General features: G+C 55.2%; 102 protein-coding genes, 5 tRNA genes and 1 other RNA gene (2 of these 108 cut by a window edge). 45 read left to right on the forward strand and 63 right to left on the reverse strand.

All coding sequences use genetic code 11. The features are described 5' to 3' along the window. On the forward strand, positions 1 to 194 hold the 3' end of the coding sequence (locus IT893_RS14040; protein ID WP_197145540.1) for a hypothetical protein. 262 nt of this gene lie to the left of the window's left edge; 194 of the gene's 456 nt are visible here — the last part of the coding sequence; its start codon lies beyond the left edge, outside the window; its stop codon occupies positions 192 to 194. A 70-nt stretch (positions 195 to 264) separates the two neighbouring features. On the opposite strand, the gene IT893_RS14045 is transcribed toward IT893_RS14040, so the two are convergent. From IT893_RS14045 to infA, 5 genes are all read right to left on the reverse strand, one after another. Then, positions 265 to 340, reverse strand: a tRNA-Phe gene (locus IT893_RS14045). Between the two features lie 117 nt (positions 341 to 457). After that, entirely contained in the window at positions 458 to 658 is a 201-nt protein-coding gene (locus tag IT893_RS14050; RefSeq protein WP_008891756.1) for a DNA gyrase inhibitor YacG, read from the reverse strand. Then, on the reverse strand, positions 651 to 2060 hold the full coding sequence (locus IT893_RS14055; protein ID WP_197145541.1) for a ribonuclease E/G: 1410 nt from the start codon (positions 2058 to 2060) through the stop codon (positions 651 to 653). Before IT893_RS14055 ends, IT893_RS14050 begins: the two co-directional genes overlap by 8 nt. Before the next feature lie 2 nt (positions 2061 to 2062). Beyond that, on the reverse strand, positions 2063 to 2644 hold the full coding sequence (locus IT893_RS14060; RefSeq protein ID WP_197145542.1) for a nucleoside triphosphate pyrophosphatase: 582 nt from the start codon (positions 2642 to 2644) through the stop codon (positions 2063 to 2065). A gap of 149 nt (positions 2645 to 2793) precedes the next feature. After that, positions 2794 to 3012, reverse strand: a complete 219-nt coding sequence (gene infA / locus IT893_RS14065; protein WP_007092059.1) for a translation initiation factor IF-1 — start codon at positions 3010 to 3012, stop codon at positions 2794 to 2796. A 254-nt stretch (positions 3013 to 3266) separates the two neighbouring features. Between infA and IT893_RS14070 the strand changes: the two genes are divergently transcribed. Next, positions 3267 to 3761 carry a GNAT family N-acetyltransferase gene (locus IT893_RS14070; protein ID WP_197145543.1) on the forward strand — a complete coding sequence of 165 codons (495 nt, stop codon included), beginning with the start codon at positions 3267 to 3269 and terminating at the stop codon, positions 3759 to 3761. A gap of 9 nt (positions 3762 to 3770) precedes the next feature. Here the strand turns inward: IT893_RS14070 and IT893_RS14075 are convergent, their stop codons facing one another. The 7 genes from IT893_RS14075 to IT893_RS14105 form a co-directional block, all read right to left on the reverse strand. Next, positions 3771 to 4217 (reverse strand): arsenate reductase ArsC, encoded by a 447-nt coding sequence (locus tag IT893_RS14075; RefSeq protein ID WP_008891760.1) that lies wholly within the window; start codon positions 4215 to 4217, stop codon positions 3771 to 3773. 6 nt (positions 4218 to 4223) lie between these two features. After that, on the reverse strand, positions 4224 to 4700 hold the full coding sequence (locus IT893_RS14080) for a UPF0262 family protein (protein WP_008891761.1): 477 nt from the start codon (positions 4698 to 4700) through the stop codon (positions 4224 to 4226). A 43-nt stretch (positions 4701 to 4743) separates the two neighbouring features. After that, positions 4744 to 6039, reverse strand: a complete 1296-nt coding sequence (gene hisD / locus IT893_RS14085; RefSeq protein ID WP_197145544.1) for a histidinol dehydrogenase — start codon at positions 6037 to 6039, stop codon at positions 4744 to 4746. After that, on the reverse strand, positions 6029 to 6688 hold the full coding sequence (gene hisG, locus IT893_RS14090) for an ATP phosphoribosyltransferase (RefSeq protein ID WP_008891763.1): 660 nt from the start codon (positions 6686 to 6688) through the stop codon (positions 6029 to 6031). Before hisG ends, hisD begins: the two co-directional genes overlap by 11 nt. Positions 6689 to 6733: 45 nt before the next feature. After that, positions 6734 to 8026, reverse strand: a complete 1293-nt coding sequence (murA, locus tag IT893_RS14095; protein ID WP_008891764.1) for a UDP-N-acetylglucosamine 1-carboxyvinyltransferase — start codon at positions 8024 to 8026, stop codon at positions 6734 to 6736. 81 nt (positions 8027 to 8107) lie between these two features. After that, positions 8108 to 8662 (reverse strand): dCTP deaminase, encoded by a 555-nt coding sequence (gene dcd / locus IT893_RS14100; protein ID WP_062956196.1) that lies wholly within the window; start codon positions 8660 to 8662, stop codon positions 8108 to 8110. A 130-nt stretch (positions 8663 to 8792) separates the two neighbouring features. Further along, on the reverse strand, positions 8793 to 8954 hold the full coding sequence (locus tag IT893_RS14105) for a hypothetical protein (protein ID WP_165374899.1): 162 nt from the start codon (positions 8952 to 8954) through the stop codon (positions 8793 to 8795). Positions 8955 to 9155: 201 nt separating this feature from the next. Between IT893_RS14105 and IT893_RS14110 the strand changes: the two genes are divergently transcribed. Together IT893_RS14110 and IT893_RS14115 are read left to right on the forward strand one after the other, a co-directional pair. Then, a tRNA-Thr gene (locus IT893_RS14110) sits at positions 9156 to 9230 on the forward strand. Positions 9231 to 9257: 27 nt separating this feature from the next. Continuing rightward, positions 9258 to 9332 (forward strand) — tRNA-Thr (locus IT893_RS14115). A gap of 101 nt (positions 9333 to 9433) precedes the next feature. Here IT893_RS14115 and IT893_RS14120 read toward each other — a convergent pair. Further along, on the reverse strand, positions 9434 to 10465 hold the full coding sequence (locus IT893_RS14120) for an NAD-dependent epimerase (protein WP_197145545.1): 1032 nt from the start codon (positions 10463 to 10465) through the stop codon (positions 9434 to 9436). A 236-nt stretch (positions 10466 to 10701) separates the two neighbouring features. On the opposite strand from IT893_RS14120, the gene IT893_RS14125 reads away from it, so the two are divergent. After that, positions 10702 to 11445: a putative metalloprotease CJM1_0395 family protein gene (locus tag IT893_RS14125; protein ID WP_197145546.1), complete on the forward strand. Its 744-nt coding sequence runs from the start codon at positions 10702 to 10704 to the stop codon at positions 11443 to 11445. A 296-nt stretch (positions 11446 to 11741) separates the two neighbouring features. Beyond that, a complete protein-coding gene (locus tag IT893_RS14130; RefSeq protein WP_008891795.1) occupies positions 11742 to 12395 on the forward strand; it encodes a response regulator transcription factor in 654 nt (217 codons plus the stop codon). Between the two features lie 125 nt (positions 12396 to 12520). Here the strand turns inward: IT893_RS14130 and IT893_RS14135 are convergent, their stop codons facing one another. From IT893_RS14135 to IT893_RS14175, 9 genes are all read right to left on the reverse strand, one after another. Further along, a complete protein-coding gene (locus IT893_RS14135) occupies positions 12521 to 14485 on the reverse strand; it encodes a response regulator (RefSeq protein ID WP_197145547.1) in 1965 nt (654 codons plus the stop codon). A gap of 89 nt (positions 14486 to 14574) precedes the next feature. Next, positions 14575 to 15573 (reverse strand): MDR family oxidoreductase, encoded by a 999-nt coding sequence (locus IT893_RS14140; protein ID WP_197145548.1) that lies wholly within the window; start codon positions 15571 to 15573, stop codon positions 14575 to 14577. Positions 15574 to 15667: 94 nt separating this feature from the next. Then, entirely contained in the window at positions 15668 to 16027 is a 360-nt protein-coding gene (locus IT893_RS14145) for a YkvA family protein (RefSeq protein WP_197145549.1), read from the reverse strand. A 36-nt stretch (positions 16028 to 16063) separates the two neighbouring features. Continuing rightward, positions 16064 to 16372 carry a hypothetical protein gene (locus IT893_RS14150; RefSeq protein WP_197145550.1) on the reverse strand — a complete coding sequence of 103 codons (309 nt, stop codon included), beginning with the start codon at positions 16370 to 16372 and terminating at the stop codon, positions 16064 to 16066. 91 nt (positions 16373 to 16463) lie between these two features. Further along, entirely contained in the window at positions 16464 to 18236 is a 1773-nt protein-coding gene (gene asnB, locus IT893_RS14155) for an asparagine synthase (glutamine-hydrolyzing) (protein ID WP_197145551.1), read from the reverse strand. Continuing rightward, the gene (locus IT893_RS14160) at positions 18236 to 19261 is read right to left on the reverse strand and encodes a glycosyltransferase (RefSeq protein WP_197145552.1); all 1026 of its coding nucleotides are present in this window, start codon (positions 19259 to 19261) and stop codon (positions 18236 to 18238) included. The genes asnB (IT893_RS14155) and IT893_RS14160 overlap by 1 nt, the downstream gene beginning before the upstream one ends. Before the next feature lie 24 nt (positions 19262 to 19285). Continuing rightward, positions 19286 to 20050 (reverse strand): glycosyltransferase family 2 protein, encoded by a 765-nt coding sequence (locus IT893_RS14165; RefSeq protein ID WP_197145553.1) that lies wholly within the window; start codon positions 20048 to 20050, stop codon positions 19286 to 19288. Beyond that, positions 20043 to 20846, reverse strand: a complete 804-nt coding sequence (locus IT893_RS14170; protein ID WP_252723962.1) for a glycosyltransferase family 9 protein — start codon at positions 20844 to 20846, stop codon at positions 20043 to 20045. Before IT893_RS14170 ends, IT893_RS14165 begins: the two co-directional genes overlap by 8 nt. 171 nt (positions 20847 to 21017) lie before the next feature. Continuing rightward, positions 21018 to 22058, reverse strand: a complete 1041-nt coding sequence (locus IT893_RS14175) for a glycosyltransferase (protein WP_197145555.1) — start codon at positions 22056 to 22058, stop codon at positions 21018 to 21020. A gap of 149 nt (positions 22059 to 22207) precedes the next feature. On the opposite strand from IT893_RS14175, the gene IT893_RS14180 reads away from it, so the two are divergent. Both IT893_RS14180 and IT893_RS14185 read left to right on the forward strand, forming a co-directional pair. Then, entirely contained in the window at positions 22208 to 23122 is a 915-nt protein-coding gene (locus IT893_RS14180; protein ID WP_197145556.1) for a folate-binding protein YgfZ, read from the forward strand. A gap of 165 nt (positions 23123 to 23287) precedes the next feature. After that, positions 23288 to 23926, forward strand: coding sequence for a hypothetical protein (locus tag IT893_RS14185; protein ID WP_197145557.1), 639 nt, complete (start codon positions 23288 to 23290; stop codon positions 23924 to 23926). A 62-nt stretch (positions 23927 to 23988) separates the two neighbouring features. Here IT893_RS14185 and ppdK read toward each other — a convergent pair whose 3' ends face one another. From ppdK to IT893_RS14215, 6 genes are all read right to left on the reverse strand, one after another. Further along, positions 23989 to 26649 (reverse strand): pyruvate, phosphate dikinase, encoded by a 2661-nt coding sequence (ppdK, locus tag IT893_RS14190; RefSeq protein ID WP_197145558.1) that lies wholly within the window; start codon positions 26647 to 26649, stop codon positions 23989 to 23991. Positions 26650 to 26724: 75 nt separating this feature from the next. After that, entirely contained in the window at positions 26725 to 28788 is a 2064-nt protein-coding gene (gene glyS / locus IT893_RS14195; RefSeq protein WP_197145559.1) for a glycine--tRNA ligase subunit beta, read from the reverse strand. A 3-nt stretch (positions 28789 to 28791) separates the two neighbouring features. Next, positions 28792 to 29682, reverse strand: coding sequence for a glycine--tRNA ligase subunit alpha (locus IT893_RS14200; protein ID WP_008891808.1), 891 nt, complete (start codon positions 29680 to 29682; stop codon positions 28792 to 28794). A 261-nt stretch (positions 29683 to 29943) separates the two neighbouring features. Next, positions 29944 to 30168, reverse strand: coding sequence for a hypothetical protein (locus IT893_RS14205; protein WP_064779554.1), 225 nt, complete (start codon positions 30166 to 30168; stop codon positions 29944 to 29946). Between the two features lie 75 nt (positions 30169 to 30243). Continuing rightward, on the reverse strand, positions 30244 to 31029 hold the full coding sequence (locus tag IT893_RS14210) for a tRNA1(Val) (adenine(37)-N6)-methyltransferase (RefSeq protein WP_197145560.1): 786 nt from the start codon (positions 31027 to 31029) through the stop codon (positions 30244 to 30246). Between the two features lie 38 nt (positions 31030 to 31067). Continuing rightward, complete coding sequence (locus IT893_RS14215; RefSeq protein WP_197145561.1) at positions 31068 to 31325, reverse strand: DUF2007 domain-containing protein; 258 nt, start codon at positions 31323 to 31325, stop codon at positions 31068 to 31070. A gap of 253 nt (positions 31326 to 31578) precedes the next feature. On the opposite strand from IT893_RS14215, the gene IT893_RS14220 reads away from it, so the two are divergent. From IT893_RS14220 to IT893_RS14245, 6 genes are all read left to right on the forward strand, one after another. Further along, positions 31579 to 32616 carry a polyprenyl synthetase family protein gene (locus IT893_RS14220; protein ID WP_197145562.1) on the forward strand — a complete coding sequence of 346 codons (1038 nt, stop codon included), beginning with the start codon at positions 31579 to 31581 and terminating at the stop codon, positions 32614 to 32616. Between the two features lie 99 nt (positions 32617 to 32715). Further along, a tRNA-Pro gene (locus IT893_RS14225) sits at positions 32716 to 32792 on the forward strand. 211 nt (positions 32793 to 33003) lie between these two features. Beyond that, positions 33004 to 33080, forward strand: a tRNA-Pro gene (locus tag IT893_RS14230). A gap of 529 nt (positions 33081 to 33609) precedes the next feature. Then, positions 33610 to 34671 carry a TRAP transporter substrate-binding protein gene (locus IT893_RS14235; protein WP_174713873.1) on the forward strand — a complete coding sequence of 354 codons (1062 nt, stop codon included), beginning with the start codon at positions 33610 to 33612 and terminating at the stop codon, positions 34669 to 34671. A gap of 110 nt (positions 34672 to 34781) precedes the next feature. Next, on the forward strand, positions 34782 to 35366 hold the full coding sequence (locus IT893_RS14240) for a TRAP transporter small permease subunit (protein WP_197145563.1): 585 nt from the start codon (positions 34782 to 34784) through the stop codon (positions 35364 to 35366). Positions 35367 to 35387: 21 nt separating this feature from the next. Then, positions 35388 to 36779, forward strand: a complete 1392-nt coding sequence (locus IT893_RS14245; RefSeq protein ID WP_064779556.1) for a TRAP transporter large permease subunit — start codon at positions 35388 to 35390, stop codon at positions 36777 to 36779. Positions 36780 to 36923: 144 nt separating this feature from the next. On the opposite strand, the gene IT893_RS14250 is transcribed toward IT893_RS14245, so the two are convergent. Further along, entirely contained in the window at positions 36924 to 38060 is a 1137-nt protein-coding gene (locus tag IT893_RS14250) for a DUF2336 domain-containing protein (RefSeq protein WP_197145564.1), read from the reverse strand. A gap of 473 nt (positions 38061 to 38533) precedes the next feature. Between IT893_RS14250 and IT893_RS14255 the strand changes: the two genes are divergently transcribed. Further along, the gene (locus tag IT893_RS14255) at positions 38534 to 38932 is read left to right on the forward strand and encodes a c-type cytochrome (protein WP_120224526.1); all 399 of its coding nucleotides are present in this window, start codon (positions 38534 to 38536) and stop codon (positions 38930 to 38932) included. A 127-nt stretch (positions 38933 to 39059) separates the two neighbouring features. Here the strand turns inward: IT893_RS14255 and IT893_RS14260 are convergent, their stop codons facing one another. The 9 genes from IT893_RS14260 to IT893_RS14300 all read right to left on the reverse strand — a co-directional run bounded on the left by IT893_RS14260 (position 39060) and on the right by IT893_RS14300 (position 49081). Beyond that, complete coding sequence (locus tag IT893_RS14260; protein ID WP_197145565.1) at positions 39060 to 39800, reverse strand: hypothetical protein; 741 nt, start codon at positions 39798 to 39800, stop codon at positions 39060 to 39062. 135 nt (positions 39801 to 39935) lie between these two features. Next, complete coding sequence (locus IT893_RS14265) at positions 39936 to 40802, reverse strand: SUMF1/EgtB/PvdO family nonheme iron enzyme (RefSeq protein ID WP_197145566.1); 867 nt, start codon at positions 40800 to 40802, stop codon at positions 39936 to 39938. Positions 40803 to 41010: 208 nt separating this feature from the next. Beyond that, on the reverse strand, positions 41011 to 41496 hold the full coding sequence (locus IT893_RS14270; protein ID WP_197145567.1) for a hypothetical protein: 486 nt from the start codon (positions 41494 to 41496) through the stop codon (positions 41011 to 41013). A gap of 39 nt (positions 41497 to 41535) precedes the next feature. Beyond that, positions 41536 to 41964: a universal stress protein gene (locus IT893_RS14275; RefSeq protein WP_120224523.1), complete on the reverse strand. Its 429-nt coding sequence runs from the start codon at positions 41962 to 41964 to the stop codon at positions 41536 to 41538. 14 nt (positions 41965 to 41978) lie between these two features. Then, entirely contained in the window at positions 41979 to 44582 is a 2604-nt protein-coding gene (locus IT893_RS14280) for a TRAP transporter permease (RefSeq protein ID WP_008889650.1), read from the reverse strand. A 198-nt stretch (positions 44583 to 44780) separates the two neighbouring features. Further along, the gene (locus IT893_RS14285) at positions 44781 to 45758 is read right to left on the reverse strand and encodes a TAXI family TRAP transporter solute-binding subunit (protein ID WP_008889649.1); all 978 of its coding nucleotides are present in this window, start codon (positions 45756 to 45758) and stop codon (positions 44781 to 44783) included. 206 nt (positions 45759 to 45964) lie between these two features. Beyond that, on the reverse strand, positions 45965 to 46795 hold the full coding sequence (locus IT893_RS14290) for a 3-keto-5-aminohexanoate cleavage protein (protein WP_197145568.1): 831 nt from the start codon (positions 46793 to 46795) through the stop codon (positions 45965 to 45967). Then, positions 46795 to 48183, reverse strand: coding sequence for an aspartate aminotransferase family protein (locus tag IT893_RS14295; RefSeq protein ID WP_197145569.1), 1389 nt, complete (start codon positions 48181 to 48183; stop codon positions 46795 to 46797). Before IT893_RS14295 ends, IT893_RS14290 begins: the two co-directional genes overlap by 1 nt. Before the next feature lie 22 nt (positions 48184 to 48205). Next, the gene (locus IT893_RS14300) at positions 48206 to 49081 is read right to left on the reverse strand and encodes a MurR/RpiR family transcriptional regulator (protein WP_064779979.1); all 876 of its coding nucleotides are present in this window, start codon (positions 49079 to 49081) and stop codon (positions 48206 to 48208) included. 279 nt (positions 49082 to 49360) lie between these two features. Between IT893_RS14300 and IT893_RS14305 the strand changes: the two genes are divergently transcribed. Then, a complete protein-coding gene (locus IT893_RS14305) occupies positions 49361 to 50440 on the forward strand; it encodes a response regulator (protein ID WP_064779562.1) in 1080 nt (359 codons plus the stop codon). Here IT893_RS14305 and asnB (IT893_RS14310) read toward each other — a convergent pair. Further along, positions 50408 to 52267, reverse strand: a complete 1860-nt coding sequence (asnB, locus tag IT893_RS14310) for an asparagine synthase (glutamine-hydrolyzing) (RefSeq protein WP_197145570.1) — start codon at positions 52265 to 52267, stop codon at positions 50408 to 50410. The genes IT893_RS14305 and asnB (IT893_RS14310) overlap by 33 nt on opposite strands. A gap of 11 nt (positions 52268 to 52278) precedes the next feature. Beyond that, positions 52279 to 52551 carry a ribbon-helix-helix domain-containing protein gene (locus IT893_RS14315; protein ID WP_197145571.1) on the reverse strand — a complete coding sequence of 91 codons (273 nt, stop codon included), beginning with the start codon at positions 52549 to 52551 and terminating at the stop codon, positions 52279 to 52281. Between the two features lie 75 nt (positions 52552 to 52626). Here IT893_RS14315 and IT893_RS14320 point away from each other — a divergent pair, with 75 nt between their 5' ends. Further along, complete coding sequence (locus IT893_RS14320) at positions 52627 to 53412, forward strand: phosphodiesterase (RefSeq protein WP_197145572.1); 786 nt, start codon at positions 52627 to 52629, stop codon at positions 53410 to 53412. Here the strand turns inward: IT893_RS14320 and queG are convergent, their stop codons facing one another. The 8 genes from queG to IT893_RS14360 all read right to left on the reverse strand — a co-directional run bounded on the left by queG (position 53413) and on the right by IT893_RS14360 (position 63953). Continuing rightward, entirely contained in the window at positions 53413 to 54567 is a 1155-nt protein-coding gene (gene queG, locus IT893_RS14325; RefSeq protein WP_197145573.1) for a tRNA epoxyqueuosine(34) reductase QueG, read from the reverse strand. A gap of 120 nt (positions 54568 to 54687) precedes the next feature. Continuing rightward, on the reverse strand, positions 54688 to 55155 hold the full coding sequence (queF, locus tag IT893_RS14330) for a preQ(1) synthase (RefSeq protein ID WP_120224514.1): 468 nt from the start codon (positions 55153 to 55155) through the stop codon (positions 54688 to 54690). Positions 55156 to 55158: 3 nt separating this feature from the next. Continuing rightward, positions 55159 to 56301: a tRNA guanosine(34) transglycosylase Tgt gene (tgt, locus tag IT893_RS14335; protein ID WP_197145574.1), complete on the reverse strand. Its 1143-nt coding sequence runs from the start codon at positions 56299 to 56301 to the stop codon at positions 55159 to 55161. A gap of 6 nt (positions 56302 to 56307) precedes the next feature. After that, positions 56308 to 57360, reverse strand: a complete 1053-nt coding sequence (gene queA, locus IT893_RS14340) for a tRNA preQ1(34) S-adenosylmethionine ribosyltransferase-isomerase QueA (protein ID WP_197145575.1) — start codon at positions 57358 to 57360, stop codon at positions 56308 to 56310. Positions 57361 to 57480: 120 nt separating this feature from the next. Continuing rightward, entirely contained in the window at positions 57481 to 58026 is a 546-nt protein-coding gene (locus IT893_RS14345) for a VUT family protein (protein ID WP_064779569.1), read from the reverse strand. 231 nt (positions 58027 to 58257) lie between these two features. Then, positions 58258 to 59784: an inorganic phosphate transporter gene (locus tag IT893_RS14350; protein WP_040822812.1), complete on the reverse strand. Its 1527-nt coding sequence runs from the start codon at positions 59782 to 59784 to the stop codon at positions 58258 to 58260. Between the two features lie 170 nt (positions 59785 to 59954). Further along, positions 59955 to 63533, reverse strand: a complete 3579-nt coding sequence (locus IT893_RS14355; protein ID WP_197145576.1) for an AsmA family protein — start codon at positions 63531 to 63533, stop codon at positions 59955 to 59957. Between the two features lie 135 nt (positions 63534 to 63668). Then, positions 63669 to 63953, reverse strand: a complete 285-nt coding sequence (locus IT893_RS14360; RefSeq protein ID WP_197145577.1) for a hypothetical protein — start codon at positions 63951 to 63953, stop codon at positions 63669 to 63671. 46 nt (positions 63954 to 63999) lie between these two features. On the opposite strand from IT893_RS14360, the gene IT893_RS14365 reads away from it, so the two are divergent. Both IT893_RS14365 and IT893_RS14370 read left to right on the forward strand, forming a co-directional pair. Further along, entirely contained in the window at positions 64000 to 64836 is an 837-nt protein-coding gene (locus IT893_RS14365; protein ID WP_197145578.1) for a DUF2189 domain-containing protein, read from the forward strand. Between the two features lie 272 nt (positions 64837 to 65108). Continuing rightward, positions 65109 to 66197, forward strand: coding sequence for a lipid A deacylase LpxR family protein (locus IT893_RS14370; RefSeq protein WP_197145579.1), 1089 nt, complete (start codon positions 65109 to 65111; stop codon positions 66195 to 66197). 66 nt (positions 66198 to 66263) lie between these two features. On the opposite strand, the gene IT893_RS14375 is transcribed toward IT893_RS14370, so the two are convergent. After that, a complete protein-coding gene (locus IT893_RS14375; protein ID WP_197145580.1) occupies positions 66264 to 67667 on the reverse strand; it encodes an FAD-linked oxidase C-terminal domain-containing protein in 1404 nt (467 codons plus the stop codon). 276 nt (positions 67668 to 67943) lie between these two features. Further along, positions 67944 to 68651, reverse strand: a complete 708-nt coding sequence (locus tag IT893_RS14380) for a TIGR00266 family protein (protein ID WP_063088864.1) — start codon at positions 68649 to 68651, stop codon at positions 67944 to 67946. A gap of 249 nt (positions 68652 to 68900) precedes the next feature. On the opposite strand from IT893_RS14380, the gene IT893_RS14385 reads away from it, so the two are divergent. The 3 genes from IT893_RS14385 (at position 68901) to IT893_RS14395 (ending at position 71060) form a co-directional block, all read left to right on the forward strand. Then, positions 68901 to 69935 carry a sensor domain-containing diguanylate cyclase gene (locus tag IT893_RS14385; RefSeq protein ID WP_252723964.1) on the forward strand — a complete coding sequence of 345 codons (1035 nt, stop codon included), beginning with the start codon at positions 68901 to 68903 and terminating at the stop codon, positions 69933 to 69935. A gap of 157 nt (positions 69936 to 70092) precedes the next feature. Further along, entirely contained in the window at positions 70093 to 70569 is a 477-nt protein-coding gene (locus IT893_RS14390) for a GNAT family N-acetyltransferase (RefSeq protein ID WP_197145581.1), read from the forward strand. Positions 70570 to 70802: 233 nt separating this feature from the next. Then, a complete protein-coding gene (locus IT893_RS14395; RefSeq protein ID WP_197145582.1) occupies positions 70803 to 71060 on the forward strand; it encodes a YjhX family toxin in 258 nt (85 codons plus the stop codon). Positions 71061 to 71093: 33 nt separating this feature from the next. Here the strand turns inward: IT893_RS14395 and IT893_RS14400 are convergent, their stop codons facing one another. From IT893_RS14400 to IT893_RS14425, 6 genes are all read right to left on the reverse strand, one after another. After that, entirely contained in the window at positions 71094 to 71447 is a 354-nt protein-coding gene (locus IT893_RS14400) for a VOC family protein (protein WP_197145583.1), read from the reverse strand. 48 nt (positions 71448 to 71495) lie between these two features. Further along, a complete protein-coding gene (locus IT893_RS14405; protein WP_008889620.1) occupies positions 71496 to 73172 on the reverse strand; it encodes an FMN-binding glutamate synthase family protein in 1677 nt (558 codons plus the stop codon). A 328-nt stretch (positions 73173 to 73500) separates the two neighbouring features. Next, positions 73501 to 77142 (reverse strand): hydantoinase B/oxoprolinase family protein, encoded by a 3642-nt coding sequence (locus IT893_RS14410; protein WP_197145584.1) that lies wholly within the window; start codon positions 77140 to 77142, stop codon positions 73501 to 73503. Between the two features lie 69 nt (positions 77143 to 77211). Next, positions 77212 to 78513, reverse strand: a complete 1302-nt coding sequence (locus IT893_RS14415; RefSeq protein WP_197145585.1) for a TRAP transporter large permease — start codon at positions 78511 to 78513, stop codon at positions 77212 to 77214. A 9-nt stretch (positions 78514 to 78522) separates the two neighbouring features. Continuing rightward, positions 78523 to 79035 carry a TRAP transporter small permease gene (locus tag IT893_RS14420; protein WP_197145586.1) on the reverse strand — a complete coding sequence of 171 codons (513 nt, stop codon included), beginning with the start codon at positions 79033 to 79035 and terminating at the stop codon, positions 78523 to 78525. Positions 79036 to 79176: 141 nt separating this feature from the next. Beyond that, on the reverse strand, positions 79177 to 80151 hold the full coding sequence (locus tag IT893_RS14425) for a TRAP transporter substrate-binding protein (protein WP_197145587.1): 975 nt from the start codon (positions 80149 to 80151) through the stop codon (positions 79177 to 79179). A gap of 270 nt (positions 80152 to 80421) precedes the next feature. On the opposite strand from IT893_RS14425, the gene IT893_RS14430 reads away from it, so the two are divergent. After that, positions 80422 to 81174: an SDR family oxidoreductase gene (locus IT893_RS14430; RefSeq protein ID WP_197145588.1), complete on the forward strand. Its 753-nt coding sequence runs from the start codon at positions 80422 to 80424 to the stop codon at positions 81172 to 81174. Between the two features lie 66 nt (positions 81175 to 81240). Here IT893_RS14430 and IT893_RS14435 read toward each other — a convergent pair whose 3' ends face one another. The 3 genes from IT893_RS14435 to IT893_RS14445 all read right to left on the reverse strand — a co-directional run bounded on the left by IT893_RS14435 (position 81241) and on the right by IT893_RS14445 (position 86161). Continuing rightward, positions 81241 to 81750, reverse strand: a complete 510-nt coding sequence (locus IT893_RS14435) for a winged helix DNA-binding protein (RefSeq protein WP_063088853.1) — start codon at positions 81748 to 81750, stop codon at positions 81241 to 81243. A 139-nt stretch (positions 81751 to 81889) separates the two neighbouring features. After that, the gene (locus IT893_RS14440; protein ID WP_197145589.1) at positions 81890 to 83851 is read right to left on the reverse strand and encodes a methyl-accepting chemotaxis protein; all 1962 of its coding nucleotides are present in this window, start codon (positions 83849 to 83851) and stop codon (positions 81890 to 81892) included. A gap of 312 nt (positions 83852 to 84163) precedes the next feature. Continuing rightward, the gene (locus IT893_RS14445) at positions 84164 to 86161 is read right to left on the reverse strand and encodes a methyl-accepting chemotaxis protein (RefSeq protein WP_197145590.1); all 1998 of its coding nucleotides are present in this window, start codon (positions 86159 to 86161) and stop codon (positions 84164 to 84166) included. A gap of 270 nt (positions 86162 to 86431) precedes the next feature. On the opposite strand from IT893_RS14445, the gene IT893_RS14450 reads away from it, so the two are divergent. From IT893_RS14450 to rnpB, 5 genes are all read left to right on the forward strand, one after another. Further along, a complete protein-coding gene (locus tag IT893_RS14450) occupies positions 86432 to 87169 on the forward strand; it encodes a TerB family tellurite resistance protein (RefSeq protein WP_197145591.1) in 738 nt (245 codons plus the stop codon). A 123-nt stretch (positions 87170 to 87292) separates the two neighbouring features. Beyond that, entirely contained in the window at positions 87293 to 89116 is a 1824-nt protein-coding gene (locus IT893_RS14455; RefSeq protein ID WP_197145592.1) for an ATP-binding cassette domain-containing protein, read from the forward strand. A gap of 198 nt (positions 89117 to 89314) precedes the next feature. Beyond that, positions 89315 to 90166, forward strand: coding sequence for a DMT family transporter (locus IT893_RS14460; protein WP_256430660.1), 852 nt, complete (start codon positions 89315 to 89317; stop codon positions 90164 to 90166). A 5-nt stretch (positions 90167 to 90171) separates the two neighbouring features. Further along, on the forward strand, positions 90172 to 90927 hold the full coding sequence (locus tag IT893_RS14465) for an N-acetylmuramoyl-L-alanine amidase (RefSeq protein ID WP_197145593.1): 756 nt from the start codon (positions 90172 to 90174) through the stop codon (positions 90925 to 90927). Positions 90928 to 90988: 61 nt separating this feature from the next. Continuing rightward, positions 90989 to 91384, forward strand: an RNA gene (gene rnpB / locus IT893_RS14470) — RNase P RNA component class A. A gap of 79 nt (positions 91385 to 91463) precedes the next feature. Here the strand turns inward: rnpB and IT893_RS14475 are convergent. From IT893_RS14475 to IT893_RS14490, 4 genes are all read right to left on the reverse strand, one after another. Next, positions 91464 to 92084: a pyridoxamine 5'-phosphate oxidase family protein gene (locus IT893_RS14475; protein ID WP_197145594.1), complete on the reverse strand. Its 621-nt coding sequence runs from the start codon at positions 92082 to 92084 to the stop codon at positions 91464 to 91466. A 68-nt stretch (positions 92085 to 92152) separates the two neighbouring features. Continuing rightward, on the reverse strand, positions 92153 to 92701 hold the full coding sequence (locus tag IT893_RS14480) for a cysteine hydrolase family protein (protein ID WP_197145595.1): 549 nt from the start codon (positions 92699 to 92701) through the stop codon (positions 92153 to 92155). Positions 92702 to 92796: 95 nt separating this feature from the next. Further along, entirely contained in the window at positions 92797 to 93858 is a 1062-nt protein-coding gene (gene corA / locus IT893_RS14485; RefSeq protein WP_197145596.1) for a magnesium/cobalt transporter CorA, read from the reverse strand. A gap of 94 nt (positions 93859 to 93952) precedes the next feature. Continuing rightward, positions 93953 to 94642: an EF-hand domain-containing protein gene (locus IT893_RS14490; RefSeq protein WP_252723965.1), complete on the reverse strand. Its 690-nt coding sequence runs from the start codon at positions 94640 to 94642 to the stop codon at positions 93953 to 93955. A gap of 633 nt (positions 94643 to 95275) precedes the next feature. Here IT893_RS14490 and IT893_RS14495 point away from each other — a divergent pair. The 17 genes from IT893_RS14495 to lpxC all read left to right on the forward strand — a co-directional run. Then, positions 95276 to 95779: a division/cell wall cluster transcriptional repressor MraZ gene (locus IT893_RS14495; RefSeq protein WP_064779590.1), complete on the forward strand. Its 504-nt coding sequence runs from the start codon at positions 95276 to 95278 to the stop codon at positions 95777 to 95779. Beyond that, positions 95776 to 96762: a 16S rRNA (cytosine(1402)-N(4))-methyltransferase RsmH gene (rsmH, locus tag IT893_RS14500; RefSeq protein WP_197145597.1), complete on the forward strand. Its 987-nt coding sequence runs from the start codon at positions 95776 to 95778 to the stop codon at positions 96760 to 96762. Before IT893_RS14495 ends, rsmH begins: the two co-directional genes overlap by 4 nt. Then, the gene (locus tag IT893_RS14505) at positions 96759 to 97190 is read left to right on the forward strand and encodes a hypothetical protein (protein WP_064779592.1); all 432 of its coding nucleotides are present in this window, start codon (positions 96759 to 96761) and stop codon (positions 97188 to 97190) included. The genes rsmH and IT893_RS14505 overlap by 4 nt, the downstream gene beginning before the upstream one ends. Continuing rightward, positions 97187 to 98905, forward strand: coding sequence for a penicillin-binding protein 2 (locus tag IT893_RS14510; protein ID WP_008889600.1), 1719 nt, complete (start codon positions 97187 to 97189; stop codon positions 98903 to 98905). The genes IT893_RS14505 and IT893_RS14510 overlap by 4 nt, the downstream gene beginning before the upstream one ends. Continuing rightward, positions 98892 to 100352 (forward strand): UDP-N-acetylmuramoyl-L-alanyl-D-glutamate--2,6-diaminopimelate ligase, encoded by a 1461-nt coding sequence (locus IT893_RS14515; protein ID WP_197145598.1) that lies wholly within the window; start codon positions 98892 to 98894, stop codon positions 100350 to 100352. The genes IT893_RS14510 and IT893_RS14515 overlap by 14 nt, the downstream gene beginning before the upstream one ends. 59 nt (positions 100353 to 100411) lie before the next feature. Then, a complete protein-coding gene (gene murF, locus IT893_RS14520; RefSeq protein ID WP_197145599.1) occupies positions 100412 to 101821 on the forward strand; it encodes a UDP-N-acetylmuramoyl-tripeptide--D-alanyl-D-alanine ligase in 1410 nt (469 codons plus the stop codon). Between the two features lie 45 nt (positions 101822 to 101866). Next, entirely contained in the window at positions 101867 to 102955 is a 1089-nt protein-coding gene (gene mraY / locus IT893_RS14525; RefSeq protein ID WP_197145600.1) for a phospho-N-acetylmuramoyl-pentapeptide-transferase, read from the forward strand. 12 nt (positions 102956 to 102967) lie between these two features. Continuing rightward, positions 102968 to 104374 (forward strand): UDP-N-acetylmuramoyl-L-alanine--D-glutamate ligase, encoded by a 1407-nt coding sequence (murD, locus tag IT893_RS14530; protein WP_197145601.1) that lies wholly within the window; start codon positions 102968 to 102970, stop codon positions 104372 to 104374. Next, a complete protein-coding gene (gene ftsW, locus IT893_RS14535; RefSeq protein ID WP_008889595.1) occupies positions 104371 to 105510 on the forward strand; it encodes a putative lipid II flippase FtsW in 1140 nt (379 codons plus the stop codon). Before murD ends, ftsW begins: the two co-directional genes overlap by 4 nt. Positions 105511 to 105664: 154 nt before the next feature. Continuing rightward, the gene (murG, locus tag IT893_RS14540) at positions 105665 to 106864 is read left to right on the forward strand and encodes an undecaprenyldiphospho-muramoylpentapeptide beta-N-acetylglucosaminyltransferase (RefSeq protein WP_197145602.1); all 1200 of its coding nucleotides are present in this window, start codon (positions 105665 to 105667) and stop codon (positions 106862 to 106864) included. Further along, a complete protein-coding gene (gene murC, locus IT893_RS14545) occupies positions 106861 to 108270 on the forward strand; it encodes a UDP-N-acetylmuramate--L-alanine ligase (RefSeq protein WP_197145603.1) in 1410 nt (469 codons plus the stop codon). The genes murG and murC overlap by 4 nt, the downstream gene beginning before the upstream one ends. Before the next feature lie 7 nt (positions 108271 to 108277). Beyond that, positions 108278 to 109222 carry a UDP-N-acetylmuramate dehydrogenase gene (gene murB, locus IT893_RS14550; RefSeq protein WP_197145604.1) on the forward strand — a complete coding sequence of 315 codons (945 nt, stop codon included), beginning with the start codon at positions 108278 to 108280 and terminating at the stop codon, positions 109220 to 109222. After that, positions 109219 to 110133 (forward strand): D-alanine--D-alanine ligase, encoded by a 915-nt coding sequence (locus tag IT893_RS14555; protein WP_197145605.1) that lies wholly within the window; start codon positions 109219 to 109221, stop codon positions 110131 to 110133. The genes murB and IT893_RS14555 overlap by 4 nt, the downstream gene beginning before the upstream one ends. After that, positions 110121 to 110984, forward strand: a complete 864-nt coding sequence (locus IT893_RS14560; RefSeq protein ID WP_197145606.1) for a cell division protein FtsQ/DivIB — start codon at positions 110121 to 110123, stop codon at positions 110982 to 110984. The genes IT893_RS14555 and IT893_RS14560 overlap by 13 nt, the downstream gene beginning before the upstream one ends. Before the next feature lie 272 nt (positions 110985 to 111256). Beyond that, the gene (ftsA, locus tag IT893_RS14565) at positions 111257 to 112468 is read left to right on the forward strand and encodes a cell division protein FtsA (protein WP_252723966.1); all 1212 of its coding nucleotides are present in this window, start codon (positions 111257 to 111259) and stop codon (positions 112466 to 112468) included. Between the two features lie 191 nt (positions 112469 to 112659). Then, on the forward strand, positions 112660 to 114315 hold the full coding sequence (gene ftsZ / locus IT893_RS14570) for a cell division protein FtsZ (protein ID WP_197145608.1): 1656 nt from the start codon (positions 112660 to 112662) through the stop codon (positions 114313 to 114315). 335 nt (positions 114316 to 114650) lie between these two features. After that, positions 114651 to 115343, forward strand: partial view of a UDP-3-O-acyl-N-acetylglucosamine deacetylase gene (gene lpxC, locus IT893_RS14575; protein WP_083996922.1) — the 5' portion only. It continues 276 nt past the right edge of the window; 693 of the gene's 969 nt are visible here — the first part of the coding sequence; the start codon lies at positions 114651 to 114653; the stop codon falls past the right edge of the window.

Raw genomic sequence — 115343 nt, forward strand, 5'->3', positions numbered from 1 at the left:
GCGCGCAGACCTGCCTTGGCAAATTTGTCCGCGATGATCGACTGGCCCCCGCCCATGGCTGGTGGGAACTGATCTGCCAGGATGACAGCTACGCTGCTGGGAAATTCCAGCTGAGCCAACAGGGAAACATTCTGGGCATCGGCAATGCGATCAATGGGGAAAAGGTCGGGTTTGACCTGCCGATCCCGAATTAAATCGACCGGTAGATGAGCTGAAAAACAAAAAACCCGGCCAGAAGGCCGGGCTTTTTTGGCTACCGAAAGATGGTGCCCAGGGGCGGACTCGAACCACCGACACGCGGATTTTCAGTCCACTGCTCTACCAACTGAGCTACCTGGGCAAATCCGACTTTCGTCTCCGTTTCCGGAGTGTTCCCTGCGGAACGAGCGGGGTTATACAAACTCCTTTGGGGCTTGTCCAGCCTCAAATCGCATTTTTTTTGCGATCACGCGTCGGATTAAAATTCTTCTTCATCTTCAAGGTCTTCGAGATACTCGGGTGGCTCGGCGGCGGGGATGGCATAGCTTTCATTCATCCATTTGCCAAGGTCGAGATCCGCACAGCGTTTGGAGCAAAACGGCGTGTATTTTTCATCAGCCGGTTTGCCGCAAACCACGCAGTCGGAGCTGGCTGTTTTCGTTATCTTTTTTTCATTCATGGTGGTTTTTCTCCAACCGATAGGCATCGTCTTCAAGTGTCGGGTCCGCGACAATTTGCGGCGCACCCCCAAATGCATTTGTCAGGATCTGGATCGCATCGGCCTGATCCGCAAGTGCCTTCGCCACACCGGGGTTTACAGACAGATTTACCATCCCGGTCACCCCGTTTCGGCTTTCGGCAACAACGGCGCGCACAACGGCATTCAGCGCAGCATCTCGCAAAAGAGGGGTGTGTTCCTGTTTGGCAAACAAGGTGGCACGAAGCGATTCGCCCGCACGTTGTCGACTGAATTCATAAAGCCCCAATCGCGTGAAGCCACCGATCTGAACCGCACCGTCAAGCTCGCTGCCAAAGGCATCACGGATTGCGGCATCAAACTTGTCGCGCCCTGCCCGTGATTTCATGCGAAGCGGATCAATCACCACAAGACCACCGATGTTGCGCAGTCGGATTTGATGCACGATTTCGGCTGCGGCCCGAAGGTTGACCTCGACCGCACGGGTTTCGCTATCACGCCCGGCATCTGCCCCGGCGGCATTGACGTCAATGGCACAAAGCGCGGTTGCCGGGTCAATCGCAATCCAGCCCCCACCCTGCAACTCGACACGCGGCGCCAAGGCAGCAGCAATTTCGTCTTCGATATCCTGATCATTGAATAACAGTCGGCTGCCCGCATGGCGCGCAAGATTGTCATCCGACTTGCCAAGCATCGTCAGCAATCCACGCAACCGCACGAATTCGTTTGTGCCATCGACAACGCATTGCCCACCCGCCATCAGATGCCGTTCGATCACCTGATCGGTTTCTGATTGTGCCTCGCTGACCAGTTGCGGCTTCGATGCCTCGGACAGGGCCTTTTCGGCCTTTTGCAATTGCGATTTCAGAAGTTTGTATTCGGCAGTGATGGCATCACGCGTCCAGTCGAGTGCCACGGAACGCAGCATGATCCCGTCCTGTCCGGCCTGAAGAGAGCTTAGCAATTCATGAAGTTCGGTGCGCCGATCGCCATCCTTAAGCTTGCGCGGCAACTCGATATGGTTGGCCCCCGGTCGAAGGATCATGCCGACTCCTTCAATCGCGATCCGCCCGGTAAGCTTGACCCCCTTGTCGTCAAAACCAAGGCGGGAGATCTGCACCAGAACCCACTGCCCTTCATGCAGCGGGCCGTTATAGCGATCAAACGGCAAAAGCCCGTCAGGCAGCCCGTCAAGCGCAACCATGGCGGCGGCCATTTCAGGCATCATTTTGGAAATACGGCCAAGATGGATATCAAATCTTGCGGGACCGCCACGATCAATCCACAGACGCGTCAGGCGGTCATTTTCGATCAGAGCCACCCTGCGCTCAAGCGCAACGGCATCAATCAGCAGGCGGGAGTTATGGATGCCGCCAACTGCCATGATCAAACCTCTTTGGGGTGATAGCCAAGGCCGCGCAAAAGACCGTCCACCTCGCACAGCGACAGCCCGACAACGTTGGAGTACGATCCCGAGATCGCCTTCACAAAGGTCGCGGCAAAGCCCTGAATGGCGTATGCTCCCGCCTTGCCCTGCCACTCGTCATGGGAAAGATAACGTTTCAGGTCATCAGAACCAAGGGTTCGGAATTTTACCTGTGTCTCGATCACGCGCGATCGTTCAGTTCCGTCCGGGGCGATCACGCACATCCCCCCGTAAACACGGTGGCGACGCCCGGACAGGAGTTCAAGGAACTTGCGTGCCTCTGCCGCGTCTTCGGCCTTGCCCAGCGCACGCCGGCCACACGCAACAACAGTATCCGCGGCAAGCACAAAGGCCCCGCCGTTGGATTTGGCAACAAAACGTGCCTTTTCCTCGGCAAGACGCAGCGCCAGCCGACGCGGACTTTCATCGCGCATGGGTGTTTCATCGATATCTGCGGGAACGACCTGATCTGGCACAATTCCGATCTGCGCAAGCAGCTCAAGACGGCGCGGCGATGCAGATGCCAATATCAGTTTCGACAAGATGTGGCTCCCGGATATCCGTCCCAGACCATTCCGACCAAAAATGTGATAAATACTCACATTTCGATGCAGGCAACAAAATGCGCCCTGACGGCAAGGGTAAACGCCCCGCCAGACAAGGTCAATTTGCGCTTGGTCGTGGTTTCAGATTACTTGAAACGGAAGGTAATACGACCTTTGGTCAGGTCATAAGGGGTCATTTCGACGCTGACACGGTCACCTGCGAGAACGCGGATACGGTTCTTGCGCATTTTGCCCGAGGTGTGAGCAAGGATTTCGTGGTCATTGTCCAGCTTCACGCGAAACATCGCATTGGGCAGAAGTTCAACGACAGTGCCCTGAAACTCGATAACGTCTTCTTTAGCCATGTGACTCCTAGCTTTCGTATTGCAATATCAAAATACCGGTGGGCGGCAAACTGCTCTGAACCGGGCAAAAGGTCAAGTCCTTTCACGTGTCAGGCGTGGCGTTACAGCACTGCGTTAAACGAATGGCGAAGTCTCTGTACTGCCAAATCGTGCGGAATAAGGATTGCGCGAAAAGAACCGGGTGAGCCCTTTTCGAATGCCGGTATGCGCCCTAAGATGCCGCTATCTTTCCGGCCTTTCATGAAAGTCCCCGCATGACCAATCCTCATACCATTGAAATACGCCTTGCAGAACGTGATGACGCACCGGCACTCCATGCCATGATTTGCGAAATCGGCCAGGCAACGGGATGTGCGGATAAAATTGCAAGCACGCCCGAAGATCTGGCGCGGGATGGCTTTGGCAAGGACCGTGCGTTTGACGCGCTGATTGCGATTGCCGATGACACGCCGGTGGCCATGTGCCTGTTTTTCCCAAGCTATTCAACATTTCGAGGACGGCCCGGGCTTTATATTCAGGATCTTTATGTCGCGCCAGGCCATCGTGGTGGCGGCTTTGCCAAACGTCTGGTGGCTGCGGTCGCCAAACATGCCCGTGTAAACGGCAAATCCTATATCCGGTTGTCGGTCGATGCGGAAAACATGATCGGCCAGCGGTTTTACGAAAAGCTTGGCATGCGCCATGCCGAGGATGAGAAGATCTATGTGCTTGATGGCGCTGCGTTCGAAGCCCTCAGCAACGCGGACTAAACCACGCGATCACATGGTGGGCGCAGGGCCGACCGGGAAGCGATCAAGGATGCGTTTCTTGATCTGGTCGCGCACCTGTCGGTAAGCCTCGAGGCGAATTTCGCGCGACCCTTCGACGATTGTCGCATCAAAGGTATTCCAGAATTCCACGTCACAGGCCATGGTGCGGGTCATTTCGACCGCGCGGTGCTGGGCCTCGGGTGACATCGTGATGATCAGATCAAAGAAGCCGTCTTCAAGCTGATCAAAGGTTTTGGAATTGTATGAGGAAATATCAAGGCCGATTTCCTCCATCACCGCGACGGCAAAGCCATCAAGCTCACCGGCACGCACTCCGCAACTTTCAACATAGATGCGGGTTCCGTGATAGTGACGCATCAAGGCAGCAGCCATCACCGAACGCACGGCATTATAGCTGCAGGCAAAAAGAACCGAGCCGGGGAGTTCTTCTGCCACCGTGCCTTAACCCCGGATGTGAAGGACACAAATCAACGTAAACAGGCGACGCGCGGTATTTTCATCAATCGTCACCTTGTCGGCCAGAAGCTCTCGCAATTGCTCGGAGCCCTCGTTGTGAAGACCACGTCTCGCCATATCGATGGTTTCGATCTGGGCGGCGCTGGCCTTTTTGATGGCGTCATAATAGCTTTCGCAGATCATGAAATAGTCTTTGACGATCCGGCGGAACGGCGACAGCGGCACGGGAATGGTCGTCAGGTTCTCGGTATCATCGTCGCCGCGCACATCCATATAGATGCGGTTTTCTTCGATGCGCATATGCACCGAATACGGACCTTCGAAACCGCCAGCAGGTTCGAAATGGTTTTCTTCGAGAAGGTCATAGATCGCCACCGCCTGCTCATGCTCGACCTCAGGACGGCGTCTTACCTTGTATTTCTCGTCAAGATAGATACCGGCAATACACTGGTTTTCTGCCATGGCTCTCTCGCTCCGGTCCCTTCACACGCTGCATTGCAACAGCTTACATCTGGTTTGAACGGATCGCTACCGAAAGTCCATGTGCCTGCAGACCTTCGCTTTCTGCAAGGGCGATTGCCGCCGGGCCGATTTTTGCCAGACTTTCGGGTGTGCACTTGATCAGCGACGAACGCTTGATGAAGTCCAGAACCCCGAGGCCGGACGAGAAACGCGCCGAGCGGGCCGTCGGCAGGACATGGTTCGGGCCGGCAACATAATCGCCGATGGCCTCTGGGGTATAACGGCCCAGGAAAATCGCACCGGCATGGTGAATGTCTTCTGCCAGCGCGTCCGGGTCGTCGACCGCCAATTCCAGATGTTCCGGTGCGATCCGATCCACAAGGGCCGGAGCCTGCGACAGATTTTCGACCAAAACAATTGCACCAAAGTCGCGCCAGCTTGCTCCGGCGATTTCTGCACGCGGCAGTTTTTCAAGATGCTTGTCGATTGCGACCTGCACGCGATCGGCAAATTCCGCGTCGTCAGTGATCAGGATCGATTGCGCAACCGGGTCATGTTCGGCCTGCGACAACAGATCTGCGGCCACCCAGCTTGGATCATTGCTGCCATCGGCAACCACCAGAATTTCCGACGGGCCCGCAATCATATCAATGCCGACCTGACCAAACACACGGCGTTTGGCCGCGGCAACAAACGCGTTGCCCGGACCGACGATCTTGTCGACCGGCTTGATCGTTTCGGTGCCATAGGCAAGAGCCGCAATCGCCTGCGCCCCGCCAATGCGGTAAATCTCGTCCACACCAGCAATTCGGGCCGCAGCCAGAACCAGCGGGTTCATTTTATTGTCAGGCGTCGGCACTACCATAACAAGGCGTTCCACACCGGCAACCTTGGCCGGAATGGCATTCATCAGAACCGATGACGGGTAAGATGCCAGACCGCCCGGAACATAAAGCCCGGCTGCGGACACCGCACGCCAGCGCCAGCCAAGCTCAACACCGCTTTCATCGGTATAGCGTTCATCGGCCGGCATCTGCTTTTCGTGATAGGCACGAATGCGCTTTGCCGCCAGTTCCAGCGATTTGAGAAGGTCTGCGTCAATGTCGGCAACCGCGGCATCGACCTCGGCCGCACTCACCGCCATGCCGGATGCGTCGATACCAAGGCGATCAAAGCGGTTGGTGTAGTCGCAAACTGCTTCATCACCGCGATTACGGACATCGGCGATAATATCAGCAACAGCCGCATCGACATCGGCGTCCGATTCGCGTTTCATGCCCAGAAGCTTGACGAAATCTTCTTCGAAGCTGGCGTCAGTAATCGAAAGCTTAAGCGGCATTGAGCACCTCGGAGAAACGGTCGATCCAGGGCTGGATATCGGTCGGGCGGGTTTTCAGCGCAGCACGATTAACGATCAGACGCGACGTCACGTCCGCGACATGTTCGATTTCACGCAAACCATTGGCCTTAAGCGTGTTGCCCGTCGACACAAGGTCGACGATACGGCGGCACAGACCAAGTGTTGGTGCCAGTTCCATCGCGCCGTTCAGCTTGATGCATTCGGCCTGCACGCCCCGTTTGGCAAAATGGGTGCGAGTGATGTTGGGATATTTGGTCGCGACCCGGACATGCGACCAGCGTGACGGGTCATCGCCCTCGATCATTTCTTCGGGTTCGGCAACGGCGATCCGGCAATGCCCGATATTAAGATCCAGCGGCGCATAGATATCGGGATAGTCAAATTCCATCAGGACGTCATTGCCGCAGACACCGATGTGCGCCGCGCCAAAGGCGACGAAGGTTGCGACGTCAAAGCTGCGCACACGGATGATATCGATATGCGGATGGTTGGTGGCGAAACGAAGCGCACGGGATTTCGGATCATCAAATGCCGCTTCAGGTTCGATCCCGGCGGATCGTACCAGTGGCATCACCTCGTCAAGAATGCGCCCCTTTGGCAGGGCAAGCACCAGCTTTTCGTCACTCATCAATCAGTCGCCTTACGCGTTTTCAATTATCCGGTCGACCTGATATCAGGCCGGAACCCGGACACGTTCGATCTGCGCCCCGCAGGAGCTCAGTTTTTCTTCAAGCCGCTCATAACCGCGGTCCAGATGGTAGACACGGTTAATAACCGTCTCGCCCTCGGCTGCCAAGCCTGCAAGCACCATCGAAACCGATGCACGCAGATCGGTTGCCATGACTTCAGCCCCCGAAAGCTTTGCACTGCCGCGGACAATCGCCGAACGGCCATGCACGTTGACATCAGCGCCCATGCGGCTGAGTTCCGGAACGTGCATGAAACGGTTTTCGAAAATGGTTTCGGTGATCATGGATGCACCGTTGGCAACCGACATCAGCGCCATGAACTGGGCCTGCATATCGGTCGGGAAGCCCGGATAAGGTTCGGTCATCACGTCAACCCCCTTAAGCGTCGCACGGTTGCCGCGCACCTTAAGGCCATCTTCGGTTTCTTCAACCTCGACCCCGGCTGCGCGCATCGCATCAACAAGGCTGTCAATCAGTTCCATGCGGGTTCCGGTCAGTTCGATCTCGCCACCGGTGATGGCGGCGGCAATCGCATAGGTGCCGGTTTCGATGCGATCCGGCACAACCGAATATTCCGCGCCATGCAGGCGCGGCTTGCCGGTAACTTTGAGGGTATCGGTTCCTATGCCTTCGATCTCGGCCCCCATGGCAACAAGGCAATGAGCAAGATCAGATACTTCCGGTTCGCGCGCGGCATTGGCGATGGTGACAACACCGTCGGCCAGCGATGCGGCCATCAGCGTGTTTTCCGTCGCGCCCACCGAAACCTGCGGGAACAGGACATGTCCGCCTTTCAGGCCGTCGGGCGCGCGGGCTTCGATGTAGCCCTCGGTCAGGTGGATTTCCGCCCCCATGGCTTCCAGCGCCTTGAGATGCAGGTCAACCGGACGGTTGCCAATCGCACACCCACCAGGAAGCGACACACGGGCAACACCACAACGCGCGACAATCGGGCCGAGTACAAGGACAGATGCACGCATCTTGCGCACCAGATCATAGGGTGCCGTGGTCGAGGTGATTTCCTTCGCAGTCATTTCAAGAACGCGACCGGTATGGCCACCATTGGGCGCATGCCCGTTCAGATGCAACGCGACACCATGCTGGGCCAACAGATTGGCCATCGATGTGATATCTGCCAGATGCGGCAGGTTCGATAATGTCAGCGTTTCATCTGTCAGAAGGGCTGCTGCCATCAACGGCAAAGCCGCGTTTTTGGCACCGCCGATTGCAATTTTGCCCTGCAGCCGGCGACCACCGGAAATCTTGATCTTGTCCATTCAGTCCTCTTTGTACTGCGCGCGATGGCGCAGCGAACGCGTGTCTTGGCGTATCACCAACAGATTGTTGCCACCCCTTTATCACAGGCGCGGCAATGTGACACCTTTTTGGCCCATATATTTCCCTGCACGATCCGCATAGGAGGTATCGCATTCACTTTCCGCCTTGAGGAAAATGAACTGACACGCCCCTTCATTGGCATAAATGCGCGCCGGAAGCGGTGTGGTGTTGGAAAATTCAAGGGTTACATGCCCTTCCCATTCGGGTTCAAGCGGCGTGACATTGACGATGATGCCACACCGGGCATAGGTCGATTTCCCAAGGCAGATCACCAGCGTGTCGCGCGGGATGCGGAAATATTCCACCGTGCGCGCGAGCGCGAAACTGTTGGGCGGGATCACGCACACGTCGGTCTGGCGGTTAACGAACCCGTCATCGGAAAATTCCTTGGGATCGACGATGGCCGAGTCGACATTGGTGAAAATCTTGAACTCGTCGGCGACGCGGGCGTCATAGCCGTACGAACTGACACCATAGGAAATCACACCATCGCGTTTGAAACCGTCGACAAACGGTTCGATCATGCCTTTTTCCTGCGCCATCTGGCGTATCCAGTGATCCGGTCTTACCGACATAGTGCCACCCCTGTTTTTGCGAAAATCCCAACCACGTTCAGCACCCACGGTTTTACCCGCCCGCTGGCCTCAAGATCAACCAAACGATGCACGCGCCCATCAAAGCGAAGGTGAAAAATGACGCGCGTGATCAGTCCTCAGATTTTTCGTCTGTAGCCGGACCTTGTGGATCGCTTTTGCGTGAGCGTTGCTGTTGCTTGCGCTTGGCCAGATTGGCACGCAGGGCTTCGGCTTCGCGTTTCAAGCGTTCCTCGTTTACGGCCGGACGCATGTCAGATTTTTTTGCAGTCATGTTGCAATCAAAGTTCCGTCAGATTTATGCGGGTTTGAGCGATTGGCCTGTTATAAAACAGCGCGCGGAAAATTACAGCCGATCTTGACGAAAACAGGGCGAAAAGGCCTGCGACGGGAACAATCGAAAAACTTCGCATAATTCAGGCTTGACCAATTACAGATACGTGGCCTATAACCCGCCCGCACCGCAAGGGCTCATGCTGCTGTAGCTCAGGGGTAGAGCACTCCCTTGGTAAGGGAGAGGCCGGGAGTTCAAATCTCCCCAGCAGCACCATTGCCCACCGGTCAGCCTGTTTATCGGGCTGCTGTAGCTCAGGGGTAGAGCACTCCCTTGGTAAGGGAGAGGCCGGGAGTTCAAATCTCCCCAGCAGCACCATTTTCCAAGTACATTTCAGAACAATGTTTGCAAGCCCGCATCAAAGTGATGCGAGCCTACATTGTGTTTATTTGTCTGGATATTAAGGAAAGTCGCGCGCTCTAGCCGTAGAAAGCGCGATACCACTCAACAAAATTGCCGATACCGGTTTCAATCGAGGTAGCCGGCTTGAAGCCAACGGCATCGGTCAACGCATCAACATCGGCGTAAGTCGCGGGCACATCACCATCTTGCATCGGCAGCATGTTTTTCTCTGCCGTCTTGCCCAGTGCCTTTTCGATCGTTTCGATCATATACATCAGCTCGACCGGGCTGTTATTGCCGATATTAAACACCCGATAGGGTGCCGAACTGGTTGCGGGATCGGGCTTGGCCGAATTCCAGTCGGGGTTCGGCTGGGCAACGGTCGAGATGCAGCGATAAACACCTTCGACAATGTCATCGATATAGGTAAAGTCGCGACGCATCTTGCCTTCGTTAAAGACGTTGATCGGACGCCCTTCGAGGATCGCCTTGGTAAACAGGAACAGCGCCATGTCCGGGCGCCCCCACGGGCCGTAGACGGTAAAGAAACGAAGACCGGTCGTTGGCAGACGATACAGATGGCTGTAAGTGTGGGCCATCAGTTCATTGGCCTTTTTCGACGCGGCATACAGGCTGATCGGATGATCAACATTGTGATGCACGGAAAATGGCATTTCGGTATTCATGCCATACACCGAACTGCTTGATGCATAGACCAGATGTTTCACATTGTTGTGACGGCATCCTTCGAGGATGTTGGTAAAACCAACAAGGTTGGCATCAATATAGGCATGCGGATTTTCAATCGAATAGCGCACCCCAGCTTGAGCCGCCAGATTGACAACATAGGTCGGCTTCTCAGTAGCGAACAGATCAGCAATCCCTTCACGGTTTTCGAGATCCATACGGACGAATTTGTAACCCGGCTTGCCTTCCAACCGTGCGAGACGCGCCTCTTTGAGGTTGACGTCATAATAGTCATTGACGTTATCAAGTCCGACAACTGTCGCCCCCTGTTCCAGCAGTTTCAGGCAAAGATGGGAACCGATAAAACCGGCGGCACCCGTGACAAGTACCTTTTCATTGGCCGGAATGATGAAGTTGGACATGCGCGTTGGAATTCCTGATTGAAGTACAGCATGAAGCGCGCCAGGCGCCGGTTGGAAATTCGGGATTTTTGATACCAGCAAGGGTACGGATGCGCAAGCCATCAACCGATGCCATTACGCCTCAGGCGCCTTACCCCTAAGACCGTTTATTGCGAGCCGAGACTCCCGGTCATTTTTCTGCTATGGTGTCTTTTCGTATAGGTTTCGTCTTAAGATTACGAGCGACGTAAAGACAGATGATTTCAGCTGGTCAAACCATAGCCAACCCGAATGGGGGCGGCTTGGGCGTTATCCTGAATGTTCGGGAAATCGCGCAAACTGCTGATGGGCGTGTTTTGGCCGAATATGAGGCCATTGAAGTCCAGCGTCAGGGCGGAAATGCGTCATCTGTTTCGCCATATGCCATTGCTGGCGCCGGCTCAGACGGCGCACGCACGCGGATTGTTGATCCACGCACCCTGACCGAGGCACAAGCGGTTGCTGGCGGCGTCAGCCGTGCGGAATACCGCGAGGCACGCGAAACCAATTCGGAAAACGGCAACACCACAAATGGTACTTTGTCCAGTCAGGATCTCGACCCGGCTGAAGAAGCTGTCATCAATCAGTTGCGCGCCCGAGATTCAGCTGTACGCCAAGAGGAAGAGGCCCATGCCGCTGCTGCCGGGCCTTATGGCTCTGCGCCGCAATACACATATCAGATTGGTCCGGACGGTAACGCTTATGCCATTGGTGGTCACGTTGATGTAAGCGTATCACTGTCTGGCAGTGCGGAAGATCGTGATCGTGCGCTGGCCACCTTGCAAAATGCAGCACTGGCACCAAACGCACCATCAGGTGCCGATATGGCAGCCTTCCGCCAGGCAAGCCTGCAAAGAGCAACCAGTGATGGTATTGATACAAACAATACTACCGAAGAATCCGCACGTAACGAGGCGATGTCTAAAAACGGCGCGCATCAGAATATATCAATTTCTGTGTAACTTTTCCTATCGCGGTTCCTTCTGATCCCCTGATATACTATTCGATGCGCGATGAAATACTTATCCTTGAGTTCGGATACCTATTCACTTGGATAGATGCTACTATCAAAAACTATCCTGCCGTTTGACAGGGACACCGTTTTGTTGAATGCTGCGCTCGCGTCCGGGGGGGACGCTTGGATTGAAAATATCAGAATCGCGCGAAACCATATTATTGCAATTGTGGATCGCGTTTCCGAGGTCGCTGTCCCAATTTATTTCAGTGAGCTTTGGACAAGAACAGGTACGGCATAAAAATGAACATCCTGCTAGCAGACGATCACGATCTCGTCAGAGACGGGATCACTTCCTTCCTAAAACTCGCAGCGCCGGAAGTTGAAGTCGCGCAGGCGAAAGACTTCGCAGAAGCACTTGCCGTCGTTGACGGAGAAACCAACGTCGAACTGACCATCCTCGATCTGAACATGCCTGGCATGAATGGATTGTCCGGTTTGACCGTCATGCGCCAGAAACATCCTGAAATTCCTGTGGTTATTCTTTCAGGCTCGGTTAAACGCAGCGACGTTCTGAACGCACTGGAACATGGTGCGTCGGGATATCTGCCCAAGACGCTGTCAGGTAAATCCCTGATCAACGCCCTGCGTTTGATTCTGTCCGGCGAAAAATACATCCCGTCTGCATTGCTCGAAGACGATGGCACGCAGATGCGCCCGGGTGAGATCGACCTTGACGGCCTTGCACCAGACAACCCCTTGCGGCAGTTGACCAACCGCGAGCGCGAAGTGCTGGGTCTTCTGACCAAGGGCCTTTCCAACAAGGAAATCGCCAAACAGCTAACCGTTCGCGAAATTACCGTGAAGGTCCATTTGACCGGTATTTTCAAGAAGCTCGGTGCTGCCAACCGTACACAAGCGGTGAAGATTGCCATGCAATTGGGCTGGGAAGCCTGATCGCTGCCAAATCCAGGCAAACAAATCAGAAAAAGCCCGGCACAATGCCGGGCTTTTCCTTTATCAATTTAAATCATAAGTCCACTTGCAGCCAAAAGTCTCTTGCGGATGCCTGCGGGGCAAACTTAAGCCGCGAACACTTCGCAAAGCTCATCAAGTGTTGCCAGAAGTTCCTTCAAGTTCAGCGGCTTTGACATCACTGTCACCGGTGCATCTGGCCCATCCTCATCCTCAACCGGTCGGTCAGCGTCGCCTGGGTGGCCGGTCATTACAATTACCGGCAATGCGGGATTGCGTTCCCGAAGTTCCTTGACCAAGGCGTTGCCATCCATATGTGGCATGCGAATGTCGGTAATCAGGATGTCAGGCTGCACAACACCCGCAATCGCCAAAGCATCTTCACCGTTACTTGCGGCGGAAACATTAAAGCCCTGTGCTTCAAGATATCCCGAGATGATTTCCATGGCATCCACTTCGTCATCGACGACAAGCACGCGAATTTTGCCGCGTGCTTCGGCATTCGGCGGCACCTTGGTCAGCCAGCCATCCTCCTGACCTGCGTCGGAATGATGATCCACCTTCGTGGTATCGGCATCCGCAAGCGGCAGAGTGATTTCAAAGCAGGCCCCGTCACCCTCATTTCGCACATCAATTCGGCCGCCCATGGCCTCGACAATGCCAAAACTGACCGACAGCCCAAGTCCGGTTCCCTTGCCAACATCCTTGGTCGTGAAGAACGGGTGAAAAAGCAAGTCAATGGCGGCTTCCGGAACACCGCCGCCATTGTCGTTGACAGCCAGTTTCAATGACTTCCGCGCTTCGTCAACCATTGCGCTGACACGGATCAAACCACCGATACTGCCGGCATCATCGCCGCTTTCGTTGATGGCATCGCGCGCGTTGCTCAGCATATTGACCAGAACCTGTTCCAACTGAACCTGTCGGCCATTGACGAAACAGCGCTGCCGGGGGGCGACGACATCAATTGCAATGCCCGACAATCTGCAATCATGTTCGACCATGTCCACGGCGCGCTCAACGGCTTTCATGACGTCGAACGGCGCAAAATCATCGTCGTCCGGACGGCTATATATCTGAAGATGTTTGATGATTTCGGACATGCGCTCTGTCTGGGAACTGATGAGCGCCAGTCTTTCGCGCTGGAAGGCCGGTTTCACGGCATCCAGATCATATTGCAGGGCGCAGGTATCTGCGGCCATCCGGATGACGTTCAGCGGCTGATTCATTTCGTGGGCAACGGACGCTGCCATTTCACCAAGCGTTGCCAGTTTGGACGTCTGAACCAGTTGACGTTCAACTTTACGTTTGTCCGTAACATCTTCTGCCAGCATCAGCATGGCTGGTGCCCCCTCGTGGGTAAAGGCAATGGCCGAGACTTCCAGCTCGACATTTTCGCCTTCCGGGCGTTGGCAGATGATTGTGAAATCCGCACGCCCCGGATAACCGTTTCTATACCGCGAAATGTATTCTTCAAGCGTTTCGCGGCTTGAAGGATGCACCATTTCCATGAAGGATCGCCCGACAAGTTTATCACTGTCTCGTGCGCCCAAAATGCTGACGCCCTGCTGGTTCATATAGACGATCTCTTCGCCACTCAGGACAGAGATCAGTTCTGGTGCCAACTCGACCAGTTTGCGGTAACGCTCTTCACTTTCCTTGAGCGCGCGTTCGGCGCGCGACCGTTCAATCGCATACCTGATGGAACGACGGATTGTACGACCATCCGGAAATTCCTTGGTCAGATAGTCTTCAGCGCCATGTTGAAGGGCTTCGAACGCAAGTTCCTCGTCCTTGTGGCCGGTCAGAACAACGACAGGCGCGGCATTGGCACAACTACGCACACGGCTGATGGTTTGTACGCCAGACGAGTCCGGCAAGGTCAGATCCAGCAAAACAACATCAAACAGTGCATCTGGGCCGTCACCATTAAGCACCGCCATCGCGGATGCAAGGTCGCTTCGATGCTCGATATCAAACGGCTCGCCGGTTTCTTCCAGCAGGGTACGCACAAGAAACGCATCCCCGGGATTATCTTCGACAAGAAGAATTCGGAACCGTTGTTCAGGCATCACGTTCATTTCCAGCTTTCAGAGACACGGGTTTTCGTGCCGCATCGCACGGATCGAAAACCCGTTGAGTCTGCATGGTTTTGCGGGTGCTAGCAATCCTGAACATCAACAAGCAGACGTCCCTGCACCTGCCCTTTGAGGATCTTCTCCCCCCATGGCAGAATATCGGACAGTGCAACTTTCGTTGTTGCAGATTGCAGTTGATCCTTCGGCAATTCGCGCGCCAGGCGCTGCCAGGCACGCACGCGCGTCTCATAGGGACACATGACCGAATCAATCCCGATCAGTTTCACACCACGCAGCAGGAACGGGATAACAGTTCCGGGCAAATCCGGACCACCGGCAAGACCGCAGGCGGCAACAACACCATGATATTTCATCTCGGAAAGAACGTGGGCAAGCGTCGTGCTACCGACACTGTCGATTGCCCCCACCCATCGTTCCGTCAGCAGAGGTTTGCTGGTATCGGTCAGTTCATTGCGATCAATGATCGTACTGGCACCGAGATCACGGAGATACTGATGCGTTTCGGCGCGTCCCGTCGATGCGGCAACCCGATAGCCAAGCGCAGAAAGTATTGAAACAGCAACAGAACCAACGCCCCCGGCAGCCCCGGTCACAAGGACTTCGCCATCCTGCTTTGTCGACACACCCTGATCTTCCAGTGCCATGACTGCCAGCATTGCGGTGAAGCCCGCCGTGCCGATTGCCATTGCCTGTGATGCATCAATTCCGGCGGGCAACGGAACAAGCCAATCGGCCTTCACCCGTGCAAGCTGGGCATAACCGCCCCAATGGGCTTCACCAACCCGCCAGCCAGTCAGCACAACTTCATCGCCGGGCTTATAACGATCATCGGCTGATGAAACGACTTCGCCAGAAAAATCAACGCCGGGCACATGGGGATACGTGCGCACAAGCCGTCCTAATCCGTTCAGGACCATGCCGTCCTTATAATTGAGAGTTGACCATTTGACCCGAACCAGCACTTCTCCTGCGGGCAGGTCATCTGTCGTCAGGTTCTTGAATTCTGCTGTAACGCTTTTTTCTTTCTGGTCCAGAACCAGTGCGCGAAATGATTCAGCCATGGGATCCTCCCGATCTGTTCGGATGATCGATCAAGAGTATGGTGCCCACCACCGTGCGTCAAACACGCAGGTTACATCCGACAAGAGGGATTGATCAATCAGCCGCGGGAACGCTTGCAGGTTCAAGCGAGGTATCCGTACCCCCCAAAACCGCAACAGCGATGACCACAATCGCCAGAATGCCGAGATAGACCAACAAGCGACGCGACGTGGGCTGTTTTTGCAAGTCGTCCCGGACCACTTCACATTGCACATAGTCAGGCAGGCTTCGATAGGACAGCCATCCCAACAAAGGCACGATCACAAGATCATCCAACCAGCCAATCCCGACCAAAACATCGGGCAGGAAATCAACAGGACTGACCAGATAAACCAGACCGGTCAGTAATAGAAGCTTGGATTTCAGTGCCACATCTTTGCGCATCAAAGTGCGCAACAGGTTGGGTACGATCATCCAGACCGAAGCTTTTCTCAAAGGCAGTTAACCGTTTCAACGATGCAGTGGCGTGACATAGGCAGAGTAAGCAATCCGCATTGCGCGCGCAAACTTTTCACGCTGCTCAGCACTGGTCGCCTGCTCAGTCACATCAACCCCAATTGATCCGCAATCAATCGTACATTTGGCATAGACAGTGGTCGGGAGCTTGAATTCATATGTCGCGCCCAGTGTCGCACTTTCTTTCAAGGGCAGCGCCTTAATCGATTTCGCGTGTAAATCATTCGGCGGTACAGTCATCCATGCCAGCAACAATGCAAAACCAAGAACCGCCAACATCGCCAGTTTATCAAGATACAGCATCACTCATGTCCCAACAGCATATCTGTTAATTGTTATTTGCAATTAAGAAATGCCGGAGCGAGTGATTTGTTCCCGTAAAAGTTAAGACGTCTTAACTTTTTTGAAAACTGGCGAGTGTTTCGAAAACGTCCGGGCAAGGCGCATGCCCGAGAACATTCGCCTGATGCCAAAGCGCATAGAACAGCAAATGCCAACAAGCCGCACCTTCACGTTTGCCCGGAGTGTCGAAAAGTTTTTCCACCCTGTCGGCATCTGCGATCTCGATAATGCCTGCCTGCCGGGCGACCAGCGGTCCCAACTCCTTGCCACGCGCTGCAATCCATTCTGAAACCGGAACCGTGAAGCCGCGCTTCTTGGCAAACGGCTTTGCCATCGGCAGACAGCGTTCCAGCCAACTGCGCAACAGGAATTTGCCAACGCCCTTTCTGACCTTGAGGCGGTCGGGAAGTTGGTAGGCGAACTCGGCGACAACCGGATCAAGGAACGGTGTGCGCCCTTCAAGACCGTGCGCCATCAGCATGCGATCAAGCTTGAGCAACAAATCATTGGGCAACCAGTCGGCGCAATCCACGGCCTGAGCAATCGCCAGACGCGACCGTTTCCCCCGGCTTTCACGACTTTCGGACGCTGCAATGCCATCGCGCCACCCCTCCAGAACACCGGGCCGCAAGACATCGATCTTATCGAACGTCCCCTTGGAGCGCATCACACGACCGCCCAGTAAAAAGGGGCGCATGACCGACCGGTACCGACCGTAGCCGCCAAACAGCTCGTCACCACCCTCGCCCGACAGCACAACCTTGAAATCGCGCGCGGCTTCCTTGGCTAGCTTGTAGGTCGGAAGAATGGCATAATCCGCTGCCGGATCATCCATTCGCGCAGCCACCTCCGGCAATAGCGTCCAGAAGTCATTTTCGGAAAACATCACTTCGATATGGTTGGCGTTGCATGCCTTGGCGACCTCTCGGGCGAGTTCGCGTTCGTCATGCACACTGCTGGCTTCAAACGCTGCAGTATAGGCCGTTACCGGTCTCTCATTAAGCCGGTGCATCATACCAAGCAAGGACGCACTATCGACCCCGCCCGACAGGAACATGGCATAATCGACATCAGATCTTTGGTGTAGCCGAACCGATTCCTCGAACACCCGGTCCCACTCATAAAGCGCACTTTCCAGATTATTCCCGGTCGCACCTGCATCACTGAGAACCTGACGACGCCGGCGCTCGACAATCCGTCCGTTTTTCAAAACGATGGTTTCACCGGGCTGCAGTCGTTTGATCCCATCAAGGATCATGTCCGCGCCTGTGGTGAATTGCACCTGAAGCAACTCGTACCGGGCATCCTCGCGTACTTCCCGACCAACAAGGCCGGCAGCGACCAATGCCTGCGCTTCGGACGCGAATGCGAAATATTCAGGGGTTTCAACGTAATATATCTGCTTGATACCAAACGGGTCGCGACACAGAACGACCTGATTATCGACCACATCATGAATGGCAAAGGCATACATGCCACGCAACTGATCAAACCCGCCAATACCATCGCGCACGAATTTGCGAAGCGCAGTCTCGCTGTCTGAATGGGTTTTAAAGCCCTCTTCACCCAGATTTTTTCTGAGCTCCAGATAGTTATAAATCTCACCGTTGGCGATCAAAGCACTACCATTTTCGTGGTAAAGCGGCTGGTCACCAGTATTGAGATCGATAATTGCCAAGCGTGTCTGGATGAAACCGACGGGGCCTTTGATATAGCGCCCGTCACCATCTGGTCCGCGATGCCCCAATGCATCACGTAAACGATCAAGGATTTCAGGATCAAGGGATTGCTTGTCCTTGGCGATATAACCGGCAATTCCGCACATTAAGGTGCAACCTCGTCAAAGAAAGCCTTATATCGCGCGACCACGACATCCTCGGTAAAGTTGGCATCAAAAGCCGCACGCCCATTTGCCGACAATGTGTCTGAAAGCGCCTTATCGTCAAGGACTGCGCGTAAATCAGACGCCAACGCAGAAACATCTTCAAGTGGAGACAGCAATCCGCTCTCGCCCGCTTTGATCAATTGCATTGGTCCCTGACTGGCCTGTGCGACAACCGGTTTGCCGTGAGCCCATGCCTCAATCACCATGTTGCCGAGCGGTTCATGTCGCGAAGAGGCGCAAAAGACATCACAGGTCGCAAAGAGATTGGCCACATCGCGACGCCATCCCAAAAACCGGACACGATCCGCCACACCACATTCGGCGGACAGTTTCAGCAGCCCGTCCTTGAGATCGCCTGCCCCTGCGATCCAGAGATACGCGCCGGGGACATCAACCAAGGCCCTGATCAATGTATCGAAGCCCTTGTTTTCGTGAAGGCGGCCCAGCCCAAGAATTAGCGGTGCGTCGTTTGGAGTGTTGAATTCCAACCGGTCAAGCTGTGTGCCTGGTTTTGCGTCTACAAAGTTCGGTAGATAATGGGTCCGCTCAGCAGGCCACCCTTCACGCACCAGATAGTCACAAATATCGCGCGTGTTGCCAATCAGATGATCGCAATCACTGAAGTTCTTGAGCTTGTAATAACCGCCAAGCCGGGCGACCTTGGTGAAATTGCCTGACGGCGTCATCCGGCTGGCACGGTTCATCCAGCTCAGAACGATCTTTGGCTTGTGCTTTTTGATCTGCTGGCGCAACGCCCACGGAGTTCGCAAATCAAGACGCCCGCCAAAAGGCAGTTCATCAAATGAAACACTATTTTCGGCGAGAACGGTGTTCCGGCCTTCATTCGGCCTCACGATACAATGTTGATCGATGCCAGCCCGCTGAAAACCGCAGGCAAGACGCACAAAGAACTCCTCCGCGCCGCCAAATGGGCTTCCGGCCATGGTTTGCAGGAGCATGGTCATTGGCAGTTCTCCGATGCGCCTTTCTTACTCATCGTCATAGCGCGCCTTGAGATAGGACACCATCGGGAACAAGGCGGCCAGCAACGCGATCAGGAAGCCCAACCCACCTTCCTTATATCCCTTGCGCGACACAAAACAGCGCCAGAAGCGCGAGATGATGCGGCGGAAGTTGTGGGCGAAACTGCCAATCTTTCCGGTGGCCCGCAGGTCGGCAGCGCGTGCAGATGTATAACTGTCAAATCGACGAATCATGTCTGAGATGTTGCGATCAACAAAATGAACCAACGCACCATCAAGCCGAGGGCCTTTTTTACCGGTCAGCTCAAACGAGGGATGAACCCGCTCGTCCCCCCAGTTCTTGCAACCCTTGCGATAAAGCCGCCAAACAGCAGACGTCCCGAAGGATGCCCCCCAACCGTAACGCACAAGGCGCTTCCCGACATAATTGTCGACCGGAATCAAGAATGAGTCGAACTTGTCCGAAAGAACCGCTTCAGGAATGGCCGCTGCCAGCTCTGCATTTATATGCTCGTCGGCATCAAGTTCGAATATCCAGTCGCCACTTGCTTCGGCTATTGCGCGGTTGCGGCGGTCGCCTTCAATGTTCCAGCTACCGACGACAGTTTTGGCCCCAAAGCCCTTGGCGATGTCTTCGGTTTTGTCAGTACATTTATCGCAAATTACGACGATCTCGTCTGCAAAAGTCACTTTTTCAAGGCAGGAAGGAAGTCTTTCCTCCTCGTTATGAGCACAGATCACGACTGAAATACGCGGTTTTTTATCACTCATCGCCGATTTCCTGATTGCGATAGTCTTTAACTAATTGAATTGCCGCCGCGACAACTTTGGCAACCGGCAAGGTTTCCATCAAATTTTCTTTCGATAGGTAACTTTCACGGTTGGCCATGATTTTGTCGAATGACCATTCCGTGCGCACCGCCCGTCCCCATTTCGAACAAGGGCCATAATGTTCCTCACGCGACGGGCCAAAAAGCCCGAGTGTCGGTCGCGTAGAGGCAGCTGCCATGTGCATAAGGCCGGAGTCATTGCCAATATATAGATCGGCTTTTTTCAGACAGGCCATCACAGTCAAAAGATGCTCTGTTCCAAATATTTCTACGCGTCTATTGGGCGGAATACTCTCAATAACAGGCAAGGACGAATCACGCTCACTCGGCGCCCCGACCAGAAGCACACGCGCATTCTCAAGCACAGCACCGGGCTTGGTCAGTTCGGCAATTGTTTCTTCAAACCGTTCGGGATGCCAAGTCTTACCAATCCAGTTTGCAGATGGCCCGACAGCCAACAACGGCTTGCCATCGTCAGGGATGAGCTCTTTCGCGCGCGCCTCATCCTCAGGACGGGTCCAGAGAACTGGTAACGATGCAGGTTCAACACCAATCAATTTTCCGAGCTGTTCAACACGATGCAAATCATCGTCGTTACCCGGCAACACCACCCGCGTCTTGCCCGGCAACACATAAGCCGTTGCACTTCCGCGCAGGTCGACGATGATGTCCCACCAGTTCAGGACAACCGATTTCCAGAGCTTCCACCAATGGCCGCCGCGTTTTTGCTTTGGCATTTTGATGATGCGTTCGAGGTTTGGAACGCCCTCGAAAATCGGTGCAGCAACCGGGCCGCAGGCGACCGTCACACGGATACCGGGATAGGTTTCGACATAGTGGCGCAAAACCGATGTCGAAAGCACCGCATCGCCGAGGCGATTTGAGGTAATGAACAGCAGGCGCACGGCTTACAGTTTCTCCAACTCGCCAGCGACATGGATCCATTCGCGGCGATCATTGCGTGCGGCTTCGGATTGGCTGGCAAAGAAGGACCGGTCGGTCAGAAGCTGAGACGTGATATTTCCAAACGCGGCCTCGTCCGGAACGATGTAGCCCGTCTTGCCATCCTCAACCCGGCTTTTGGCAATCCCGCCATAGGACACAACCGGCGTTGCAGCCCCCAGCGCATCGACAATCCACTGCCCGACATGATCCGTCCCGTACTTGCCGTGATGCAGGAACGCACGCGCATTGGCAACGGTTTCGGCCATGTCGGCCTCTGGTTTCGGATGATGGACCCGAACCCCCTTGTCGATGGCGGATCGCACCATATCAAGCAGGTCTTCAGATACACTGTCATTCTCGCCTGCCATGGCGCTAAACAGGTCATAGGCATAGACTTCGAGGATCGCGTTCGGCGCCTTGGGCGCGACATAGGTTTCCCAAATGCGAATGATCTGGGCGATCCCGGTCGAACTGTTGGCAACCGTCACCGCCAGTTCGTCGCGCGATTCAAACGCCCAGTGCATGTTCGATGCCATGACAAAGGATGTTGTCGCACCCGGTTTGACCACGATCGGCTTTTTGGCAAGGTCGGCATCAAAGGCCTTTGCCTGCGCATCATCGGTAAAGATGACCTGAACTTTCTTTTCCTGCAGCACCAGACGCACATCATCGGCATTCAGTCGTGCCGGATCGCCATCGAACCAAAGTGCGACAGTCGCACCCTCGGGCACCGAAGCGTGGCTGAGCAATGCCGGATCACGCCAGACAATCACGGTATTGACCGCATCACCGCCAAAGGGCGGCAGTTCGGCATCAATCTGTCGCCAGGCAACGCCGTGCATGTCCTTGTCGATGCCGCCATTGCGGCGTGCTTCGACCTTGTGACCACGGGCAACAAGGGACTCAGCCAAGGCAATGAAAGCGCGCTGGCATGTTCCGAGCGGACGGGCTTCGCGATCCTTGGGATCAAAGCCGATGGAGTGATCAAGCATCAAGATTTTCATAAGTTTGGTTCTATCCGTTCGACGGCGTTTTATGAAGGGTTTTCTTATAGCTTACCCACCCTGCCTCCGCACAGACAGGTCTTGCGAAATTTGTGTGATTGCCCCACATTTCGCCCAAACAATTCCGATTTACCGGAGCCATAAATATCATGAGTGAGACTTTTTACGCCCTTTTGCCGGATCGCGCGGTGATCCGTGTCAGCGGCCCGGATCGGGTCAGCTTTCTGCAAGGGCTGGTATCAAACAATATCGAAACCATTTCGGCCGAGAAATCCGGCTATGGCGCGCTTTTAACGCCGCAGGGCAAATTCCTGTTTGATTTCTTTGTCTATCATCAGGATGAGGACAGTCTGCTGATCGAATGCGAGCGCGGCGAGAATGGCGAGCGTGCGGCCGAACTGTTCAAAAAGCTTCGCATGTATAAACTCCGCGCCAAGGCAGAACTATCTGATGTCACCGACAGCTACGACGTCATTGCCGTCTTTGGCAAGGATGCGCTTTCCGCCCTGTCGCTGGATGCAACACCCGGTACGACCGCACATATGGCCGATGGCATCAAGGCGGTTGATCCGCGTCTTGCCGAAATGGGCGCACGTGTTCTTCTGCCGAAAAATGCGCTGATCGAAATGGCCGCAATTGGTGCCGAGGAAAGCGATATCGAAACCTACCATGAAATGCGCGTTTCACTTGGCATTCCCAATGGCAGCGAGGAACTGGAAATCGAGAAATCAATCCTGCTTGAAAATGGCTTTGAAGAGCTTGGCGGTGTCGATTTCAAGAAGGGCTGCTATATGGGTCAGGAGCTTACCGCCCGGACCAAATATCGCGGTCTTGTGCGCAAACGTCTGTTGCCCGTCAAAATCGACGGCCCGGCGCCGGATGCCGGCACGCCGATTATGAATGGCGACAAGGAAGCGGGGATCATTCGATCTGTCCACGGTGACCATGGGCTGGCAATGATCCGGCTTGAGCGGGTTGAGGGCGATGCAGAGCTCACCGCAGGCGATGCAAAGATCACGGTTTCTGTTCCCGATTGGGTTCAGTTGCCGGAAAACGCAGCCTGATCTCGGCGCCCGAAGTCAAATTTACGTTTCGAACGGGTCCCGCCTTGCGGGGCCCGTTTTCGTTAAAACCTGTTGCAACGCCGCAAAAGCCCCTATGTTAAAAGAAAAGCAAAATCGGGAACTGCGATGAAACTGTGGAATAGGGTCCTTTCTGTCCGGGGCTTGATGGCCGCGCTTTGCGCGCTTGCCATGGTGCCTGCTATGGCCGTGGCACAGCAAGCTGCACCGGGCCTAAGTGACGTGCCTGTTTCAGATATGTCGATTGCCGAGGCCGAAAAGGAAATGGCCACAATCACCGAGGCCTATAACCGCAAGGGTCATCAGATCAAACAGATGGCGCTTGGTACGCTGCTTCGATTTTATCCGCAGAAGATTGTGCCGTGTGGCGCCATCGTCACCAATGTTCGCGACTGTCTGGACAATCACTGGCCTGATCTTAAAGACTATCCTGGGCACTTTCTTGGGCCGAATGAAAAACCGGCACTGAGGCCCACAATCGAACAGGCCCGCATGACCGAGGAAAACTACCTCGATGCGGTTGAACGGTTGAACATGTTGCTGCGTGCCGTGCGCTATGAAAGTACGCTTGCGCCCGAAGAACGTTATCGTCTTCAGCTTGATGCCGTGATTACCCATCTGACAGAGATGCGCGAGGCGGAATATCACAATCGCCTTCTTTACGAGAAGCTTTTCAAGATCGGCGGCATCATCTTGCTGCTTCTGGGTCTATCAGTTGGCGGGATGCTGGTGATGAAACACCATGCCCAGCGCAACGATCCATCATCACCATCAGGCAAAAAATAACGGCAACGGGATGCCCGTTGCCGTATTTGTCTTCATTCAGAAATCGAGTTCACATGCGGCGATTACTTGCCAAGCACTGCCTGGGCAGCGGCAAGGCGCGCAATCGGCACGCGGTACGGGGAACATGACACGTAATCCAGTCCCTGTGCCTCGCAAAAGGCGATGGATGCCGGGTCGCCACCATGTTCACCACAAATGCCAAGCTTGATGTCCGCGCGGGTCGCACGACCACGTTCGGCGGCAATACTGACAAGTTCGCCAACCCCTTCCTGATCAAGCGATACGAACGGATCACCGGCAAAGATATCCTTGGAGATATAAGTATCAAGGAAGCGCGATGCGTCATCACGTGACAGACCAAAGGTCGTCTGGGTGAGGTCGTTGGTGCCGAAGCTGAAGAATTCGGCTTCTTCGGCGATTTCACCCGCCCGAAGTGCTGCACGCGGCAGTTCGATCATGGTGCCAACCAGGTATTTCAGTTTGGCATCCTTTTCGTCTTCGACCTGGGCGGCAACCTTGATGATCGCAGCTTTGAGGATTTCGAGTTCCTTCTTGCCGACAATCAGCGGGATCATGATTTCCGGAATGACCGGATCGCCACCATCCTTGGAAACCTCGATCGCGGCTTCGAAGATGGCGCGGGCCTGCATTTCATAGATTTCCGGATAGCTGATGCCCAAACGGCACCCGCGATGGCCCAGCATCGGGTTGGCTTCGGCAAGATCAAGCAAGCGGCGCTTGACGATGGCTTCTGACACACCGGCGGCCTTGGCCACGTCGGCGATTTCGGCATCGCCATGCGGCAGGAATTCATGAAGCGGCGGATCGAGCAAACGAATGGTAACCGGAAGCCCCTTCATGATGCGGAACAGGTCGATAAAGTCCTGACGCTGATAGGGCAGAAGCTTTGCCAGTGCGGCACGACGGCCCTTCTCGGTTTCGGCCAGGATCATTTCGCGCATCGAGACAATGCGTTCCGGATCAAAGAACATGTGTTCTGTACGGCAAAGACCAATGCCCTCTGCCCCGAAACCACGTGCGGTTTCGGCTTCTTCCGGGGTTTCGGCGTTGGTGCGGATTTTAAGGCGACGCAAGGCATCGGCCCATTCCATCAGCTGCGAGAAATCACCCGAAAGATCGGGCTTCAGGGTCGCAACTTCACCCAGCATGACTTCGCCCGTGGCACCGTCAAGGGTGATGACGTCCCCTTCTTTCAGGGTCACGCCGCCAGACATCATGGTTTTGTTGGCATAATCGATCTTAACCGCACCTGCACCGCAAACACATGGCGTACCCATGCCACGTGCAACCACGGCTGCGTGGCTGGTCATGCCACCGCGTGATGTCAGAATACCTTGGGCGGCATGCATGCCGGCGATATCTTCGGGGCTGGTTTCGATACGCACCAGTACAACCTTGCGGCCCTTGCCCGCCCATTCTTCAGCGGCCTCGGCAGAAAAGACGATCTGGCCCGATGCCGCCCCCGGCGACGCCGGAAGGCCCATACCAACGACCTTGCGATCTGCTTCGGGGTCAAGGGTCGGGTGCAGCAGCTGATCAAGCTGTGCGGGATCGACGCGTCTGATCGCATCTTCCTGGGAAATCACGCCATCGCGGCACATTTCAACTGCGATCCGCAATGCGGCCTTTGCCGTGCGTTTACCTGCACGGGTCTGGAGCATGTATAGCTTACCGGACTCAACGGTGAATTCCATGTCCTGCATGTCGCGGTAATGGGATTCAAGTTTTTCGCGGATATCGCAAAGTTCCTTGAAGACAACCGGCATGGCCGCTTCCATCGAAATCAGGTCCGAACCGGATTCCTGTTTTTCGATTTCCGTCAGCGGGGCTGGTGTGCGGATACCGGCAACCACGTCTTCGCCCTGCGCATTGATCAGGTACTCGCCATAGAAACGGTCTTCGCCGGTCGACGGGTTGCGCGAGAAGCAAACGCCAGTCGCGCAGTCATCGCCCATATTGCCAAAGACCATCGCCTGCACGTTGACCGCCGTGCCCCAGCTCGCCGGGATGTTGTGCAAACGGCGATAGGTATTGGCACGCGCATTCATCCAGCTGCCAAACACCGCACCAATCGCGCCCCACAGCTGTTCGCGCGGATCTTGCGGGAAGGGTTCACCCAGTTCGGTTTTGACTTTTTTCTTGAACGCCTCGACGACTTCGGCCCAGTCATCTGCGCCCATATCGGTATCAAGGCTGACACCCTTGTCTTCCTTGACGGTCTCAAGGATGTCTTCGAAGTGATAGTGATCAACGCCCAGCACGACATCGCCATACATCTGAATGAAACGGCGGTAGCTGTCATAGGCAAACCGACGATCGCCTGACACTGTTGCCAAGCCTTCGACCGTCTCGTCATTGAGGCCAAGGTTCAGCACCGTGTCCATCATGCCGGGCATGGATGCCCGGGCACCGGATCGGACGGAAACTAAAAGCGGGTCCTTGGCATCGCCAAACTTGCGACCAACAACTTTTTCGACAGATGCCAGTGCGGTTTCGACCTCGGCATTCAGACCATCGGGATAGGCGCGGTCATTGTCATAAAACGCCGTGCAGACTTCGGTTGTAATGGTAAAGCCGGGCGGGACAGGAAGTCCGAGATTGCACATCTCGGCAAGGTTGGCCCCCTTGCCGCCCAGAAGTTCACGCATATCCGAACGGCCCTCGGCGCTACCGCCACCGAAACCGTAAACCCATTTGGTCATCTTGCCTTTTCCTCATCTGGTCGAGGCCCCGATGGGCCTCCCCGGATGGGGAAAGCCCCGCAACCTTGACCTGTTTTATGATTCGATTTTCGAGAAGTCGGCAATATCGTGCAACGCTGTGCGAATTTGTGCCAACAGCTTCAAGCGGTTGGCACGTTCGTCAGCATTGTCGCTATTGACCGTAACCTTTTCGAAGAATGCATCGACCGGTTCACGCAACCGCGCAAATTCGGTCATTGCCGCGGCATAGTCCTCGTCACGCAGAAGTGGCAAGGCCTTGTGCCGGACATCAATGAGCGCCTCATACAGCTTGCGTTCTTCTTCCAGGCTCAGAAGGTCGGCGGAAACGTCCGCTTTATAGGACGTATTGTCCTTTTTCTCTTCGATGCGCAGGATGTTTGACGCACGCTTGTATCCGGCCATCAGGTTGACGCCGCTTTCGCCAGAGACAAAATCGGAAAGCGCTTCAACACGGGCCAACAGGCGGACAAGATCGTCCTCGCCATCCAGTGCAAACACGGCCGACACCAGATCATGGCGCACACCCTGTTCACGCAGATGGACTTTCAGGCGGTCTGCAAAGAAGGCCAGAAGGTCTTCAACCGCCTCGTCACGACGAATGGTTGCCGGGTACTGGGAAACCGCGAATGCAAACAGACGCCGCAGCGGCAAGCGCAATCCGTTTTCCAGAACCAGACGAATGACACCCAGTGCCGCACGACGCAAAGCAAACGGGTCTTTTGAACCGGTCGGCTTTTCATCAATCGCAAAGAACCCGGCAAGGGTATCAAGTTTCTCAGCCAAGGCGAGCGCGACCGAAACCGGTGCCGTCGGGCACATGTCCGACGGGCCGGCCGGTGCATAATGCTCGGCAATGGCGTTGGCGACTTCCGGGGCTTCGCCGTCATTTTCGGCGTAGTATTTCCCCATCAGTCCTTGCAGTTCGGTGAATTCAAACACCATCTGCGACACCAGATCGGCCTTGCCGATTTCTGCTGCGCGGTCGGCCAGTTTGACATCACAGCCCGGAATTTCCGCAGATACTTCACGCGCAAGACCGCGCAGGCGCAGAACGCGCTCTGCCAGCGACCCAAGCTTGGCATGGAAGACAATGTTATCAAGTTTCGGCAGACGCGATTGCAGCGTCACTTTTCGATCCTGATCCCAGAAGAACTTGGCATCATGCAAACGGGCACGCAAAACACGCTCGTTCCCGGCGATGATTTTTGCGTTGTTGTCTGCGGTGATCATGTTTGAAACCGTGATGAAGCGCGCGGCAAGCTTGCCAGCCTTGTCTTCGACCACGAAATATTTCTGATGTTCACGCATGGAGGTTTCAAGAACCTCGCGCGGGATATCCATGAACTGGTCATCGACCTTGCCCATGACCGGAACTGGCCATTCGACCAGACCGCAGACTTCTTCCAGAAGACCATTGTCTTCCAGAAGTTCAAAGCCCTCGGAAGCGGCAAGTTTCTTCGCACCCTCAAGGATGACCTGCTTGCGCTCTTCACGGTCAAGCATGACCTTGGCCGCGCGGAGCTTTTCCTTGTATTCGGCCGCGTTCGATACGCTGAATTCAGCCGGGGCAAGGAAACGATGGCCGCGGGTGGTATCGCCTGCGGTGACCGGACCATAGGTGACCGGAATGATCTTGCCATCAAACAGGCAAAGAATGCGGTCAAGCTGGCGCACCCAACGGATTTTCTGATCTGCCCAGCGCATGGATTTCGGCCAAGGCAGTTTGTTCATCGCATCTTCGATGATGTCCTTGATGACTTCGGACGCAGCACGGCCTTTCTGTTCGACAATGGCAAACAGGAAGACGCCCTTGGGCGTTTCGCGCTTTTCACACTGATCAAGGGTCACACCATTGCCCGCAAGGAAGCCATTAATGGCCTTTTCCGGTGCATCGGCACGCGGGCCACGGCGTTCTTCGCGCAGGTCAGGCTGCTTTTCCGGCAGACCATCGACAATCAGGGTCAGGCGACGCGGGGTTACCAGTGCTTCGACCTTATCGAACCCAAGGTCGGCGGCCTTCAGACCATCGGTGACCAGTTTGGTCAGGTCTTCGGCTGCACGCGCCTGCATGCGGGCCGGGATTTCTTCGGAGAACAGTTCAAGAAGTAATTCGGCCATGACTTATGCCTCCTCGTTCAGATGGCCACGCGACCGCAGCCACGCCTCGCAGCAGGATTTCGACATGTCACGAACACGGCCGATATAGGCCGCACGTTCGGTCACGGAAATCACACCGCGCGCATCAAGGAGGTTAAACAGATGGGATGCCTTCATGGCCTGCTCATAGGCCGGCAGGGCCAGACCGCGTTCGATATTCACCGCACACTCGGCCTGTGCATCCTTGAAGTGCTGGAACAACATTTCGGTGTTTGCGACTTCAAAGTTATAGGTCGACTGTTCTTTTTCATTCTGAAGGAACACGTCGCCATAGGTCACGCCAGCGCCGTTGTAATCGAGGTCGTAAACGTTTTCGACGCCCTGAATGTACATCGCCAGACGTTCCAGACCATAGGTCAGCTCGACCGGGACCGGATTACATTCAAAACCACCGACTTGCTGGAAATAGGTGAACTGGGTGACTTCCATACCATCAAGCCACACTTCCCAGCCAAGGCCCCATGCGCCCAATGTCGGGCTTTCCCAGTCATCCTCGACAAAGCGGATGTCGTGGGCCATCGGGTCAATGCCCAGATGTTTCAGCGAGCCAAGATACAGATCCTGCGAATTGGCCGGTGACGGCTTCATCAGCACCTGGAACTGGTAATAGTGCTGCAGACGGTTGGGGTTCTCGCCGTAACGACCATCGGTCGGGCGCCGCGACGGCTGCACATAGGCTGCATTCCAGGTTTCCGGACCAAGCGCGCGCAGGGTTGTCGCGGTGTGGAAGGTACCGGCACCGACTTCCAAGTCATAAGGCTGCAGGATGACACATCCCTGATCAGCCCAATAGCTTTGCAGTCGAAGAATGATTTCCTGGAATGAAGGGGGACGTTGCGACCCGTCGAGCGCCATGGCGCGAACTCTCTATTTCTGTTGTCTGTAAATTTAGTGCGGCAAGCTACCGCCCTGCCCCCGCGCGGTCAAGAAGGCAAAAGCCCTGAGACGCGCTGAATTTGCAACCCTTGTATCCCGCCCTTCGCGATCATGCCGCATTGCAGCAACATTGATCATCGATTATCGGGAAAAATCCAAGTCAAATTCGCGCGGATTGCCCCAAAGTCGAATGCAGCACAGGCGCTTTGATCAGAACCCGGCTTTTATCGCTGAAACGGCTTACGTATCACAGCGATGCGCATTGCCTTCGGCATGGTACACGCCGCAATGCGGGCATTTTTCCAGTTCATGGGCAATCGGCTTGGTTTGCTTTTTCTTTTCCTGGCCGGTTTGCTTGGGCTGTTCGTTGCTTGAAACCTGTTTGCCGCGATTAAACAGCTTGAAGCCTTGCCAGACGACAACGATGATCAGCGCGGTGAAGAGGATTTTCGAAAAACTCAGCATATCAGGTCCCAAAGCACGGATTTATCTGCGAGATCTGTCGCAGGCATGTCGTTCTTATATTGAAGTTTGATCGAATTAGAAACCGGGCAATGCCATAGGGTTGCGCAAAAGGGTATCGGTTTGCGGCAAATAGGCCCCGCCTTCGTCGTGCAAAACGATCCCGCGCCGCATGGTTAATGGCGACGCAACGCCTTTACGCGCCGAGACGATCACACGCAGGGGCGCCTCGGCATCCGCTTTGCTCCAGATCGGATAAACTGTCATGTCACCGGCCCGTCCATGCAACAGACCAATGATCCGGTCCAAATGATCGGCACGATGTACAAGCGTAATCCGTCCCTTTTGCCGCACCATCTTAAGACAAAAGGCAATCCAGTCCTTGAGGTCTGCGGTGCCTTCCTGATGGGCCTTCGCACGGCTTTCATTACTCGGCCGCGTGCCTCCAGCATAATAGGGCGGGTTGGAAATGACCTGATCAAAGCTTTCAGCCACCAGCGGCAGGCGACCATCATTGATGTCGCCATGAATTGGGGTCACACGCCCCGCCAGATCATTTTCCATCACGTTGCGGCAAAACAGCGCATACAGATCGTCTTGCAGCTCGACACCAGTCACCTTCGCCGTTTCCAGACGACGGGCAACGCAAAGCCCGGCTGTGCCGACAGCCGCACCGACATCAAGGATCTTTTCATCACGACGGGAATTGATCGAAACCGATGCGGCCAGCAACACAGCATCCACCGCCGCCCGATAGCCGTCGACAGGCTGCTTAAGCACCACCGATCCGCCAAGAAGAAAATCATGGCTGATGCGTTCTTCTGGGAAGTCGGGCACTTCAATGCGTGTGGCTGCATTCACCATCGATTTTCCTGATCTGTCGTTCTGATCTGATTGACCTGTTACTCGGACGGCATCGCGTCCGACGCATCACGCTTTGCGTTATGCTCATCCAGTTCGCGTCTGGCAACATCAAGAACGTATTTCGCACGACTTTCCGCATCACCATCCACCATCAGACGCCGTGGCAAGGCACCGATCGATCCTTCGATGATGCTGGCGTGGTAGTCAAAGATATGGCTGTCGATGCCCTCATCGGCCAACACAGCCTGTGCCCAGCTCAGTTCGATGGGATCGTTACTGCGAAAAAGTTCGATCATCTGCATTTTCCTTCAAACTGTGATCTGGTCTTGCATACGTTCTGAAATAAGAAGAAATCCAAAAAACGATAATATCTCTATAATGTAGGCGTTTGCGGTGATGGTTTTCAAAACCTGTGCGATAAAACTGTGAATTGCCAACGATCAGGCGTGTGTCTGCACCGCATTTGTCCACTTGACCACAACAGCTTGGCCTATCTATGTTGAGGCCGCCTGCTGTTATTTGCAATCTTCGCCCACGCAGGCAGCGAAGATGCCATTTGAGAAGTCGGAATACAGCGTGACCAATACCGCACCGCAGCCAAAGACTCAGCCGAGCCTTGATTCACTGGTCAACCTCGTTGATGGCGACATGAAGCGCGTCAATCAGGTGATCATCGACAACATGCACAGCGAAGTCGCCCTGATTCCGCAATTGGCCACCCATCTTGTCGCGGCGGGAGGCAAACGCATGCGCCCGATGCTGACACTGGCATCGGCACGGCTTTGCGGATATGGCGATGGACCGCATGCTGTGGACCTTGCGGCCTGCGTTGAATTCATTCATACCGCGACCCTTCTGCACGACGATGTCGTCGATGAAAGCCAGCTGCGCCGTGGTCAGGCATCGGCAAATGCGCTGTTTGGCAACGAAGCCAGCGTTCTTGTGGGTGATTTCCTGTTTGCGCGCGCCTTTGTCGTGATGGTCAAAACCGGGTCGCTGAGGGTTCTTGATATTCTGGCACAGGCATCTGCCGTCATTGCCGAGGGCGAAGTTCTTCAACTTTCGACCGCCAATGACATGGGCACCTCCGAAGAGGCCTATCTCGAAGTCATCACCGCCAAGACCGCAGCGCTGTTTGGCGCGGCATCCCAGATTGGTGCGGTCATTGCCGAACGTTCGGCCGAGGATGAAGAAGCACTTCGTCTGTATGGCATTTACCTTGGCACCGCGTTCCAGTTGATTGACGATGTTCTGGATTATTCCGCCCATCAGGCAACCCTTGGCAAGACCGTTGGCGATGATTTCCGCGACGGCAAGGTGACGCTTCCGGTGATCATTGCCTATGCCAATGGCGATAAAGACGAAAAGGCCTTCTGGCGTCGCTGCATGGAAGATCAGGACTTCCAGGATGGCGATCTGGATCGTGCGCAAACGCTGATCCGCAAGTATGATGCACTCGATGCATCAATGGATCGCGCCCGCGAATTCGGCGAAAAGGCGATTGCCACCCTGTCACGTTTTGACGATGGCGCGATCAAGGATGCAATGATCGAGGCGGTCGAATTCTGCATTTCGCGCCCATACTAATCGATATTCCCGTTGCGCATGCCGGGGTCACACCCGGACGGCGCAAAAATATCTTGCGTCGCCTGCGATAAACTATTATCACCCGGCTTCGCAGAATGACGGAGCGTAGCTCAGCCTGGTAGAGCACTGTCTTCGGGAGGCAGGGGTCGGAGGTTCGAATCCTCTCGCTCCGACCATCATTCAAAGGCCCTGAAACGTTTATGCGTTTCGGGGCCTTTTGCGTTTCAGTCAAAGATGCGTCGCGCCCTCATCACCTGCAGAGGCAGGATTTTCAATCGCTTGTTAAACTGCCCGTCCCGCGCACGCCTACACTGACATTTTTTCCGCCAAAACGACCGGTTTATGCTTGATCCACGCCAAAAGAAGGGATAAACCTCCGCCCACTGACGGAGCGTAGCTCAGCCTGGTAGAGCACTGTCTTCGGGAGGCAGGGGTCGGAGGTTCGAATCCTCTCGCTCCGACCATCAGTCGGGCGGTCTTTCATTGAAAGGCCGCCCGTTTTCGTTTTCAAACGATTTCTTCCCCTGTCTCACGACGAAAATGACGCCATCTGCTGCATTTGCAATATCGCAAGACAGCATCGTTCGCCGGGATTGCGGCAACAATCGCCCAGACATCACCCTGGCGTCACACAGAATCCCGGGCACGAATCCCCCCACAGTAATTAGGGTGATAAAACCAAAATCCCCTAAGCCGCGGCGATCATGCAGCTTTTTGACCCGGAATTTTCAAACGGCATGAATGAACGCCAAATGCGCATTCCCGTGCGGAATTCCTGCTTTCCACGCCTGACACGAAGTTTTCTTTTCGCACTGCAAAAGGATATTTTCTTTCGCAAACGGTGAAACAAACTTGCTCATCCTTGCGAAATACGCTTATGCTTCGCCCTGCAACATAAAAATCGGGGAGAATACCACCCAATAATAAAAGCAAAAGGTGGTGGTCGGCCTCACGTGGTATTACCAATTTCGGACTTCTTAGGGAGGAAGACGAATGACTTTTTCTAAAATGCTTAAATCCGCAACTTGTGCGGCCGTTCTTGCTGCGGTCGCGGTTGCGGCAGTACCTTCTGATGCGGATGCTCAGGATCGCGTTCGCTGGAAAATGGGCTCGACCTATCCGGGCAGCCTGACCCAGCTTGGTACGCTTGGCAAACGCGTCGACGAGAAGATCGACCAAGTTTCTGGCGGCAATATCAACATCAAATTCTATGAGCCGGGCGCACTTGTGCCGGCACTGGAAGTTTTCGATGCGGTTTCGACCGGCTCGATTGATGCCGCCTTCTCCACCCCGGGTTACTGGGCAGGTAAGGTTCCGGCCCTTCAGCTTTTCGGTGCCGTTCCGTTCGGCCCGCAGGCGGGTGAATATCTGGCATGGGTCAAGTTTGGCGGCGGCCAGGAAATCTTTGACAAGCTTTATGCCGAACATGGCATCAAATCGCTGTTCTGCGGCCTGATCGCACCGGAAGCATCTGGTTGGTTCTCCAAGGAGATCAATTCGCCGGAAGACCTTAAGGGTCTGAAAATGCGCTTCTTCGGTCTTGGCGCGAAAGTGATGGAAAAACTTGGTGTTTCCACCCAGCTTTTGGCAGGTGGCGACATCTATCCGGCACTTGAACTTGGCACGATTGACGCGACCGAGTTCTCCATGCCGGCGATTGACTTGAAACTCGGCTTCCACCAGGTCGCGAAGTACTACTACTTCCCGGGTTGGCACCAGCAGTCGACCCTGTTCGATCTGATGATGAACAAGGAAAAATGGGATGCGCTTTCCGATACCCAGCGTGCCCAGATCGAGTCCGTCTGTAACGACAACCTTGCATATGGCTTTGCAGAAGGTGAAGCGATCCAGTTCGACGCCCTGAAAGAACTTCAGGAAAAAGGCGTGAACATCAAGAAATGGTCGCCGGAAATGCTCGATGCCATGCGTGGTGCCTGGGAAGAAGTCGCAGCCGAGCTCTCAGCTGAAGATGCGAACTTCAAAATGGCTTATGAAAGCCTCCAGAGCTTCCGCGAAAACTACAAGATCTGGAAAGACATCGGTTATCTCGATTAATCCAACAGGTCTGAACGACTGTTAAGTCAGTCGACAAAAACAATTCTCGGCAAGGCCGGGTGCTCCGTGCCCCGGCCTTGACCGCGATAAGAAGACCCGGGAGACCTTCTATGGAAGCGCTACTGAAATTTAGTGACATCATCGATGCCATCGTGACCCGCGTGGGAAAGTGGGCAAGCCTGCTTGCGATACCATTGATGATTGTCATCCTGTACGACGTGATCCAACGTAAATTCGGCGGTCAGGGATCCATCAAGCTCCAGGAGCTTGAATGGCACCTGCATACCGGCCTGTTTATGCTGTGCTTTGGTTTCGCCTATATTCGCGATGCACATGTTCGTATCGAACTTATTCGCGACAACCTTCGCCCCCGCACCCGCGCGATTGTCGAGATGATCGGCGGCATCATTTGCGTACTGCCATTCTGTGCTTTGGTGCTGTATTTCGGGTTTGATTTTGTTGCCCGTTCCTTTGAAAGCCACGAAGTTTCGGCTTCAACCACGGGTCTGACCCATCGCTGGATCATCAAATCAACCATTCCCATCGGCTTTGGCCTTCTCGCCATGGCGGGGCTTTCGATCTTCCTGAAATGCTTCGTCTATGTCTTTGGCCCGACCAACCTGCATAAGCGCGCAGGCTATTACGTCGGGACCCACCATCTTGAAGACCTTGGCAAAGCCAAGATCGAAGACTGAGCGGAACGGGGATAATTCCAAATGGATAACTTCTATATCGAAGACTGGTTTCCGCTGTTCATGTTTGCCTCGCTCGGCATTCTTGTCTTCACGGGACTTCCGGTTGCTTTCGTCATTTCCGGCATCGGGATCGCCTTTGGCTTTCTGGGCATGGCCTATGACGTTTTCTCGTTTATTGAATTTTTCAATATCGTTTCACGTATCTGGGGCGGCATCTCCGAAAACATGGTGATGGTTGCCGTGCCGATGTTCATTTACATGGGCACGATGCTTGAAAAAAGTGGTGTTGCAGAAGACCTTCTGGAATGCCTCAACATGCTGCTGCGTAAAGTGCCGGGCGGTCTTGCCCTCTCGGTAACTCTGATGGGCACCATCATGGCGGCAACCACCGGTATTATTGGCGCATCGGTTGTGATGATGACCCTGCTTGCCCTGCCGGTGATGATGCGTCGGAATTATGATCCGTCACTGGCCACCGGAACCATTGCGGCATCCGGGACGCTCGGCATTCTGATCCCGCCATCGATCATGCTGGTTCTGATGTCCGACCTTTTGTCGGTATCGGTTGGCAACCTGTTCCTGGCAGCGATCATTCCGGGTCTGCTCCTTGCAAGCTTGTACACGGTTTATATCTTTGTACGCTGTCAGCTGAACCCGTCGCTTGCCCCGCCGCTTCCAGAAGGCGAAGCAGTACACGGCAAAGACCTTGTCATGATGATGCTGCGCAGCTTCCTGCCACCGGTCTTCCTGATTGTTCTGGTTCTGGGTTCGATCTTTGCCGGTTTTGCCACCCCGACCGAGGCCGCAGGCGTTGGCGCGGTTGGTGCAACCTTCCTGGCACTGGTCAAAGGGCGCCTGAAATGGCCGGTTCTTAAGGATGTCTGCGAACGGTCTGCACTGACCGGCGCAATGCTGTTCTTCCTGTTTGCCGGCGCGACGGTGTTTTCCTATGTCTTCCGTTCGCTAGGTGGCGATGATCTGGTAATTGACCTTGTCGAAGGTGCCGGTCTTGGTCCGTGGGGCATCTTGCTTCTGCTGATGCTGATCGTCTTTATCCTTGGCTTCTTCTTTGACTGGGTCGAGATCACCCTGATTGTGCTGCCGATCTTTGCACCGGTCATTGCCCAGCTTGATTTTGGGCATCACCTTGATATCGGGGGCCTTGAAGCCACCGAGGCACAGGTTCTGACCTGGTTTGCGGTCCTTGTGGCGGTGAACCTGCAAACAAGCTTCTTAACGCCACCGTTTGGGTTTGCCCTATTCTATCTCAAGGGTGTGGCGCCGAAATCCATCACCATCCAGCAGATCTACAAAGGCATCATTCCCTTCGTACTTCTGCAGGTTCTGGGTCTTATCCTCGTGATGTACTTCCCGGAACTGGCACTTTGGATGCCCAACACGCTGCTTGAATAGTGTGGCGTTTGGATAAGAACTGACAAAGGGCGCTGTCGGCATGGCAGCGCCCTTTTTGTTTGGGCAACGAAGGCCCAAAAGAAAACCGCCCGGATTACACATCGGGCGGTTTTGACTTCAAGATCATCGTGCTGACAGGCGAGATCAGTGATGCAACGCCCGTTCGCCCGGAAGCTGCAACATACGGCCCATCAGATAATCTACGTCATCTGAATCGAACTCGACCCCAAGATCACCATACTGGGTCAGGACCCGTTCGATCATCCGGCGTGAATAACGTTCCTTGTCATGTTCTTCACCGTCAAAGGAAGTCTCGCGGGCAACTTCGATCGCCGCACGAACACCCGGGAAGAAATGCTCTGGCATGCAGGCCTTGTTATAGATCGCTTCAAGGCCAAACGGACCACTGTCATGAATAAGAATACGGGTATTGATCAACGAGACACCCGCACGTTTCGCCAAGGCGGCCTCGAAGAAGGATACATCGCCCATGCAAAGTGCGCGCAGGATCAAACCGCTTGTCAGACGCTTGTTGTTATAAAGATGTTCGACAAGCAGTTCGACATCGCGTTCTTCGACACCATCACCAAGAAGCCCGATGGTCGCGCTTTCCTGCGACTGGGTCATGACTGCGTTAACGATCCCTTCCGGGATGTGACCGCGTGAAATCAGTTGCGAACGCATCCGTTCGGACACCAGTGTCACCATGCGTTCGGCAATCGTGATCGGCAGATGATTGCGTTCGATCATCGGTTTCTGGATGCGTTCATTGTCGCCGAAATCATCAACGACCTTTTGCAGGGAAACCTCGCTGATTTCGGCACCCTGGTTTGACATCAGGTCGACCATCACGTCTTCATGGCCGATATCGACCAGCGTTGCCGAAACGACTTCGGAAACATATGACCGTGAGGCGATCGCACGCTGCTTTTCGACACTGTCGGCATTATCACCGATGATGTCGACAAGGTCGTCGTCATTAAGAACTTCGGAAAACTCAAGAACCGGAAGCGCAACTTCGTCCACATCACGGGCCAGCGTCGCGGCAACGTCGTGGGGCACCAAAGGCGTCTGGGCAAGGTTTTTGGCAAGCGCCTTGCGCACGCGGACTTCCGCGTCACGGATCATCAGACGGAAAATATCTTCGGCCAGAACACGTTCGCTGTCAGTCAGGGTCTCGGTCGTGAATTCACGACTGATCTTGTCGGCCGTGTCCGCGCGATTTTCCCCTGACGGGTCCTGAACCAGCTTGCTCAGATCTTCTTTGGTGATACGTGGCAATAGATATCTCCTGGCACGCTTCTCATATGGCTGCCAAATTTCTGCGCAACATTATACTTCTGGCAGGAATTCGACAAACATATTTTCCTTAGTTGGGGCACAAGGTCCTGATTTTCAACCATCCTGTTGATCAATTGTCGAACCGGGACATTCCCCGTCCCTGATGGATTTCATCAAACCTTCTGCCACAATGGCAAAAACACACTATTTCAGTCGTAGGCCTTACACCAGCAATCAGAAGCATCTGAAATCTGGCAAATTTCGACAGCTCAGTGCAAAAATTGACTAAACTCAAATTTTTCACCATCACACTATGATAGATCTGGTTACCAGTTTTTGAAGATCAAGCGATCTTGTACTTGTTCGACGCATAACAATATCCCGCGTTGACCTTGCGTTTACCCACAGATGCGCCAGAAAGTGGTGCATTATCCCGATCACCGGGAACATCGAACTAAGAGAGAGGCTCAATAATGACGTTTTCGCGCAAACTGGTTCTCGTTGCCAGCTCCATCGCCTTCCTGTCTGCCGCCCCTGCGATTGCTGGTGATGCGGAGAAAGGTGAAAAACTTTTCAAGCGCTGCGCTGCTTGCCACAGCCTTGATGCTGGTGTGAACAAGGTCGGCCCAAGTCTTGCTGGCGCTTTCGGTCGTGAATGCGGCACGGTTGAAGGCTTCAAATACGGCAAGGGTTATCTTGCAGCCTGCGAAAAAGGGTTTGTTGCTGACGAAGCGTTCCTGACCGATTACCTCAAGGATCCGTCCGCGAAACTGAGCGAAATCGCAGGTTCCAAGGAACGCTCCAAAATGGCGTTCAAACTCAACAAAGATGAAGATGTTGCCGACATCATCGAGTTCCTGAAAGCTCAGTAACACTTTTACGATCTCGGAATATGAAATGGCCGGAGCAAAATGCCCCGGCCATTTTTGTTATTTGCACTCTGTTTGAAATCTCTGGCGATGCGTCCTTGGTATTTCAGATGCCAGTTGCGCAGGCACGCTATGCCGCCTCGCGCCGACGCAGAAGTTCTTCGCCGACCGAACGCATCTGCTCCACCGTTGCGACATCCAGGGTCGCAGTGACTTCAACATCACGATCTTCATAGACGTCACGGTCCGGGTGTTTTTGCGCCCAGTCGGCCACCGCCTGATCGCGTTCGCGGATCAGTTGTTCAATCTGCGGCCGGAAAAGCACCATCATGCCCGACACCCAGCGATTGACCGGCCAGGACGGCTGGGCATGGTCGATGACAAAACCATCAAGCATGCCGATGACGTCTTCGGCGTCATACCAGACTTCGCCGGTGACCCAACGGTTGGTGGTAAACAATCGCTGGCAAAAGCCGAACTCATCCATCGAAAACGCGATCAAATGCGAAAGCGCATCGTTCGGCCCCTCGGGATAGGTGAAGCCGTCGATCTGTTTGGGTTTGCAACCATCGGGCATGCCGCGCGGGCGCATGAATGTATGGAAATGTCCGTGCTCATCCCAATCACGGCGCTCTTCCTTGGGATGGGCGTGATAATAGAACTGTGCATGTGACTGGCGATCATAGACATCGCCTTCGGGGTAATGGTTCCATTCATAGAACGTCCCCGACCCCTTGATCAGTTCACCAACGATGTTATCGCCCGTCGCTGTCAAAACGCGATGACATTCCATAACATCGCGTCCCGCGGCCAACATCTTTTCAAGCTGATCTGTCGGGATAGACGCCAAATCGAGTTTGTCTTCAGTCATTTCTTTACCAACATCGTTGCGATCCACCCGCTATTCCTTTTGCACAGAATAAGGCGGTTTGCGACCGATCACGCCAATAAACCCCTTTCAACAGTTAGTGATTTGATGGCGGTTTGCAACAATCGTCTCGGGCGATCAGTGATCGCGCATCACCCGGAAACCAATCAGGATGTGCTTGAGATATTCCGGGCGGGCGTGACGGGCGGCCGGGCGACAAACCCCGCACCCGCGATCATCCCATGATCCGCCCTTAACGGTGCGATAGCCTGGCTGGGAAGACGAAGACGTCCATTCAAACACCTGCCCGACACCATCAAGCACACCATATGGCCCGGCCTCGAACTGGCCGACCGGCATGGTATCAAACGGCCCGCTATCGGCACTGTTCAGGCGGCTTGCATCGAAAATATTTCCCCAAGGATAGAACGTGCCATCCGGGCCGCGCGTCGCCTTTTCCCAATAAAGCTCATCGGGCAAGCGCCAGCTTTCACCCGTCTTTTCGCTGAGCCAACGAGTATAGGCGTTGGCATCCTGCCAAGACACCAGAACGACCGGATGATTGCCACGCCCGCGCGGGGGACGACCATCGTTCCAAAGGAACGGCACGATGGTGTCATAGTTATAAATCAGCCCCTGACGTTCCCAGTCTTCCTGGCTGATCGTCGGTGCGGGATGGCCGGTTTCTTCGACAAAAACCGCATACTGGTCGTTGGTTACCGGTGTTTTGCCGATATCATAGCCCAAAAGATGGACGCGCCATTTATCGGCTTCGAGATCATACCAACGGTTACGGCGGCTGATATCGTGGCCATAAACCTGCTCGTCAATCTGATAGGCATATTGCCGTTCGACTGAATCGGATCCCTGCCAGAACCAGCCAGACGGAATGTCGACCGTCTCGGGGATTCCATTACCTGCCGCCTCTGCGTTTCCCGCAAGACCAACAACGCACGCAACAGCGCAGAACTTCCAGATTTCTGCGATACGATCCCCGACTATCATACAAACTTCCGTCCTGATGGGCGGTGCGGCTCACGCTTTATTCAAACGAAACCCCAACTTATGCCCCCTTTATAACTGACCCCAAGATGCTGAACTTTTGCCGCACTTTCAATCGGTTTGACAGTTTTTAACCGGTATTTGTGACATGCATTTTCTCTAATGGGCTTCTAATCAATTGTAGGCAAACACCTTTTTGAACACGACGGTCTCACACAACAGTGAAACCATGTGACGCCGCTTCGGTGAAGAATTGGATCATAGTGCGCTTACCGATGGGCGATGGAACGCCCCGGATTGAACTTACCGGATCTTCAGAGAGGCACGACATGACCAAGAAATCCATGACTTTCGCACAAAAGGCACTCATCCCGGCGATGGCAATCGGCACCAGCCTTGCCATGGCAACACCAATGGCGATGGCCGCCCCGCTTCCGGCACCGACCGCCGAAGTGGCAAGCTGCGCACCGTGCAGCCCATGTGCAGCAAATCCTTGTGCCGCAAACCCGTGTGCTGCCAACCCGTGTGCTGCCAAAAAAGTGGTTAACCCCTGCAGCCCGTGTGCGGCAAACCCGTGCGCAGCTAATCCATGTGCTGCGAAAAACCCGTGTGCGGCCAATCCGTGTGCGGCTAACCCTTGCGCCGCGAAGTAAATACCTGATCCGTCCCAACGGCAACGGGGGCGATGCAGTTGCATCGCCCCCGTTTTCTATTCAAGCAGGAAGGCCGTCCAATCCTATTCGCGAACGACCATCACCGAGCAATCTGCATGGCGCACAACGCGCGCAGCATTCGGCCCCAGAAGGTAATCCTTCAGTTCCGGGCGATGGGATCCGATCACGATCAGGTCGCAATTGGTTTTCTTCGCGATCTGAAGGATGACCTCATAAACCGTTCCCTGGCCCACGATGTGCTGCACCTTGATGTCTGACGGAATATGTTCAGCCACAAATTTGTGCAGGCGTTCGTTATAGGCTTCAAGAACCTTGGTTTCGTAGCCTTTCGGGAAGAATTGACCAACCATCGACATTCCAACCGTGGGTACCACGGTCAGAACATGAAGGCGCGCGCCAAAGCTTTGCGCCTGCTTGATTGCAACCGGTACGGCCTTCTTCCAGGAAGACTCATGATCAAGATCTACTGTGACCAGAATATCCTTGTACATGTTCAATCTCCCAGTCAGGCCGTACCAAGCGCGTCTTCACTGCGCTTGCGTCGGCGTTGAAGAACAATAATCCCACCCAGCAACAGGAAGGCCGGGATAAAGAAGACTTCCTTGGCCGGACGATCAGCCTCGACCTTTACCGCGGTGATTTCAAAATCGAAATCAAGACCGGCTTTCTCGGCCGGACCAGCAAAGACCAGATCGTCGATATAGATACGACCATCTTCATTCCGAATACCGATACCGGCGTGATAAAGGCGATCTTCCCCCGCACCTGCCGGCCCAAGCGGCAGCATCACGGATTTGGAAACCTCATCCCCTTCAATGCTGATGCCTTCGACATCCAGAAGGATGTTGGATTCAGGCGGCATGTTGGCGGCATCTTCGACAATGGTTGTCGCCGGCAGGTTTTCATAAGGCGGCGCAATCATGTCGAGCCAGAAACCCGGCCGGAACAAGGTGAACGCGATCAACAGCAGTGCCGCACTTTCCCACAGCTTGGACCGGGCAAAGAAATAACCCTGCGTCGCTGCGGCAAAGACCAGCATGGCGATTGTCGAAACAATGATCACCATCACCACATCCAGCGGATGATCCAGACCGATCATCAGAAGTTGCGTGTTGAACAGGAAAAGGAACGGCAGGACGGCTGTGCGCATCGAGTAGAAGAACGCAACCAGCCCCGTCTTCATCGGATCAGCCCCCGATACGGCGGCTGCGGCAAAGGATGCCAAACCGACCGGCGGGGTCACATCGGCCATGATACCGAAATAGAAGACGAACAGGTGAACCGCGATTAAAGGTACGATCAGTCCGTTTGCCGCGCCAAGTTCGACAATCACCGGTGCCATCAGGCTGGAAACCACGATGTAGTTTGCCGTGGTAGGCAGCCCCATGCCAAGAATCAGGCTGATCACGGCGGTGAAGATCAGGATCAGCATCAAATTGCCGCCCGAAATCAGTTCGACGAATTCAACCATCACCTGACCGATACCGGTCAGTGACACCGTACCAACGATGATACCGGCGGCGGCCGTTGCCACACCGATACCGATCATGTTGCGGGCACCGGTGGCAAAACCGTCAATCACGTCGATCAAGCCAAGTTTCAGGTCGTTGGAAACATTACGGCTTTTGCGGAAGATGCCCTTGGCCGCATGCTGGGTCAGCATGATGAAGATCATCAGAACCGTCGCCCAGAAGGCGGACAAGCCCGGTGATTTCAATTCAATCATCAGGAACCAGACCAGAACCACAACCGGCAGCAGATAATGCAAGCCAGCCTTGGCGGTTTCACCCAAAGCCGGCAACTCGACCACCGGCTGGTTGGGATCATCCATTTCAAGATCGGGATATCTTGCCGCGTAATAAAGCCCTGCCAGATAAATCGCAGCACACTCGAGTGCGACAATCCAACCAACGGCATCACCAAATAGCTGCTTCTGGAAGACAATGGCGTAGTAAACCAGCCCCGAAAGCACCACCAGCGACAGCACGAATAAAAGCGACCTGATCAGAGTCTGACCAAGGGTCGAGGTCACCCGTTTCGGCAGGCCCTTCATGTTCGCCTTAAGTGCCTCAAGGTGAACAATGTAGATCAGCGCGATATAGGAAATCGTGGCTGGCAGGAAGGCATGCTTGATGACTTCCGGGTACGGAATGCCGACATATTCCACCATCAGGAAGGCCGCAGCCCCCATCACAGGCGGCATGATCTGACCATTGACCGAGGATGCGACTTCCACCGCACCGGCCTTCTCGCCCGAGAAACCAACGCGCTTCATCAGCGGAATGGTAAAGGTACCGGTCGTCACAACGTTGGCAATCGAGGACCCGGAAATCAGGCCGGTCATCGCCGATGACAAAACAGCGGCCTTTGCCGGGCCACCGCGCATGTGACCAAGGGCGGCAAAGGCAACCTTGATGAAATAGTTGCCTGCACCCGCCTTATCGAGAAGCGATCCAAACAGGACAAACAGAAACACAAAGCTGGTTGATACGCCAAGCGCGATACCAAACACGCCTTCGGTCGTGATCCACTGATGCGACATCGCCTTGGAGAAGCTTGCACCACTCCATTGCAGAACGTCGGGCACCCACGGTGCATTGCCAAAGAAGACATATGCCAGGAACACCATCGCAACGATCATCAAGGGCGGGCCAAGTGCGCGACGGGTTGCCTCAAGCAACATGACAAGACCAACGCCAGCCGCAACAAGGTCGCCCGTGGTCGGAAGCCCGGGACGATCCGAGATTTCACGATAGAAAATGTAAATGTAGGCCGCGCAAAACGCGCCAACCGCCGCCAGCACCCAATCCATGATCGGGATATAACTGCGCGGCGAATTCTTGAAGGCCGGATAGGCCATAAAGGCCAGGAAAATTGCAAAAGCGAGATGGATCGACCGTGCCTCGGTCGAGTTCAAAACGCCGAAATTAAAGATAAATGGCAATGGCGAGGCCAGCCAAAGCTGGAACAGTGACCATGCGACCGCAAGCCACAGTAATATTTTCGCCGTCAAACCACTCGGCTGACGGGCCCCTGTATCATTTTCCGCAATCAGGTCCTGCAGCCCCTGATCGACGGACACATTTTCCGTATTCTTGTCGTCAGTCATCACAAACTCCCGGTCACTACGAAAGCCATTTGAACTGGGGGTCCAGAAACAAAAAGCCTCCGTCGACACACACCCGGTCCCCTACGGAGTACTCCAACACCTAAATGGCGGTGTTCATTTTATTCAATTTTTGTGAGCAAACCCGTCGGGCGCAAAAGAAAAACGGAGGGCGACAAACGCCCTCCGTCCCAAGCCTGATTACATCAGGCCAGCTTCTTTGTAGTACTGAGCTGCGCCGTCATGCAGCGGAGCCGACAGGCCGTCCTTGATCATTTCTTCTTTTTTCAGGACTTCAAATGCCGGATGCAGCTTTTTGAAGTCGTCGAAGTTTTCAAAGACTGCTTTGACAACGTTGTAGACGATGTCGGCATCGGTGTTGGTCGAGGACACAAAGGTCGCACCGACACCAAAGGTCACAACGTCATCCGGGTTACCACGATACATGCCGCCCGGGATGGTGGCTGCACGGTAGTAAGGGTTGTCAGCGATCAGCTTTTCAATTTCAGGGCCAGCAACTTCAACCAGAACCGAATCACAGGCAGTGGTTGCTTCCTGGATCGAGCCGGACGGGTGACCAACGGTGTAGATCATCGCGTCGATCTTGTTGTCGCAAAGCGCCTGGGACTGCTCAGCCGGCTTCAGTTCGGATGCCAGCGAGAAGTCATCAAGGGTCCAGCCTTTGGCAGCAAGAACGATGTCCATGGTGCCGCGCTGACCGGAACCCGGGTTACCGATGTTCACGCGCTTGCCTTTGAGGTCGTCAAAGGTCTTGATGCCGGCATCTGCACGGGCAACAACGGTGAACGGCTCCGGATGGACGGAGAATACAGCGCGCAGGTCTTCGAACGGACCCTGGTCTTCGAATTTCGAAGTCCCGTTATAGGCATGGTACTGCCAGTCAGACTGGGCAACACCCATGTCCAGCTCGCCGGTACGAATGGTGTTGATGTTGTAGACCGAACCACCCGTGGATTCGACCGAGCAACGAATGCCGTGCTCTTTGCGATCCTTGTTGACCAGACGGCAGATCGCGCCACCGGTCGGATAGTACACACCAGTCACACCACCGGTACCGATGGTGATGAAACGGTTTTCCTGTGCCGAGGCCTGACCGGCAAACAGCGAGGCGCCAGCAATCGCAGCGACTGCACCCGCTACAGCGATAAGTTTTTTCATTAGGATTCGCTCCCTTTTTACACCCTATTATCAGGCATTCAAATGTTCGACATCGAACAACTGAATCAAACGGAAACATCAGAAAAATCAGATGTTTCGACGATGGGGATTATAGTGTCCGACTTGGCGGAATAAAACCCTATAACCCCGAAACCTCCTGACGAAATTCAGTATTTGTGCGTATTGTCCGGTTCTTTTTGCCCCTCCTACCACATGGGTTGCATAATCTGGCGGGCCTGTTCACCTGTCGCGATCTTCCGCCCCATCAGGATCGAACCATCATGTGCCTGGGCAATAAGATCAGCATTGTTCGAAGCAGGCGATCCGTCAACCCTAAGGTGATTATTTTCAAATCCGATACGCGCATGACCACCCAGTCCAGCGCCCGTCAGAATGCAGGCGTTTTCATAAGGCCCAAACGCACACAACATCCATTCCGAGACATATGAACTGGCCCCGATAAACGGCAAAAGTTCAAAGGGTTGCGACACCTGCCCTTCGGTGTAGCGCCCCAGCACGAACAAGACCGGGAATTTGTCGCCGGGCAGAACGCCGATTTCAACAAGCTGGTTAAAGCGCGAAATATCTTCGGGGGCATACAGGATCAGTTGCGGTGCGATTTTGGCTTCGCGCATGAACTCGAAAAACGATTTGACCGCATTGAGGTCAGCATCAACGGGTGCAATTTCACGCACAGCGATTGATACCGCCTCTGGCCGCAGGTTTCTGATCATTTCCATCTGCTGCTGGGCTGTGTAGATGCCAACCGCCTCGGTCGTGACCTGCAACAGCATATCGTCACCAACCGATGATCTGACCTCGGTCAGCATTTCGCGATAACGACCAACATCCAGACTGTGTTTTTGATCCTCATCGCGGACATGCAGATGCATCATCGATGCACCGGCGGCCTTGCATTCCAAAGCCGTCCTTGCGACTTCGGCCGGCGTGATCGGAATGTTTGGCAAATCGGCCTTTGTCTTGCGCGCACCATTTGGGGCCGAGGCAATCAGAAACGGTTTGTCACCATATCCCATCACACCATTCCCTCGGCCTTAAAGACATCATCAAGCGCAGCTGCAAACAGATCGACAATCTTGGCGACATCGTTTTCATCAATGATGAAGGCCGGGGCAAACAACACATGGTCACCGCGAACGCCATCAATCGTGCCGCCCATCGGATAGGCCATCAGACCGCGTGCAAAGGCCGCCTTCTTGATCTTGGCATTGATTTTAAGGGTAGGATCAAACGGGTCCTTGGTTTCACGGTCCGCGACAAGCTCCACCCCGCGAAACAGGCCGCGTCCACGGATATCACCAACAAACGGATGCTGGCCGAGTTTTGCCTCAAGTGCCGCGACAAGGTTTTCCCCCTGTTTGACGACATTGGTCAGAAGGTTGCGTTCCTTGATGGCGCGTTGGGTCGCAAGCGCAGCCGCACATGCTGTTGCATGCCCCTGATACGTGTGACCGTGCTGGAAGAAACCCGATCCATTGGCAATGGCATCGTTGATTTTCTTTGACACAAGCACGGCACCAATCGGCTGGTAACCTGCCCCAAGTCCCTTGGCGATGGTTTGTAGATCGCCAGAAATGCCTTCCTGCTTAATCGCATGCAGGGTGCCGGTGCGTCCCATGCCGCACATGACCTCATCAAGGATCAGCAACACACCATACTGATCACAAATTTCGCGAACGCGCTTGAAGTAGCCCGGCACCGGTGCCAGTGCCCCTGCCGTTGCCCCGACAACCGGTTCGGCCACGAATGCCGCCACGCTTTCCGCCCCAAGTTCAAGGATCGCGGTTTCCAGTTCATTGGCAACACGCAGGCCATAGGCCTCTGGCGTTTCATCGTCACGCTGATCGCGATACTGATAAACAGGTGCGATGTGACTTGCGGTGATCAAAAGTGGCTCAAACTGTTTGCGCCGCCACATATTGCCTCCAACCGACAACGCGCCAAGTGTATTGCCGTGATAGGATTGGCGACGGGCAATGACGTATTTACGGTCCGGCTGCCCGATTTCGAGAAAATACTGGCGCGCCATTTTAAGCGCGGCCTCAGTGGCCTCCGACCCGCCAGAAACAAAATAGACTTTGTCGATGCCTTCGGGCGCCGATGCGACCAGTTCATCGGCCAGTTCTTCCATCGCATCGGATGAAAAGAACCCGGAATGGGCATAGGCAATCTGATCAATCTGCGCATGCATGGCAGCACGGACATCCGGGTCAGAATGACCAAGGCATGACACAGCCGCCCCACCGCAAGCATCAAGATAACTCTTTCCGTTCTGGTCAAAAATATAGATCCCCTCGCCCCTGACGGCGCGCGGCGGAATGGATGTGCTCGTGCGGTGCAGAACACGGGTTCCGGCATTCGGGACCGGGGCAGAGGATTGGGCAGAGTTTGACGCGTTGGTCATGATCGGGCGTTCCGTGAAGTGACTAGTCTTCGAGATATGTATCAAAGACAGCGAGTTGTTCTTCTGCAGCGGCAATCCGTTGCAGGGCCTTGGGGCCACCCCGCGCAACCAGCAGGGCAACAAGGGCCTGCATCACGGAAAGGGCGGCGGTAAAACTTTGGAAGAAGGACTGCGAGGTGTCGCGCACCACAAGTTTGCAATGCGCATCCATCGCAATCGGTGAAACATCAGAGTCTGTCACTGCGATGACCGGGCAGTGTTGGGAGCGGGCAAACTCAACCGCACGCACCGTATCGCGGATATAGGGTTTTGCCCCGACAGCAATCATGATGTCACGTCGCCCGATACCGCGCAGTTCATCGCCAAAAGTACCGGAATGGCCATCGACCAGGACGCCATTGTCGCAAAACAGCCGGTAGGCATAGGCAAACTGGAAGGCAGCCGGGTATGCCGCACCCCGCCCGACGATGAAGACCTGCCGGGCGTTTTCAATCGCCTCGCAGGTGGCAATCATGCGTGACACAAGATCCGGCGCGTAAGCGTCGCTGATATTGTCGATTTCGGTGCGGCAAATGCTTTCAAGAAGATGCTGGTCCCGGTCGACATCATTGTCGGTCTTTTGCGTTTCGCGCGCGCGCCGGGCGTAGCTTGCGGGCTGATCAAGCAACCGGCTTTGATAATGATCCCGGAAGTCCTGCCAGGTTTCGACGCCAATCGCAGTCATCAACCGGGTGACCGTACTTGGCGGCACATTTGCCGCACGGGCCAGTGCCCGCATGGAACGCAAGGCGACATCATTTGGATGATCCAGGATATAGCGCGCAGCCTTTTGCATTTGCGGACTAAGCTTTGCGTAATCCGAAATAAGCTTTTCACGCAGATCAGTTTGCAAACCCATCACCCGAATATCCATGCCCTGTCAGGAAGACCAAGATTACGCCACAGGCTGCCGCCACACACAACAGATGTTTCAAAAAATAAAACGTACGAAACATATGTTTCGCATCTCTGTTTCATCTTTGGGACCGGGACATTAGGTGTGACGCCTAAAAAACATGGACTTATTAGAAAAAACTGTAAAAATAACTGGACTCACAAATGAAACCTTTGCGTTTCATACGGAAAATTCAAATGCGCCCTTTGATGGAAACCGGGGCGCCGAATCGGTCGATGTCCAATGGAAACGAAGATCATCGAGGCCCTTAATCAGGCACAGACAGGCATTGCGCTGTTTGATGCAGACGAACGGATTGTCTTTGCCAATCCGGCTTGGGAACAATTGATCTCCGGAATTGCCGAGGAAGACCTGATCTTCAATGAGACCGAACTTGCCGATGGCGGCATGCTTTCAGTGTGCTTCGTCAAGCCGCAAGTCCCTCAGTCCGAACGTCTTGAAGCGGCCAGCTCTGCCAATGATGCCAAAATCGGCACCGTCATCATTGCCGATGACAGCGAAAGCAACCGCATGGTGGCACGCCGCATTCTGCAGGCCGAGGGATATGGCATTGTCGAGGCCAGCAATGGCCAGACGGTGCTGAACATGCTCAAGCGCGGGGTGAATGCCGACCTGATCCTGATGGATGTCGAAATGCCCGATATGGACGGGCTGCACACCACCCGCCGCATCCGCCATATGAGTGGTCCGGTTTCGCGCACGCCGATCATTGCATTATCCGCCCATCAGTCGCGTGACTGGAATGTTATTGCCCGCCAGTCGGGTGTTGATGATTTCATCAACAAGCCCATCCAGCGGCAAAAACTGATCAAAACCATGCAGGAACTGATCACCCGGCGCAGCGGCACCACAGGCGATCCGAACGCAGCCCAAAAACGCAGCAAGGGCGCACGGATCGGTCGTCCGTATCGCCCAGAATCCCTGACCAGTCCGGTTCTTGATGTGCGTATTCTTGAACAGCTTTACACCGATGCCGGGGATGAAGGTGCGGGATGCGGCATCGAGATTTTCATCAATGAAACGGAATCCCGTCTGGTCAAGATCGATAAGGCCCTGTCAGAGGATGACATGACCACGGTGCGCAACGAAGTTCATGCGCTTAAAAGCACATCCGGCACCTTTGGATTGCGCCAGCTTTCCGAACTTTGCGAAACCACCCAATCCGTATTCGAAGACAATGACCCGGATGAAGACCGCCTGCTGTCACTCTCGCGCCAAGTGGTGCAACTGGCCCCGACGGCCCTGACTGCACTCAATCTGTATCGCAGATCACGCAGTATCAGCAGCGCGCCACATATCTGATCCATCCACTTCAAGCCAGATTTGCCAGACCATCAGCGCCCAGACACTAAGCGCCATATCCAGATCTTTGCCCGAAACAGCACGCTTCCAATACGCCGTCTTGTGACCCTGCGTAATGGCGACATCGGCGAAGATCGCCTCAAGAATTCGGTTCTCATCCCCCCACAGATATCGGGCAACACCCAAAAGCCACGTCGCGACGGGCGGATTAAACCCGATTTTGTGGTGTTGAACATGCCCCGCTGGCAGATAGGGGGTGATTGCCTGACGCCACAGGGGTTTGGGACCGTATTTAAGGTGTTGCTTGGCTGGCACTGCCGCGGCGATGCGCACAACATCGTGCCCCAAAAGCGGCAAGCGATATTCAAGCCCATGGGCCATCCCGCAACGATCCGACATCAAAAGCTGATTGCCCGGAAGCGTCACATCGCGATCAAAATGCATCATCGCGTCTGTCAGGCTGCCACCTATATCAGGATGCTGCGCAATTCTGGCGTCGCATTCGGGCATCACACACCGGTTGTTCCAGAAGGCGAAGGCATGATTGCGCGCCCCTGATCCACCAGCAAGAAAGCGATGAAATTCTCGTCGACTGTCCGCGCCATACAGCTTTGCCGTCAGTCGCCTAATCGGTCTTGGCACATGGCGCCAATATGTCTCGTAAAGCTGTGCGGCCCGATATCGCGGATAACCACCAAACAGCTCATCCCCGCCATCGCCTGACAGACATACTTTGACATCCCTGCTCACCGCTTTTGCAAGGCATCGCATCAGAACAATCGACGGATTGGCAAACGGCCCACCAACACTGCGCAAGGCCGCCACAAGCTCCTGATAGATGTCCTCTGGCTGCGTCGGGGCTGCAACGACATGCAGTTCTTGGCCGAGATGCCGACAGAGTTTTTGCGCAGCCTCCGTTTCATCAATGGCCGGATCATCAAACCCCGTCACGAATGCCTTGGGAATACTCTGTCCGCGTTCGCGCGCAATATCGCACGCCAATGCCGCGACACCCGCACTATCCAGCCCCCCCGAAACCAGACATCCCAATTCGCAATCCGCATCCATCGCGTCGGCAACCGAATGACGAACAGCAGACAACAAACCGCCCGCCGTCGGCATCTGCAAAGCCTTGTCGGCCCGATATGCCGGGTGCGCGATGTGGCCTGTGGAAACCTCGCCCGCCTGCCAGCGCATGAGCGTGCCGGGCGGAAGAAGTTTTATGGCCTCTTTCCCGGTGTTCGGTGCAGGCACAAACAGATGGGCAAGATATGTCGATTTGACTCTCTCATCACGCACCAGCGGAGAAATTGCAGAAAACGCCGGTATCTCTGATGCAAAGGCAATATGACCGTCTGGACGGCTCAAAACATAGAGCGGCTTGATGCCCAGCGGGTCACGCGCCAGCCACAGGCAGGATTGCGCCACATCCCACAATGCAAGCGCATATTGCCCCGACAAGGTTTGGAGTACCTGTGCAGGATCATTTCCCTGCCGGATTGCGCCGGACATCAACTGCAGAACAAGTTCCGCATCATTCCGGGTTTGGAATGCCAGGCCGTCGCGGGTTGCCGCCTGTATCCTGCACCGATGTCCCCCGATATAGCCGTTGAAAACCAGAACAAATCGCCCGTCCGTGCTGATAAGCGGTTGGTTGGCCTGCCCCGTCAGATCGGTGGTGGCAAGGCGTACGCAGCCAAGGGCGATCTTTCCATTTGGGTCAGACCAGACACCCGAACCGTCCGGCCCCCGATGGGCAAGACGTTGGAGCATCGCATCCACGGCACTGTGATTTTCTGGTTGGGTTGAGCCCGAGATGCCACACATGGATGCCCTGCTTAATTCCGGTCGCTGAGGCTTTCAGGATCGGACCGTTCAACTTCGCCCGCGCCACCTGCCAACCGATTTTGCAGGTCGCGCAGGACAAACAGCCGCAATGCACTCGACAAGTTGCCTTCGCGGTCGGTATCAATTTCGACAACCAGTTCGGCCAATGTCATGGCGCGACGCTGTGCAATGCCGACCAGTTCTTCCCAGAAGGCATCTTCAAGCGAAAAACTCGTCCGGTGGCCGGCAATTGTCACTGATCTTTTACGAACGGCATCTTCCATCGGTGTTTAAATCTTTAATTCCGGCGCAAAAACGACCATGATTTCAAAAGCTTTCCGCCATGATAGGGCATCGACATGAAATTCATACATCTTTCCGACCTTCATATTCTGGCGCGAAATGATGTGTCGCGCTTGCCTGATGCGGCCGCGACACTCCGCAAGGTCATTGACGAGGTAAACACCTATCACAGCGACGCGGAAATCTGCATCATCACCGGCGACATCACCCACCGAGGGACGCCGGAACAGTATGAAAATGCTGTCGATATTTTATCTGATCTTGCCATTCCCTATCTGATTATTCCGGGCAATCACGACATCCGCGAAGCATTTTGTGATGCCTTCCCGACAACGGAAACCGACACCCATGGCTTTGTCAATTTCGGGCAAACCTTCAACGGCGTGCGTTTTGTCATGATGGATAGCATCGTGCCCGGCCATCATCACGGCACGCTTTGTGCGCAACGCCTTGACTGGCTGCGCGACGAACTAACGGCACATCGGGACACGCCATCCTTCCTGTTCATGCATCATCCGCCGATGGCAATGGGCCTGCCATTTATGGATACCATTCGCCTGGATGCCGAAGACGCACTTGGTGAAATCGTATCAAGCAACCCGCAAATCAAACATCTGTTCTTTGGCCATCTGCATCGCCCGGCAACAGGTACCTGGCTGGGCGTCCCGTTTGTTTTGGGCAACAGCACCCAGTCGGGTGAACCGCTTGATTTCCGCCATGAAAAAGAAGAAGAGCTTCAGGACCCCAACCCGCTTGGGCCGGGCTATGGCATTGCCTTTGCCGATGCCAAGGGCGGGCTTCGTTATCACTTCAATTTCGTGAAGTTCGATATGCAATTGTGATCAGTCGGCGTTACTGGCCTGATCCCATTCCGCCAGAACAACCGGGTCACTTTCGATTTTAGCGTGAATGTCCTTGAGACTGGCAAATTCAGCAGCACTCATCAGTTGCGACAGGGCCCAGACCGCACTGGCACGGATCAGGGCACTTTCATCTGATAGCAGATTTTCAATGCGCGGGATCAGGCGCGGCGCCTTGCTATTGCCGGCTGCAATCAGAACATTGCGCAGGAACTTCGCCCGACCGATGCGCTTGATCGGCGATCCGGTAAAGAACGCCCGAAACCCGGCGTCATCCAGATCAAGGAAATCGGCCAACCTTGGTGCCGTCAGTTCGACGCGCGGGATAAAGGCCAGTTCTTCGGTCCGGCTGGCAAACTTGTTCCACGGGCACACGGCCAGACAATCATCACAGCCATAAATGCGATTGCCCATCGGTTTGCGGAATTCCCGCGGGATCGGCCCGTCATGTTCAATCGTCAGATACGAAATGCACCTGCGCGCATCAAGCTTATAGGGGGCCGGAAAGGCATCGGTCGGACAGGCCGACAGGCATTTGGTGCACGACCCGCAATGATCGACTTCCGGTTCGGCTTCCGGCAGATCAAGGGTCGTAAAAATCTCGCCCAGAAACAGCCAACTGCCAAATTCGCGCGACACAAGGTTGGTGTGCTTTCCCTGCCACCCGATCCCGGATGCCTGCCCCAACGGCTTTTCGAGAACCGGCGCAGTATCGACGAAAACCTTGACCTGTTCCGCCCCGCCCGACTGTTCAATAACCCAGCGTGCCAACTGCTTCAGGCGCTTTTTGATCAGGTCGTGATAGTCCTTGTTCTTGGCATAAACCGAAATCATCGCCCGGTCGGGATGATCCAGCAGTGCCATCGGATTTTCCGCCGGGCCATAATTACTACCAAGGACAATCACTGATTTGACATCGGGCCACAGCATTTCCGGGTCGCGCCGGCGCGGCAGGCGTTCAGGATCATTCATCCACGCCATCGAACCGTATTCACCACCCGCGACAAATTCATCAAGACGTTGCTGATTACGCGCATCAATTTTCGGACGCGCCACACCACAGACATCAAAGCCGATTTCACGGGCTTTGGCCTGAAGCAGTTCAAACGTGATATTTTGGCGCGTCCTGGTGGTCATGGCATCCGTTCAATCATCCGGCCTGTTTATTCTTTGGCGCGTTATATCGCCTTCCAATCATAACGCAAAAGGCCGCAACATGATGCTGCGGCCTTTTTAACAAACTCATAAACGCAGGCTCTAGCCCCGCCCGCGATACGGGGCCACGCCCTGTTCGGGGATCCAGACACCTTCGGGTGCCGGTCCGGTCTGGTAGAACACGTCGATCGGAATCCCGCCGCGCGGATACCAATACCCCCCGATACGCAGCCACTTCGGATCAAGGGTTTCGACAATCCGCTTGCCGACCTTGATCGTGCAATCTTCATGGAAAGATCCATGGTTGCGGAACGACGTCAGGAAAAGCTTCAGCGACTTGCTTTCAACCAGCCAGTCACCGGGCACATAATCAATCACCAGATGGGCGAAATCCGGCTGGCCGGTGATCGGGCAAAGGGATGTGAATTCAGGTGCGACAAACCGCACGCAATAATCGGTTCCGGCCTGAGGGTTTTGTACGCGTTCCAGAACCGCTTCGTCTGGCGATGCCGGCTGTTGGGTGTCACCGCCCAGCATGGTCAGGTTGTCGTAGATGGTTTGATCAGCCATGGCTTAGTCCTCGATAATCGGCATGGGATCGATGTCCCCGCCTTCCTGTCCGGCATGGAAATCGCGCGCGAAGGCGTCCATGCGTCCGTCGGCAATCGCTTCGCGCATGCCACGCATCAAGTCCTGATAATAAGCAAGGTTATGCCAGGTCAGCAGAACCGCACCGAGGATTTCCCCCGCCTTGATCAGGTGATGCAGATAGGCACGCGAATATTTCGTGCAGGCCGGGCAGCCGCACTGATCATCCAGCGGACGATCATCATCGCGATGGCGGCCGTTTTTAAGGTTCAGCGTCCCGCGATGGGTAAAGGCCTGTGCATTGCGCCCGGACCGGGTCGGCAGCACGCAGTCAAACTGGTCAATGCCGCGCATCACCCCACCGACAAGATCGGACGGCTTGCCAACCCCCATCAGATAGCGCGGCTTGTTGGCAGGCAGCATATCAACGCAGAAATCAAGCGTATCAAACATGATCTGCTGGCCTTCGCCCACCGCAAGACCACCAACCGAGTGGCCCGGCAGGTCGAGCTCAGCCAGCTTTTCGGAGCTTTCACGCCGCAGGTTTTCAAAAACGCTGCCCTGCTGAATGCCATAAAGCGCATAGCCCTCGCGGTTAACAAACGCATCCTTCGACCTCTTTGCCCAGCGCATCGACATCTGCATGCTTTCGCGCGCTTGCTGTTCGGTTGCCGGGAACGGGGTGCATTCATCAAACGCCATGGTGATGGTCGATCCCAAAAGATGCTGGATTTCCATCGAGCGTTCGGGTGTCAGGTTGAACTTGCGACCATCGATGTGGCTTTTAAACGTCACACCTTCTTCGGTGATCTTGCGCAGCTTCGCCAGTGACATCACCTGATACCCACCGCTATCGGTCAGGATCGGCTTGTCCCAGTTCATGAATTTGTGCAGGCCCCCCAGACGTGCGATGCGTTCTGCACCCGGACGCAGCATCAGGTGGTACGTATTGCCCAAAAGGATCTGCGCACCCGTGTCGGCAACGTTTTCCGGCAGCATGCCCTTCACCGTGGCGGCCGTCCCCACCGGCATGAAAGTCGGCGTATCAATCACGCCGTGCGCGGTGTGGATGCGCCCCAGACGGGCCTTGCCATCCTGGGCAAGCAATTCATAGCGAAATTCGGTCATCGGTTCTTATGTCCGTGCATCAATTTTGTTGGCGCATTCAAGCAGGCTGCAATCGCCATAGGAATAAAAACGGTATTCGTTGTCGATAGCGTGCTGATAGGCCGCCTTCATCCGCTCAAACCCGGCAAAGGCCGACACCAGCATAAACAGGGTCGAACGCGGCAGGTGGAAATTGGTCAGCAACATATCCACTGCGCGGAATTTATAACCGGGCGTGATAAAGATGTCGGTCTCTGCCTCGAACGGTTCAACCACCCCGTCCTCGCGCGCCGCACTTTCGAGCAGACGCAGAGACGTGGTCCCGACCGCAACCACACGCCCGCCATTGGCGCGGGTTTCGTTGATCAGATCGGCGATTTCCTTGCTGATCGAACCCCATTCGGCATGCATCTTGTGATCATCGGTATCATCGACCTTGACCGGCAGGAAGGTACCCGCCCCGACATGAAGCGTAATCGTCCGGCGATTGATCCCGCGCGCATCCAGATTGGCCAGAAGTTCCGGGGTAAAATGCAAACCCGCCGTCGGGGCTGCCACCGCGCCATCCTTTTGGGCAAAGATGGTCTGATAATCTGATTTATCCTGATCATCGCCACCGGCGTCACGCCGGATATAGGGCGGCAGCGGCATCACGCCGTATTTTTCGAGTGCCGCAATCAGGTCAGCACCGGATTTGTTAAAGCGCAGGGTCACTTCGCCGCCGTCCTTCTTGGCAAGAACTTCGGCTTCGAATTCGTCATTGACCTTGAAGGTTTCCCCGATGCGCAGCTTCTTGGCCGGTTTGGCGAAGGCCACCCAGGTGCCAAGGCCTTCCTGTTTATGCAGGGTAACCTCAACCTTGGCATCCCCACGTTTGCCAAACAGGCGGGCCGGGATCACACGCGTATCATTTGAAATCAGCAGATCACCGGAACGCAAAATATCGGGCAATTCGCGCACGATGCGGTCCTGCATTCCTTCGCCTGACAAATCAAGCATACGGGCAGCATCACGCGGATTGGCCGGATGTTCGGCAATGCGTTCGCGCGGCAATTCAAAATCGAACAGATCGACTTTCATGGATCAGGGAAATTCCGCTCAATTAAAAAAACAAATGAAGGGGCGTGTTATGCGCCCCTTCAGAAGAAATCACAAGGTCACGGACGGCATATCTGATACGCCTTAGGGTCCAAACCGATATCAGCCGCGGGCCGGTTCCGCATCAGTGCGCGGTGTAATCACCGTCATCAAAAGACGGAACGGCGCCAGACAGGTAAGCGCCATGATCATCTTGGCAGCGAAATCACCCATCGCCCAGGTATCCCACGGAAGACCCGTACCGGCAAACGCGATCGAGAAGAACAAGGCGGTATCAACCGCCGACCCGATGCCGGAAGACACCAGCGGTGCTTTCCACCAGCTTGCACGGCGCAGTTTGTCAAACACGGTCACATCAAGCATCTGGGCAATCAGAAACGCCGAACCCGATGCGATGGCAATGCGCGTATCCGCAACGATCAGGGACAGAACAACCGCCAGCGCAAAACCGGCCAGCACGACAACCCGTGCCGCCGCCGCACCGCGGGCACGGTTGGTCAGGTCCGTAACAAGGAAAGCGACCGGATAGGTAAAGGCACCATAGGTCAGCCAGTCCGCCAGAACGCCGGGCAGCGGGTATTCGACCAGAATGTTCGATGCAACAACGGTCACCGCCATGGCGAGGACACCGAAAATGATCGCTTTCATCTGTTAGCCCTTCTCATCAAATGAACCCACGCATAACAAAACTCGCGGCCCACCATACTGGGCGACGATCACGAACGGATTCTGTGTAACTTTGGTGCGGCTGTTTACGCGCAGACCAAGGTCCGGTCAAGGAAAAACGGCGATCAGGAAAACCTGATCGCCGCTGCAGATCGCTGCAAGTCGCCCCGGGGAAAATGGGGCGCCGCGCCGCGAAACCATATTCGTTTTAAGTTACAGCATGATGCCACGAATGGTGAAGAACAGAAGCGCGCCGAGGAAGGCACCGGCCGGAACCGTCACCACCCACGCGGTTGCAATCGTCACCGCATAGCGACGACGCACCAGAAGACGCTTGCGCATTTTCTTCTCGGCCTTTTCGGCCTCACTCGGGTCAATCTGACGAAGCGCTTCGATATGTTCATCGCCCTGTTCGTTTTCCGGACGGTCCACCAACATCGGCGATGCGACCTTACGACGGCGATGCGACAGGCTTTCACGCAGGAAACCAACCCCGAACACAGCACCAACCGCAATGTGGGTCGAACTGACGGGAAGACCCAGTGCAGATGCGACAATCACCGTAAGGGCCGCCGACAATGCCACGGTATAGGCACGGATCGGATCAAGCTTGGTGATCTTTGATCCAACCGTCTTGATCAGTTTCGGACCAAACAGGATCAGACCGGCAGAAATACCAAGCGCGCCGATGACCATCACCCAGATCGGGATCGGGGCCGAGGTCACGATCTGACCGCTATCAACACCGGAAACAATGGCGGCCAGCGGACCAATCGCGTTGGCAACATCGTTCGAGCCATGCGCAAAGGACAGCAAGGCTGCTGAGACGACAAGCGGAATGCGAAACAGCGATGCGATTTCCTTGCGACGGCCGGTCATGCTGGCCGAAGCACGGAAGACGGCCTTGCGAACCGGGATCACGGTCAGGAAGAACGCGGCAACACCAATGGCGATCACAACCGGTGTTTCGGCCTTCCAGATTTTCTTCACACCCTTCATCATCAGATACATCGTGAAGGCCGAGACCATAACGCCGACCAAGATCGGAACCCATTTGCGTGCAGCGGTCACGCGGTCTTCGGTGTAAAGAATGCGGAATTTGATAAAGGCCAGGAACCCGGCAGCAATCAAACCACCCAGAACCGGCGAGATCACCCAACTTGCGGCGATTGTGCCCATGGTCGGCCAGTTTACCGCCCCAATGCCAACGGCGGCCATACCAGCCCCCATGACACCACCAACAATCGAATGCGTGGTTGAGACCGGCGCGCCAAACCAGGTCGCCAGGTTCAGCCAAAGGGCCGCGGCCAGAAGGGCTGCCATCATCGCCCAGACAAAGGTTTGGGCATCGGGCATTTGGGTGGGATCAATAATGCCGTTCTTGATCGTGCCGACAACATCGCCACCGGCAATGATCGCACCGGCGGCCTCGAATATGGCCGCAATCAAAAGGGCACCAACCATGGTCAGCGCCTTGGAACCCACCGCCGGACCAACATTGTTGGCAACGTCGTTGGCCCCGATATTCAGCGCCATATAACCACCGATAACGGCGGCGGCGATCAGGAAGCCACTTTGCGGCAGTCCGCCCATGTGAAAGGCGACAAACGCACTACAGGCAAGCAGGAAGACAAGTGCCAGACCAAGCTTCGCACTGATCGATGCTGTTTCACCCAGCCCCGCATCCATGCGTTTTTGCCACTTGAGATCCTTATCCAGAGCAGTTTTCTTTACCGACATAATCAACCGTTACCATCAAAGGGAATCGACGGGCGGATCATGTCGAAGCCGGACCTCTTTGTTAAGGTTTTTTTGCTGTTTTATGACGACCTTCGGATAAGTCTTTGAGGATAAAGAAAAACGGCCCCACAAAACGGGGCCGTTTTCCAACATTTTCAAGGGATTTGATATCAGCGACCGAACTGGTTCAAAAGCCCCTTCAGCAGGCCTTTGGCCGCATCCTCGGCAGAGCCGCCACCAGAGCCACCCGTTCCCGATGAATCATTGCTTGATCCGCTGCCGCCCAGTGCCTTGTCGATCAGGTTGTCGAGAACCCGAACGGCAACCTTGTCCATGCGTCCGGTGATGACCGGATCATCGATCTTGCCTTTGGCATAGACGCTGAACGGCGGCAATTCTTCGATCTTTTCGGAGAAATCGAAATCAGCCTGCGTATCCATCACCCAGCGCGGCAAATCAAGGGTCGCATCCGCATCCGCTGTGCCGACCCGCGACAGTGCTTCGACACGGGTGGTTTTGGCAATGCCGTTAGTGATGGTCATGTCGGCTTCAAGCGATTGCATGAGATCGTTGTTGCCAACACCTTCAACCACCATGGCCTGCGGGCCCTGACGCAGAAGTGCTTCGATATTCAGGCGCGGATCCGGCGGCCGTTTATCGGCATTACTGAACCGCACATTATTCAAAACCAGATTGGCTGTACCGTTCAGGGCCGACACCAGACGGCGGGATGTATTGCCCTGCGCATTGGCATCAAATGTCAGTCCCAGTCCGCCAAGGATGGTGTCACTTGCCACCCGGATCGGCACCAGACTTTCGATCCGCGCACTGTCCAAACGACCGGCAAGGGCCAGTTTGGGCACATCAGTGTTGCGCGCATCAAAGGTGCCGTTAATCGCAAGATCCCCCTGCCCCAGAAGCCCGGTAAAGCTCGGAATGCTGAGAAGCCCGTTAACCAACGTTGCCTTCAGATCCGGATTGATCAGGCTGTAGGTATCGAAATCAAGCTGATCCAGGGCAACCGCAATATCAGCATCAATCGAACGAAGGGCCGAGACATCAATCACGGTGTCATCCCACGGCGTGCCGTCGCGGGCATCAACGCGCGTAACCATCGTGGTTTTCGGCAGATTGAACGCTGCCTTGCGCGGGCCGCTGCCCATACCGGGCATCAGGCTTGCACGCTTTTCTGCTGGCAGGAACGGATCCACCACAAGCTTGCCACCGGAAAGTGCGACAGAAAGCTTGGGCTGTGCCTGTGAAGCATCAAAGCGCACGTTGCCCGACGTTTCAAATGCGCCGAGGATAAGCTTCAGCCCATCGACCGCGACATTCTGCGCATTGCCCTTCACAGTGCCGGAAACTGCCAGTCGGCCGAGATTGCCCGATGGCGTGTAGGTTGGTGCCAAAAGCTCCAGCGCACGGTTCAGGCTGGATGCCTGAACGGCAAGCTTGCCATCAATGCCGGGATTGCTGCCGAGCATTTCCGAGACAACGCCATCAAGAGCAACCTGCAAAAGCGGGTTGGACACATCAAGTGCAACCGTCGGCCCGGTGACCGGGCCATTCAGGTCCAGATTTGCCTGAACACTCTTGTAACTGCTTGCCGGTGCCGGGAGGGTAATACCCGTCAGCTTCGCCAGCGGCTCCAGCGTTTTGGCCGTGATACGCACGGACAAATTATCAAATGCCGGCACATCGGCCGAACCGTTGAATGCGCCCTTTGCACTGGCGGCAAGACCAGCTGCATCGGCAACCGCAAAATTGGTCAGGGTAATATTCGGACCATTAAGGCTGCCATCAATTGAAATGCCACGCACCGACACACCAGAAGAGATGATCTCATCAGCGGCCAATCGGTAATTGGCGGCCATGCCTTCAAGGGGTGCCAGCGCATCCTTGATGATCTTGACCATATCCTGCTTGGCAGCAGACGCATTGCCCGCATCCGATGAAGATGATGCCGCACCGGTCGATGCATTGCCGCCCGCCTCAGAAGTCGTAGAGACGGAAACTTCGGCATCCGGCGCAGCCGCGATATACTGATCAAGGTTGATCCGGTCGAGCTTCAGACCAATGCCCAAGGCAGGCAGGCCCGATCCGCCGAGATTGGCAACAACAGCCCCGCGAATGGCGGTGTCATCGACGCGAAGATCAAGATCGGAAATATTGAGTTGTTCGGATGTGCCCTTGATCCCGCCGGTCAAGGAGAACCGGCGCAGACGGTCGGCACGAATGCCGTCGACATCAACACCCAGCCAACGCATGACCGCACGAATGTTTTCGGATGCCACTTCATAGCTAAGTGCGGCACTCAAGTCCGGCGTATTACCGGAAATGCTGCCAAAGACAGATACATCTGTCCCGCCGGGAAGACCGGCAGAGACTTCGTTCAGCGTGATCTTGCTATTGGCAATTGCGGCGTTGATCCGCGCATTATGGACCGGCGTCTGGTTGTAGATCAGGGTTTCGACTTCAAAATCGATCGACGCCTTCAAATCCGCCGGGATCGCCGGTGCATTGGCAGCACCGTTTTTCTTGACCGAGCTTTGCGACGGGATCGATTGTGCGCCACCTGCCGCGTCGCTTGATGCTTCCGGCGCGCTGTTGGCGTCACTGGACGCAGGCGATGCGCCTGTATTGCCCATATCGGCCAGAACAAGGATGCTATCAAGATCAAGCTGATTGAAGCGAAGCGCAACATCGGCATTGAGGCTCGGTTCCTGATCGATGGCAATCGCGCCAGATCCGCGGGTTTCACCAAACCGGATCGAAAGATCATTGAGCGTTACCGATTTGGCATTGGCCGTGATGTGCCCGCCAAGATCAAACGGCTTGGCCGCTATATCGGGAATGTCGGCATCGTCGCCGGCAATCCGAAGGGCGGCTTCGCGCAGGTCATCGAAATTGCCATCAATCTCGCCGTCGAAACCGGGATTATCCGTTGAAAGATCGACACGTCCGGCAACGGTGACACCGCCATCGACCTCGTCAATGCCCAGTTTCAGGCTAACCGGGAACGGTGCAGTCTGGCTGATCTGCCCGACATTCATCGCAAATGTTAGCGGAATACCGCGATAGAAAACATACCCTTCACCCTCCATCGGGCCATTCAGGGTCTCTGCCGATATGCCAAGGGTAAGCCCCTCGATCCGTTCTTCGGAGCCCGGCGCGCGATAGATGATGGTCGCGTTTTCAATTTCCAGACGGTCGACCTGAATGGTGCTGGCGAAATCACTGTCGGTGCTGTCCGTAGCATCAGCCTTGCCCTCGGCGCTCTCGGCTGGTGCCGGGGTGGTTTCAGTACCTGTACCCGGCGTGCTGATCGTTCCCGCGTCCGGGCCGGAACGTGCGGCCTGCGCTGGGTCAAATACCAGATTGTTCGAACCATCTTCAAAGGTCTCAATCGCGATCACCGGATTGATCAGGCTGACTTCGGTCACCTGCACATTGCCGGTCAAAAGCGGCATCAGCGCAACGGAAACCCGGACCTCGTCAATCGACACCATTTCGGCATCCTGTGCGCCCGGTACATTGCCAAGGCTGACATCCGTTGCCGACAGGGATGGTGACGGGATCAGCGACATCGACAGATCGCCCGCAAGATCAAGCTCACGTCCGGTCGCCTCGCGAACAGCCTGGCTGACCTCGGCCTTATAGCCATTCCAGTCAATCAATGACGGAATGATCAGCAACGCGGCGACAAGAACCACGAGAAGTGCACCAATTGCGACAAGGATTTTTTTCAACAGTCAGGCTCCGCTAGATCGCATGGTCGCCCCGCCCAAAAAGGCCGCGACCCACAAAGGTTTGATTTCTTGTTCGAAAGCATAAGGCTCGTGATGACTCTCGCAACAGAAAATGGCCAAAGATTAAAGCTAATTTCAGGCAAGCTTGATCCATCCGTAACGCCGGGATCGTGCGATGAGTTCCATCGGCACCATCTTCATGTGTGTCAAAGCAGGGCTTTGATCAAGCATCGGGCAGATATTGCACTGTTTTGAAAAATTAAAAATAGAACCGGAATACCCGGAAAGAAAACCTTTAACGCCATTTGCGAATTTACCAAACGGCGAAATACGTAGTTTAAAATCAATTGGATGGTGGAAATCGGCCTCCGAAATGATACATTTTATAAAACAGAAAAAGAATTCAATCCTGACTTTCATTCCACCCGGATGATCGTTGTACGCAATCGCGACAGGGAGGATTAAAATGACCGATACAATAATCGAAACGCCGGAAAAAGCGGTCGACGCCGGTCAACGCGGAATCGTTGTACGCACCATCACCACCGACCAATCAGGCGCCTGGCTGCAAGCAGGCTGGCGCGATTTCAAACGAACCCCGGCCATCGGCCTGACCTATGGGGCGTTTTGCACCATTGCCGGTTGGCTGATCGTGCTCAGCATTTTCCGTTCTGGTGAACCTTATCTGACCTTGCCACTTGCGGCGGGCTTTATGCTGTTGGCACCTGTGCTTGCGGTTGGACTTTATGAAACCAGTCGCCGTCTTGAGATGGGCGAAAACGTTACCCTGTGGCACAGCCTGAGTGGTTTTCGTCGCAATCCCGGCCAGATCGGCGCCATCGGTGTTTTGCTGATGTTGTTCTTTTTGGCGTGGACACGCATTGCGATGTTGCTTTTTGCCCTGTTTTACAACGGCACCATGCCATCGCTTGATGTGCTGGTCTGGCAAACCTTCTTCTCGCGCGATGCAATCACCTTCCTGATTACCGGCGGTTTGCTGGGTGGGGTGTTGGCGGTGATTGCCTTTGCGGTATCGGTGGTATCGATCCCGCTTCTGGTTGATCGCGATGTCGATGTGATTACCGCCGTTATCATCAGCGTTTCGGCGTTTCGCAAAAACTGGAAGGTTTTGATTGGATGGGGGGCCGTGATTGCCATCCTGTCTGCTTGCGGGATGGTCGTCTTCCTGTTCGGGCTTGCCATCACCATGCCGCTTCTGGGCTTTTCAAGCTGGCATGCCTATCGCGGGATCATCGATGAAAGTCAGGCTGAAGTCGCCCGCCTGCGCCGTCAGGTTCCGTAAGCATCTTTCTGCTAACTGATCTGTAAACGCCGCCCATTCCAAGGGCGGCGTTTTTTGTTGCGCAAATTATTTGCGCAGAACCGACGCATGCATGGGAACAAATATCTCGACCAGCAGTTTAAGCTTTGTGGCGATTGACCTGCGTATAAGGCAGCGAGATATCGATCACGCACCCGCAAACTTCACTGGCGTCGTTGCCATAAATTGTCCAAGATCAGTCGGCAACAGATCAGCATCTGGCAACCATCTGCATTTACGAGTTATTTTTGATCATGCATCAAGCCCGTGCGCTCCGCCACGTTATCGCCGTTTCCGCATCCCTGTTCGCGCTGCTTGCGGGTACCCAAGGGGCTTTTGCACAAACCAATACAGCCGATGGCCCGCAATCTACCCGGACCCCGGATGACAAATGGGGTGTATCGCTTTCGGTTGAAAACGATCTGTTCACGCCGACAAACAGTGATCAGCATTACACCAACGGTGTGCGGCTTGCCTTTATCTCGCCAGAGGATAATGCCCCGGCGAGCTTTCTGAACGTTGCCAAGCAAATCCCGTTTTTCGCATCCGAGGGGCGCATTCGCACCAGCTATTCTTTGGGCCAGACCATGTACACGCCCGACGACATCACGGTTGCTGAAAATCAGCCCAATGACCGCCCATGGGCCGGGATGCTGTATGGCACGGCGGGGCTTTTGTCGGATACTGGTCTGCAGAAAAATGGATCGGATAGTAACTATTCGCGCATTGATACGCTGGAACTGACCCTTGGCGTGGTTGGTCCGGCATCGCTTGCCGATGAAACGCAGTCGTTTGTGCATAAGCAAATCAATAGCCCCCACCCCGAAGGCTGGGACAATCAGATCAAGAACGAACCGATAATTGGCCTGACCTATGAACGGAAATATCGTGGCTGGTTCGAAGCCGATCTGTTGGGTGTTGAATTTGACGCCACCCCGCACGGGGCCGTGACGCTGGGCAACGCCTTTACCAATGCGGAACTGGGCACGATGTTCCGGATGGGCTTTGACCTGCCGGCTGATTATGGCCCGCCGCGCATCCGCCCCAGCCTGCCGGGATCGGATTTCTTTGTTCCCGACACCGAAGGCTTCCCGCTGAGCGGTTATGTCTTTGCCGGTTTTGCCGGGCGTTATGTGGCGCGTGACATCACCCTTGATGGCAACACCTTTGCTGACAGTGCTTCGGTCGATAAGGAACCATGGGTTGGTGATTTGCAGATCGGTCTTGCCGTGATCATCGGTCAGGCGCGCCTGACCTACACCCATGTTTATCGCACCCCGGAATTCACCGCCCAAAGCGGGGCGGACCAGTTCGGGTCGCTTTCGCTTTCCTTCCGGTTCTGATCCGAAAACAAAAACGGGGCCAAATGGCCCCGTTTTCAATGAGATATCCCTATTGGTCTGATGATATCAAAGACCCGGGATCAGCTTGCCCGGATTCATCAGACCTTTGGGATCAAGGGCGTTTTTGATCGCCCGCATGACGGCAATGGTGTCTTCGCCATGCTCTGTCACCATGAAATCAAGCTTGCCATAGCCAATGCCATGTTCGCCGGTGCAGGTGCCGCCAAGTTTAAGCGCCCGTTCGACCATGCGCTTGTGCAGACGGTTGGCTTCTTCCATCTGGGCCGGATCCTCGGGATCCAGCAGGATCAGGGTGTGGAAGTTGCCATCGCCGACATGACCGATGATCGTGCAGGTCAGCGGGCTGGCATCGCAATCAGCACGGGTTTCAGAAATTGCCTCGGCCAGTTTGGAAATCGGCACACAGACATCGGTCGGCATGCCGGCCTTGCCCGGTTCAAGCTGAAGCGACGCGTAATAGGCCTTGTGACGTGCGGCCCAAAGCTTGTTGCGGTCTTCCTGGCGGGTGGCCCACTGGAATTCCTCGGCACCGAATTCCTCGGCAACCGATTGGACGAATTCTGCCTGTTCCTTCACCCCGGCTTCGGTGCCATGGAATTCGAAGAACAGGGTCGGGGCTTCCTTGTGGTCCAGCTTGGAATAGTTATTCACTGCACGGACCTGCAACGGATCAAGGAACTCGATACGGGCGACAGGAATGCCAGCCTGGATGGTCAGGATGACGGTGTTAACCGCATCTTCCACCGTCGGGAAGGCGCAGACGGCGGCCGACATCGCCTCGGGGATACCATACAGCTTCAGGCCGATTTCGGTGATAACACCCAGCGTTCCTTCGGAACCGACAAACAGACGGGTCAGGTCATAACCGGCTGATGATTTACGCGCGCGGTTGGCCGTTTTGATGATTTTGCCATCCGGGGTCACCACGGTCAGGCTAAGGACGTTTTCACGCATCGTGCCATATCGCACCGCATTGGTACCTGACGCACGGGTCGCCGTCATCCCGCCGATGGAGGCATTGGCACCCGGATCAATCGGGAAGAACAACCCGGTATCGCGCAGATGATCATTCAGCTGTTCACGGGTCACACCGGCCTGAACGCGGCAATCAAGATCCTCGTTATTAACCTCAAGGATGTTGTTCATCTGTGAAACGTCAATGCAGATACCCCCACGCAGGGCGGCGACATGCCCTTCAAGCGACGAACCGGTACCAAACGGCACAATCGGAACTTCGTGCGCAGCACACAGCTTGACCACCTCGGCCACTTCCTCGGTCGAGTGGGCAAAGACCACAGCATCCGGTGGCGATGCTTCATGCCAGCTTTCGTCCTTGCCATGCTGTTCAAGCACGGATGCGGCCGTCGAAAGCCGATCACCAAGCATCTCGCGCAAGGCGTTGATCAGACTTTCCGGGGTTTCGATACGTTCATATTCACGAACTGACATGATTTTACTCTTTCGGCCTGTGTGGTCCTGATGGCGGCTGTCGCTTCCCGGTGCGCCTCAAATCTGTGGGGAAGACAGCACCGGATAGAAATTTGGCAAACACCCTACGCCGAGATGCCCGAAATTGGTATTACCTTTTGCCCAAACCTTGCAAAAAATTCTTACGGTCGGGATCTGAAAAGGATGTGGAGATATCGCGCAAGCCCAAGTTCTGGCGATATCTCCACCCGTTTTTGACACCATGAAACGGCATCGGATTACGCAGGGCCCGATGCCCTAGCCCTTGTTGCGATCCTGTGGCAGGGCGGCGGCAATCCGGTCTGCCAGACGCGCGAATGGCAGGCTTTGCAGCCAAACTGTCCCCGGCCCTTCCAGGGTCGTGACGAACAGGCCTTCGCCGCCGAACAGCGCGTTGGTAAACCCGCCAACAAACTTGATCGAATAATCAACCGATGGCGTCATCGCGACCAACGCACCGGTATCCACCCGAAGCGTCTGGCCCGGCTTAAGATCCTTGCGAATAATCGTGCCGCCCGCATGCATGAAGGCCAGGCCATCGCCGCTCAGCCGTTGAAGGATAAAGCCCTCCCCACCGAAAAGACCTGCGCCGAGTTTTTTGGAAAAGGCGATATCAATATCTATGCCCGATGCCGCGCACAGAAACGCATCCTTCTGACAGATAATCTCACCACCATGTTCACCCAGATCAAGCGGCACCACCTTGCCCGGATAGGGGGCGGCAAAGGCGACATGCCCCTTGCCCGATCCTTCATGGACAAAGCTTGTGATAAAGAATCCCTCGCCCGTCAGCATGCGCTTGAAGCCGGAAAACAGCCCGCCACCGGTACCGGTCTGCATGGCGATGCCATCGCTCATATACATCATGGCGCCAGCTTCTGCCCGGACGCCCTCGCCCGGATCGAGTTCGATTTCAACCAGCTGCATCTCTTCGCCATGGATCGTATAATCGATCACGTCTGCCATCTGGGCGTCTCCTGCTTTTCTGAACTAACCGTGCTTTACGGCCAAGTTTGGAACCTCGCGGTTTCAATCGCAAGAAAAAGGGGCAAAAACACGACAAGCGCCCCCAAAGTCACCAAAGACCATCAATTTTGCAGAACTATACGTGAGACTGAAACACCCTCGTCAAGATGTTGAAGCGAAAGCATTTTGTTAAGAGGTTTCGTATAGTCCTAATAATACCATGCTATAATGTATATTACGGCGATCAGGATGATTGATCGGCTTCGGACAAAGGCACTTGCGATGGTCTTGCTTAGGAAATTCGACTGGATCACTCAGGACGAGGTGATGAAGGCGTCGCTTGATAAGTGGCAACGTGTCGTCGACCTGATGACGCAGCTTCTTGGTGCCACGGCCGGATATGTTGTCGAATATAATGACAAGATCGGTTTTCGCGCCGCCCTGACAAGCAAGAACCCGGAAAATCCGTTTCCCGAAGTTTCGGGAAAACCGCAATCGCTTGACGCCAATTTGTATTGCCGCCGGGTGGTTGCCACAAAGTCAGCCTTTTACGAACCCGACGCCAGCAACAAGCCCGAATGGGCCGACAATCCCGAAGTCGTCGAGGAAGGCTATATTTCCTATTTCGGGGTGCCGCTTTTGTGGCCAAATGGCCTGGTTTTCGGGACCCTTTGCGTGTTTGACACCAAAGCCACGCAGTATGAAAACCCGTTGCAGGAATTGATGGAGGTCTTTCGCGACCTGATCGAAGCCGATTTGCGCCTGTACGAGCAATACGAAATCATGCGCAACCTCTCGATGACCGATCCGCTGACCGGCATGAACAACCGCGCCGGGTTTGAGATGCTGGCCCATCAGAAAATCCGCATCGCCAAACGCTATCACCACAATATCGGGATCATCTTTATCGATCTTGATGACATGAAACACTGGAACGATGATTACGGCCATGCCGCCGGGGATGCTGCCCTTCGTGCCGTTGGCAAGGCGATCACAGACAGCATCCGCGAGGTTGATATTTGCGGGCGCATCGGCGGGGATGAATTCGCTGTTCTCGGCTATGTGCGCAATCGCGGCGATCTGACGACCATTGTCACCCGTGTGCGCAACGCCCTTGATCACGTCAAACTTACCGTGCCGACCGCCAAATCCCCGATCCGCGAAACACCGCAAATCAGTTCCGGTGCGTCGGTCTTCTTCGAGCCGCTTGATAAAAGCCTTGAGGACATGATGGCGATTGCCGATCTCGAGATGTATCGCGACAAAAAAAGCCGCCGCAAATAATCGCCCACCAACGCTTGGCCCAGCGACTGCCTGCGCATATCCGAACTGTCATCCCCACCCTTGAAGGCAGTATGTCATTAACCTCCCGGTATTGTTTTTAAGTGAAACTGATCTCAAAGGGTCTGACCCGAAAGAACAATGACTTAGAGCGCACGACATGCAAATACGCAAAGGCACCGCAGACGACCTGCCTGAAATACGTGCGATTTCCGAACGCACGATAGAGCTCGGCTGTCTGGTCGAAGACCTTGATGAGACAACCAGCATCCATGCCCGCAGTGTGATTGAATTGGCGGTTGATGCCTTTTCCGCCAGTGTGCAGTCTGACAATCACTCGGTCTATGTCGCCGCCCGCGACGATAATCTTCTGGGCTATGTCATTGCCATCCATGATGCCCCTGAAATCCGCTGGATCGTTGTTGATCCCGCAGCACAAGGCACTGGTGCGGGCAAGGCATTGATGATTGCCGCCCTTGATGCCCTGGCCGAACGCGGTGTGCGCAGCAATGTGCGCCTGACCGTCCCGGCGGCCAATGAACGCGCCAAGGCGTTTTACCGCAAGTTCGGCTTTATGGTCACCGGCCCGATCAATGACCAGAAAGTCCCGATGATTGAAATGCAGCGTGCCGCTTGACAAATGCGCGCAATCGGACAATTTTTCGTCCGAACCTTAATCGGAGATTTTATGTCAGAGTCCCGGCACAGCCGCTGATCGCGGTTTGACAGCCTTGCGTCTTTCCTGCTTCCAGACCGCTGATCAGCAGATCGGACCGCCTGCCCGACCTTAAACCGGGTGCGCGTGACCGGTACTGTTGTGCCCGTCCCGATCGAAAACCGTTTTCCCAACTGGTTTTCGGACTCTGACCGATGAATATTTCAAAGAACGAACAGCGCGTGTTGCATGCACTCGCACAAGGCGGCCTGATCAAAGTGATCAAGGACGGCAAAAACCATGTTCTTGAAGCAGATTGCATTACCCGCGACGGCTGGTTTCTGACCGCCTGTACGCTTGAAGTCTTCAAGAAGCTGCGCAAACGCCGACTGATCCGATCACAACGCGGCGGACCTTACCGCATTACCCGTGAAGGATTGCTCGCGGTTCGCGCAGAACTATGTCAACGCTAGTAGCAAAGCCCGGCCCCAAAAGCCGGGTTTTGATCATTTGTGCTCAAGAATATTGACCAGCTTGCCAAACGGGTCGCGGACGTAAAACCGCCTGACACCCCATGGTTCTTCTGCCGGGCCATATTCGATTGCGATCCCGGCATCCTTCATTTTACCAAGGACATCATCAAGGTTATCGACCTCGATAGACATGTCGGGAACGGGTGTCCCCGATCCACCTTCGGTGGCGAAACTGACCTGTGTGGTCATGGTTTGGTCTGCTGCCGCAAAAGTCCTGATCCAGCCATGATCCATTACGGTATCAAGGCCTAAAATGCCCTCGTAGAAGGCAACTGCCTTGGCGATATCATCCACAGCAAAGTTTGAGACAATCCGTTTAACAACCATTGGTGCTATCTGGTCCTCTCCGTTTGGGTGGCGTGGTTCGCAACCATGCTACTGCGCGGCTTTTTCCCCTGCAATCGCCTGTGCCCGTTTATAGGGGCCGAACGGAATTTCCTTGGGATCGAAGGTTTCAGCTGAGGCACGTTCCCAACGGGAATGCCATTCATGGAGTTCCGGAAGTTCGGTATCTTGCAACAGGAAGCCTTCGGGCAGGTAGGGATAGGCTTCGTTGCCATCAACAAACTCGTTGTCCTTCTGGCGCACCATGAAGTGATAAGGCATGAAGTTGCGCGGGTCGGTCAGACCAGCCGCCCCGGTGATTTCAGCCAGCGCATGCATGGTATTTTTATGGAAGCGCGCGACACGTTCGCTTTTGTCACCCGGATCAAGGGCGCGTTGGCGGATTTTATCCTGTGTCGCGATCCCGACCGGGCAGCAGTTGGTATGGCAGCTTTGGGCCTGAATACAGCCAAGTGCAAACATGAAACCGCGCGCGGCATTACACCAGTCCGCCCCCAACGCCAGCGTTCGAGCAATATCAAAGGCCGAGACGATTTTGCCCGCCGCGCCGATTTTGATCTGATCGCGAACACCAGCACCCCGCAGCGCATTATGGACAAAGGTCAGGCCTTCTTGCATCGGCATGCCAACCCGGTTGGCAAATTCGACCGGGGCGGCACCAGTGCCACCTTCCTTGCCATCGACGACGATGAAATCGGGCGTGATACCGGTTTTCAGCATCGCCTTTATGATCGACATGAATTCGCGGCGATGCCCGATGCAGAGCTTGAACCCGACCGGCTTGCCACCCGAAAGGTCACGCAGGCGGCCAATGAATTCCATCAGCCCAATCGGGGTTGAGAAAACACTGTGTGCCGCGGGCGACACGCAATCCTGCCCCATCGGGATACCGCGGGCTTCGGCAATTTCGGCGGTGATTTTGGCCGATGGCAACATGCCGCCATGGCCGGGTTTTGCGCCTTGGCTAAGCTTTACCTCGATCATTTTGACCTGCGGGTCGGCGGCGGTTATGGCAAATTTTTCCTCGGAAAAACTGCCATCTTCGTTGCGCGCCCCGAAATAACCCGACGCCACCTGATAAATCAGATCACCACCGCCTTCGCGGTGATAGCGCGAAATGCTGCCTTCGCCGGTATCATGGGCAAAGCCGCCCTTCTTGGCGCCCTTGTTAAGCGCCAGAATTGCGTTGCCCGACAGCGCCCCGAAGCTCATGGCAGAGATATTATACAGGCTGCAATCATAGGGCTGCTTGCAATGCGGGCCGCCAACGCGCACCCGAAAATCGGTATCGGTGATGTGCTTGGGCGCGACGGAATGGGTAATCCACGAATAGCCGGATTTATAGACTTCTTCGATCGTGCCAAACGGGCGTTTGTCTTCGACACCCTTGGCGCGCTGATAGACAAGACCGCGTGCCTGGCGGCTGAACGGGATTTCGTCCTGATCGCTTTCAAGAAGGTACTGGCGGATTTCCGGACGGAAGCTTTCGAGGATGAAGCGGATATGCGCACTGATCGGATAGTTGCGCAGGATGGAATGCTTGTTCTGATACAGGTCGTGAATACCAACCAGCACCAGCAACCCGAAAATGACCGCAGGCACCCAGAACCAGACATCAACGGCACTCGCCAAGATCACAGAGGCCAAAGCCAAAACCACAACACCCGTCATCACGAAGTAGCGCTGGTTCAAAATGAAGAATTTCACGGTGCTCTCTTCCTGTCCTGTTCAGGCCGATCTGATCCACGAAAAGCCGCCTTGTGCGGGGAGGCATCTGACCCTTCGTATCCGAGATAGCAGCAACATCCATGATCATCGTTGATTTGATCACGGGCCTCAATGGCAATGTCGTTGATTTCAGGGTCTAAACCCTAATTGCCCCCCATTTGATCTGAATGTGGGAACGTTTGAACCAACATCAAGAAAAAGCCGCCTTGCAACAGGGAAGCAAGGCGGCTTTGGGGACCGGAAACAAACAGGTGTTTAAGGGGGGAACACGTTCCCGGTCCGCGACATCTGGTGATGCAGGGGCCGATCAGGCCTTGCCGTAGCCCCCGCCACCCGGGGTTTCGATGACAAAGACATCCCCCCGATGCATTTCCGCACCATCGGTGCCCTTAAGCTCGATCACAGTGCCATCGATGCGTTCGACAGCATTGCGGCCAAGCTGACCGGGCTCCCCGCCCGCACAGGCCTGAACCGGCACGCGACGGTGGTTGGACAGGATCGATGCTGTCATGTCTTCAAGGAAGCGCACACGACGGATCGCACCATCGCCACCCTTGTGTTTGCCTTTACCACCTGATCCTTTGCGGATTTCAAAGCTTTCGAGCAGGACCGGGAAACGCCATTCAAGAACTTCCGGATCGGTCAGGCGCGAGTTGGTCATGTGCGAATGAACAGCTGCCGTACCATCAAAGTCGGGACCGGCACCGGTACCGCCACAGATGGTTTCGTAATACTGGTGCGTATCATTGCCCCAGGTGAAGTTGTTCATCGTGCCCTGACCACCAGACAGCACGCCAAGGGCGGCATACAGCGTATCGGTGACATGCATGCTGGTTTCAACGTTACCGGCAACCACGGCGGCCGGATAACGCGGGTTAAGCATCGATCCTTCGGGCACGATCAGATTGACCGGCTTCAGGCAACCGGCATTGAGCGGAATGTCATCATCAACAAGCGTTCTGAAGACATACAACACAGCCGCGCGGGTCACAGCCGACGGGGCGTTGAAGTTGTTATCAAGCTGATCGGACGTGCCGGTGAAATCGACCGTCGCCGAACGGGTTGCCTTATCGATGGTGACCTTGACGCGGACAACCGCACCATTGTCCATTTCATAGGTGTATTCGCCGTCTTTCAGAACATCGATTACGCGACGTACGCTTTCTTCGGCGTTGTCCTGAACGTGCTGCATATAGGCATGCACGACATCAAGGCCAAAGTGATCGACCATCTTGCGCAGTTCCTGCACACCCTTTTCATTGGCCGCGATCTGTGCACGCAGATCGGCGATATTTTGATAGGGATTACGTGCCGGATATTTGGCACCTTCAAGAAGGTCGGTCAGGCCCTTTTCATCGAACGTGCCCTGATCAACCAGTTTGAAGTTGTTGATCAGAACGCCTTCTTCTTCAAGAACACGCGAGTTTGGCGCCATTGAGCCCGGCGTAATACCGCCAACATCGGCATGGTGACCACGCGATGCGACATAGAACAGCACTTCCTTGCCATCATCGCCAAACACCGGGGTGATCAGTGTGATGTCAGGCAGGTGCGTGCCGCCGTTATACGGGTCGTTCAGCATATAAACATCGCCCGGCTTCATTTTGCCGTCGTTGTTTTTAATCACCGCCTGAACGGACTCACCCATCGAGCCAAGGTGGACGGGCATATGCGGGGCGTTGGCGATCAGAAGGCCTTCCTGATCAAACACCGCACATGAGAAGTCCAGACGTTCCTTGATGTTAACCGAGTATGAGGTGTTGGCAAGCGTCACACCCATTTGTTCGGCGATGTTCATGAACAGGTTGTTGAACACTTCAAGCATCACCGGATCGGCCTGGGTGCCAATCGCCTCGGAACGTTTCATCGGCACAACACGGTTCAGGATCAGATGATCCTGGCCATTCACCTTGGCTTCCCAGCCCGGATCGATCACGGTGGTGCCGACCGGCTCCACAATCACCGCCGGACCACGGACCGTCGCACCTGGTTTCAGGTTTTCACGTTTGTAGAACGGAGTATCTTCGGTTTTGCCATCAAAGACGACCGGACGGGTCGCAAGCGGCTTGAGCATAACTTCCGCACCATCAAGCTCAGCCGACGACGCCGGAAGGCTTTGGGTTTCGCCAATCGCCTCAACTGCGACGGCCTCGACCACCAGTGGCTTGCCGGTCATGACAAAGCCATAACGCTGTTTATGCTGTTCTTCGAACTGGGCCGTGATGGCATCAACATCGCCGAAATCAACGATCAGCGGGGTGTCGGTACCGTCATAACGCAGATGCAGGCGTTTCAGCAGGCTGATCTTGTCATCCGAAATGCCCTGTTCTTTCAGTTCCGCGAGCGCATCAACCGCCAAGGCATCAAGCTGCTTATCCAGATCTGCAAGGCCTTCAGCGGCAAGTTTGCCCTCGACCGCCTGTTCACGCATCGCACGGATATCGGCAAGGCCCATACCGTATGCCGACAGAACACCGGCGAACGGATGAACAAATACCTTGGTCATGCCAAGGGTATCGGCAACCTGACAGGCATGCTGACCACCGGCACCGCCGAAGCATTGCAGGATATAGTCGCTGACGTCATAGCCGCGCTGGACCGAGATCTGCTTGATGGCGTTTGCCATGTTTTCAACCGCAATGCGCAGGAAGCCTTCGGCGACTTCTTCGGGGGTACGGATCTGGCCGGTGTTCTTTTCGATGTCAGCGGCCATTTCCTCAAAGCCCTTGCGAACCGCATCGGCATTAAGTGGCTCGTCGCCTTCGGGGCCAAAGACATTCGGGAAGAAGTCCGGCTGGACCTTACCCAGCATGACGTTGATATCAGTCACCGCCAGCGGACCACCGCGACGATAGGCCGCAGGCCCCGGATTTGCACCGGCACTGTCCGGACCAACACGGAAACGCGCACCGTCGAAATGCAGGATCGACCCACCACCGGCCGCAACCGTGTGGATTTTCATCATCGGCGCGCGCATGCGCACACCAGCGACCTGGGTTTCGAAATCACGTTCGTATTCGCCGTCATAGTGCGAAACGTCGGTTGATGTGCCGCCCATATCGAAACCGATGACCTGTTTGAAGCCATCCATCTCAGCCGTACGCACCATGCCAACCACACCGCCAGCCGGACCGGACAAGATCGCATCCTTGCCCTGGAACTTGACCGCATCGGTCAGACCGCCATTGGATTGCATGAACATCAATTTCACGCCGCCCAGTTCGGAGGCGACCTGATCAACATAACGACGCAGGATCGGCGACAGATAGGCATCAACCACCGTGGTGTCGCCGCGCGATACCAGCTTCATCAACGGGCTGACCTGATGGCTGACAGAAACCTGGGTAAAGCCGATGTCACGGGCAACCTTTTCGGCGGCCAGTTCATGCGCGGTGTAACGATAACCGTGCATGAAAACGATGGCACAGGCACGAATGCCGCTGTCATAGACCTTTTGCAGGTCGGCCCGCAGGGTATCGAGGTCCATCCCTTCGAGTTCATGACCCTGTGCGTCAAAACGGCCAGCGGTTTCGATCACGGTTTCATAAAGCGTTTCGGGCAGAATGATGTTGCGATCAAACAGACGAGGGCGGTTCTGATAGGCCAGACGCAGCGCATCGCGGAAGCCCTTGTTGGTGACCAGGACTGTGCGGTCGCCTTTGCGTTCGAGCAGGGCGTTGGTCGCAACCGTGGTGCCCATTTTGACGGCTTCGATTTTCTCGGCCGGGATTTTCTCGCCGTCGGCAACTTCAAGCAGTTCGCGGATGCCCTGAATGGCGGCGTCCTTATACCGTTCGGGGTTTTCCGACAGCAGTTTGTGGGTGACAAGCGCGCCATTGGGTTTGCGGGCAACGATATCGGTAAATGTGCCGCCGCGATCGATCCAGAACTGCCATTTCGGCTGTCCGGTGGTCTGCGAGGCGGGCGAATTTTGGTCGAGCGGGGCCATGATGCTCACTCCTTCAGGCATCTGTAGTCAGAAAATTCGAGTATTTTGGTCAGTTCAAATCATGAACTGTTAGCCACTCATTTGCGTTGGCAGCCAGGTAACGATCCCCGGAAATACGGTGATCAGAAGGGCGGCAAACAACAGCAGGAAGAAGAATGGCAAGGCAGCAACTGCAATCTTGAACAGGTTCTTGCCTGTCAGGCCTTGCAGAACGAAAAGGTTAAAGCCGACCGGTGGCGTGATCTGTGACATTTCGACCACCAGCACGACATAGATGCCGAACCACAACAGGTCGATGCCAGCGGCCTGCACCATCGGCAGGATCACAGAGGTTGTCAGAACCACCACCGAAATACCGTCAAGAAAACATCCCAGAACGATAAAGAAGATCGTCAGCGCACCAAGCAGCGCATAAGGCGACAGCTCCATCTGGGCGATCCATGCGGCCAATTCACGCGGCACACCGGTAAAGCCCATTGCAACCGTCAGCACCGCCGCACCTGCAAGGATAAAGCAGATCATGCAGGACGTGCGGGTGGCACCCATGATGCCATCAAGCAGGCTTTCCTTGGAAAGCGACCCGCTGAGCCCTGAGAGGATCAATGCACCGACCACACCGAACGCCGCGGCCTCTGTCGGGGTTGCGACCCCGCCATAGATCGAGCCGATCACAGCAGCAATCAGAACGATGACCGGGATCAGGCGACCCGATGCACGGATCTTTTCAGCAAACGGAATGCTGGGGGCAGCTTCGGGCATCTTGTCCTTGTTGATCGTGGCCCAGATGCCAACGAAGCTCATGAACATGATGATCAGCATGACACCGGGGATCACACCGGCAATGAAAAGACGGGCAATCGAAAGCTCGGCCGAGACACCATAAACAATCAGGATGATCGACGGCGGGATCAGAAGACCCAGCGTACCGGACCCAGCAAGGGTTCCGAGGATCAGGCTATCGGCATAGCCCTGTTTACGAAGTTCGGGGATCGACATGCGCCCGATGGTGGCCGCTGTCGCAGCCGAAGACCCGGAGACAGCAGCAAAAATACCGCAGCCCAGAATGTTTACATGCAACAACCGACCCGGAAGTTTGTTCAGCCAAGGCGCAAGCCCGGTGAACATGTCTTCGGAAAGGCGGGACCGGAAAAGGATTTCACCCATCCAGATAAACAGTGGCAGCGGTGCCAGTGACCAGGTTGCAAGGCTTGACCATGCTGTGGTCGCGATGATCGGACCGGTTTGCGCACTGGTGAAAACATCAATGGCAAAGACGCCAATGGCAAAAAGTGCAAGTGCAACCCACAGACCAGCGCCCAGAAACAGGAACAGCAGGCCCATCAGGATAAGACCGATTTGAAGTACGTCCATGACCGCCCCCTACTCGTTCAGATCGTTCGCTTCGCCGCCGACAAAAGCGGGTTCGCGGCCAGCCAGAAGATCAACAAATGCTTCGAGCAGGGCGATGGTAAAGACAACCAGTCCAAAGGCCATGGCGGTTTGCGGGATCCACAGCGGGAAGGCCAGAACGCCGGGCGAGCTATCGCCATACGAAAAGCTTTCCTCGGCCAGAACCGCCATCCACCAGGCGAAGTAACCGGCAAGATAAATCGCAGCCAACAGCGTGATCGCTTCCATTGTCCGGCGGACACGACCTTTGAGGTGCGAAAGGACAATCATGACCCGGATGTGGGTGCCAGCGCGCAGCGCCGGACCAAGGGCAAGGAACGTACCGGCAGCAAGCGAGAACCCGGCCAGTTCATTGGCATCGTGAACGGCGATCCCGACAAGACGCCCCAAGGACTGGGCGAGGATCAGCAGCGCAATGATTACCAGGAACGCGGCCGCCAAAACGGCACTGAATTTGAATAAATAATCTAGCAGTCTGCGCACAGCAGTCCCCCTTTCCGCCAACGATCATCCCCAAAGCGACGTATCGTACCTAACGGACAGTAACATTAAAATGTGCGGATTGTCCGGGACCGAACGGAGGACGACAGCCGTCCGGCCCCGACAATTGGCAAGAACCGGTGCTTAGTTCTTGAACGCGTCGATGATGGCCTGGCCTTCATCTCCGGTTTTTTCCAGCCAACCAGCGACCATTTTGTCACCAGCTGCTGCGAGACCGTCTTTGAGTTCTGCACTCGGTGCAGCAACGTTCATGCCGTTTTCAGAGAGAATTTTCTTTTTCTCTTCGGCTTCTGCCATGCTCATTTCCCAACCGCGGGTTTCGGCTTTGGCAGCGGCTTCAAGAACAGCAGCCTGAACGTCAGCAGACAGGCCATCGAATGCGCTTTCGCTTACGATAACCATGTTTTTCGGAAGCCATGCCTGAACGTCATAGAAGTTCGAAACAAAGTCCCATGCCTTGGAGTTGGCACCGGTCGACGGCGAGGTGATCATTGCTTCGACAATGCCGGTTGCAAAGGCGGTCGGGATTTCCGGAACTTCAACCTGGGTCGCGACCATGCCGGTCAGAGATGCCAGTTCGGACGTGGTGGCGTTATAGGCGCGGAACTTGACACCATCGAGGTCAGCAACGCTGTTGACTTCGTTTGCGGTATAAAGGCCCTGTGCCGGCCACGGAACAGCATAAAGAACTTTAAGACCGTCTTTTGCGAGGGCTGCTTCGATGCCTTCGCGCGATACTTCCCAAAGCTTTTTGGCGTCATCATAGGACGTCGCAAGGAACGGGATCGCGTCAACGGTGTAGATCGGGTTTTCGTTGGCCAGCAGCGAAATCAGGGTTTCGCCAATCGGCACCAGACCGCGCTGAACCGAACGTTTGATGTCAGCATGCTTGAACAGCGAACCACCGGAATGAACCGTGATGCTCAGCTCACCGCCGGATGCTTCATTCACATCCTTGGCAAATTCGATGATGTTCTGGGTGTGGAAAGTCGCGTCAGGATACGGCGTTGCCATGTCCCAGGTTTCTTCAGCGGATGCAAAGCCGGCTGACATGGTGATCGCTGCGACTGCGACAGTCGAAAGTGCTTTTTTCAACATTTTTCAAGTCTCCCTGTGTGTGATGCAAGCCGATACACGTTATCGCGTATCGAGACTCCAAAGTAGCCTCCCGACACATTGATCACATTTTACCGACAAATTGTCAACTTTAATTCATAGCAGATATACGCAATCCGGGAGACAACACCGCAGAACCCCATCTGCGTGAACCCGCAAAAACCGACCATTCGTCTGATATTTTTGTTGTTATTGTTGCCTGCCGGGGGCATTTAACTAGCGATCAAACAAATAACAAGCGGGGAAAATCCAATGCCGGATCTTTCGGGGAAGTCTGTCTGGATTACAGGTGCCGGTAGCGGCATCGGTGAAGCAATTGCCAAATCTCTGGCGGCTGGCGGGGCACAAGTTGCCCTTTCGGCGCGACGCGAAGAAACACTTCGGCAAGTCGCAGATGACATTGCGGCAAGTGGGGGAAAAGTTGAAATTTACCCGCTCGACATCAGTGACAGCGACAAGGTTTTTGAAACGGTCGCGAAAATCAAAAGCGCGATGGGCAAAATTGATGTGCTGATCAACTGCGCTGGCGTGAACACCCCGAAACGGCATTGGCGCGATCTTGATATCAAAGACTGGCAACGTATGGTCGCTGTCAATCTGAACGGTGTTGCCAATACCGTTTGCGCGACCTTGCCCTTGATGCGCGATCAACAAGACGGACTGATCATCAATATTGCGTCCTGGGCCGCAAAGCATGAATTCCCGGTCGCAGGCCCGGCCTATATTGCATCCAAACGCGGTGTCGTGGAGTTGTCCCACAGCATCAATCAGGAAGAACTGCACAACAACATCCGCTGTTGCTGCATTTCGCCGGGCGAGGTTGCCACCCCGATCCTTCAGCAACGCCCGGTGCCGATAGAGCAGGAAGAACTTGATCGTCTTTTAAAGCCAAGCGATCTTGCAAAAATCGTGACTTATGTCGTCGGGGCCCCGATGCGGGTCTGCTTCAACGAGATCGTGATGTCCCCGACCTACAACCGCACCCTGTTGCCTATTCAGCCCTAGGTGTTGCTCCCAGTCATCGGGGATGCGAAGGACAAGCCTTGGCGCCAGTACCAGCAGCAGCGCGCGTTACATCGCACTTGCGGCACGTGATGCCTGATCATAGACGCCGGAAATTGCGCGAAGGGTCTTGGCGACATCCCCGACTTCCTCGCTATTGACGCCAAGCCGCTGGAAAGTCTCAATCAGGCAATCCTCGCGGACCTGGCGGTATTTCTCGCACATTTCACGGCCATCCTTGGTAGTCGCGTAATGCACTTCCTTGCCGCGTTTGACACCCTCGACCAGTCCGAGTTTACGGAGCTTTTTAAGGGAGTAGTTCACAAGATGGCTGTCCTCGACATTCAGGACAAAGCACACTTCGGACAGGCTTTTTTCCCGTTCACGGGAATTGACATTGTGCAGCACCAGAATATCGAGAACCGACACATCGGGCATACCCGCCGCGCGCATGCACCGCACCATCCAGCGGTTAAATGCGTTCCCTGACAGGATCAACGCAAATTCAAGTTCCGACAGTTCGGCTGCGCGTTCCGAGACAAGATGTGACGATGAGACGATACGTGTTTTATCAGCCATCCGACGTTCCCTGTAATGCAGTAATCCCGGTCACCAACATAGGTTCCGACCAGTTTCATTGGAAGTTTGTCGGCATTTTATCGCGATAAAGGCGACAAGGTAAAGCCCCTGCCGCCTTATACTTATCGGCAATTCACCGTTAAAGTGTGCGCATCCGTTCGAGAAAGCCATCAATCTGCGACCGCAAGTCACCGCTTTGTTGACCAAGGTTGTTGGCCGAAACATTGACGTTGCCAGCCGCTTCGTTGGTTTCATTGACAGCAGCAGACACCCCTTGCATGGCAGACGAGATTTCCTCTGTCCCGGCGGCGGCCTGTTCGACGTTTTGCGAAATCTCGCTGGTGGCAACAGTTTGCTGTTCGACCGCGGCCGCAACGGCAGCTGCGCGTTCGCTGATGTCAGAAATCATTTTGACGATCTCGTCGATTGCATCGACGGCAAGGCTTGTCGCCTGCTGGATATCATTGATCTGGGATGTGATTTCCTCGGTTGCCTTGCCCGTCTGATTTGCAAGGTTTTTCACCTCGCTTGCGACAACGGCAAAGCCTTTGCCTGCATCCCCCGCCCGGGCGGCCTCGATCGTTGCATTAAGTGCCAGCAGGTTGGTTTGTTCGGCAATGTCACTGATCAGACTGATGACTTCGCCAATCTTGATCGCAGAATCATTAAGCCCCTGGATATTGTCATTGGTATTGCGTGCCCGTTCGGTTGCCGACTGTGCCATGGTTGACGTTTCAGCGACCTGACCGGAAATCTCGTTGATAGAAGCCGAAAGCTCGGTCGCGGCCGTGGCAACCAACTGCACATTCGAAGAGGCCTCTTCGGCACCGGAAGAAACCGCCATTGACTGGTTGGTTGCTGTCTCAGCACTGTTGCGCAACACATTGGACACCTGATGGAGTTGCTCCACCGCTATTCCGACATCGGCCATGACGGCAACCACCGCCTGATCGAATTCCTGGATGTAACGTTCCTGCGTCTCCATGCGTTTGCGGCGTTTTTCGTCTTCGGCCTTTTGCGCCGCTTCGAGCTTGACGCGTTCAATACCGTTTTCGCGGAACACCAGAACCGCACGCCCCATCTCGCCAATTTCGTCCGCCCGCTTCACTTCGTTGATATCCACGTCAAAGTCGTTTTCAGCCAGTCGGGTCATTTTGTTGGTCAAACCGCTGATCGCGCTGACAATCGCGCGCGACAACAAGAACGAAAGCCCCATCAACGCCAGAACGCCGATTGCATACATGATGACCGAAACCGTCAGACCGGTTTGTGCAATGCTGTCAGCTCTTTGCTTTTGGGTCTGTGCGATTTCGCCAATCGACTGACTGAGTTCGTTAAGGATCGGTTCAGCCTGGGCATAATAGTCGGACAAGAAGCCGAGTTCTGCTTCGCGTTGCAGGATCTTTTCAGACAGGGCCTTGAAGTCAGCGACATATGACTTCATCAAGTCGGTGATTTTATCCTGCTCGGCGGCGGGAATGTTTGATGCGGCCAATGCCGGTCCGAACTCGGCAAGGCGGTCATCAATCCGGCCGACATATTTGGGATCAAGGCGTGCGAGAAAGTCTTTCTCGTGGCGGCGCATCATCAACATGATCACCGTAAGGTTATCGGCATTATATTTCTTGAGCGCCTCTTCGACATTGTGCACCGATGAACGTAACCGTCCAAGAAGTCCTTCTTCCTCGTTCAAACCGATTTCTCGCTGCAAACCGACAACCACGGCGAACTTCGCGTCATAGTTGGAAAAGGCTGTCACGATTTCCTGAAGCTGCGCATCAAACACGTTCAGTTCCGGCGCCTGTTCAAGCTGCTCAAGGCCGGCATTCACGTCTTGGACGACACTGGCATGCTGGGAAACATATTTTTCATCCATACGCAGCAGGAAATCCTTTTCCCGCCGACGTGCATTCAGGAATTCACGCGAAACAGCATCAGCAACCAGTTTGTTGTCCAACGCACTTTCGGCGACCTCTTCGGCGGCCCGTCTTTGTTGCTCGGCAATGAATTGCGCGGCACCAACGACGATAAAGATCAAAAGTGCCACCCCACCAATCAGCGATATTTGATAGAGAAGTCTCATTCGGGAAAGAAAGTTCATCTTGGCCCCCAGTCAGTTGCCACGCCTTTGCCACAGCTTCTCGCCCGCTGGCATCAGCGCAGGTTTTTATTCAACAACGAAATGAAGACACCTATCGCGCCCGCCAGATCAAATCGGGGGAACCTCGCCCCCATATGTCGGGAAACAATTTCGGCGCCTAAGCCGCGGCAAGACATAGCTGATGCTTGCCCGGCACCTGTTTCTTACTCAACTGAATCACATTTGGTGTGAGACACAACAAAACAAGAGGAAAGAGTACTCTTTCCTCTTGTTCCAGTTGCAGACGTGAAATTGTGCCTGTCGCAGGCAGGCCTATGAAATCGAGCGCATCCTTGCAAGGAAGTTATCGATACGTTCACTCAGACCGTCACTTTGACGACCCAGGTTATCAGCCGAACCACGCACATCATCGGCAGCCTCGGTGGTTTCTGCCACCGCCGCCGAAACCCCCTGCATCGCGTTTGAGATTTCGGTGGTTGCCGATGCCGCCTGTTCAACATTCTGGGAAATTTCGCTGGTTGCAACGGTCTGTTGTTCGACAGCTGCGGCCACGGCTGACGCCCGCTCGCTGATATCCTTGATCATCTGTACGATGCTATCAATCGCATCGACGGCCGATTGTGTCGCCTGCTGGATATCATTGATCTGGCTTGAAATATCCTCGGTCGCCTTGGCGGTCTGATTGGCAAGATTTTTCACCTCGCTGGCGACCACGGCAAAGCCCTTGCCGGCATCACCGGCACGGGCGGCTTCGATCGTGGCGTTCAGTGCCAGAAGGTTGGTTTGCTCTGCGATATCGCTAATCAGACTGATGACTTCGCCAATGCGAACTGCGGCCGCATTCAGGCCCTGAATGTCGTCGTTGGTTGTCTGGGCACGATCACTCGCCGTTGCCGCCATTTTCGAGGTATCGCTGATCTGCCCGGCAATCTCGTGGATTGAGGCCGAAAGCTCCGTCGCCGCTGTTGCAACAAGTTGCACGTTTGACGATGCTTCTTCACTACCCGCAGAAACAGTCGTCGACTGTTCATTTGCTGTGGCTGCACTGTTGCGCAGAACTTCGGAGACGGAATGCAGCTGTTGAACCGCAGTCCCCACTTCGCTCATCATTGCAACAACATCATCGTCAAATTCGCGAATGTGCTGTTCCTGTTTTTCGATGCGCTGGCGCTGCTTTTCGTCAAGTTCGCGTTGCTGGGCTTCAAGTTTTTGCCGCTCCAGACCGTTTTCGCGGAAGACAACCACGGACCGGCCCATTTCGCCGATTTCATCCTTGCGATCGGCTTCATCCAGTTTGACGTCAAAATCGTTCTTGGCCAACCGGGCCATCTTGTCTGTCAACCCGGTGATGGCCCGCACGATGGCACGCGCAAGAACCGTTGACATCAGGATCATGACGATCGCACCGGCGAGAAAGATGGCAAAGGTGACTTGAACGCCGGTATGGGCAATTTCCTCTGCCCGGCGCTGCATGTTTTCGGCAACCATACGCACCTCATTGCCCAGTGTTTCCAGAACGGGCTCGACGGCGGCGTAATATGCGCTGAGGCGTTCGAGGGACTCTTCGCGTTCAAGAACGGCGTCGGCAAGGGTTTTGAAATCCGCCAGATATGAGTCCATCAGTTTGCCAAGCTGCTGCTTCTTTTCATCCTGAATGCTGCCGGCGCGCTCAAGCGCAGCCGAGAACTGCTTGGAAGTTGCTTCGACACTTTCGACATAGGCTGGATCCAGACGGGCCAGAAAATCCTTTTCATCGCGGCGCATTTGCAAAACGGCAATCGAGAGGTCCTTGGTGCCACTCAATCCCAGCATCGCCTCAAGCTTGGCCACTTCTGCCAAGGCAGTTTCGACTTCGGATGCAGCACTACGCATTTCGCCAAGCAAGCCCGAATTCTCGTCCAGGCCAACCTTGCGCTGCAGTTCAACGACAGTGGCGAATTCCGACACATAGTTATCGACGGCTGTCCGGACCTGCTCGACCTGCTCAAGGAGGCCACCTAGTTCCTCACGTCCGGAAAGCTCTTCCAGACCGGCCCGGATTTGCACGGCGGCTTCGGCGTGCGCCGCGACATATTCCTCGCTTCGTCGAATAACAAAGTCTTTCTCGTGCCGACGCGCATCAAGGAATGCGCGCGATACGGTACTTACGGTCCGGGAGTCCTCACTCGCAGTCTTGGCGAGCAATTGCGCAGACTGGCGCTGTTGATCAGCAACGAATTGCGTGATCCCGACAATAGCGAAAATCACCAGAGCAACGATGCTCAGCAGCGATATCTGGTAAACCAGCTTCATTCGCGACAAGAAAGACATGCTTCCACCCCTCATTTTCCGGTTCTTGGTTTTATATTTTGTTTTTCAGAACCATAAAACATTCTACCATCAGTAGATATATAAAGACTAAAGTATAGACTAATTACTAATTTCCTCTACCTTTGGCAAAATTCCCGCAAAATTAGGTCATTTCTTTTCGTCGTCTGCGCACTATGTTTGTGCTTTGCGCGGGTATTGGCACCGATTAATCACCTATCCATTCAGCCAATCGACCGCGCCGGATTACAACAAACAGGATGAAGATCACCCATGAGCATCTGGGGCAAAATTATTGGCGGAACTGCAGGCTTTGCCCTGGGCGGACCATTGGGTGCAATTCTCGGCGCGGCGGCCGGTCATGTCGTTGACAAGATCAAAAGCAATGCACGCGGGCCGCAAATTGGCGGGCATGATCCGCGCCAGATTGCCTTTGCAACCGGTGTGGTCGTGCTGGCCGCCAAGATGGCCAAGGTCGACGGCCACGTCAGCCGCGATGAAGTCAACGCCTTCAAACGCGTGTTCCATATCCCGCCGGGCGAAGAAAAGAATGTCGGACGTCTGTTTGATATGGCGCGGACGTCTTCTGACGGGTTTGAAGTCTATGCCCATCAGATAGCCACCATGTTTCGCGGTGAACGGGCGATCCTTGAAGGTGTGCTTGAGGCGCTTTATCAAATCGCCATGGCCGACGGCGAACTGCACCCGGCCGAACAGGACTACCTTAAAAAGGTCGCCCATATCTTTGGCTTTGCCGAGGTCGACTTTGAACGGGTTCATCATGCCTTCACCGCGTCAGACGGCCCGGATCCCTATGAGCAACTTGGCCTGACACGTGAGGCCAGTGACGATGACCTGAAATCGGCCCATCGGAAATTGTCGCGCGAAAACCATCCAGACACCCTGATGGCCAAGGGCATGCCGCCGGAATTCATCGAACAGGCCAACGAAAAGATGGCGCGGATCAATGCGGCCTGGGATCAAATCCGCAAAGAACGCGGTATCCGCTAGCGCGAGCGATCTTCGCGATTATCTATGTCAAAGTTGATTTCCCTTGCAACGCTGCGTGAATTGCTGTTTGCAGGGGGCCGGTCACTGTGACCCTTTTTTGTTTTCAAACTTGTCGGTTTTTCCATGGCGCCACCGCTGATCAATATTAATGACATTCACCTGACCTTTGGCGGGAATGATCTGTTTTCTGACGTATCATTTGCCATTGGCGACCGCGACCGCCTGTGCCTTGTCGGGCGCAATGGTGGTGGCAAATCGACTCTTTTGAAAACCATCGCCGGTGAAATCGAACCCGATGGCGGCGAACGCTTTGTTCAGCCGGGCTGCAAGGTGGCCTACCTTAATCAGGAACCGAAATTCGACGGCTATGACACGGTCGAGGATTTTGTTCTTTCGGCTCTTGATGACCATGAACAGGATTATGCCTATCGATCCGACATGTTGCTGGCATCGGTTGATATTGATCCGAAGTCGGACCCCAAACAGCTTTCAGGTGGTGAAGGCCGCCGGGCCGCGATTGCGCGCGCACTGATTGCCGATCCGCAAGTTCTTTTGCTTGATGAGCCGACCAACCACCTTGATCTGCCGACGATTGAATGGCTTGAAGGTGAAATCAAGAATTTCCGCGGTGCTGTTGTGGTCATCTCGCACGACCGTGCATTCCTGAATGCCGTATCAAATGGTGTGCTGTGGCTTGATCGCGGTGTGATGCATCAGGGTGCAATCAACTTTTCCCAGTTCGAGGAATGGTCCGAGGAAATCTATCGCAAGGAAGCCGAGGAACGCGCCAAGCTTGATAAGCTGATTGCGCAGGAAACCGTATGGTCGGTTCAGGGCATCTCGGCGCGGCGCAAACGAAATCAGGGCCGTCTGCGCCGTCTTTATGACATGCGCGCCCAGCGTTCCCAACAGGTTGACCGCATCGGCAACGTATCGCTTGCGGCCGATGCCGGCGAAACATCCGGTAAGGTCGTGATCGAAGCGACCGATATTGCCAAATCATTTGGCGACCGTCAGATCATCGCTGATTTCTCGACCCGCATTTTGCGTGGCGACAAGGTCGGCATTATCGGCCCGAACGGGGCAGGTAAAACCACGCTTTTGAAAATGCTGACCGGTCAGATCGAACCTGACAGCGGCACGATCAAGATCGGCACCAACCTTAATCCGAGCTATTTCGATCAGAAACGCGCCGCCCTTGATGACAGCAAGACCCTTTGGGATACGCTTTGCGATGTTGGCGGCGATCAGGTCATGGTGCGCGGTAATCCGCGCCATGTGGTCAGCTATCTGCGTGATTTCCTGTTTGATGAAAAACAGGCGAGAAGCCCGGTTGGCGCGCTTTCGGGTGGTGAACGCAATCGGCTGTTGCTGGCCAAACAATTGGCCAAACCGACCAACCTTCTGATCATGGATGAGCCTACCAACGATCTGGACATGGATACGTTGGATCTGCTTCAGGAAATGCTGAGCGACTATGAAGGCACGCTTCTTCTGGTCAGCCACGATCGTGACTTCCTTGATCGTGTTGTGACATCATCCATCGTCATGGAAGGCGATGGGACAGCGATCGAATATGCCGGTGGTTATTCCGATTACATCGCCCAACGCAGACTTTCGCGCGCCGAGGCCGCCAAGGAAGAAAAGGCCGCCGCCAAACAGGTCAAAAAGGCCGCACAAGCATCGGCACCAAAATCCAAGCCCACAGGCAAGCTGAGCTACAAAGATCAGCGCGAATACGACAATCTGCCTGCAGCGATGGCCAAACTGGAAGCGGAAATCGCAACCCTTGAAGATGCACTTTCTGACAGCAGCCTGTTCACCAAGGACCCGAACGGTTTCCAGAAAAAGGTGGATCGACTGGATGCTGCGCGCTCAGAACTTGAAGCATCCGAGGAACGCTGGCTGGAACTTGAAATGCTGCGCGAGGAACTTGGTCAGGGCTGATCAAGCTTACGCGAATTTCAAGACAGTTTAGGCATGAGTTGAGAACAACTCATTTGTGCTTTGGGCTGAAACATCGGATCAAGGGACTGCAACCCGTCCAAAAAACTTGGGCGGGGTTGCGTATCTATCTGATATTCTTGGGGTCATTATTGCCCCGTATTGCCGAAAGGCCGCGCCATGCCAATAAAAGCCGTAATTATGGCCTTTTCCGTCGCTGTCATTTGGGGCGTGAACATGCTGACCGTCAAAGGGGCGGTTGGTGAAATCCCGCCTTTCATCCTCACAGCGATGCGTTTTGCGGCTGTGGCGATCCTGTTGATCCCGTTCACGCAAGTTCCGCGCGGACGTTTTGGCAAGCTGGCCCTGATTTCGGTGACCTTTGGCGGTCTGCATTTTGGGGTTCTGTTCTATGCCCTGTCGATGATTGATGCCGGGCCGGTCGCCATCATCATTCTGTTGGGCGTGCCGTTTTCATCGATGCTTGCGACCTATTTCTTTAATGACCGGCTGGGCTGGAAACGGCTTTCGGGTATGGCGCTGGCCTTTATCGGTGTCACCATCATGTTCTGGGATCCGACCATGACCGAACTGCAATTGCCACTATTACTCGTGGTGTTTGCATCCTTCATGTGGGCGGTTGCCAATGTCATGATCAAGAAGCTTGGCGACATTGATACCTTCCAGCTGAATGGCTGGATGGCGCTGATGGCGGCCCCGCAACTGCTGATCATGTCCCTAATCTTTGAGCCGAACGGGTTTGAGGCGGTGATGAACGCAAGCTGGGTGGCTTATGCAAACCTCGCCTTCACGGTCGTGATGTCATCGATTGTGGCGTATGGTTTCTGGTATCACTTGCTGAAAACGCAGGATGTGAATGTTGTTGTGCCCTGGACCCTGTTGGCGCCGGTGATCAGTGTGATGGGTTCGTTCCTTGTGTTTGACGAGCCGTTTTCGCTGCTTAAAATCATTGGTGGCACAGTCGTTCTGTGCGGCGTCGCGGTCATCATGCTGCGCAAGCCGGTCCAACGCAAAGCACAGGGGATGGATTGATCCGCATGGGGGAAAAGATCACCAAAACGCGATCAGCGGGAAACATCATTTCCCACCCCTCCGCCAATTTCGGTGATCGTCCGGATGGATGCCCGATTGATATTCTCGTCCTGCATTACACCGGCATGCAATCGGGTGCCGCGGCACTTGAACGCCTGTGTGATCCGGAAAGTTCTGTCTCAAGCCATTACCTGATCGAGGAAGATGGCCGTATCTTTCAACTGGTTGATGAAGACAAACGCGCCTGGCACGCCGGGCTTGGCATCTGGCAAGGCTGCCAAGATGTGAATTCCCACTCCATCGGGATCGAAATCGTCAATCCGGGGCATGAGTATGGCTATCGCCCGTTTCCGGAAATCCAGATCAAATCCGTCATAGAGCTGGCGCAAGCAATCCTTGCCCGCCATGACATCCCGGCCAGCCGCATTATCGCCCATTCCGATATGGCCCCGGACCGCAAGGAAGATCCGGGTGAACTGTTCCCTTGGCAACAGCTGGCCGAAAACGGCATCGGGTTATGGCCCGGATGTCTTGGCGTTGCTGAAATCAGTTTCGGCATTTCCGGCACAGCTGTCAGCCCGGATGAGTTTTTTTATCGCCTGCTTGAGGCAATTGGTTATGGCCCGGCAGACAGCGACGAAGATAAAGCCAAGCGCACCATCGCGTTTCAGCGTCATTGGCGGCAAAACGACATTTCAGGCGATGTCGACGGCGAATGCCTTGCCATCGCCAAGGTACTTGCCAGCGCGATCACCCGCTAGGCATTCCTGCCCGCACTGCTTTTTCTTGACGCCACCATGGATGTGACCTACATCCCGATCACCAGATGGCCGGATGGCTGCCCTGATTGCTTGCAATCGGGGAGGAAAGTCCGGGCTCCACGGAAACACGGTGCCAGATAACGTCTGGCGGGGGCGACCCTAGGGAAAGTGCCACAGAGAGGATACCGCCGGATCGCGCAAGCCATCCGGTAAGGGTGAAAGGGTGCGGTAAGAGCGCACCGGTCCTTCAGCAATGCGGGACGCATGGTAAACCCCACCGGGAGCAAAACCTAATAGGAATGGTCGGCCGGATGCTTCGGCATTGTCGGCAGGTGAGTTTTCGCACCACCATTCGGGTTGGTTGCAGGAGGCGTTCGGCGACGGACGTCCCAGATGAATAGTCATCCAGTGCGGTTCGCCGCATGGACAGAACCCGGCTTACAGGCCATCTGGTATTATCTTTTCAGACAGAAAAAAGGCGATGACAGTTTCCCGTCATCGCCCGGACCAAATGCGTTCAAACCATGAACAGCAGATCAGCCGCGCTCGGCAATGGATTGCGCGAAATACTTGTCTACTTCTTCCTGCGTGCTTTCGGGGATATCGGACGCTGTCTGATCCTTGATCATCTTGCCTAAGGTCGGAAGCGTTTTGCGTTCGATCCGGGTTTCCGGATCCCACAGCTTGGAACGCATCAGCGCCTTTGCGCAATGCAGGAAGGCTTCCTCAACCGTGACCTTGATCGCGGCAATCGGTGCCTTGGGCGTATCGGCAAACAGCCCCAACAAAGTCGGGTCGGTGCTGATTTCAGCAACACCATTGATGCGCAGCGTTTCGTTCACGCCCGGCACGAAAAACAGCATCCCGACTTTCGGGTTGTCGACGATGTTTGACAGGGTATCGACCCGGTTGTTGCCCGGACGATCCGGCATGACCAGCGTTTTGTCATCAACAACCTTGATGAAACCCGGGCCATCACCACGCGGGCTGACATCTGCATTGCCATTGGTATCTGACGAGGAAATGACCGCAAAGGGCGCAAGCGATATGAAGTGCTTGCAGTGCGGATCAAGTGCCGGCAAACATTTGCTGACAGCAAGTCCAAGCGGCTCTCCGTATATGGCGCGGAGCTTTTCCTGAGTATCGATTTTGGTCATTGCAGATTACCTTTGGCGAGAAACGAGGGCAGAAACTGCTTTAGTTGCGAACGCAAGTCAATTGCCGATTAGTCCGCAATAATTTCCGCGACTGTTTTCACCGCTGCAAACTCGCCATTCAGGCTGGCGAGTGCAACATCGTGAACCATCTGGGCCGGGAAAACCCGCCCGTCTGGCAAGCTGCGATCAAAGGTCGCACAGGCATCCGCCGCAATGGTGGCATCAAATCCAAGATTGGCCGCCATGCGGGTGGTCGTGTTCACGCAATGATCCGTGGTTATCCCGCACAGAACCAGTTTCGAAATGCCTTGCGCACGCAGATCGGCCTCAAGGTCCGTGCCGATCAAGGCAGAATTGACGTTCTTGCCATAGACCGGCTCATCATCCTTGGGCGCAAAACCCGGCTTGAAAGCGTTACCGGGATGGTCGGGATGCAGGCGCGATTGCGGCTCTGTGGAATTATGCTTGGCATGAAACACAGGCCAACCTTTGGCGCGCCAGTGTGCGAGCAGTTTTTCGCCGTTGGCTTCGGCGTCGGGGTTATTGCGATTACCCCAATATTCAGGGTCATCAAATCCCTTCTGCCAATCAATCAGGATCAGGGCGGTCTTGCTCATTTGTGGGGCTCCGATGGTTGGTGAATGTGCTGGCCAATCTAGCAGCGCAAAGACTGTCTAAAAGGACAGAAGCCCCACGCATTTCGCCATTTGGCTCAAAGCCATCCTTTGCGCTTGAAATACAGCAGCGGCAGGACGGCTGACAGCACCATCAGGCCGATTGCGACCGGATAGCCGAACTCCCACCCCAGTTCCGGCATGAATTCGAAGTTCATGCCATAGATGCTGGCAATCAGGGTCGGCGGCAGGAAGGCGGCGGCGGCGACCGAGAAGATCTTGATGATGTTGTTCTGCTCAAGGCTGATCATGCCAAGTGTCGCATCAAGCAGGAAGGTCACCTTGTTGGCGATAAAATTGGCGTGCTCGGTAATCGAGACAATGTCACGTGACAGGATCTTGAGCCGCGCCTTGGCATCCTTTTTAAGCCGCGCCTGCGTTGAGAGGAACAATCCCAGGCGATGCAGGTTCAAAAGGCTGTCCTTGGCCTTGCCCGACAGGTTACCGGTACGCCCGATCTGACGCAGGGTTTCGCGGTGATCCGCATCCGAGCTATTCTCGTCGGGGCTGATAAAGACCTGATTGGACAGGCCTTCAAGATCGGTCGCCGTTTGCTCCATCAGGTCGGCAAGTCGATCAACAATCTGTTCAAGCAGACCAAACAGAACGGCCTCGGCGCTATTGGCAAGCGACGGGCTGCGTTTCACACGACGGATGAAGGTCTTGAACGGTACTGGATCGGCATAACGCACAGTGATCAGGGTTTTCTTGACCAGAATAAATGTCACCGCCGTGGTTTGCGGCGCATCGGTGGTTGCCTTGGTCAGAACCGAAACCGTCATGAACAACGCACCGTCTTCGTCATACAAGCGCGATGAAAGTTCGATTTCCTGCATTTCTTCGCGCGTCGGTATTTCAATGCCAAAACGTTCTTCGATCTCGTGAATTTCATCGGGCGTCGGGGCATGCAAATCGACCCAAACCGGAAGACGTTCGGCCTTGGCAGCAGCCGGTTTGGCGGCAGATTGTTCAGAAGGCGTGTTTGCGGCCTCGGCTGCCTGCCCGCTGTCACCGACGGCGCTATCAGAAGCAGCCGGACTGGCGGTATTGCCGCTGTCGGTGTTTGCGCGCACCGGGGCAAAGAATTCGTTGGTGTCCATGAGCCTCTCCGTCTCTTCCGGCTTGCCGATGGTTACGGATGCCAGTTTATTGAATGCTTGTCATGTGATGAATGCGTTTCCAAGTAACGCAGCCCTAGAATGGCAAAACCGTCTGGAACGAAAACGGATCAATATCCGCTTCCGCTCCGCGCTTTTCATCATAGGTCGCATGCACCTGCGCCATGAATTCTTCCTTGCTGATCATCTTGTCGCCATCGGCATCAAATTCCGGAAACAGCAATTCAAGTCGGCGGCTTTCGGTGCGCAATCTTTGTCGATTGGCATCCGAAGAACCCGGCAATTTTTCAACCGCGGCAAATTCGCGCGCCACCAAAACATTATCGCCAGTGATATCGCGCCGCCGGAACATCCAGCTGGCATATGCGGCAGCCTCATCCGCGCTGATACGACCATCCTGGTCGATATCAACCGGGTGGTATTGTTCGCGATAGACTTTGACCTGTTCTGGAATGCCCGATGGGGCGACGCCCGCGCCCCCATTTTTCTGGGCTAGCGCCTTTGCGATGGCCTCATTCAATCCGGGGATGTTCGACACACCGTCGCCTGTCATACTGGGAACGCTGGCACCTGCACCAGAACCATCCCCATTCAGGCCATTTAGCCCCGAAAGCCCGCCCAGTCCAAACTGCGACATCAGTTCCGGATTGTTTTGCAGTTGTTGCATGATCAAGGGCAGCAATTCACGCATCTGTGGTGATGAAACTTCGGGCGAATTTGATCCGCCACCGGCCGGGTCAAGACTGAGCCCCTGTGCCGTGGCCACCCCACCCGTAACGGTGTTCAGCCCGGGAACCAAAACGGTCCAGGAAAATGCACAACCCATTAATAGAATGGCAGCTTTTATCCGCAACAATCGCTTCCTTCGTTTCACTGACGCTGCCCCGCGCCAGAGGACCACGCCCCATTCGGGGACATTTTCATTCGTGATGGCCGATCAAAACCATCAGAGATCATTTCGACATTTTGCAGGAGTTTGCCCGCGCATCAAACCCGATTGGCCATCAAATCGCAAATTGTCTTCGACAACCCCATTCAGATCCAATTCTTGAACTGGTCCATCAAAACCCAAAATCCGGTTTTTCGATGGTCTTCCCATGGGTCCCCATGGAACGGAATTGGGATTTTATGGGCAGAAGATGGATCGCCGCCGGTTTTCTCGCATTTTTGGCCGATTTCAGCCTTTCTGCATATACCGCGGAAACCCTCGGGAAGTGCCAAAACGTCACATTCTTGCCCATCAAATCCCATTGACCCCCATGATTTCCCATGGTACCCCATAAAGAGGCACAAATTCCGTGCCACGCGGGGCATATCCATTTCAGACACACGACAGTCGCAAGACAGCCCATGAGGGCCAGTGTTCTGAGATCGGTTTTTTGATCAGGGGAATGGCGAAGTGCTGTTCACAGGGACGCACATTCACAAGCTGGACCGGAAGGGACGCGTATCCGTCCCCAAACGGTTCCGTGCGGCCCTCGATACCGAAGAATTCGCCGGCATCTACCTGTATCAATCCCACAAGGAAAGCGCACTTGAAGGCTGCAGCCACAGCCATATGGAGCGCATTGCCGCATCGCTTGATGAACTCGACATGTTTTCTGACGAGGCCGACGATCTGGCAGACACCATCCTTGGCTCCTCGCATATGCTTCCTTACGACGGCGAAGGCCGCATCATTCTGCCCGCAGAATTGATCGAGTTCGCCCGCATCGAAGATCAGGTCGCCTTTGTCGGCCGTGGTCGCACCTTCCGCCTGTGGAACCCTGACATCTTCAAGCCCCTGCAAGAAGCCAGCCGGACCCGCACGCTTAACCGTGGTGCGACATTGAAGCTCAAACCGATGACTGAACTCCCCAGAGGTGCACGTCCCGGCACCGCAACGGAGGAGGACGCATCATGAGCAGCAATGACCTAAGCTTTGCCACTGAAGATCGTCCGCACAAGCCGGTCCTGCTCCGCGAGGTCCTAGAAGCCCTTGCACCGCGTGACGGCGAGATCATGGTTGACGGTACCTTTGGCGCAGGCGGTTACTCCCGCGCCATTCTTGACTCTGCCAACTGCGAACTTTACGGCATCGACCGCGACCCGACCGCTGTTGCCACCGGCAAAAAGCTTGAAGCCGAATATGACGGCCGCTTCCACATGGTCGAGGGCTGCTTTGGCGATATGGCCAAACTTGTCCCGGCGGCAGGTGCGCAGCAGGTCGATGGTATCGTTCTTGATATCGGCGTTTCGTCGATGCAGCTTGATCAGGCCGATCGCGGATTTTCGTTCCGCGAAGACGGTCCGCTTGATATGCGCATGTCGATGTCTGGACCGACGGCGGCCGATTTCGTCAATACCGCCGAAGAAGAAGACATCGCCAACGTCGTTTACCGCTATGGCGAGGAACGCGCATCGCGCAAGGTCGCGCGCAAGATTATCGAAATGCGCGCAGAGGAACCCTTTACCACCACATCCCAGCTCGCCCGTGCCGTGCGTTCTGTGGTGCGCAAATCCAAGGACGGCATTGATCCCGCCACACGGACGTTCCAGGCGCTGCGTATTTACGTCAATGATGAGCTTGGCGAACTTGAACGCGCCATGGATGCCGCTGAAACGCTGCTGAAACCGGGTGGCCGTCTGGTGGTTGTGACTTTCCATTCGCTTGAAGACCGGCAGGTCAAAACATTCATGAAGGAACGCTCTGGCGATCCAAACAAGATGTCACGTCGCCTGCCCGGTGAACCGGAAGTCGCCATTCCGACCTTTACGACAATTACACGCAAGGCCGTCACCGGTCAGAAAGATGAAATTCGCGCCAACCCGCGCGCACGTTCGGCAAAACTGCGCGCTGTTGCGCGCAACGACCAACCGGCTACATCGCAGGGAGGTCGCAAATGACCCGTGCGGTAACCATCATTGGCCTTGTTTTGACCATCCTGATCGGCACCGGCACCTATTGGGTCAGCCATCAGGTCGAACGTCTTGAAAAACGTTATGCAGATATTCAGTCCGACATTCTGGCCGAACAGGAAAGCATCCATGTTCTTCAGGCCGAATGGAGCTATCTGAACAATCCGGAACGTATCGAACGCCTGTCCAGACAGTATCTGAGCCTTGCCCAGATTGACGTGCTTCAGATGGCAAGCATCGACGATCTGCCCGAAGACGCCGATCTGCATCAGTATCGCATCAACAAGTTTGGCGAGGCGGTTGCCTTCATGCCCGTCCCGCGCGCCCGTCCGGGTGATCTGATGTATGACGAGGCGGCTGATACCATGATCATTGATGCCCCGTCCGTCGCGACCGAAACGGGAGGCGCACAATGAGCCTGACCCGTTTTTCATACTGGCTGCGTGGCGACCGTCCGGAACTGGGCCCGGATCAGCGCGAACGTCTTGCGCTTGAAACCGCGCGCAACCGTATCTTTATCACCGGCGCGATGTTCATCATCGGTTTTTGCTGGATCACCTATGGCCTGATTGATGCATCGGTTCTGCGTCAGGGCAATGAACCGGCTGTCGCATCCGGAACCGATACCCGTGAACTCAAGACCGAGCGCGCCGATATCGTTGATCGCAACGGTATGTTGCTGGCGACCGACCTTCCGACCAATTCGCTTTATGCCGATGCCCGTGTCGTCAAGGACCCGGTTGAGTCCGCCGACCTTTTGTTGACCGTATTGCCTGATCTGGACCGCGATTCACTGATCCGTCATCTGAGTTCGCGCAAGGCATTCGTATGGCTGCGCCGTAACCTGACGCCGGAACAGCAATATGACGTCAACTCGCTTGGCATTCCGGGATTGAATTTCCAGCGTGAAGAACGCCGCGTTTATCCGCATGGGCGTCTTCTGTCACATGTTCTGGGCTTCACCGACATCGACAATAACGGCATCGCCGGGGCTGAGCGCGAATTTGACAACGAATTGCGCATCAATAACGGCCCACTGGAACTTTCGCTTGATACCCGCGTGCAATACGCGCTTGCCGAAGAAGTCGAAAACGCGATGGAAACCTACAGCGCGGTTGGTGCGGCAGGCCTTGTGATGGATGTCTATACCGGCGAAGTCGTTGCGATGACATCGCTTCCGAACTTTGACCCCCATCGCCCGGGCCAGGCACCAGCCGATGCACGCTTTAACCGATCCACGCTTGGCGTTTACGAAATGGGTTCGGTGTTCAAGCTGTTTAACACGGCCATCGCGCTTGAAACCGGCACATCGACGCTGAATTCGGTCTATGACGCGACTGAACCGCTGGCAATTGGCGGGTTCCGCATTCGTGACTATCACGGCGAGAATCGCTGGCTGACCCTGCCGGAAATCCTTGTTCACAGCTCGAACATCGGGTCAGCCCGCATGGCAATGGCATTTGGCGGCGAGACCCAGCAAAAATACCTTAAAAAGCTTGGCATGCTCGACAAACCGCAGATCGAGCTTCCTGAAGTTGGCGGACCGCTTGTGCCCAATCCGTGGCGCGACATCAACACCATGACGATTTCATTCGGTCATGGTCTGGCCGTGACCCCGCTTCAGGTTGTCAGTGGCATTTCCACCCTTGTGAATGGTGGTATTCGCCGCCCTGCGACCATCCTCAAACAGGACGGCGCACCGGCAGGCGAACGTGTATTTTCCCAGAAAACGTCGGAACTGCTGCGTCGCCTGATGCGACTGGTCGTAACCGACGGTTCTGGCAAGAACGCCGAAGTGGCGGGTTACTTCCTTGGCGGGAAGACCGGGACTTCGGAAAAACTCGTGAACGGGCGCTATGTCAAGAACGCCCGCATGTCGACCTTTGTCGCCGCCTTCCCGATGCAGGACCCGAAATATGTGGTTCTGGTGACGTTGGACGAGCCCAAAGGCACTAAAGAAACTTATGGATTTGCCACAGCAGGTTGGGTGTCCGCCCCTGCAGTTGGCAAGGTTGTGACACGTATTGCTCCCCTTTTGGGCATTGAACCGGCGAATGCGAAGGCGCCGGAGATTGAGCAAGCGCTGCAGATCGAACTTCGCAAGGGGGAACGCAAACTTGCGTCTTTCTGAGCTCATGGCAGGTGATCAAGCGGCATTGAAACATGCCGAAGGACAGGACCCGGATATCACGGGCCTGACAGCAGACTCACGCACCGTGAAGGATGGCTATATGTTTGCCGCCCTGTCCGGTGCACGCGATGACGGTTCCAAGTATATCGCCGATGCGATCAAGCTTGGTGCCGCGGCCATCCTTGCAAAGGATGGAACGCCAAGACCGGCAGCCCCCACGGTTCCGCTGATCCCGGTGGAAAACCCGCGCAAACGTTATGCCCAGCTTGCCGCCCGTTTCTATGGCAAGCAGCCGGCAAACATCGCGGCGATCACGGGTACCAACGGCAAAACATCCACGGCGATCTTTACCGAGCAGCTCTGGACGATCCTTGGCAACATGTCGGGATCGATCGGAACGCTTGGCATTCGGGCCGCTGGGGCAAAGATCCCCGGATCGCTGACCACGCCCGATCCGGTTGCCCTGCACCAAAGCCTTGATGAAATGTGTGGCATTGGTGTTACACATGTCGCGATGGAGGCAAGCTCGCACGGGCTGGATCAATACCGCCTCGATGGCGTGAAGGTCACGGTGGCCGCCTTTACCAACCTGTCGCGTGATCATCTGGACTATCATGGCACGTTTGAAAAATACTTTGCCGCCAAGGCCCGCCTGTTCTCGGACCTTCTGGTCGCAGACGGCACGGCAGTGCTTAATGCCGATGTCGAACAGTTCGGCCTTCTGAAAGAACTTTGCGCCAAGCGCGGCATCAATGTGATGTCCTATGGCCAGAATGCCGATGACATCAAACTGATCAAGGCAACCCCTGACAGCACCGGCACCCAGATCAGCCTTGCTGCCAACAAGGGCGAATACAACATCCACCTGCCGCTGATGGGCAGCTTCCAGGTGATGAATGCACTGGCCGCCCTTTCCATCGTGGTGGCATCGGGTGCTGACCTTGATCAGGCAGTCCTTGCGCTTGAAAAGCTTGAAGGTGTGCGTGGTCGTCTTGAGCTGGTTGGCAAAACCAGCTTTGGCGCACCGGTCTTTGTTGATTATGCCCATACGCCAGATGCGCTTGAAACCGTGATCAAGGCCGTCCGTCCGCATTGCAAAGGCCGCCTTGTTTGTGTATTCGGGGCCGGTGGAGACCGTGACGTCGGCAAACGCCCGTTGATGGGACAGGTTGCCCACGACTTTGCCGATATTGCCATCATCACCGATGACAACCCGCGCAGCGAAGATCCGGCCACCATTCGGGCGGCGATCAAGGTCAAGTGCGAAGGTGCCGTCGAGATCGGTGATCGCGCCGAAGCGATCAAACGCGGCATTGGCATTCTTCAGCGCAACGATGTGCTGATTATTGCTGGAAAAGGCCATGAAAGAGGCCAGGTTGTCGGTGATACGGTCCTTCCATTCGATGATGCATCCGTTGCCCGCAGCATTCTTGCGGGTGGCAACTGACCTTAATTCCCGTTACGGCGCTTTGGCCGTGATGGTCTGAGCGAAAAGAAAGTGACGTTATGACGCAGGCTGTTTTATGGACCGCACAGGATGCCGCGAGTGCAACCGGTGGCAAAACCACAGGGGACTGGACGGTAACCGGCATCTCGATTGACAGCCGCAAAGTCAGCGAAGGCGATCTTTTCATCGCCCTTAAAGGCCCGAATTTCGACGGTCACAAATTCGCCCAGGCCGCCCTTGATGCCGGCGCACATGCCGTCATGGTCTCGGATGCCAAAGGCATCACCGATACCGACAAGGTTCTGCTGGTTGATGACACGATGGCAGCCCTTGAGCGCCTTGGCCTTGCCGGACGAGCGCGCAGCAAAGCCAAAATCGTTGCCATCACCGGCAGTGTCGGCAAAACCGGCACCAAGGAAGCCCTGAAATACGTTCTGTCCCAGCAGGGGAAAACCCATGCCAGCCCGGCCAGCTTCAACAATCATTGGGGCGTGCCGATTACTCTGGCAACCCTGCCCGCCGATGCCGACTTTGGTGTTTTTGAAATCGGCATGAACCATCCGGGCGAAATCAGCAAGCTTGTCAAAATGGTCAAGCCAAGTGTAGCCGTGATCACAACGGTGGTCGGCGCCCACACCGAATTTTTCAAGGACGAAGCCGAAATTGCCATGGCCAAGGCCGAGATTTTCGATGGCCTTGATCAGGATGGCACGGTCATTCTGAACCGCGACAACATGCATTACTTCGCCCTTGCCCGGCGTGCCAAGGAACTTGGCCTTGGCAACATCAAGTGCTTTGGCACCGATGCCATGGCGAACTATCGCCTGTTTGAAGCCAACATCGTCACCGATGGCAGTGCCGTCCGCGCACGTGTCGGTGGACGCGACCTTGAATATTTCATCGGCTGCCCCGGTGAACACTGGGTTCTGAATTCGCTTGCGGTGCTCGGATGTGTTGACGCGATTGGCGCTGACCCGGTACGTGCCGCGCAGGATCTGGCGGATGTTACACCGCCTGCCGGTCGTGGTGAAACACACACGGTCAAGCTGCCCTCCGGCGATGGAACCTTTACCCTGATTGATGATGCCTATAACGCCAATCCGACCTCGATGATGGCGGGGATTAAGGTCCTGTCACAGACCAAACCGGGTGACGGCGGACGCAGGATTGCCGTTCTGGGCGAAATGCGCGAACTCGGCGATATCGCACCCAAAATGCATGCCGATTTGCATCAACCGCTGACCGCACTTGAAATTGATCGGGTTTACTCGGTTGGGCCGATGATGGCTGAACTCGATAAAACCCTGCCTTCCGAACGAAATGCTGGCCATTTTGACACAGCCGAAGACGCAATTGAGCCAATAAAGGCCGATTTGCGCGATGGCGATGTGGTTTTGGTCAAAGGATCGCTTGGCATTTACGTTTCGAAAATTGTATCGGCCTTAAAATCCTGTGGCGTGGTGGAATAATCCACAACCGCAACAGGATAAGTCGCAAAAGGAACGACCAGAGCAATGCTCTATAATCTGCTTTATCAATTTGCTGATCAGATGCCGGTACTGAACCTGTTTCGGTATATCACCTTCCGTACGGGTGGTGCGATCATCACGTCGCTTGTGCTTGCCTTTGTGATCGGCCCGCACCTGATCAACTGGTTGCGTTCCAAACAAAGCGAAGGCCAACCGATCCGCGAAGACGGCCCTGAAAGCCACCTTTTGACCAAAAAAGGCACGCCGACCATGGGCGGGCTTTTGTTGTTGCTGTCAACATCGATTGCCACCCTGCTTTGGGCCGACCTCACCAACCCTTATGTCTGGGCGGTTTTGCTGGTCACCATCGGCTATGGCTTCCTTGGTTTCCTTGATGACTTCCTGAAAGTTTCCAAGCGCAACACCAAAGGCCTTCCGGGTAAGCTCAAACTTCTTGGGCAGTTTTCCATCGCGGCCCTTGCCGCATGGTGGATTTCGTATAACACCGCCGATCCGCTTTCGACCGCACTTGCCTTCCCGTTCTTGAAGAATTTCCTTTTGGATCTGGGCTGGTTCTTTGTGCCGTTTGCCATGTTTGTCATGGTCGGTGCTTCGAACTCGGTGAACCTGACGGATGGCCTTGATGGTCTGGCGATTGTGCCGGTGATGATTGCCGCGGCCAGCTTCGCGCTGATTACCTATCTGATCGGTAACGTTCAGTTCGCCGAATACCTGCAGGTCCATTACGTTGCCGGTTCTGGTGAGTTGACCATTTTCCTTGGCGCCCTGGTTGGTGCCGGCCTTGGATTCCTTTGGTACAACGCGCCGCCTGCGATGGTATTCATGGGGGATACCGGATCCCTTGCCCTTGGTGGTGCTTTGGGTGCGGTTTCGGTTGTCACCAAGCACGAACTGGTTCTGGCGATCATTGGTGGCCTGTTTGTTCTGGAAACCCTGTCGGTAATCATTCAGGTCGGGTCCTACAAACTGACTGGCAAACGCGTGTTCCGCATGGCCCCGCTTCATCACCATTTCGAGAAAAAGGGCTGGCAGGAACCGACCATCGTGATCCGGTTCTGGATCATTGCTGTGATCCTTGCCCTGGTTGGACTTGCAACCCTGAAGCTTCGTTAAGGACATACTGAATTGATTGATCTTTCACATCTGCGCGGCAAAACCATCACGGTTCTGGGTCTTGGGAAATCCGGACTTGCCAGTGTGAAGGCATTGATCAATGCAGGTGCCATCGTCTGGGCGTGGGATGACAACGCATCATCACGTGAACAGCTTGAACCGCTTGGCCTTGCCCCGATTAATCTGGCGGAATGTGACTGGACAGAACCCGACATGCTGGTGATCAGCCCGGGTATTCCGTCCACCTTCCCGACCCCGCATCCGGCGGCTGAAAAGGCACGCCGTGCGGGCAAACCGATCATTTGCGACGTCGAGTTGCTTTGTGTGGCGCAGCCTGATGTGCCCACACTTGCCATCACCGGCACCAACGGCAAATCAACCACCACAGCACTGACCGCCCACATCATCGGGCAGGCCGGGATCAAGACGCAGGCGGGCGGCAACCTTGGCAATGCGGCCCTAGGGCTTGAACCCTCCACCGCCGATGATTGTCTGGTTCTTGAACTGTCATCCTATCAGCTTGAACTGCTGGAACATGCGGCCTTTGATGCCTGTGCGCTTTTGAACATCACGCCGGATCATCTGGATCGTCATGGCGGACTGGATGGCTATATCGGCGCCAAGCACCTGATCTTTGCCCGTGCAAAGGGGCCGAAATGGGCGATCATTTCCATTGATGACGAGCCGTGTACCAAAATGGCGGTTGAACTGGCCCGTGAAGGCGGTCGGCACATCATCGAGGTTTCCGTCAAGCAACCGGTCGATCACGGCATCTATGTTGATGCGGATGGCTGGCTGATTGATGACATGACCGGCGCGCAAACCCGTATTCTGGACCTTGCGACCGTCAACCAGATGCCCGGACGCCACAACTGGCAAAACATTGCCTTTGCATATGGGCTCTGCCGTGCGCGCGGTGTGGATGCCACCCGGATCATTGACGGGATCATGTCCTTCCCGGGTCTGGCACATCGACAGGAATTGCTCGGCACCATTGATGGCGTGGTGTTTATCAATGACAGCAAGGCCACCAATGCCGAGGCATCAGAAAAGGCGCTTTCGGCCTATCACAACATCTACTGGATTGCCGGTGGTAAACCCAAGGAAGGCGGAATTGAGGGATTGCAGGAATTCTATCCCCACATCAAGAAAGCCTATCTGATCGGTGCCGCGACCAACGAATTTGCCGAAACCCTTGGTGATGATCTGCCATGGGAGAAATGCGAAACCCTTGATGTCGCAACCAAAATGGCCTTTGCCGACGCCAAGTCCAGCGGTGATCACAAACCGGTGGTGATGCTCACCCCGGCCTGCGCATCGTTTGATCAGTTTAAAAGCTTTGAGGCGCGCGGCGATGCCTTCCGCGATCTGTACAACGCATTGGCGAGTGGTGACATGACCGGGAAGGCAAACGCATGAAGTCCCTGTTTGGTCATAACACGAATATCGCCTTTTCGCGTGCCGATACCTCGGTTCTGGGGATCTGGTGGTGGACGGTCGATCGCTGGTTGCTGGCGGCCATCATCCTTCTGATGGGGATTGGCGCGCTTCTGGTGATGTCGGCAAGTCCGCCGGTTGCTGATCGCATCAATGTTGACAGTTTCCACTTTGTCACCCGCCAGTTCGTTTTCCTTGGCATGGCGACAGTCTGCATGTTTGCCATTTCGCTGTTGCCGGTGAAATGGGTGCGGCGTCTGGCGTCCTTCATGTTTCTGGGTGTGCTCTTTTTGCTGATCATCACCCCGTTCATCGGATCAGACATCAAGGGTGCAGTACGCTGGATCAACGTTGCCGGGATCAACCTGCAACCGTCCGAATTCCTCAAACCGGCCTTTGCGGTTGTCATTGCCTGGATGTTTGCCGAAGGGCGTCTCAACCCCAATTTCCCGGGCTATATCGTTTCAAGCCTGATGCTGGCTGTTTGTATCTTCCTTCTGATGATCCAGCCGGACTTTGGTCAGACCGTTGTCATCACCTCGATCTGGTCGGTGCAGATCTTCCTTGCCGGACTTCCGATCATTCTGGTGTTCTGTCTTGGGCTTGGCGCCGTTGGACTGGCCGTTACGGCCTATCTGATCTTGCCGCACGTTCAGTCGCGTGTGGACCGCTTCCTTGATCCGGCATCTGGTGACAGCTATCAGATCGAACGATCCATGGAAGCCTTCATGAGTGGTGGCATCATGGGCCGTGGCCCGGGAGAAGGCTGGGTCAAGAACTCCATCCCGGATGCCCATTCCGACTTCATCTTTGCCGTCGCTGGCGAGGAATTCGGTCTTCTGTTCTGTGTGCTGGTTGTCGGTGTCTTTACCTTCATCATCATGCGCGGTCTTTCGCGCCTGATGGGGGAACGCAACCTGTTTGTCGTTCTGGCCGTCACCGGCATTCTGGTTCAGTTCGGCTTGCAGGCCGTGATCAACATGGCTTCCACCCTGCAGTTGGTCCCGCCAAAGGGCATGACGTTGCCGTTTGTTTCCTATGGCGGGTCGGCCACGATCGGGATTGCGATTGGCATGGGATTTGTTCTGGCACTAACGCGAAAACGACCCGGCGAATAATTGCCATCACCCCTTTAAAACTTTCTGCATCAAAACGACAAAATCAGGTGTTATTCCACGCCCGGTTTGAAGGGATATTAACCTTTGTCGGGTTCTGATGGGGGTAACTGTCGGGGACCCTCCCCGCACTGCCGTCGTTTTAGATGTGGACAAGATGACTGACTTCGCTAACCCAGAACTTTCTGCCGTCGAGACACCGCTCGCAGGTCAGGTGATCGCCGTAACATCCGGTGGCACTGGCGGGCATATGTTTCCGGCTGTTGCCTTGTCCAAATCGCTGGTGCGTCGTGGTGCAAAGGTCCTGTTTTTCACCGATGCCCGTGCCGCACGCTATACCGAGGGCGTTGACGGCGTCGAAACCGTCATCCTGCCGGCCGGCGGCATTGCCGGCAAAGGCATCAAAGGCCGCCTGATCGGGGCCGCCCGGCTTGGCCTTGGCACGCTCAAGGCCCGCAAACGGATCAAAAAGACCAAACCCGCGGCCGTGATCGGCTTTGGTGGTTATGCCTCTATCCCGGCGACCATGTCGGCCAAGTGGCTTGGCATTCCCTATGCCATTCATGAACAAAACGCGGTTTTGGGCCGTGCTAACCGTCTTGTTGCCAGCAACGCACAGCGCATCGCGACATCCTTTGCCAAGGTCACGATGATTGCATCAAGTGACGAGGCCAAAGTGATCTGGACGGGCAATCCTGTCCGTGCCGAGGTCGCAGCCCTTGCCGCAACCGAGTACGAGGCCCCGACCAGCGACGGTCCGATCCGCCTTCTGATCACGGGCGGATCACAAGGCGCACGCATCCTGTCGGAAGTTCTGCCAACCGCACTGGTCAACCTGCCGGAGGCCATCCGCAAACGCCTGATTGTTACCCAACAGGCGCGAGAAGAAGATATCGATACGGTACGCAAGACCTATGACGGATCGCAAATCGACGTGACCCTGGCATCCTTCATCAGTGATATCCCCGAACGCCTGCGCGATTGCCATCTGGTAATTGCCCGTTCGGGGGCGTCGACTGTGGCGGAACTGACCGCGGCTGGACGTCCTGGTTTTCTCGTACCCCTGCCCCATGCCATTGATGATCATCAGCGTTACAATGCCCAGCAGATCGAAGATTCTGGTGGTGCGTGGCTTATGCCACAAGAACGTTTTAGCAGTGAGGCCGTCACAGATCGCCTGGCAAAACTTTTAACCAACTCCGCGGCGCTTACCCGTGCGGCAAAAGCCGCCAAAAGCAGTGGGCGCGCCAATGCCGCAGAGCGTTTGGCTGACATGGTGCTTGATATGCTGGGCCTGAACCCGGCAGGAAGCCCGGATAACAAAAACATGACGCAAGACCGAGGAGACTCTCAATGAACACCCTGCCGCTCAACATCGGCACCATCCACTTTGTCGGTATTGGTGGCATCGGCATGTCCGGTATTGCCGAAATCCTCAATAACCTCGGCTATTCCGTTCAGGGGTCGGACATTTCAGACAATGCCAATGTGCAGCGCCTGCGCGCCCTTGGCATCAAGGTCTTTGTCGGCCACAAGGAAGAAAACGTCGAAGACGCCAAGGTTGTTGTGATTTCAACCGCCGTCAAGCCGACCAACCCCGAAGTCGTTGCCGCGCGTGCCGCGATGATCCCGGTCGTGCGTCGTGCTGAAATGCTGGCCGAATTGATGCGTCTTAAGGCCGCCATTGCGATTGGCGGCACGCACGGCAAAACCACGACCACATCGCTGGTTGCGACCATGCTGGATGCGGCTGGCCTTGATCCTACAGTGATCAATGGCGGGATCATTAATTCATACGGCACCAATGCCCGCCTTGGCGAAGGCGACTGGATGGTGGTTGAGGCCGATGAGTCTGATGGTACCTTTGTCAAAGTACCGTCGACGATTTCAGTCGTGACCAACATTGACCCGGAACATCTGGATCACTGGAAAGATTTCGATCAACTGCGCGAAGCCTTCAAGAACTTCGTTCAGAACATCCCGTTCTATGGCTTTGCCGTTCTGTGCATCGACCATCCCGAAGTCCAGGCCCTTATCGGGCGCGTCACGGATCGCCGCATTTTCACGTTCGGCTTTTCGCCGCAGGCCGATGTCCGTGCGGTTAATGTGCGCACCAATATCGGCGACACCGTATTTGATGTCGTGATCCGCGAACGCGTCGATAGCGAAGAACGCGTGATCAAGGATGTCCGTTTACCGATGGTAGGCGATCATAACGTTTCGAACTCGTTGGCGGCGATCACGGTCGCGCTTGAACTTGGCATCCCGGATGAGAAAATCGTATCCGCCTTTGATGGCTTTACCGGCGTTAAACGTCGCTTCACCAAAACCGGTGAAGTCGATGGTGTCACCATTATCGACGATTATGGTCACCACCCGGTTGAAATCAAGGCGGTGCTGAAGGCCGCCCGTCAGGCAACCCAGAACAACGTGATTGCTGTGGTTCAGCCGCACCGTTATTCGCGCCTGCATGACCTGTTTGAAGATTTCTGCACCTGCTTTAACGATGCTGACAGTGTGATTGTTGCCGACGTTTACGAAGCCGGTGAAAGCCCGATTGAAGGCGCATCGCGTGATGCCCTTGTTGAAGGCCTGCGCAACCGTGGCCATCGCCATGTCAGCGCACTTGCAGGGCCGGAAAAACTGGCCGAAGTCATCAAAGCCGAAGCAAAGCCGGGCGATCTTGTTGTTTGCCTTGGTGCTGGTTCCATCAGCGCATGGGCAAATGCCCTGCCCGCCCAACTTGAAGCGATCAAGAACTGAGGCAGATATGAGCACGCCGAAACACCATACGCCCCTGATCGACCTCCTGCCCAAGGTGCGTGGCAAGCTGCGCGAAGGCGCACAACTTGCCAAAGTCACCTGGTTTCAGGTTGGTGGCCCGGCAGACGTGATGTTTCGCCCAGAAGACGAAGCCGACCTTGCCGCCTTCCTGAAAGGCAAACCGGCGGATATGCCAGTAACCGTGATCGGCGTTGGCTCGAACCTTTTGGTGCGCGATGGCGGCATTCGTGGGGTTGTCATCCGCCTTGGTCGCCCGTTTACCGACGTGGTGGTTGAAGATGGCGCGGTTCACGCCGGTGCCGGCGCGCTTGACCTCAATGTTGCGCAAACCGCACAGATGAACGGCATTGCCGGTCTGGAATTTCTGTCTGGAATTCCCGGCACCATCGGTGGGGCCTTACGCATGAATGCCGGGGCCTATGGCACCGAGATCAAGGATGTCCTTGTATCGGCAACCGCAATTGACGGCAGCGGCAACATTCACACCGTCACGCCAGATGAAATGAATATGACCTATCGCCACTGCGGGCTTCCGGAAGACTGGATTTTCACATCCGCAATCTTGCGCGCATCGTCCGGTGATCCCGAAGACATCGCCAAACGCATGGATGAAATCCAGAAGGCGCGCGCGGAATCGCAACCGATCAAATCACGCACCGGTGGATCGACCTTTGCCAATCCGGTGCCTGATCGCGCCTGGGAATTGATTGATGCCGCCGGATGCCGGGGACTTACCATCGGTGGCGCGCAGATGTCCGAACAGCATTGCAACTTCATGATCAATAAGGGCGATGCCTCCGCCCTTGATCTTGAACAGTTGGGCGAAGAGGTCCGCAGGCGGGTCAAAGAACACAGCGGCGTTGAGCTGCGCTGGGAAATCCGGCGCATTGGCGAACGCCTTGGCCACTCGATCATAGGAAAAGACGCATGAACAAACATGTCGCTGTCATTCTGGGCGGTTGGTCAGCAGAACGGGAAGTTTCCCTGTCCTCGGGGCGCGAATGCGCCAAGGCGTTGCGCGAGAAGGGCTATAAAGTCACCGAAATCGACGCAAACCGTGATCTCGCCCATCAATTGGCGGCCCTTGATCCCAAACCGGACGTGATTTTCAATGCCCTGCATGGCCGCTGGGGCGAAGATGGCGCGGTTCAGGGCCTGCTTGAAATCATGAACATCCCCTATACCCATTCCGGTGTTCGGGCATCGGCAATTGCTATGGACAAGATGTCCGCCAAGGCGATGTTTGCCGAATACGAAATTCCCTGCGCCCGTCATGTCTGGGTCACGCGCCAAGACATCGCATCTGGCAAGGCATTGCCGCCGCCCTATGTTTTGAAACCCAATAACGAGGGATCCTCGGTCGGGGTTGAAATCATCCTGACGGTCGAGGAAGAACAAAACATGCTGGCCCGTGATTGGGTCCATGGTGAAGGCGTCATGCAGGAAGAATTCATTCCCGGGCGCGAAATGACCGTTGCCGTCAAGGACGGCGAGGCGATGGAAGTCATCGAAATCCTGACCGGCAATCACGCATTTTATGACTTTGAATCCAAATATGCCCAGGGCGGCTCAGAACATATCGTTCCTGCCGACATCGAAGGCGATTTGCGCGATCGTCTGCAACGTCACGCCGAAGAAGCTTATAAGGCGCTTGGCTGCCGGGGTGTGGCACGCGCCGATTTCCGCTATGACCCGGAAAACCACCGTTTGGTAATCCTTGAGATTAACACCCAACCGGGCATGACGCCGACATCACTGGTCCCGGATGCCGCACGCCATGACGGCATGAGCTTTGCCGACATCGTTGCATGGATGGTGGAGGATGCATCGTGCGAACGCTAGAAGAACAGGCCCGCGAACGGCGCGAGAAGCTTGATAAACAACATAGCGTTGGCACCAACGTCAAAAAGATCGCGCGGGTCATGTGGTGGACCGGCTTCATTGGTGCCATCGTGATTGTTCCGACAGCCCTTGTTTATACCGGCAAGGCCGATAAATGGATGAGACTGGCGACGCAGGAAAGTGTTCGGCTTTCTGCCGCGTTTGGCATGACGGTCAAGAATATCGAAGTTTCAGGTCGCGAAAAAACCGACCCGAATGCCCTTTTGGCGGCCATCGGACAGAAACCGGGCACGCCGATCATTACATTTGATGTCGACGCCGCCCGCGAACGCATCGAAGAGCTTTCATGGATCCGAAGTGCTACCGTCGAACGCCAGTTGCCCGACACCCTCATCGTCTCGGTTGTTGAACGCAAACCACTGGCGATCTGGCAAACCGAGGGCCGCGACCATGTGTTGATCGATGGCGATGGCGAGCAACTTCAGAATTACGAACTTGGTGATTACCTTGATCTGCCAGTTCTTGTCGGTGACGATGCACCGAAAAGTGCGGCGGAAATGCTGACCACCCTGCAATCCATTCCGCACCTTTATGAACAGATCACCGGTGCCCAGCGCATCGGGCATCGTCGCTGGAACATCCAGCTTGCCAACGGCATGTTCATTCGCCTGCCTGAGGAAAACATGGAAAAGGCATGGCAGCGCCTCGAAGTCCTTGATCGCGAACACAGCATCCTTGATCGCGATGTTCTGATTGTTGATTTGCGCCTGCCCGACCGCACATTTGTCCGCCTCACACCCGGTGCCGCAGAACAAAGGCGTAATCCGCCAAAGAAGGAGGGCGCGGTCTGAACTGACCGCCCCGATACCCTCCCCATCCTGCGCCCCGTTTCAGACGCATAAAGCACTGACTTGCGCAATATCATGATTGTTTTTCCACCTTCTTTGCGTAGTTTCGCATGAAGATGCGTTATGCGACGGTCTGCCTTAACCAAATTGCAACCGCTTTTGGTCGAAAACAGGCTTAATAAGGTACGGTCAAAAAAAGTCCGACCACATAACCCATAAAAATTCAGAGCATTCAATTGGCACGCGGCAAAACCAGATCAGGATTGATTGCGGCATTGGACATTGGAACGTCCAAGGTCTGCTGCTTTATTGCACGACGTGAAAAGGACCAACCGCCGAAAATCATCGGCATTGGTCACAACATGTCCAAGGGCCTGCAAAGTGGATCAATTTCCAATCTTGATGCCGCACAGGAAGTCGTGCTTGCCGCGGTCAACGCCGCTGAAAAAATGGCGGGTCAGACCATCGACTCAGTCATTGTCAATCTGTCTGGCGGTCGACCGGAATCCGAAACCCACACGGTTGAGCTTCCGCTTGGCTCCCGCCCGATTGGCAATCTTGAGATCCGAAAACTCAATGATCAGAAGGAAGCCCTTCTGCGTCAGGCCGGTGATGAGCTGATCCATACTGTCCCATTGGGGTTCCGCCTTGACGGTGCCAACACCATGAATGATCCGCGCGGCATGTATGGATCGACCCTTGGTCTTGATCTGCATTTTGTACGAACGCAAACCGCACCCTTGCGCAATCTTGGCACCCTTCTGGCGCGTTGCCACCTTGCGATTGAGGAAACGGTCGTCACCCCGCTGGCATCGGGTCTGTCGGCCCTGACAGCCGATCAGCGCGATCTGGGCGCGACCGTGATTGATATGGGCGCAGGCACCACAAGTGTGGCGGTCTTTAATGCCGGTCAGGTGGTCTACACCACCTCGATCCCGGTCGGTGGTGCTCATGTCACGCGCGATATCGCCTATGGGCTCAATACGTCGCTTAATCATGCCGAACGCATGAAAACCCTGCATGGCAGTGCTTTGACCTCGCCGTCCGATGATCAGGAAATCCTCGCGGTTCCGACCATCGGCGATGAAGACGAAAACAATTTCAATCATGTGCCGCGCTCGATGCTGATCAACATCATCAAGCCGAGACTTGAAGAAACGTTCGAATTGATCCGCGATCAGTTGGAAGAACACGGCTTGTCGCAAATCGGTGGTCGCAGCATCGTTCTGACCGGTGGTGCCAGCCAATTGAACGCGATTGCCGATCTGGCCAGTCAGATGTTTGAACGTCCGGCCACGATTGCCCTGCCGCACGGTGTTTCGGGCCATGCCGAAGCCACCGCCGGACCTGCTTTTTCGGCCTGTTCGGGGCTGCTGTTGCGCGCTGTTGCACAACAGAACGACCCCCTGAGCGAAGCCATGGCGCAAATCCGTCAATCGGGTGGGCGTTGGGGCCGTTTGGGTGCCTGGTTCAAAGAGAACTTCTAGTTCGCACCCCCAAACGCACTTTTTTTATCCATTTTCCCGAAAACTTTTAGCCGCATTAAGAAGGCAATAACTCTTTGCCAGCTAAAACGGACTCGGAGGTCTTTGTGCCCGAAGTATTTCTGGCACGCACAGGCAAAGGGAAGGCTTGTGTAGGACCCTCAGCTCTAAAGCGCGGAGAGGAAGAGCAAACAATGAGTACAATCAGTTTTTCCGTTCCTGAAACGGAAGAAAACCTAAAACCAAAGATCACCGTTATCGGTGTCGGTGGTGCCGGCGGCAACGCCGTTAACAACATGATCGCATCCGAACTTGAAGGATGTGACTTTGTTGTTGCCAACACCGATTCTCAGGCCCTGACCCAAGCAAAAGCAACACGCAAGATGCAGCTTGGTCGCAAGATTACCCAGGGGCTGGGTGCAGGCGCACGTCCGGATGCGGGTAGTGCCGCCGCCGAAGAATCCATTGAAGAAATTCAGGCGCAGCTTGAAGGCAGCCACATGGTATTCATCACCGCCGGTATGGGCGGTGGTACGGGTACCGGTGCAGCCCCGGTCATTGCACGTGCGGCCAAAGAAGCCGGCATTCTGACCGTTGGTGTTGTTACCAAGCCGTTCCATTTCGAAGGCACGCGCCGCATGCGCACCGCCGAACAGGGTATCGAACAGCTTCAGCAGTATGTCGACACCCTGATTATCATTCCGAACCAGAACCTGTTCCGGGTCGCGAATGAAAAAACAACCTTCGCAGATGCCTTCCAGATGGCTGATGACGTTCTGCGCAACGGTGTCCGTTCGATTACCGACCTTATGATGGTCCCGGGTCTTGTGAACCTTGACTTTGCCGATATCCGCACTGTCATGAGCGAGATGGGCAAAGCCATGATGGGCACCGGTGAAGCATCGGGTGAAAAACGTGCACTTGAGGCTGCCGAGGCTGCAATAGCCAATCCGCTTCTTGAAGATGCCTCGATGAAGGGTGCCCGTGCGGTTCTTATCAACATCACCGGCGGCATGGATATGGCGCTGTATGAAGTTGACGAAGCCGCCAACCGCATCCGCGAGGAAGTTGCATCCGAAGCCAACATCATCTTCGGTTCGACCTTCGATCCGACCATCGAAGGTGCGCTTCGCGTTTCTGTTGTTGCAACCGGTATAGACGCCGAAGAAGTTCGCCGTCCGCAACCGACCACTGTTTCTGTTGCACAGCCTGTTTCCCAGAAACCGGCAGAACAGCCTGCCGCGGCACCGTCCTTCGCACAACATGGCGCAGGCAACGCAGCAGCCGCTGCTGCCCACAACACGGGTGCTGGTGACTATGCGGGTGGTGCGTCGGTTGATCACATTCCTGCTGATCGCTTTGCTGCAACCGGTAGCGCACAGCAGCCGGAAATCAGCCATCAGGCCGAAGCACAGGAAACCGGGTCGATTGAAATGGGCCAGACGGTCCTGAAACCGAAACCCGTTCTGCGTGCAGACAAGCCGGTCCAGAAACCCACCAGCAACGGCGACATGGCTTTCATTCCGCCGCGTGCTGTAACGCCAAGCGAAGCCGAGCATGCTCAGCACAGCCCGGACGTATTCGAGGCAGCTGATGCCCAGAATGCAACCTCGCCGCGTTCTGTTCTGAGCAGCCTGTTTGGCAAGAACAAGACCGCCAAGGAACCGCATAGCTATGCGGAGCCGAAAGTCTCGCAGCCGCAGGCTCCTGCGCCACGCCAGACCGAGATGCCGCTTGGCGAGGACAGCGAACATGTCATGAAGAAGGAGCCTGCTTCCCGGGGCAAGGCGCAAGGCGCGTCTGACGACCTTCTTGAAATTCCGGCCTTCCTTCGTCGTCAGGCCAACTGACGACGATCTCCGCGCGAAGATGGGGAAGGCTTAATGCCTTCCCCTTTTTTTTGGACGCACCAGCTTGGATGACGCTGTAATTCGGCAATTGTGACCAAAGCCCGTAAGCCAAACGGTTACAACCGGCTCAAAATACCCAGCAGAAATGCATTTTATTTATTAATTTCAAAGTACTATGAAGTTTACAAAGCGTAACAAAGAGTGATTTGAGTGATTGTTCGATCAACAGTAGTGTTCCAAACTAACAAAGCAGGGGCCAACCAATTTGAAGGTGGCTTTGAACATGCTTTGACGTTGATTGATGACAAACTGACTGACCTGATTTGGGGGTTCCTGTGAACAATATTGCCGATCTTGGTTCTGCTATCACGCAGACTGGCTTTTCCGGCGACGGTTATGTGCTCCAGCGCACGCTCAAAGCCTCTATCGGCTGTGCCGGTGTTGGTCTGCATTCCGGTCAGAAGATTCGCATTACCCTTCACCCTGCCCCTGCCGATCATGGCATTGTATTCCGCCGCACGGACCTGGATGACCAGCCGCTGTTTCCGGCACGTTACGATGGCGTGATCGATACCCGTCTTTGCACCTGCCTTGGTGATGCAGCCCGGGGCATCAAGATCGGGACCATCGAACATCTGATGGCCGCCCTTGCCGGTACGCGCATTGATAACGTGCTCATCGATATCGATGCCGACGAAGTTCCGGTCATGGATGGCAGTTCCGCCCCGTTTAACTTCCTGATTGATTGCGTTGGCATCGAAGAACTTGATGCCCCGCGTCAGGTCATTGAAGTCCTGAAACCGGTTGAAGTCGAATATAACGGCTGCACCGCACGCGTTGAACCGGCCAACGGGTTCGAGATCGATTTCGAAATCGATTTCGCCAGCAAGGCCATTGCCAACCAGCGCATGTCCGTAAAGTTCGATGACGGTGTGTTTGTGGCCGACATCGCACGTGCGCGCACCTTTGGCTTCCTGCATGAAGTTGAAGCCATGCGTTCTGCCGGTCTTGCCCGTGGTGGTTCGCTT

It is taken from the genome of Thalassospira sp. A40-3, assembly GCF_015871485.1.
In the GTDB taxonomy this organism is placed as follows: Bacteria; Pseudomonadota; Alphaproteobacteria; order Rhodospirillales; family Thalassospiraceae; genus Thalassospira; species Thalassospira tepidiphila.

What these genes read in the sequence shown, in the direction of transcription:
- IT893_RS14390 (WP_197145581.1), top strand. Translation starts at nt 70,093, where the DNA reads ATGCAAATACGCAAAGGCACCGCAGACGACCTGCCTGAAATACGTGCG.
- IT893_RS14140 (WP_197145548.1), bottom strand. Translation starts at nt 15,573, where the DNA reads ATGGCTGAATCATTTCGCGCACTGGTTCTGGACCAGAAAGAAAAAAGC.
- IT893_RS14185 (WP_197145557.1), top strand. Translation starts at nt 23,288, where the DNA reads ATGGCCGCGCTTTGCGCGCTTGCCATGGTGCCTGCTATGGCCGTGGCA.
- IT893_RS14425 (WP_197145587.1), bottom strand. Translation starts at nt 80,151, where the DNA reads ATGTTGAAAAAAGCACTTTCGACTGTCGCAGTCGCAGCGATCACCATG.
- IT893_RS14350 (WP_040822812.1), bottom strand. Translation starts at nt 59,784, where the DNA reads ATGTCGGTAAAGAAAACTGCTCTGGATAAGGATCTCAAGTGGCAAAAA.
- hisG (WP_008891763.1), bottom strand. Translation starts at nt 6,688, where the DNA reads ATGAGTGACGAAAAGCTGGTGCTTGCCCTGCCAAAGGGGCGCATTCTT.
- IT893_RS14215 (WP_197145561.1), bottom strand. Translation starts at nt 31,325, where the DNA reads ATGATCGAACTTTTTCGCAGTAACGATCCCATCGAACTGAGCTGGGCA.
- IT893_RS14240 (WP_197145563.1), top strand. Translation starts at nt 34,782, where the DNA reads ATGGAAGCGCTACTGAAATTTAGTGACATCATCGATGCCATCGTGACC.
- IT893_RS14160 (WP_197145552.1), bottom strand. Translation starts at nt 19,261, where the DNA reads ATGACCATGCTCCTGCAAACCATGGCCGGAAGCCCATTTGGCGGCGCG.
- murB (WP_197145604.1), top strand. Translation starts at nt 108,278, where the DNA reads ATGAGCACGCCGAAACACCATACGCCCCTGATCGACCTCCTGCCCAAG.
- IT893_RS14475 (WP_197145594.1), bottom strand. Translation starts at nt 92,084, where the DNA reads ATGACCAAAATCGATACTCAGGAAAAGCTCCGCGCCATATACGGAGAG.
- IT893_RS14400 (WP_197145583.1), bottom strand. Translation starts at nt 71,447, where the DNA reads ATGGTTGTTAAACGGATTGTCTCAAACTTTGCTGTGGATGATATCGCC.
- queA (WP_197145575.1), bottom strand. Translation starts at nt 57,360, where the DNA reads ATGAAAGTCGATCTGTTCGATTTTGAATTGCCGCGCGAACGCATTGCC.
- IT893_RS14295 (WP_197145569.1), bottom strand. Translation starts at nt 48,183, where the DNA reads ATGACCAACGCGTCAAACTCTGCCCAATCCTCTGCCCCGGTCCCGAAT.
- IT893_RS14130 (WP_008891795.1), top strand. Translation starts at nt 11,742, where the DNA reads ATGAACATCCTGCTAGCAGACGATCACGATCTCGTCAGAGACGGGATC.
- queG (WP_197145573.1), bottom strand. Translation starts at nt 54,567, where the DNA reads ATGACCACCAGGACGCGCCAAAATATCACGTTTGAACTGCTTCAGGCC.
- IT893_RS14275 (WP_120224523.1), bottom strand. Translation starts at nt 41,964, where the DNA reads ATGTACAAGGATATTCTGGTCACAGTAGATCTTGATCATGAGTCTTCC.
- tgt (WP_197145574.1), bottom strand. Translation starts at nt 56,301, where the DNA reads ATGACCGAATTTCGCTATGAATTGCTTGCCCAGGATGGCAAGGCCCGT.
- IT893_RS14505 (WP_064779592.1), top strand. Translation starts at nt 96,759, where the DNA reads ATGACCCGTGCGGTAACCATCATTGGCCTTGTTTTGACCATCCTGATC.
- rsmH (WP_197145597.1), top strand. Translation starts at nt 95,776, where the DNA reads ATGAGCAGCAATGACCTAAGCTTTGCCACTGAAGATCGTCCGCACAAG.
- IT893_RS14070 (WP_197145543.1), top strand. Translation starts at nt 3,267, where the DNA reads ATGACCAATCCTCATACCATTGAAATACGCCTTGCAGAACGTGATGAC.
- IT893_RS14320 (WP_197145572.1), top strand. Translation starts at nt 52,627, where the DNA reads ATGAAATTCATACATCTTTCCGACCTTCATATTCTGGCGCGAAATGAT.
- IT893_RS14205 (WP_064779554.1), bottom strand. Translation starts at nt 30,168, where the DNA reads ATGCTGAGTTTTTCGAAAATCCTCTTCACCGCGCTGATCATCGTTGTC.
- IT893_RS14150 (WP_197145550.1), bottom strand. Translation starts at nt 16,372, where the DNA reads ATGCTGTATCTTGATAAACTGGCGATGTTGGCGGTTCTTGGTTTTGCA.
- IT893_RS14445 (WP_197145590.1), bottom strand. Translation starts at nt 86,161, where the DNA reads ATGTCTTTCTTGTCGCGAATGAAGCTGGTTTACCAGATATCGCTGCTG.
- murA (WP_008891764.1), bottom strand. Translation starts at nt 8,026, where the DNA reads ATGGACAAGATCAAGATTTCCGGTGGTCGCCGGCTGCAGGGCAAAATT.
- IT893_RS14455 (WP_197145592.1), top strand. Translation starts at nt 87,293, where the DNA reads ATGGCGCCACCGCTGATCAATATTAATGACATTCACCTGACCTTTGGC.
- IT893_RS14345 (WP_064779569.1), bottom strand. Translation starts at nt 58,026, where the DNA reads ATGAAAGCGATCATTTTCGGTGTCCTCGCCATGGCGGTGACCGTTGTT.
- IT893_RS14305 (WP_064779562.1), top strand. Translation starts at nt 49,361, where the DNA reads ATGGAAACGAAGATCATCGAGGCCCTTAATCAGGCACAGACAGGCATT.
- IT893_RS14120 (WP_197145545.1), bottom strand. Translation starts at nt 10,465, where the DNA reads ATGTCCAACTTCATCATTCCGGCCAATGAAAAGGTACTTGTCACGGGT.
- asnB (WP_197145551.1), bottom strand. Translation starts at nt 18,236, where the DNA reads ATGTGCGGAATTGCCGGTTATATCGCCAAGGACAAGCAATCCCTTGAT.
- IT893_RS14200 (WP_008891808.1), bottom strand. Translation starts at nt 29,682, where the DNA reads ATGGCGCTCGACGGGTCGCAACGTCCCCCTTCATTCCAGGAAATCATT.
- IT893_RS14415 (WP_197145585.1), bottom strand. Translation starts at nt 78,513, where the DNA reads ATGGACGTACTTCAAATCGGTCTTATCCTGATGGGCCTGCTGTTCCTG.
- IT893_RS14255 (WP_120224526.1), top strand. Translation starts at nt 38,534, where the DNA reads ATGACGTTTTCGCGCAAACTGGTTCTCGTTGCCAGCTCCATCGCCTTC.
- IT893_RS14440 (WP_197145589.1), bottom strand. Translation starts at nt 83,851, where the DNA reads ATGAACTTTCTTTCCCGAATGAGACTTCTCTATCAAATATCGCTGATT.
- IT893_RS14460 (WP_256430660.1), top strand. Translation starts at nt 89,315, where the DNA reads ATGGCCTTTTCCGTCGCTGTCATTTGGGGCGTGAACATGCTGACCGTC.
- IT893_RS14050 (WP_008891756.1), bottom strand. Translation starts at nt 658, where the DNA reads ATGAATGAAAAAAAGATAACGAAAACAGCCAGCTCCGACTGCGTGGTT.
- IT893_RS14430 (WP_197145588.1), top strand. Translation starts at nt 80,422, where the DNA reads ATGCCGGATCTTTCGGGGAAGTCTGTCTGGATTACAGGTGCCGGTAGC.
- IT893_RS14365 (WP_197145578.1), top strand. Translation starts at nt 64,000, where the DNA reads ATGACCGATACAATAATCGAAACGCCGGAAAAAGCGGTCGACGCCGGT.
- murG (WP_197145602.1), top strand. Translation starts at nt 105,665, where the DNA reads ATGACTGACTTCGCTAACCCAGAACTTTCTGCCGTCGAGACACCGCTC.
- IT893_RS14235 (WP_174713873.1), top strand. Translation starts at nt 33,610, where the DNA reads ATGACTTTTTCTAAAATGCTTAAATCCGCAACTTGTGCGGCCGTTCTT.
- IT893_RS14210 (WP_197145560.1), bottom strand. Translation starts at nt 31,029, where the DNA reads ATGGTGAATGCAGCCACACGCATTGAAGTGCCCGACTTCCCAGAAGAA.
- IT893_RS14165 (WP_197145553.1), bottom strand. Translation starts at nt 20,050, where the DNA reads ATGAGTGATAAAAAACCGCGTATTTCAGTCGTGATCTGTGCTCATAAC.
- dcd (WP_062956196.1), bottom strand. Translation starts at nt 8,662, where the DNA reads ATGTCGGTAAGACCGGATCACTGGATACGCCAGATGGCGCAGGAAAAA.
- IT893_RS14220 (WP_197145562.1), top strand. Translation starts at nt 31,579, where the DNA reads ATGCCATTTGAGAAGTCGGAATACAGCGTGACCAATACCGCACCGCAG.
- corA (WP_197145596.1), bottom strand. Translation starts at nt 93,858, where the DNA reads ATGGACACCAACGAATTCTTTGCCCCGGTGCGCGCAAACACCGACAGC.
- IT893_RS14285 (WP_008889649.1), bottom strand. Translation starts at nt 45,758, where the DNA reads ATGAAAAAACTTATCGCTGTAGCGGGTGCAGTCGCTGCGATTGCTGGC.
- IT893_RS14080 (WP_008891761.1), bottom strand. Translation starts at nt 4,700, where the DNA reads ATGGCAGAAAACCAGTGTATTGCCGGTATCTATCTTGACGAGAAATAC.
- ftsW (WP_008889595.1), top strand. Translation starts at nt 104,371, where the DNA reads ATGAAGTCCCTGTTTGGTCATAACACGAATATCGCCTTTTCGCGTGCC.
- mraY (WP_197145600.1), top strand. Translation starts at nt 101,867, where the DNA reads ATGCTCTATAATCTGCTTTATCAATTTGCTGATCAGATGCCGGTACTG.
- infA (WP_007092059.1), bottom strand. Translation starts at nt 3,012, where the DNA reads ATGGCTAAAGAAGACGTTATCGAGTTTCAGGGCACTGTCGTTGAACTT.
- IT893_RS14465 (WP_197145593.1), top strand. Translation starts at nt 90,172, where the DNA reads ATGGGGGAAAAGATCACCAAAACGCGATCAGCGGGAAACATCATTTCC.
- IT893_RS14555 (WP_197145605.1), top strand. Translation starts at nt 109,219, where the DNA reads ATGAACAAACATGTCGCTGTCATTCTGGGCGGTTGGTCAGCAGAACGG.
- IT893_RS14395 (WP_197145582.1), top strand. Translation starts at nt 70,803, where the DNA reads ATGAATATTTCAAAGAACGAACAGCGCGTGTTGCATGCACTCGCACAA.
- IT893_RS14370 (WP_197145579.1), top strand. Translation starts at nt 65,109, where the DNA reads ATGCATCAAGCCCGTGCGCTCCGCCACGTTATCGCCGTTTCCGCATCC.
- IT893_RS14180 (WP_197145556.1), top strand. Translation starts at nt 22,208, where the DNA reads ATGAGTGAGACTTTTTACGCCCTTTTGCCGGATCGCGCGGTGATCCGT.
- IT893_RS14385 (WP_252723964.1), top strand. Translation starts at nt 68,901, where the DNA reads ATGATTGATCGGCTTCGGACAAAGGCACTTGCGATGGTCTTGCTTAGG.
- IT893_RS14360 (WP_197145577.1), bottom strand. Translation starts at nt 63,953, where the DNA reads ATGAAAGTCAGGATTGAATTCTTTTTCTGTTTTATAAAATGTATCATT.
- queF (WP_120224514.1), bottom strand. Translation starts at nt 55,155, where the DNA reads ATGGCTGATCAAACCATCTACGACAACCTGACCATGCTGGGCGGTGAC.
- murC (WP_197145603.1), top strand. Translation starts at nt 106,861, where the DNA reads ATGAACACCCTGCCGCTCAACATCGGCACCATCCACTTTGTCGGTATT.
- murF (WP_197145599.1), top strand. Translation starts at nt 100,412, where the DNA reads ATGACGCAGGCTGTTTTATGGACCGCACAGGATGCCGCGAGTGCAACC.
- IT893_RS14055 (WP_197145541.1), bottom strand. Translation starts at nt 2,060, where the DNA reads ATGGCAGTTGGCGGCATCCATAACTCCCGCCTGCTGATTGATGCCGTT.
- asnB (WP_197145570.1), bottom strand. Translation starts at nt 52,267, where the DNA reads ATGTGTGGCATCTCGGGCTCAACCCAACCAGAAAATCACAGTGCCGTG.
- glyS (WP_197145559.1), bottom strand. Translation starts at nt 28,788, where the DNA reads ATGGCCGAATTACTTCTTGAACTGTTCTCCGAAGAAATCCCGGCCCGC.
- IT893_RS14105 (WP_165374899.1), bottom strand. Translation starts at nt 8,954, where the DNA reads ATGACTGCAAAAAAATCTGACATGCGTCCGGCCGTAAACGAGGAACGC.
- ppdK (WP_197145558.1), bottom strand. Translation starts at nt 26,649, where the DNA reads ATGACCAAATGGGTTTACGGTTTCGGTGGCGGTAGCGCCGAGGGCCGT.
- IT893_RS14135 (WP_197145547.1), bottom strand. Translation starts at nt 14,485, where the DNA reads ATGCCTGAACAACGGTTCCGAATTCTTCTTGTCGAAGATAATCCCGGG.
- IT893_RS14245 (WP_064779556.1), top strand. Translation starts at nt 35,388, where the DNA reads ATGGATAACTTCTATATCGAAGACTGGTTTCCGCTGTTCATGTTTGCC.
- IT893_RS14435 (WP_063088853.1), bottom strand. Translation starts at nt 81,750, where the DNA reads ATGGCTGATAAAACACGTATCGTCTCATCGTCACATCTTGTCTCGGAA.
- IT893_RS14510 (WP_008889600.1), top strand. Translation starts at nt 97,187, where the DNA reads ATGAGCCTGACCCGTTTTTCATACTGGCTGCGTGGCGACCGTCCGGAA.
- IT893_RS14125 (WP_197145546.1), top strand. Translation starts at nt 10,702, where the DNA reads ATGATTTCAGCTGGTCAAACCATAGCCAACCCGAATGGGGGCGGCTTG.
- IT893_RS14375 (WP_197145580.1), bottom strand. Translation starts at nt 67,667, where the DNA reads ATGTCAGTTCGTGAATATGAACGTATCGAAACCCCGGAAAGTCTGATC.
- IT893_RS14290 (WP_197145568.1), bottom strand. Translation starts at nt 46,795, where the DNA reads ATGGGATATGGTGACAAACCGTTTCTGATTGCCTCGGCCCCAAATGGT.
- ftsZ (WP_197145608.1), top strand. Translation starts at nt 112,660, where the DNA reads ATGAGTACAATCAGTTTTTCCGTTCCTGAAACGGAAGAAAACCTAAAA.
- IT893_RS14265 (WP_197145566.1), bottom strand. Translation starts at nt 40,802, where the DNA reads ATGATAGTCGGGGATCGTATCGCAGAAATCTGGAAGTTCTGCGCTGTT.
- IT893_RS14410 (WP_197145584.1), bottom strand. Translation starts at nt 77,142, where the DNA reads ATGGCCCCGCTCGACCAAAATTCGCCCGCCTCGCAGACCACCGGACAG.
- IT893_RS14300 (WP_064779979.1), bottom strand. Translation starts at nt 49,081, where the DNA reads ATGGGTTTGCAAACTGATCTGCGTGAAAAGCTTATTTCGGATTACGCA.
- IT893_RS14175 (WP_197145555.1), bottom strand. Translation starts at nt 22,058, where the DNA reads ATGAAAATCTTGATGCTTGATCACTCCATCGGCTTTGATCCCAAGGAT.
- IT893_RS14480 (WP_197145595.1), bottom strand. Translation starts at nt 92,701, where the DNA reads ATGAGCAAGACCGCCCTGATCCTGATTGATTGGCAGAAGGGATTTGAT.
- IT893_RS14270 (WP_197145567.1), bottom strand. Translation starts at nt 41,496, where the DNA reads ATGCAACTGCATCGCCCCCGTTGCCGTTGGGACGGATCAGGTATTTAC.
- IT893_RS14170 (WP_252723962.1), bottom strand. Translation starts at nt 20,846, where the DNA reads ATGCCAAAGCAAAAACGCGGCGGCCATTGGTGGAAGCTCTGGAAATCG.
- IT893_RS14380 (WP_063088864.1), bottom strand. Translation starts at nt 68,651, where the DNA reads ATGGCAGACGTGATCGATTATACGATCCATGGCGAAGAGATGCAGCTG.
- hisD (WP_197145544.1), bottom strand. Translation starts at nt 6,039, where the DNA reads ATGCCGCTTAAGCTTTCGATTACTGACGCCAGCTTCGAAGAAGATTTC.
- IT893_RS14145 (WP_197145549.1), bottom strand. Translation starts at nt 16,027, where the DNA reads ATGATCGTACCCAACCTGTTGCGCACTTTGATGCGCAAAGATGTGGCA.
- IT893_RS14315 (WP_197145571.1), bottom strand. Translation starts at nt 52,551, where the DNA reads ATGGAAGATGCCGTTCGTAAAAGATCAGTGACAATTGCCGGCCACCGG.
- IT893_RS14280 (WP_008889650.1), bottom strand. Translation starts at nt 44,582, where the DNA reads ATGACTGACGACAAGAATACGGAAAATGTGTCCGTCGATCAGGGGCTG.
- IT893_RS14450 (WP_197145591.1), top strand. Translation starts at nt 86,432, where the DNA reads ATGAGCATCTGGGGCAAAATTATTGGCGGAACTGCAGGCTTTGCCCTG.
- IT893_RS14260 (WP_197145565.1), bottom strand. Translation starts at nt 39,800, where the DNA reads ATGACTGAAGACAAACTCGATTTGGCGTCTATCCCGACAGATCAGCTT.